Origin of the sequence: Paracoccus jiaweipingae (assembly GCF_044335505.1) — a bacterium.
Lineage (GTDB): Bacteria > Pseudomonadota > Alphaproteobacteria > Rhodobacterales > Rhodobacteraceae > Paracoccus.
Map to the genome: position 1 here is coordinate 1 of NZ_JBISBS010000005.1, position 109,626 is coordinate 109,626.

The following is a 109,626-nucleotide window of genomic DNA, read 5'->3' on the forward strand; positions in this document are numbered from 1 at the left end:
ATGTGTTCGCGGGTCTGCGGCATGGGGCCGTCAGCGGCGTTCACCACCAGGATCGCGCCGTCCATCTGCGCCGCGCCGGTGATCATGTTCTTCACATAGTCGGCGTGGCCGGGGCAGTCCACATGGGCATAGTGACGGGTGTCGGATTCATATTCGACATGCGCCGTCGAAATCGTGATCCCGCGTGCCTTTTCCTCGGGCGCGCCGTCAATCTGGTCGTAAGCCTTGAAGTCACCAAAATACTTGGTGATCGCTGCCGTCAGGGTCGTCTTGCCGTGGTCAACGTGACCAATCGTCCCGATGTTGACGTGCGGTTTCGTCCGTTCAAACTTTGCCTTTGCCATAAGGGCCTCCTGTTCGTCGGGGCGTGGCTGGCGGCCCCGTTCAGCATCCGCCGCGACTTATAAGCAGATTCGGGAAAAATCAAGGCCACGCATTGCATGATTGCACGGCTGTGGCACGGAACCCCGCCGATTGCCGTCGCGTTAGCCTGCCGAGTGTGGCCGTCACCGGGAAATGACGGCGAAAATACAGGGGAATGACGATGAGCATGATGAAAACTCTGGCCCGCGTCGCGGCAGGCGTGATGCTGGCCAAGGGCATTGGAACGGTGATGAAAAACCGAAATGGCGGGACCGGCACCGGCCAGACCGGGGGCCATACCACCGGCGGCGGGATCCTTGGCGATCTTCTGGGCAATAACACTGGCAGCGCCGGGTCGCGCCAGACCGGCAGCGGCGGGCTTGGCGATATGCTGGGTCAGGTTCTGGGCGGGCGCAGCACCGGCGCGGGCAGCGGCAGCCCCTATGGCGGCCAGCATTCGCCCGACCGCAGCGGCACGGCCTCGGGCGGGTTGGGGGGTATCCTTGACCAGCTTGGCGGTGCGGCAGCGGGGGCCGGTCTGGGCGGTCTGCTGGGTGGCCTGCTGGGGGGCGGCGCTGGCCAGAAAGATCTGGCGCAAAAAGATTCGCAGCCCAGCAATGACCGCAGCTTTGGCGATCTGTTCAACGACGCCCTGATCAAACAGGACGAACCCGAGGTGCTGCCTACCCCGGAACAGAATGCCGTCGCCGCGCTGATGCTGAAAGCAATGATTCAGGCGGCCAAGTCGGATGGCAAGATTGACGACGCCGAAAAACAGCGCCTGATCGGCCATCTGGGGGATGATATCGACGAGGAAGAACGCCAGTTCATCCGCGACCAGATGGCCGCCCCGATCGACCCGCAAGCCCTTGCGCGCGAGGTGCCGAAGGGGTTGGAATCGCAGGTTTATATGATGTCGCTGATGGCCATCGACTTTGACAGTCAGGCCGAGGCCGAATACCTGCACGCGCTGGCGCAGGCTTTGGGCCTGAACCAGTCGCAGACGGACAGCATCCATACCCGGATCGGGGTAAAAAACCTCTATAGCTGAGGGGCCGCCCACTGACCGACACGCCGTCCGATGTTTCGGGCGGCGTCTTTTTTTGCCTCCGGCGGGGATAGCCGGAGGCACATCTTCAAGCCCCAATCAAAGCAATAGCTTAGCTGTCGCCATCGACTTGTTTGTGGCGCGATGTGTGACACTGCGACGCGAAAAAATCAAGGTGGCTAGTTTCCAGTTTGCTGAGTCACAGGGGGGGCTAAGATGCGGTAACGGGCGGAGAGCGGTCATTCTCCGCGGCTGCGAAGGGATCAGCCAACAATTGCAAGAACGGACATCACGCATCTTGAACTTCCAACATGATCCCAACGGGGGCTGGCAAACCGCTACCGCGTAGGTCTACAATTGGCATGAATGAAAAGGGTATGCTCCATGCTCAAGGCTGAGATCGACACCGCCAAGCGCACTGTAAATACAGACCGCGTGCAGATCACCATTGGCGAAGTCGCGACGATGTATTCGTCGGAGGAACTGAATATTCTCCCCGACTTCCAGCGGCTCCATCGCTGGAGCTTGGAGAAGAAATCCACCTTTGTTGAATCGATTTTGATTGGAATTCCCATTCCCCCGTCTTCGTCTTCGAGACAGATGAGGGCACATGGGAACTTGTAGACGGACTTCAACGTGTGTCGACCATTCTCGAGTTCATGGGCCTACTCCGGGATGTCTACAACCCTGGCGAAACCAAGAGAAGCATCTTGGCTGGAACGAAATATCTTCCGAGCCTCGAGGGGGTTGCATGGGACGCGATCAACGCTGGTGAGACAACTCTCGAAAAGTCTATGCAGCTATTCTTTCGGCGTGCCAGGCTCGACTTCGAGATTCTAAAACACCCGAGTGACCCGAAGACCAAGTATGACTTGTTCCAGCGCCTCAACCGTGGTGGCGCCTATGCGAATGAACAGGAAGTCCGCACTTGCTCCATGGTCTTGGCTGACGAAGATTTCACGCAGAAGCTCAAGGATATCGCCGGCCGGCAAGAGGTTCAGGCGCTATTCGGTGTGACCAGTGAACAGCACCAGAAGCAGCGCGACCTCGAGTATCTCGTGCGTTTAATAGTCCACACCATGGTTGAATACTCTACAAAGATGGATATCGAAGAATACCTGAGCACAGGAATTCTTGAAGTAATCGAGAGCGGGCGCCAGGACGAAGCAATCGAAATGGTGAACTGGGTTATTGATACCCTACGAAATATGGGAGGCGACGAAGCACTCTTGCCCGCAGAAGAACGCATCGATGGCGTCGGAGGCGGCAGGAGGTTCTCACTCCGAGCCTTGGAAGTCATATGCGTTGGACTTGCGAAGAACCGAGAGGTGCTCGCTGCCAAACCTGATGCTGATAAGTTCATTCGGGCCAAGATCGCGAGCTTTTGGATGAACCAGATCGTGGTAGATTTGAGCAGCGCAGTAATGCGGGGCACCACAAGAATTCAGCGAAGCGTTCCTTTCGGCGCGAAGTGGTTCGATCCGGATGCCCAAAACAATTGACGATTTTTTCGACGACATCGATGCGGCGAGGTCGATCCGAGTCCGAGAGTTGTCGGAAATCAAAAGGCTATTCGGAACTCCATCGTCTACAGCTGATCCTATGGGTGTTCAGTCAAAGGCGCTCGTTGTTTTGAGCTATGCAGCTTGGGAAGGCTTCTATAACGAGTGCGTCGATGCCTACTGTGACTTCCTCCAAACACGAGGGAAAAAGGTCTCTGATGCGGGCTGGAAGATGCTTGTCGGAGCTCTTGGTGCTGAATTCGATTCTTTGCGCAGCCGGCGCGCCCGATCTCGTCGATGATGACGATGGGATTGGCGATGCCCATGCGCAGGAACTCGGTCACCAGCCGCCCGGCATGGGCTGTTCCCCAGCCGCGCTCGGTGCCGGTCAGCGCGAAGGTGCCGCCCTGCGCCGCCCCGATATCGAGCGCGATGACGGGCACCCCCAGCAGCGCGCCCAGATGCCGCGCCTATCCTCCTGCCTGACCTGTTGCGCGGGACGCAAACAGGTATCCGGGGTTCGAAGGGGCTGGCCCCTCGCAAGTCTCGTTGGCCCGCACTTCCGCAGGAATGCAGGGACAACGAGGAGACTTGCTTTTGATCCTCCCCCAAACGCGGATCTCCGTTCCGGTATCGCGCACCGGTTCCGGTACCTGTTGCCCGGATCGGCGCGGGGTGACGGTGGTTCAAGGGGTGAGGCGCAAACATGGAAAAGCTCCTTTCTGGCGCAGGGGGGTGACGTAAATCCGAGGGGCGCTGAGACGATGAAGGTGGGAGAAACACCCCCGGATCGCGCCTCAGCGCGCAGTCTCAGAAGATGCGGGGAAGGCTGTTGATGGCCTCTTGCATGGCGCGCAGGGGTGCCGTGCTGCCATAGACCTCGTCTTCGACCGTGGCGCCGGCGTGGCCCAGAATGTCGTAACAGACGGCCTGGCTTACAGCCGGGTTTTGGCGCAGCTGATCGGTCACATAATGGCGGAAGCTGTGAAAGCTCTTCTTGCCGCGATCCGTGCCCAGCTGATCGGTGAAGATCTCGCGGGACAAATAGTCAATTGACGCCCCGAAACCGCCCGCCGCCGAATTCTTCTTCAGCTCGGAAAACAGGTTCTGATCCGGGTCACGGCCCTCGATGTGATCGAGAAAGCCAAGCTCGATAAGATGCTCATGCAGCGGGACATCGCGCACGGATTGCGGCGTCTTCAGATGCGCCCGGTTGCCGTTTGGCCGGAAGGAAAGGCACCAGATGCCGTCGATCTGGCGCAGGTCCGCGACCTCCATCGCCGCCAGTTCCTCGCGCCGCGCGCCGCTATAGGCGGCAAGAATGTGCATCCAGTAAAGCCCGTCGCGCAGGATCACCGCACCGGGCTTGCGCCGATGTTTGGCTGAGGCGCAGCCCGTGAACACCGGATGCCGGAACAGCGCCCGCACATCGGTCAGGCTGAGGGCTGCGCGCTTGTCGCGGGCGCGCCGCGTATCGCGCCGGTTCAGCGTGGTAAAATCAAGGAAGCGGTCAACCGCGATCCCCTCGCCACCGGCGCGCGTGATGATGCGCCGGATCGTCGTCAGATGCCGGTTGCTGGTGGCCGGGGTGAACCCGCGCTCTTCTGTGGCAAGCTCCGCCGCGCGTTTGATCGTCGCGGAAATGGAGCGCAGCTTGTCCTTCGGGCTGCGGCCAAAGGTCTTGGGCAGCTTGCGCATCGTGTCCACAAACTGCGACAGATGATGCTGGCGGATATCTCGGACATCCTTGATCCCGGTGATGAGGGCAAAAAGCTCGGCGCTTTGCCGGGTCTGGCGGATTTGCGCTTCTGTGACCGCGTCGTCGCGCTGCACCTCCATGACGCGCGCGGCGACGGCAAACCAGTCGGGGTCCGGCAGGTTCGCATCCCCGGCCTGTGCATCTTCCGCTGGGTCCGCACCGGGGGGCAGTAAAGCCGTCGACAGTGCCCGGGACGCTGCCCCTTCCTCAAACCACGCGCGCGGGATCTGCGCCGCATCGGGGTCAAGCGCATCAGCGGGTTTGATCCGGGCGGCGGATTCGATGCTCAGCTTCTGCGCGGGCAACAGCGCGGCGGCCCGCGCGGTCAGGATCACCCGATAGGCCGCCAGCAGCTCATCATCCTCAACCGCATCCGCCCGGCGCAGGGCCTGTGAGACCACCTGTTCCGCAAAGCCCCGCTCATGCGCGTGCAGAAACGGCGCGGCATGGGCGGCCGATTCATGCGAGAAGATCAAAGCCGCCGCGTCGTGCATATCGACATTGTCGCCGTCGCGGCTGCGCTCCAGCAGCGCCAGGTCCTCCGCGTCATAGTCGCCGTGGCGCAGCGCCGCCAGCAGCGCCCGCCCGTGCAGCTCAAGCGCCAACTCTTTCGGCATCGGCGGGGCCGGGATTGCCAGGCCAAGGTGCGACAGCGGGCGGTTCGCCTCAATCCGTTGCCATTCTTCCCGAACGACACGATCAAAAAGGTCCCGGGCCTCGGCAGGTGTCAGCCGCTTCTTCGCCATATCCCTGAAGATAGCGGCACTTTGGGCCGTGACAATGGCCGCCAGGCGCCGCGCCGTCTCCGGATCGCGGGTCCGCAGGCTGACCTGCATCACCCCACCGCCATCCGCCCCGCCGGGCAACCTGCGCCGCCAGACATAGGTCGCACCGCGCCGGTAAACATGATTCGCCAATCCCATCAGAGCCTCCATTCCTCATGTGGCTCCGGCTAAATCTGTGCCTCACACACCGCACACATGCACATCCGCACGCCATAGGTGAGGCGCAAAATCTATTGCGGTCAAAGGGTTGCCAGATTATGCCTCCGGAGGGGATATTTTAACCAAGATGAAAGGTTTTCGCGTTAGCTGTGAGGGGCGGTACAGGCGGGGACGCCGATGACCGCCCAAGGTGAAGACCTGTCCCCTGTCGCTGCGCGGATCAAATGCCGCCAGCGGCAGGGGGTATTCGACGCGGGTGTGGCATCCTGATGGGGATGGGCGGCCTGGCGTCGCACACGGGTGCAGCGGATTTCACCCTGGCCCAAATATCCCGGGGGAAATCGGCGCAGCCGATGGGGGCAGCGCCCCCCTTCCCTGCCAAGACGAAAAGACCGCCGCGAAAGGGGGACCACGGTGTTCCTTTAGCCCCGTCACATCATCCAAAGGTATTGTCGCGGGGAAAGCCGCGCGGGGCCATGCGCCCGGCTGTGGCGCGCTTGCCAAGCCATTCTCCAAGGTCGGTTTCGCTGCGGGTGCGTCCGGCCGGGTCCTGCCATGACAGGCCGACCGACAGGGTGATGCAGCGCGCGTCCGACAGGCCACCATCCTTGAATTTTTGCAGCCGCACCCCTTTGCCGCGCGCCATTTCCGGCAGTTCGGACAAGGGAAAGACCAGCATTTTGCGGTTCTGGCCAACGGTGGCGACGTGATCGCCCTCGACCCGGCGGCACAGCAGCGCGTCGCCGTTCAGCACCTGTTTACCGGTCTTGGTTTGCGCCAGAATATCGGCAGCATTGACCACAAAGCCGTTACCGTCCTTCGAGGCGACCAGATATTGCTGATCCTCGCGCCACGGGAAGATGTCGATCACCTCGGCTTCGTTGGGCAGGTCGACCATCAGCCGCACCGGTTCCCCCAGCCCGCGCCCACCGGGCAGGTTGGCCGCCGACAGGGTGTAAAACCGGCCATTGGCGCCAAAGATCATCAGCTTGTCGGTGGTTTCGGCATGAAGGGCAAAGCGCGGGCCGTCGCCGTCGCGGAACTTGACCTCGGCATCCAGCGGCTGGTGGCCCTTCATCGCACGAATCCAGCCCATTTTGGACAGGATGACGGTGATCGGCTCGCGCTCGATCATGGCATCCATGTCGATGGGCTGGACATCCACGCTGTCGGTGATCTCGGTCCGGCGCATCCCGCCCGGCGCGCTGCGGCCAAACAGGCCGCGCACATCGCGCAATTCCTGCGCGATCCGCGCCCATTGCGCGGCGTCATCGGCCAGCATGGCCTGCAAGGCGTCGCGTTCGGCCATCAGGCTGTCGCGTTCGGCCCGCAATTCAATTTCTTCCAGCTTGCGCAGGGCGCGCAGGCGCATGTTCAGGATCGCCTCGACCTGAATATCGGTCAGGCCGAATTCGGCCATCATCACCGATTTCGGGTCATCTTCGTGGCGGATGATCTCGATCACGCGGTCGATGTTCAGATAGGCGACCAGATAGCCCTCAAGCACCTCCAGCCGGCGGGCGATCTTGTCCAGCCGGTGGTTTGATCGCCGCAAAAGCACGTCGCGGCGGTGGTCAAGAAAGGCGCGCAGAACCTCTTTCAGGCTGCAAACCCTGGGGACGCGCCCGTCGATCAGCACGTTCATGTTCAGGCTGAACCGGATCTCAAGATCGCTGACCCTGAACAGCGCCGCCATCAGCTGATCGGGGTCGACCATGCGGGTTTTGGGTTCCAGCACGATGCGGATATCCTCGGCGGATTCGTCGCGCACATCGGCCAGAATCGGGATCTTGCGGGTCTGGATCAGCTCGGCCAGACGTTCGATCAGCTTGGATTTCTGCACCTGATAGGGGATCTCGGTCACGATGACCTGCCACTGGCCACGGCCCAGATCCTCGCGCTGCCAACGCGCCCGCAGGCGGAAGCTGCCGCGCCCGGTGCGATAGGATTCGCGAATGGATTCAGGGCTTTCGACCAGCACCCCGCCAGTCGGGAAATCCGGTCCGGGGATCAGGCTGACCAGCGTGTCGTCGCGCGCATCCGGGGTCTTGATCAGATGCAGGCAGGCGTCAATGACCTCGTGCAGGTTATGGGGCGGCACATTGGTCGCCATCCCCACCGCGATGCCCGAGGCCCCGTTGCACAAAAGGTTCGGAAAGGCCGCCGGCAGGACCACCGGTTCGGTCAAAGTGCCGTCATAATTGGGCCGGAAATCGACCGCATCCTCGGCCAGCCCTTCCAGCAGCGATTCCGAGGGCAGCGCCAGACGCGCCTCGGTATAGCGGCTGGCGGCGGGGTTATCGCCGTCGATATTGCCGAAATTCCCCTGCCCGTCGACCAGCGGGTAACGCATGGCGAAATCCTGCGCCAGACGTGCCATGGCGTCGTAAATCGCGGCATCGCCATGGGGGTGATAATTCCCCATCACATCGCCCGAAATCTTGGCCGATTTGCGGAACGCCCCGGTTGGCGACAGCTTCAGTTCGCGCATCGCGAACAGGATGCGGCGATGCACCGGCTTCAGCCCGTCACGCGCATCGGGCAGCGCCCGGTTCATGATCGTGGACAGCGCATAGGTCAGATAGCGTTCACCAATGGCGCGCGACAGCGGCTCGCGCACGGTCTGCGAGGGCTGCGGGGTCAGGTCGGGGTCTTCGGGCGTGTTCTGCGACATGGGTCGATGGATATTGCGCCGCGCCGCTTGCGTCCAGCGCAAACGGCAATGACGCCGTCTGCCCGCTGCGCTATAGCAGCGCCAGACAGAAAAGAGGCGGCGGCATGGACCAGACAAAGACGCGCCGGGTGCTGATCACCGGCTGTTCATCGGGCATCGGGCTGGCCACGGCGCATTGGCTGCGCGACCGGGGCTGGCAGGTGGTGGCCGCCTGCCGCCACCCCGATGACAGCGCCGCGCGCCGGGCCGAGGCGATGGAATCGGTCACGCTGGACCTGTCGCGGCCCGACAGCATTGCCGCAGCGATGGATCAGGTGCTGGCCGCCGGGCCGCTGGACGCACTGGTCAATAACGCCGCCTTCGCCCTGCCCGGCGCGGTCGAGGATATGCCCGCCGATGCCCTGCGATCCATTTTCGAGGTCAACCTGTTTGGCACCCATGACCTGACCTGCCGCGCGCTGGCGCATTTCCGCAGCCGGGGGGCCGGGCGGGTGGTGAATATTTCCTCGGTTCTGGGGCTGGTCGGCATTGCGTGGCGCGGCCCCTATGTCGCGACCAAATTCGCGCTTGAGGGGCTGACGGATGTGTTGCGGCTGGAAATGACCGGCACCGGCATTCATATCATGCTGGTCGAACCGGGGCCGGTCACGTCACGCATCCGCGAAAACTCGATCCCGCATTTCGAACGCTGGGTGGACTGGCAGGCCAGCCCCCGCGCCGCGCAATATCGCGACAGCCTGCTGAAACGGCTGTATCAGCCCGGTGGCAAGGACCGGTTCGAATTGCCGCCACAGGCCGTCGCGCGGCGCATTCAGCACGCGCTTGAGGCACGGCGGCCACGGGCGCGCTATTTCGTCACCACGCCGACATGGGCGGCGGCGATCGGGCGGCGGCTGTTGCCGGGGCGGGCACTGGACTGGTTCGCGCGCCGCAGCTAAGGTCCGACCAGCGCGAGGGGGCTGAGATGCAGGACAAACCACTTTTCTATATCGTCGTGATTGCCTGCCTTGCGGTGGTGGCGATCCTGGCGACCGGCATTGGCGGCTTTGGCGCGGGCGGCGATTTCAACCGCCGCAACGGCAACCGGCTGATGCGCTGGCGCATCATCGCGCAGGCCGTGGCGATTGCGCTGATCCTGTTGTTTCTGTGGCTGAGGGCACGCTGATGGTGGTTCTGAACAAGATCTATACCCGCACCGGCGACAAGGGCGACACCGCCCTGTCCGATGGCACCCGCGTCGCCAAGCATGACCCGCGGGTCGAGGCCTATGGCACCGTGGATGAACTGAACGCCACGCTGGGTCTGTGCCGGCTTCATGCCGCAGGCGACCTGGCCGGGCAGTTATCGGTCATCCAGAACGACCTGTTCGACCTTGGCGCCGACCTGTCACGCCCGAACATGGCGGCGGATGATCAGGCGGAATATCCGGTTCTGCGCATCATCCCCGAACAGGTCGACCGGCTGGAGGCCGAGATCGACACCATGAATGCCAACCTGACCCCGCTGCGCAGCTTTATCCTGCCCGGCGGCACCGCGCTGGCGGCGCATCTGCATCTGGCCCGCACCGTTGCGCGCCGCGCCGAACGCCGTGCGACCGAACTGGCCGCGCAGGGCGATGCCAACCCGGCAGCGGTGAAATACCTGAACCGGCTGTCGGACTGGCTGTTCGTGGCAGCACGGCTGACCAATGACGGGGGCGCGGCCGATATCCTGTGGGTGCCCGGCGCCAGTCGTTAGCGCTTACATCGCTTGCGACGCCGCGTTGCGGCGATTTTCTGCTGGCAAAAGCCATCCACAGCCGGTTAACTCTGCCCCTGAACGAGATGACGCAACCACATGAAGGAGGAGCACGCATGAAGGTTCTCGTGCCCGTCAAGCGCGTGATCGACTATAACGTGAAGGCCCGCGTGAAAGCGGACGGATCGGGTGTTGATCTTGCCAACGTCAAAATGTCGATGAACCCTTTCGACGAAATCGCCGTCGAAGAGGCCATCCGCCTGAAGGAAAAAGGCGCAGCCGAAGAGGTCGTCGTCGTCTCGATCGGGGTCAAGCAGGCTGCCGAAACGCTGCGCACCGCGCTGGCGATGGGTGCCGACCGCGCCATTCTGGTCGTGGCCGCCGATGATGTTCACACTGACATCGAACCGCTGGCCGTCGCCAAGATCCTGAAAGCCATCATCGACGAAGAACAGCCCAGGCTGGTCATCGCCGGCAAGCAGGCCATCGACAACGACATGAACGCCACCGGCCAGATGCTGGCCGCGCTGTTGGGCTGGGGTCAGGCGACCTTTGCCAACACGGTCGAGATCGCGGGCGAAACCGCCAAAGTCTCGCGCGAGGTGGATGGCGGCCTGCAAACCATCGAGGTCAAGCTGCCCGCCGTGGTCACCGCCGATCTGCGCCTGAACGAGCCGCGCTATGCCTCGCTGCCCAATATCATGAAGGCCAAGAAAAAGCCGCTGGATGAGAAAACCGCCGCCGATTACGGCGTCGACACCACCCCGCGCCTTCAGGTCGTCAACACCGCCGAACCCGAGGGCCGCAAGGCCGGGATCAAGGTCGGCTCGGTCGATGAGCTGGTCTCGAAACTCAAAGAAGCGGGGGTCGTGTAATGTCGGTTCTTCTGATTGCTGAGGTCCAGAACGGCAACGAACTGGCCGTGGATGCCACCGCCAAGGCGCTGAGCGCCGCCAGCCAGTTGGGTGATGTGACCGTGCTGGTCGCGGGCGAAGGCTGCGAAGGCGCCGCCGCCGAGGCCGCCGGGCTGGACGGCGTGGCCAAGGTGGTCTGCGTCTCGGACGCGGCCTATGCCCATGGGCTGGCCGAACCGCTGGCCGACCTGATCGTCGCCATGGCGGGCGATTACAGCCATATCGTGCTGCCCTCGACCGCCAGCGCGAAAAACGTCGCGCCGCGCGTCGCCGCGCTGCTGGACGTGATGGTGATTTCAGACGTGATGAAGGTGGTCGATGCCGACACGTTCGAACGCCCGGTCTATGCCGGCAACGCCATCCAGACGGTCAAATCGGGCGATGCCAAAAAGGTCATGACCATCCGCACCGCCAGCTTTGACGCCGCCGGTCAGGGCGGCGCGGCCAGCGTCGATACCGGCGCCGCCGGTGCCAACCCCGGCCTGTCGTCCTGGGTCGAGGACAAAGTCGCGGAATCCGACCGCCCCGAGCTGACCTCGGCCGGGCGCGTCGTGTCGGGTGGCCGCGGTGTCGGCAGTGCCGAAAACTTTGCCATGGTCGAAAAACTGGCCGACAAGCTGGGGGCCGCTGTCGGCGCCTCGCGCGCGGCGGTCGATTCGGGCTATGCGCCCAATGACTGGCAGGTGGGTCAGACCGGCAAGGTCGTCGCCCCGGAACTGTATATCGCGCTGGGGATCTCGGGCGCGATCCAGCATTTGGCAGGGATGAAGGACAGCAAGGTCATCGTCGCCATCAACAAGGACGAAGAAGCCCCGATCTTCCAGATCGCCGATTACGGTCTGGTCGCGGATATCTTCGAAGCCGTTCCCGCGCTGACCGAAAAGCTGTGATCACACGACACGTCTGATGAAACCGCCCGCGGCCCCGGCTGCGGGCGGTTTTTCTTTGCCGCCTTTGCCATTGAACGCCCGCCCGCTTTATGCCTATCGTTTCCGCGAAACGAGGAAAGGGACGTGACATGGCAGTGCAATCGGTGGGCGTGATCGGCGCGGGTCAGATGGGCAACGGCATTGCCCATGTTTTCGCGTTGGCGGGGTTCGACGTGCTGATGACCGACATCTCGCGCGAGGCGCTGGACAAGGCCATGGCGCTGATCGACAAGAACCTGACCCGTCAGGTCAGCCGCGACAAGATCAGCCAGTCCGACAAGGACGGCGCGATGGGGCGGATCAAGACCACGCTGCAACTGTCCGATCTGGGGCAATGCGATCTGGTGATCGAGGCGGCAACCGAACGCGAAACCGTCAAACAGGCCATTTTCGAAGACCTGCTGCCGCATCTGCGGCCGGAAACCATCCTGACCTCGAACACCTCGTCCATCTCGATCACGCGTCTGGCCTCGCGCACGGACCGGCCGGAAAAATTCATGGGCTTCCATTTCATGAACCCGGTGCCGGTGATGCAGCTGGTGGAACTGATCCGCGGCATCGCCACCGATGACGCCACCTACAAGGCGCTGATCGACGTGGTGGAACGGCTTGGCAAAACCGCCGCCAGCGCCGAGGATTTCCCCGCCTTCATCGTCAACCGCATCCTGATGCCGATGATCAACGAGGCGGTCTATACGCTGTATGAAGGCGTGGGGAACGTCAAATCCATCGACGAATCCATGAAACTGGGGGCTAACCACCCGATGGGTCCGCTGGAGCTGGCCGATTTCATCGGGCTGGACACCTGTCTGGCGATCATGAACGTGCTGCATGACGGGCTGGCCGACACCAAATACCGCCCCTGCCCGCTGCTGACCAAATATGTCGAGGCAGGCTGGCTGGGTCGCAAAACCGGTCGCGGCTTTTACGACTATCGCGGCGAAACGCCGGTCCCCACCCGCTGAAGGGCCGGCAGGGGGCCTGTGCGGCCCCCTCGGCGCTGCGCGCCTTCACCCCCGCAAGGTATTTACGACAGAAGCGAGGGGGGAACGCGCCGCGCCCCTGCCTCGCTTCTGTTCAAAATACCTTCGGGGGGTCAGGGGGGCAGACAGCCCCCCCTTCCAGATCATCGGCCTGCACGGGGTCAGGCGGTGTCGCGACGCTGGGACATGAACTGGTCGAATTCTGCCTTGTCCTTGGCTTCGCGCAGCTTCTCAAGGAAAGCCTCGAAATCGCGCTGCTCGTCCTCAAGACGTTTCAGGGTTTCCGCGCGATAGGAATCGAAGGCGATATTCCCTGTCTCAGCCGACAGGCTGCGGGCGGAATGGCGGGCGTGGCGACGGGTGCTGTTTGCGAACATGCGTTTGCTCCAGACGGCATAGAACAGCAGGATAAACCCAAGCGGTCCCGCAATGATGAACCCGGCGATGATCGCCAGTATCCAGGCGGGCCGCCCGCCCGCATCCAGCCAGTCCCGCACACCTTCGAACGCATCGCTGACGCGTCCCCAGACCCCGCGCGAGACCGCGGGCTGGTCATAAGCTGTCGTAGTCATCATGCTCCTCACCATGTGAATGTTAATCACATTTACATAGATAACGCATCCCGCGCCGCGATCAAGCCCCGACTGCGGCTTTTTTCACTCGGGCAGCAGCCCCAGCCCGCGCAGATAGATCAGCGTGCCGCTTTCCAGCATATCGGCGGCGGAAAAGGGCACCCGCCCGCCCGGCTTGCCGCGCCCGAACAGTTCCACCACGCCGTGGCTTAGCGCCCAGATGTGATTGGCAATCATGCGCGGCGGCGGCGCCATACCGGCCTTGGGCTGGCCCAGACGGCTGGCGGCCTCGACCATCACGTCCATGGCCCGATCCGCCGCCAGCGACAGCTCGGCATTTCCGGCAATCGACAGGCCCGATTCGAACATGGCGACATAGCTGCCGGGTTCATCACTGGCAAAATCCAGATAGGCCTGCCCCATGCGCAGAAAGGCCGTCACCGGGCGCGGGCGGCCATCGTCGAACGCGGTCTCAAGCCGGGCGGCAAAGGCCAGAAAGCCCTGTCGCGCCACCTCTTCCAGCAGTTCGTCGCGGCCTGCGAAATGGCGATAGGGGGCGGCGGGGCTGACGCCGGCCAGACGCGCGGCCTCGGCCAGGGTAAAGCCCAACGGCCCTTTTTCCTGAATCAGCGTGGCGGTTGCCTCGACCAGCGCCTGCCTGAGGTTGCCGTGGTGATAGGTCTTGCGTCCGGCCAAGGCCTTACATGCCCTCGCCGAAGTAATCCCCGACCAGCGCCACCAGCGCGTCCGACAATTCCTGCGCCTGCACCCCCGAGGTGGTGACGCGGATGGTTGATCCGCGCGCGGCGGCCAGCATCAGCAGCCCCATGATCGAATCGCCGCCGACCGACATCCCGTCCTTTTCCACCTGCGCCACGGCATCGAACCCTTCGACGGTTTCGACGAATTTGGCGCTGGCGCGGGCGTGCAGGCCCTTGACGTTGATGATTTCCAGATCGCGGGTAACGCTCATGAGGCGACCTTTCCTTGTGCCGTTCCGCTGAGGTCGAAACTGGCGATATATTTGCGCCCCGCATCCTTGGCGCGGGCGACGGCCTCGGGGACGGTCAGGCGGCGCGACTTGGCCAGTTTGACCAGCATCGGCAGGTTGGCCCCGGCCAGAATGGCGCGGTTACGCGCCGCGCAGGCCATCAGCGACAGGTTCGAGGGCGAGCCGCCGAACAGATCGGTCACCACCACCACGCCATCGCCCTGGTCGACATCATCGGCGGCAGCACAGATTTCGGCCTGTTTGGCGCCGCGATCGTGGTCATCCTCGATCGCGATGGCCCGCATTCCGGGCTGCGGCCCGACCACATGCTGCACCGCGGAAAGATATTCCCGCGCCAGACCACCATGAGCGACGATGACGATTCCGATCAATCCCGTTCACCAAAGCCAGCGGCCGCGTCTGCCTGTGCGTCAGTGCCATTGGCGGCTGACGCGCCCTGCGCGCGGCGTTCCAGTTCCCTGTGTCGTTTTGACACCGGCCAGCCCGCATGTGCAAGCGCATCAGCCATTTTTTCCGCCAGTGTGACAGATCTGTGCTTGCCGCCAGTGCAGCCAAAGCCGATGGCCAGATGGGATTTGCCCTCTTGCTTGTGGGCGGGCAGGGTGAACAGGATCAGGTCGCGCAGGCGGGTGAAATATTCGTCAAAGCGCGGGTCGGCGCTGACATAATCCTGCACGCGGGGGTCCAGCCCGGTCAGGGGGCGCAATGCCTCTTCCCAATGCGGGTTGGCCAGAAAGCGACAGTCGAACATCACATCGACCCCGCGCGGCACACCGCGCTTATAGGAAAACGACTGCACCGAAACCGACAGCCGGCGGTCCGGCCTGATGTCGAAAAACGCCGCCATAACCGCCTTGAGGTCATGCGGCGACAGGTCGGATGTGTCGACCAGCACATCGGCGCGGGCGCGAATCGGGGCCAGCAGGTCGCGTTCGGCATCGACCCCCTCGCGCGGCGCACCGGCGGGCGACAGCGGGTGACGGCGGCGGGTTTCGTTATAGCGGCGAACCAGAACCTCGGGGTCGCAATCGACATACAGAACCTCGGCGCCGTATCGCGGGTCGCGGGTCAGGGTGTCGATCAGCTCGATCAGGTTCAGGACCGAAAAGTCGCGGTTGCGCGCATCCAGCCCCAGCGCCAGCGGTGCCGGGCGCGGCGCCCCCTCAAGCAGGCGCGGCACCAGCGACAGCGGCAGGTTGTCAATGGCCTCGAATCCCAGATCTTCCAGCACGTTGATCGCCGTCGACCGCCCGGCCCCGGACGGACCGGTGACCAGCACAACGCGCTGATCCGCCTCTTCACTTGCGGGGTATGGACTTGGCTCGACCATCTCCGGCCCTCCTGATCGCTGCCTCGGGGTCGTCGCGGCCGCCGATCATCAGCTGGCGGATCGCAGGGGCAAGATGCGGGTCATGGCGGGCAAAGACAAGGGCAAGCGGCACCCCCAGCACGGTGGTGTGACGCAAAGGCGGCAGGCGCTGGGGTTCGGGCCGCGACAGGTCGACCACCAGCGCCAGCGGCACCGGCCCTGCGGCATCGGCCCGCAACAGGCCGATCTGGCGGGCCTCGATCCGGCCGCGCAGCATGGGCGGGGCGTCGGCCAGCACCTGATCGCCCTGCCGCCACAGCGCCACCCGGTCATCGGCCACCAGCGCCGCGCCGCGCGACATCAGGTCCAGCGCCAGCGCCGATTTCCCCGCCCCTGCCGGACCCACGATCAACACCCCCTTCCCCGCCAGTGCCACGCAACTGGCATGGCGGATCAGCGGCGATTCGGCCTGTGCGGTGCTGCCCATAGGCGATTATCCCCCTGTTCCTGCCGATGTTATCGCTATCGCGGCGTGTTATCGCTAAACAGGCCGGTGTGGCCTCTTCCTTCATCAAACTGCCATGTTATAGGTCGCGCAATCCCCATCCCCAAGGAGCCTGCCGACATGAGCCAAGCGCGCGTCAATCCGAACCTCCGCCTCGAAGATCAAGGGATCTCGGGTCTGGGTCAGGTTCACTATAACCTGCTGGAACCGGCCCTGATTCAGGCCGCGATCGAGCGCGGCGAAGGTCGTCTTGGGCTTGGCGGTGCGTTTTTGGTCTCGACCGGCGCGCATACGGGCCGTTCGCCCAAGGACAAACATGTTGTGCGCACCCCCTCGGTTGAAAACAGCATCTGGTGGGAAAACAACAAGCCGATGGACCCCGAGGCCTTCGACCGCCTTCATGCCGACATGCTGGAACACATGAAGGGCGGCGATTATTTCGTCCAGGACCTGTATGGCGGTGCCGACCCGGAACTGCGCCTTGACGTGCGCGTGGTGACCGAACTGGCATGGCACGGGCTGTTCATCCGCCACCTGCTGCGCCGCCCCGAGGCCGAAGAGCTGGCCACCTTTACCCCCGAATTCACCATCATCAACTGCCCCAGCTTCAAGGCCGACCCGGCCAGGCATGGCTGCCGCAGCGAAACCGTGATCGCGCTGAATTTCGACAAAAAGCTGATCCTGATCGGCAACACCGCCTATGCGGGGGAAAACAAGAAATCGGTGTTCACGCTGCTGAACTATCTGCTGCCGGAAAAAGGCGTGATGCCGATGCATTGCTCGGCCAACCATGCCATCGGCAACCCCGATGATTGTGCCATCTTCTTTGGCCTGTCGGGCACCGGCAAGACCACGCTGTCGGCGGACCCTTCGCGCACGCTGATCGGGGATGACGAACACGGCTGGTCGGACAAGGGCATCTTCAACTTTGAAGGTGGCTGCTATGCCAAGACCATCAACCTGTCCGCCGATGCCGAACCCGAAATCTATGCCACGACCAGCAAATTCGGCACCGTGGTTGAAAACATGGTCTATGACGACGACACGCTGGTGCTGGATTTCGAGGATAACAGCATCACCGACAACATGCGCTGTGCCTATCCGCTGGACTATATCTCGAACGCGTCCCAGAATTCGCTGGGGGGCAAGCCGAAAAACGTCATCATGCTGACCTGTGATGCCTATGGCGTGCTGCCGCCGATCGCGCGGCTGACCCCGGCGCAGGCGATGTATCACTTCCTGTCGGGCTTTACCTCGAAAACGCCGGGCACCGAGGTCGGCGTGACCGAGCCGGAGCCCACCTTCTCGACCTGCTTTGGCGCCCCTTTCATGCCGCGCCGCCCCGAGGAATACGGCAAACTGCTGCAAGAAAAGATCAAGCAGACCGGCGCGACCTGCTGGCTGGTCAATACCGGCTGGACCGGCGGGGCCTTTGGCAAAGGCTCGCGGATGCCGATCAAGGCGACCCGCGCCCTGCTGACCGCCGCGCTGGATGGCAGCCTGAACGATGTCGAATTCCGCAAAGACCCGAATTTCGGCTTCGAGGTTCCGGTCAGCGTTCCGGGCGTGTCGGATGTGCTTCTGAACCCGCGTCAGACCTGGGAAGATGCCGCCGCCTATGACGCGCAGGCGCAAAAGCTGGTGGGCATGTTTGCCAGGAATTTTGCCCAATATGAAGACAAGATCGACGACGACGTGAAGGCCGCCCGCATCGGCTGACCCGTGTCCCGCATCGCATCAAAGGGCCGCAGCGCAAGCCGCGGCCCTTTTTCATGCGCGCTTGCCCCTTACAGCCAGTGCCGCAAGCGGCTGTGGATCAGCGGGATGATCAGCCAGATCATCGCGACCACGACCACCGGCACAAGGATCAGCGTGCGCAGCGCCAGTGGCCAGCCCGCCGTCAACGGCGTCAGCACCATCAGCAGCAGCGTCACAAGCGGATAGACAAAGGCGAAGACCAGCACAGCCAGCCGGCGCCGCGAGGGTTGAGGGTGGGGGGACGACATGGCAAACCTCCATCGGAACACATCGTCTTGATGATATAGAACGGAACGTATCGTTTCGCAACAGGTGCAGAATGTCAGATCCCAGCCGCAGTTCGATCGGCGCCCGCCGGAACCCCCAGACAGAAACCGCCATTCTGGACGCGGCGGAACGCCTGATCGAACAAGTCGGTTTTCAGAAACTGTCGATCGAGGCCGTCGCCCGCGAGGCCCGTGCCGGCAAGGCCACCGTCTATCGCTGGTGGCCGGGCAAGGGGCATTTGCTGCTGGCGCTGTATTCACGGGCCAAAACCGCCCTGCCCGAACCCGATACCGGCGATATGCGCCGCGATCTGGAGGAATACCTGACCCAATTTCTGCAACGGCTGAACGGGACCGCAGACAGCCCGCCACTGGCACCGCTGCTGCGCCTGCTGATCGCCGAGGCGCAATCGGACCCCGCCATGCACGCGGCCTTTCGTCACGAACGGGACGAGCGCTGGGACCAGATCACCAGCATCCTGCGCCGCGCACGCGACCGCGGGCAGCTGAACCCCGCCCTCAGCCCCGATCAGGCCGCAAGGCGCATCGTGTCGATGATCTGGCTGTTGCTGCTGGACGACGCCCTGCCCGCGTCAGATGCAGCACCGGCCCTTCTGGACGAGCTTATGCCCGCATTGCACGGCTGAGGGCGCGCCCTCAGCGTTTCCTGCGCAGACGCTTGCGTTTGGCATCGGCGGCGACCTTGCGCGCCCGCGCCATCCCCGGCTTGCGGCGCATCCCCTTGCCGCGATGGCGCGCACCCTGCGGCAGGCTGCGCCCCTCAAGCTCAAGCAGTTCCAGCACAAGGCCCCCGGTCAGTGGCACCGCCTCGGCCAGGCGCACGGTGACGCGCTGACCAATCCCGATTTCCAGCCCGGTATCGGCCCCCATCAGCACCTGCGCATCGCCGTCATAGTGGAAATATTCGTTCCCGATCTCGCGGATCGGCAGCAACCCGTCGGCGCCGGTTTCATCCAGCTTGACGAAGGCGCCAAACCGCTGAACGCCGCTGATCCGGCCGGTCATTTCGGTGCCGACCCGGTCCGACAGATAGGCCGCCAGATAACGGTCGGTGGTGTCACGCTCCGCCGCCATACTGCGGCGCTCGGTCTCGCTGATATGGGTGGCGGTGTCGGCCAGATTGTCGATATCGGCGGCGGACAGCCCGTCCTTGCCCCAGCCATGCCCGGTGATCAGCGCGCGATGCACGATCAGGTCGCTGTACCGCCGGATCGGGCTGGTGAAATGCGCATAAGACCGCAGCGCCAGCCCGAAATGGCCAAAGTTTTCAGGGTGGTAATAGGCCTGCGTCATGCTGCGCAGGGTGGACATGTTGATCAGTTCGTCAAACTCGGTCCCCTCGGCCTGCCCCAGCAGCCGGTTCAGATGCGCGGTCTGCAAGACCTGACCCTTGGCAAGGGTAAAGCCGCTGGCCTCGGCCACGTCGCGCAGCGCGTCCAGCTTTTCAAGCGGGGGTTCCTCGTGGACACGAAACAACAGCGGGCGGCGCAGACGGGTCAGCTCCTCGGCGGCGGCGACATTGGCCAGCACCATCATTTCCTCGATCAGGCGATGCGCGTCGAAACGGTCGCGGAAACGCACCGATTTGACGCGGCCATCCGGGGTCAGTTCGATCTTGCGCTCCGGCAGGTCCAGATCCAGCGGCTGGCGACGGGCGCGGGCCGATTTCAGCAGATCATAGGCCGCGAAAAGCGGGCGGATCACGCTGTCCATCAGCGGTTCGGTCACATCGTCGCGGGCACCGTCATGGGCGGCCTGCGCCTGTTCATAAGACAGGCTGGCCAGACTGCGCATCATGCCGCGATGAAAGCTGTGGCCAATCTTGTTGCCCTGCGCGTCCAGCCGCATCCGCACGGCGATGACAGGCCGGTCCACCCCCTCGTGCAGGCTGCACAGATCACCCGACAGGATGTCCGGCAGCATCGGCACCACACGGTCGGGGAAATAGCTGCTGTTGCCGCGCTTGCGCGCCTCGGCGTCGAGCGCGGTGCCGGGGCGGACGTAATGGGCCACATCGGCAATCGCCACCCAGACCAGCATCCCATCGGGGTTGCCGGGGTCGTCATCATACATCGCCGCGACGGCATCGTCATGGTCGCGCGCATCGGCGGGGTCGATGGTCACCAGCGGCAGATGGCGCAGATCCTCGCGGCCCTTCATGGGGGCGGGCTGTGCCGCGTCAGCCTCGGCGATCACCTTGTCGGGGAAGTCGTCGGGAATGCCGTGCTGATGAATCGCGATCAGGCTGACCGATTTCGGGGCCGATGGGTCGCCTAATACCTCGACGATCCGGGCCAGCGGCAGGCCAAGCCGGGCTTTCGGGCCGATCTGCTCGGCCTCGACCAGCTCGCCATCGGCTGCACCATGGGTGGCATCGGGGCGGACGCGCCATTCCTTGTCGGTGCCCTTGTCGATGGGCAAAATACGCCCGCCTTCGGTGGCTTTGCGAAAAATCCCTACAACCTTGTGCGGCGCGGTGCCAATGCGGCGGATCAGCCGCGCCTGATAGGCGTAATCCTCGCCGCGCACATCAATCAGCCGCGCCAGAAACCGGTCGCCCGCGCCCATCGCCGGATCGGCCTTCAGCGGCGCATACAAAATGCGCGGCTCGGGGCCTTCGCCCTGCCATTCCAGCGGACGGGCAAACAAATCGCCATCCGCGTCCGGGGCCAATAGCTGAACCACCGTGACCGGCGCCAGCCCATGCGCATCGCGATAGACCTTGCGCTTGCGTTCCAGATGGCCCTCGGCCTCCAGCTCTTTCAGCAAGCGCTTCAGCTCGATCCGCGCGGCCCCCTTGATGCCGAAGGCCTTGGAAATATCGCGCTTGGACCGTGCCTCGGGGTGGTCGGCCACCCAGTCGAGGATCTGCTGCTTGGAAGGTAACTGTGCCATGGCCTCACCCTAACCCTCGATCGGGCAAAACGCACCCGGCTTCTTCGTTGATCAAATACCCATACGCGGGTCAGAGTTCCCGCACCATATCCCGATGCGCAATGCCGGCATCGTCATATTCCGGTCCCACCGCGACAAAACCCAGCCGCTGATAAAATGCAATCGCATGAACCTGCGCCCCCAGCCTGGCCCGGCGAACCCCCGGTTGCGCGGCCAGCACCGACAGCGCCTTGTCGATCAGCGCCGCGCCAATGCCCTGACCACGGCCTTGCGCCAGCACACAGACGCGACCGATCTTGCCGGTCTCGCCCTGCGTCAACAGCCGCGCCGTCCCGACGGGCCGGCCATTCTGAACCGCCAGCAGATGAATGGCCTGATCATCCAGATCGTCCAGTTCTTCAGCCTCGGGGACGTTTTGTTCCTCGATGAAAACCGCGCGGCGCAGGGCGTGACAGACCGCCAGATCGTCGGTGCGCAGAATGGTTACGTCAGCCATGGAAATACCTGTTCAGCATCAGCGTATAAATCTGCTTCAGCATGTGAATCTGATCGACCGGCACGCGTTCGTCGATCTGGTGCATGAAATGCCCCACCAGCCCGCATTCGACCACCGGACAGTGATCCTTGACGAAACGCGCATCCGACGTCCCGCCCGAGGTCGACATCTCGGGGCGGCGGCCTGTCACCTGCTGGACGGCATCGCAGACCAGATCGACGAAATCCCCCGGTTCGGTCAGGAATGCCTCGCCTGAAATTTCGGTCTCGATGGCGAATGTGACGCCGGTCTGCGCCGCCACCACCGCTGCCTGTTCCCGCAGCATGGCATCCAGCGATTCGCCGGTATGCAGGTCGTTGAAGCGAATGTTCAACACCGCCCGCGCCTGTTCGGGGATCACATTCGTCGCCGGGTTGCCGACATCGACGCTTGTCACCTGCAAACCCGAGGGCTGGAAATGCGCCGTCCCCTGATCCAGCGGCGTGGTGGTCAGCGTATTCAGCAGGGTTATCAGCGCATGAACCGGGTTGCGCGCCCGATGCGGATAGGCTGCATGGCCCTGAACCCCCTGCGCGCACAGCCGGAAGGTCACCGACCCGCGCCGGCCGATCTTGATCATCTCGCCCATGTGGTCGGGGTTCGATGGCTCGCCCACGATACAGACCGACATCCGTTCGCCCTGCGTCTGCATCCAGTCCAGCAGCGCGCGCGTGCCATCGCGGCCCGGCCCTTCCTCGTCGCCGGTGATGGTTAGGATTACCGCGCCATCGGGCGGCGTGTCGCGCACGAAATCGACCGCCGCCGCGACAAAGGCCGCCACCCCCGACTTCATATCCGTCGCCCCGCGCCCCCAGATCACGCCATCGCGCAGCAGCCCCGAAAACGGCGGATGCGTCCAGCGCGCCGCATCGCCCGGCGGCACGACATCGGTGTGGCCGTTGAAGCCAAAGCTGCGCGCCGCGCCCTTTGCGCCCCAGCGGGCGAACAGGTTGGGCGTGCCATTGCGGTCGACGCGCACACAGTCGAAGCCCGCGCCCGCCAGCAGGTCTTGCAGCAGCACCAATGCCCCGCCCTCCGCAGGGGTGACCGAGGGACAGCGGATCAGGCGGGCGGTCAGGTCGGCGGGGTCGGTGGGCATCCGGTCTCTCCTTGCTTTGGGGGCGATGTAACCGCAGCGACAGCGCGGTTCCAAGCCCCCGGCGCCACAATTTAACCAGACATAAAAATGCGTGACGTTGCGCAAATACGCAGCATAGTTGCGCGCGCCTGACAAACCCCCTATGAATTGCTGCAACGCCGCAAGGAGCCAAGCCATGACCAAGACCCTGACCGACGCGCAAGCCATCCTGCCCGAAATCGACGCGCTGATCGACGGCGCCACAAACTTTGTCCGCGAGGCCGTCAGCCCGCAGGGCAAGCCGGATGCCGCGCTTCTGGAAAGCCATCAGCACGCCGCGCACGCCCTCAGCTGGCTGGCGACCTATGGGCAGGCTCTGCACCAGCTTGTGGCATGGGGCCAGCGCCTGACCGAATCGGGCAGCTTTGGCGAGACCGAACGCCTGATCCTGCAAATCGGCATCGGCGAATACCTGTCCCAGATCGCCGGTGGCATCCCGATGAGCCAGACCGAATTCGCCCGCCTGTCGGATATGGGCCAAAGCTGGGTGCCCTCGGACATGGCGCGTCAGTTGATGGCGGGTAATAACCCTGCCGCGCGGATGAAGCTGGCCGAGGCCATGGCCGACAATCATGGCCGCGCCACCTTTGGCGCCACCGGGCTGGACGAGGATCTGGAAATGATCCGCGACCAGTTCCGCCGTTATGCCAATGACCGCGTGGTGCCGAACGCGCATGACTGGCACCTGAAAGACGAGCTGATCCCGATCGAGGTCATCGACGAGCTGGCCGAAATGGGTGTTTTCGGCCTGACCATCCCGGAAAACCTTGGCGGGCTTGGCATGTCCAAGGCGGCGATGGTGGTCGTGTCCGAGGAATTGTCGCGCGGCTATATCGGTGTCGGCAGCCTTGGCACCCGGTCCGAGATCGCCGCCGAGCTGATCCTGGCCGGTGGCACCGACGACCAGAAATCGCACTGGCTGCCCAAGCTGGCCTCGGGTGAGATCCTGCCCACGGCGGTGTTCACCGAACCCAATACCGGGTCCGACCTTGGCAGCCTGCGCACCCGCGCCGTCAAGACCGACGATGGCTGGGAGGTCACCGGCAACAAGACGTGGATCACCCACGCCGCGCGCACCCATGTCATGACGCTGCTGGCGCGCACCGACCCGCAGACCACGGATTATCGCGGCCTGTCGATGTTTCTGGCGGAAAAAACCCCCGGCACCGATGCCGACCCCTTCCCCACCCCCGGCATGACCGGGGGCGAGATCGAGGTGCTGGGTTATCGCGGCATGAAGGAATACGAACTTGGCTTTGACGGGTTCAGGGTCAAGGAGGAAAACCTGCTTGGCGGCCAGACCGGTCAGGGTTTCAAGCAACTGATGCAGACTTTTGAATCGGCGCGCATCCAGACCGCCGCCCGCGCCATTGGCGTGGCGCAGAACGCGGTGGAACTGGGCCTGCAATACGCGCTGGACCGCAAGCAATTCGGCAAGGCGCTGATCCGGTTCCCGCGCGTGGCGGACAAGCTGGCCATGTCGGCGGTGGAAATCATGATCGCGCGTCAGCTGACCTATTACAGCGCGTGGCAAAAGGACCATGACAAACGCTGCGATCTTGAGGCAGGCATGGCCAAGCTGCTTGGCGCGCGCGTGGCATGGGCGGCGGCGGATAACGCGCTGCAAATCCACGGCGGCAACGGCTTTGCGCTGGAATACCAGATCAGCCGCGTGCTGTGCGATTCCCGCATCCTGAACATCTTTGAAGGCGCGGCCGAGATTCAGGCACAGGTCATCGCCCGCCGCCTGATCGGCTGACGCGCCAGACGGGCCGGGGGCGGCATGACCCGCCCCCGGCCCTGCCTGTCCCGAAATTGTCATATCAGCGCCCATGCGCCCCCCGTTGCCTGTCCCGTGACCCGCCTTGTGCGAATCACCTTGGCAGAAAACCCCTAAAATCCGGTTAAGCGGCTTGGCATCGGTATTCCTGACAGTTATGTTATGTCATAACTTAATCAGGTCGCCCGATGCCCCGTCCCCAGACACAAAACCTGCGGTCATCCCTGCCGCGCCGATCGCGCTGCACCGCACCGATGGCCGCCCATGACGCCCTGCCCGCCCCCGCACGGCAATGGGCCGCGCAAGCCTGCCTGCCGTGGAGCGCGGCCTCGATCCGCAAGATCTGGTCGCGCCATGCCAAGGCGGGCGACATCAGCGCCGCACTGGCCGCGCTGGACCGGGCCGAGGCGCGGATGCTGGCGCGCGACCGGTCCTAATCGCCCGACCGCGCCAGCCGCGCCACCAGCCTGTCGCGCGCGGCAGGAATGGGCCGCCCGACCAGCCCTTCGGCCAGATGCGCCTGCAAGAACGCCCCGGTCAGCCGCAGCCCGTCGCTGACCCCGCCATTCCCCACCCCGCCAAGGACCGCAGGCAGCGGCAACAGGCGCGGCGCCCAATCGCCCGCCGCCGCAGCGCTGACCGCCCGCCCGGTTTTCGGGCTGACATAGGCCAGCCCATCGCGCCTGCCCGTCACCGCACAGCGCCCCAGATCCAGTCCAAATCCCAGATCCTGCAACAGCGCCATTTCCCAGCGCAGATAGGGCAGATGCCAGTCGCCGCCGGCCTCGATCGCGTCCAGCAACAACTCGGTCCGGTCATGCAGGGCGGGGTGAGGGTCGCGTTCCGGCAAGGCCCAGACCAGCAGCGCGCAAACCGCGTTCAGCCCCGCCAGCGCATCGCCGTCCGACAGCACCGAAGCGCGCGCCCGCAGCGGCTCGGGGGTGAAGGTGCCAAGCTGATCGGCCAGCCGTGCGCGATGGCGCAGCACCAGCCGCGCGCCGGGTTGCAGCATCGCCGCCTTGCGCGCGGATGCGCCGCCCGGCACCATCCCGGCCAGCCGCCCCAGATCGCGGGTCATAACCTGCAAGATCACGCCATGTTCGCCATGACGCGCCCGCCCGATCACCGTCCCTTCGCCGTGCCATTCCATAGCGCCACCCTGCACCCGCGACGGGGTTCAGTCCAGTTCGCGCCCTAGTCCAGTTCGGGCGCGCTGTCCGATTCGACCTCGATCAGCCACAGATCCGGGTCGCGCCCGACCTGACGCTGCGCATTCGCCGCGATGTCGGCGGCGGGACCATCCGCGACGACCCGCCAAAGCCGGGTATCGGCATCGAAATCATATTCCTGCGCCCACAGCGCCGTGCTGCCATCGCGCCGGGCCTGCAAGACCAGCACCGCCCCCGCCGTGTCATCACCGCGCCGCAGCACATAAACCGGCACCGCCTGCCGGTCACAGCGATGCAGCAGGGCGGACACCCAGATCCCCGTCGCCAGCCGCGCCATCAGTCGCCGTCGCGGTAATCCAGCCCCATCTGCTGAAATCGCTCGGCCTCGTTCAGCCAGTTCTCGCGGACGCGGACTTGCAGGAACAGGTGGACGGGGCGGTCCAGAAACGCGGCCAGTTCCTCGCGCGCGGCCTGACCGATCTGCTTGATCGTCTCGCCTTTATTTCCCAGAACGATGCCTTTATGGCCGGGACGGGTGACAAAGATCACCTGCTCGATCCGGGCGCTGCCATCCTTGCGGTCCTCCCATGCTTCGGTTTCGACCGTCAGCTGATAGGGGATCTCCTGGTGCAGGCGCAGGGTGGCCTTTTCGCGGGTGATCTCGGCGGCGATCTGGCGCATCGGCAGATCCGCGATCTGGTCCTCGGGATACAGCCACGGACCGGCGGGCACCGCCTGCGCCAGCCAGTCGCGCAGATCGGCGCAGCCATAGCCCTTTTCGGCGGAAATCATGAAGGTCTGCACGAAATCATAGGCCGTGTTCATTTGCCGCGACAGCGCCAGCAAATCCTCGGCCCTGACGCGGTCGATCTTGTTGATCGCCAGCGCCACCGGGCGGCCATCGGCGCGTTCGCGCAGGGTGTTGATGATCGCGGCGACGCCGTCGGTCAGGCCGCGATGCGCCTCGATCAGCAGCACGATCACATCGGCATCCGCCGCGCCCCCCCATGCCGCCGCCACCATTGACCGGTCCAGCCGCCGGCGCGGGCGGAAAATGCCCGGCGTATCGACAAAAACCAGCTGGCTGTCGCCTGCCATGGCAATGCCGCGAATGCGGGCGCGGGTGGTCTGGACCTTGTGGGTCACGATGCTGACCTTGGCGCCGACCATCTGGTTCAGCAGCGTCGATTTCCCGGCATTGGGTTCACCGATCAGGGCCACAAACCCTGCGCGAGTCTCAGTCATCCGCTTCCACCTTTGCCAACAGCGCCGCAGCGGCGGCCTGTTCCACGCTGCGCTTGGTTCCGGCCCCGCTGGCCTGCGCGCTTTGACCGTTATCCAGCCGCACGGTAATGTCAAAAACCGGCGCATGGTCCGGCCCGCTGCGCCCGGTCTGCTGATAGCTTGGCGGCCCCATGCCCTGCGCCTGCGCCCATTCCTGAAGCGCGGTCTTGGCATCGCGGGCATCCTGCGCGACGCCGGTCAGGCGGCTTTCCCACAGGGTCAGCGCGACCTCTTGCGCGACGGCAAACCCGGCATCCAGATAAACGGCGGCCAGCACGGCCTCCATCGCGTCGGCCAGCAGCGCCTCTTTGCGGCGCCCCCCGGACATCATCTCGGACCGGCCCAGTTTCAGCACCTCGCCAAGCCCGATCTCGCGCGCGATTTCGGCGCAGGCCTCGCGCCGGACCAGCGCGTTATAGCGTGGCGCCAGCTGACCCTCGGTCGCGGACCGGTCGGCGGCAAACAGCGCCTCGGCCATGACCAGACCCAACACCCGGTCGCCCAGAAATTCCAGCCGCTGGTTATCGGGCCGCGTCGCCGTGGCGATAGAGCCATGCGTCAGCGCGCGCACCAACAGCTCGGGGCGGATGAATTCATGCCCCAGCCGTCGCTGAAACGCGACCAGTTCCTGCGCGACCTTCAATGGACCGCCTTCAGGAACCGGTCGGCACGCCAGGTCCAGAAATACAACAGCGACTTGCCCGCGGACGAGAACATGATCCGATCCGCCCGCCCGATCAGATATTCGGCCGGCACCATGCCGACGCCGCGTTCGCGCGGGTCAAACCGGCTGTCCATGGAATTGTCGCGGTTATCGCCCATAAAGAAATAATGCCCTGCCGGAACGACAAATTCAGGGGTGTTGTCGGCCACCCAGTCATCGGCAATGTTCAGCACATCATGGCTGACACCGCCGGGCAGGGTTTCGGTAAAGCGCTGCTTGATGCAATCGCCCCCCTCGGCCACCGGCCGGTTATAGCAATTGGGAAATTGCTGCGCGCCGCCCTGACGTTCCATCTTCTCGACGAAATCACCCGCCGGCACGGTCGGCACCTGCTGGCCGTTCAGCCACAAGATGCCGTCCTTCATCTGCACCCGGTCGCCGGGCAGGCCGATCAGCCGCTTGATGAAATCGACGCCCTGCGTGGGGTGACGGAACACCACCACATCGCCGCGCCTGGGTTCGCTGGCCAGAATGCGCCCCTCGATCGGACATATGCCGAACGGGCAGGAATAGCTGGAATAGCCATAGGCCATCTTGTTCACGAACAGAAAATCGCCAATCAGCAACGTGTCCTTCATGCTGCCGGATGGAATCCAGAACGGCTGAAAGAACAGCGTGCGAAAGACGCCGGCAATGATCAGCGCCCAGAAAATCGTCTTGACGGTTTCCCAGATGCCGCCTTCCTCGCGCTTAACGCCTGTCGCCATGATCGGTCCTTTCCTTGGTCGCGGCTTCTTGATCCCGCTGCGGGGGCAAAGTCAAGTTTTCCGGCACGGCCTCGATCACCACAAAGGCCTGTGCCCAGGGGTGATCGTCGGTCAGGCTGACATGCACGATGGCCCGGTGCCCCGGCGGCGTCATCGCGGCAAGGCGATCCGCCGCCCACCCCGTCAGACGCATCACCGGCTGCCCCGAGGCCAGATTGCTGACCGCCATATCCTTCCACGCAATGCCCATGGCCAGCCCGGTTCCCAGCGCCTTGGAACAGGCCTCTTTCGCGGCCCACCGCTTGGCCAGCGTTCCGGCCTCGTCGCGGCGGCGCGCGGCCTTGTCGCACTCGGTCCGGGTGAACACGCGTTGCCGGAAGCGGTCGCCATGACGCGCCAGAACCGCCGCGATCCGGTCGATATTCGCCAGATCCGAACCGATGCCAAGGATCATATCCAACCCCGGCCCGGCATTTCTTCGTTGCCCAAATACCCGACAGGGACCATCAGCCGGCATCCCCGGCGCGGGCGGCGTCCATCAGCCGCCGCATCTGGCGAATGGCCTCGGGCAGGCCGGTAAAGATCGCCTCGCCGATCAGGAAATGCCCGATATTCAATTCCATGACCTGTGCAATCGCCGCAATCGGGGCGACGTTCTCAAAGGTCAGCCCGTGACCGGCATGAACCTCCAGCCCCAGATCGGCGGCCTGCACCGCCCCCGCCCGCAGCGCGTCCAGTTCCGCCGCCTGCGCGTCAATGCGGCCTTCGATCCCAAGGTCACAGTAATGACCGGTATGCAGCTCGACCACGGCGGCGCCGATGCGGGCGGCGGCCTCGATCTGGCGCGGCTCGTGGCCGATGAACAGCGACACCCGGCAACCGGCATCGCGCAGCGGGGCGATGAAATCGGCCAGCCGGGCCGCATCATCGGCCACGTTCAGGCCGCCCTCGGTGGTGCGTTCCTCGCGGCGTTCGGGGACGATACAGACCGCATGGGGTTTGTGCCGCAGGGCGATGGCCTGCATTTCCGGCGTCGCCGCCATCTCGAGGTTCAGCGGCAGGCGCAGCGCCGCCATCAGCCGGTCAATATCGGCATCGCTGATATGGCGCCGGTCCTCGCGCAGATGGGCGGTGATGCCATCGGCACCCGCCGCTTCGGCCAGCTCGGCCGCCCGCAGCGGGTCGGGCCATGGGGTGCCGCGCGCATTGCGGATCGTGGCCACATGGTCGATATTCACACCCAGTCGCAACATCTGATGCCCCGTTTTCCTGTCAATGCCCAACAGATTAGCGCGCCGTGCCGGGATCGGCCAGCGCGATCCGGGTCGGGCAAACCCACCAGCCGGGATGGGCGGCGGCGATCACACCGGCGGCGCGGGTCATCGCGGCCTCGTCGTGAAACAGCCCGAAACAGGTCGCGCCCGACCCCGACATCCGCGCCAGATCAGCGCCGGCATGGTCCAGCGCCGCCAGCACGGTGCCGATTTCCGGCACCAGCGCCAGCGCCGGGGCCTGAAGGTCGTTGCGGCAGGCGGCGCAAAACGCAATCAGCCCGGCCTTGTCCCACTGCGCCGGCAGGTCCGGCATGGGGTCATTATCGCGCCGCGTCAGCGCCCGGAACACCGACGGCGTCTGAACCGTCACGCCGGGGTTGACCAGCAGCATTGGCAGCGGCGGCACCGGGGGCACGGGGTCCAGCACCTCGCCCATGCCGCGCATCCGGGCGGGGCGGGGGGCGCTGACACAGACCGGCAAATCGGCCCCCAGTGCGGCCCCCAGATCTGCCCCCGGATTTGCGGCCTGATCTGCCCCCGGATTTCCCCCGGTCAGCGCCGCCGTGGCACCGGCAAAACCCAGCCGCGCCGCACCACGCAGCACCGCCGCCGCATCGGCGGACCCGCCACCGATACCGGCCGCGACCGGCAGGCATTTGTCAAGCGTGATCGCCATATCGGCCCCGGCCAGACGGGCCGCGCGCAGGCACAGGTTATCGGGATCAGCGCGCAGCAGACGCCCGAACCGCCCGCTGAAGCGCAGCGACAGCGGCCCGCGCGTCAGCGTCAGCACATCGCCCGCCTGCGCAAACACCACCAGCGAATCCAGCAGGTGATAGCCATCAGCGCGCTGGCCGGTGACATGCAGCGTCAGGTTCACCTTGGCGCGGGCGACCTCTGTCAGGGTGGTGGTGGCCGCCTGCGGTTGCGGCGCGTTGTCAGTCACCGCTGGCCTCGCCTGCCTCGGGGGCGGTCAGGTCGGGCGATAACAGCGGCTGCGGCGGCAATTTGCCGCCATTGGCCTTTTCCTCGGCCAGCACGGCATCCAGCCCACGGTCCAGCTTGGCGCGGATGCGGGCTGCATCCTCGGGCTTTTCCGGACCAAGGCTGAGGGCGCGCTTCCACTGCACCTCGGCCTCGCGCTTGCGACCTGCCATCCAGTAAATATCGCCCATGTGGTCATTGACCAGCGAATCCGCCGCCATCAGCGTCACCGCCCGTTCCATCGGCGCCACCGCCTCGGCATAGCGACCCAGCCGGAAATAGGCCCATGCCAGCGAATCCAGAATATAGCCGTCATCGGGCCGCGCCTTGACCGCCGCCTTGATAAAGCGCAGCGCCTCGTCAAGGTTCTGGTTCCGGTCGATCCAGGAATAGCCCAGATAATTCAGGATCTGCGGCTGATCGGGGCGCAATTTCAGCGCGGCGCGCATATCGGCCTCGGCACCGGGGAAATCGCCCTGGCGTTCCCGCGCGATGCCGCGGGCGTAAAGCGGGAACCAGCGGTCCTCGCGGTCGTCGGGCATCAGCGCCAGCGCCTTGTCATAGGCGGTCACGGCATCGGCGTATTTTTCGCGCTGGCGCATCAGGTCGCCAAGGGCCACCCACGCCCCGACCAGATCGGGGTGGCTGGCGGTCAGCCCGCGCAGGGCGGCCTCGGCGGCGTCAAAGCGTTCGGCGCGGATCAGCGCCTCGGCACGGGCCAGTTCGGCAATCGGGCGCACCTCGCCAAGCTGGCGCAGGGCGGCATATTCCTGTTCGGCCAGATCGAACTGGCCATAGCCCTGCAGCAACTGCGCCGCGACCAGATGCGCCTCGGGCAGGTCGGGGGCCAGCCACGCCGCCAGCCGGGCATGGATCAGCGCCAGCGGGTCGGGGTCTTCGTCCGCAGCAAGGGCCGAAGAAAACGTCACCAGCACCTGCGCGATACCCTGTTTCGGGTCGCGGATCGCGGTAAAGGGCAGCTTTTCCCCCGCCTTCAGCCGGTCGCGCAGCGCCAGCAGCGAGGGTTCGCCATCAAGGCCGGGCAGCCCCTCAAGCAGCTTCAGTGCCTGATCGTTGCGGTCAAGCTGGGACAGGATCTGGACCCGCGCGATGGTGCCCATCAGATGCGCGCCCACATTGGGGTTCGACAACAGCTTTTCGGCGCCTTCATAGTCGCCCACCAGCGCGCGCACCAGCGCCAGGTGATAATCGGCCATCGCCCGCGCGCCGGGAATGCGCGCCAGCCGGGCGAATTGCGCCATCGCATCGCTGGCCCGGCCTGCGCCCATCTCGGCCCATGCCTGGAACATGCCGTCCAGCAGCAGGCTGCCATCGGCGGGCTGGTCGGGGCTGCCGGTCAGCCGCAACACGCCATCCCAATCGCCCTGACGCGCCAGCGCAACCCGCCGCACCAGCGCCCCAAGATCGGTGGCGCCATCCTGAACCGGCATGGTCGCGACCATTTGTTCGGCCTGATCCATCCGCCCCGCCGACATCAGCGCCACCAGCGCGCTGTCCTTCATCATCGGATCGGACGGATCGCCCTGCACCGCGCGCAGGTAATAATCGGCGGCCTCGGTGAAATCGCTTTGATAGACAGCCATGCGCGCCGCCAGATAGGGACCGGCCAGCTTGTCAAAGCGCACGAATTCCGCCTTGGGGGACGACCCTGCGCCGCTGCGCTGTGCCAGACCCTCGGGGCGGCGCGGCGGCAGCGGCGATTCGCGCAGATGCAGCGGGGCGGCCCCGCCGGTGGCAGGCGCGGCCGGTTGGACCGAACCGGGTTGGGGCGCGTCAGCGGGGCTTTGTGACAGCGCCGGGCCGGTCAGAAGGGCCAGCAGCGCCACGGCAGTCAGGGGTCGGTTCACGTTCGGGCCGCCTTTGCATGGTTCGTCGGTTTCGCCAGACCCTAAGGTTTGGCGGCGGCAAGGGCAACGGCAGCCAGCCCCCGCCTCACGCAAGCGCGATCAGGGGCGACAGCAAAAGGGCGGCGCCTTTCACCGCGCCGCCCCCGTTTATCACATATTTCGCATCACATATTGGGATAGTTCGGCCCGTCCCCGCCCTGCGGCGTCGTCCAGACGATGTTCTGCAACGGGTCCTTGATGTCGCAGGTCTTGCAATGCACGCAGTTCTGGAAATTGATCTGAAAGCGCGGGCCGCTGCCGTCATCGACGACCTCGTACACCCCGGCCGGACAGTAACGCTGCGCCGGTTCGTCATATTCGGGCAGGTTGACCGAAATCGGGATCGAGGGGTCTTTCAGCTTCAGATGGCAGGGCTGGCTTTCCTCGTGATTGGTAAAGCTGAACGACACGTTGGTCAGCCGGTCAAAGGACAGCTTGCCATCGGGTTTGGGATAGGTGATGGGCGCGAAATCCCTGGCCTTGCCGGTGGCCTCGGCATCGGTTTTGCCATGCTTCATGGAACCGAAAACATTGAATTTCAGCAGGTTGGCCACCCACATATCCAGCCCGCCAAGCGCCAGCCCGCCGATCAGGCCGAACCGCGACCACAGCGGCTTGACGTTGCGCACGGGTTTCAGGTCATGGGCGACCTTGCCGCTGCGCAATTCGTCCTCATAGGCGGTCAGCTCGTCCCCGGCGCGGCCGGCGGCCAGCGCGGCGGCGGCGGCATCGGCGGCGGCAATGCCCGACAGCATGGCGTTGTGATTGCCCTTGATGCGCGGCACGTTGACCAGCCCGGCGCTGCACCCCAGCAGCACACCACCGGGGAAGCTGACCTTCGGGATCGACTGCCACCCCCCTTCCGAGATCGCCCGCGCGCCATAGGCCACGCGCTTGCCACCCTCCAGCAGGTCAGCCACGACGGGGTGGTGCTTCCAGCGCTGAAATTCCATATAGGGGAACAGATGCGGGTTCTGGTAATTCAGATGCACCACGAAACCGACCAGCACGGTCTTTTCATCCAGATGATAGATAAACCCGCCGCCACCGGCATTTTTGCCAAGCGGCCAGCCCATGGTGTGGGTGACGGTGCCGGGGTTGACCTTTGCCGGGTCGATTTCCCAGATTTCCTTCATCCCCAGACCGAATTTCTGCGGCTCGTGGCCATCGGACAGGTTGAAATGGCTGATGACCTGTTTGGACAGGCTGCCGCGCACGCCTTCGGCCAGCATGACATATTTGCCACGCAGCTCCATCCCCGGCTCGTATCCGTCACCGATGCTGCCATCGGGGTTCCTGCCGAATTCCCCCGCGACGACACCAGCCACGCGATTGCCGTCCCAGACCAGTTCGGAACAGGCCATGCCGGGGAAAATCTCGACCTCCAGCGCCTCGGCCTGTTCGGCCAGCCAGCGACAGACATTGCCCATGCTGACCACATATTTGCCGTGATTCGACATCAGCGGCGGCATCGGCCAGTTCGGGATGCGCGCCTGCCCGGATTCACCAAGAATATAGAAATTGTCGGCGTGAACCTCGGTGGTGACGGGGGCACCCTTTTCGCGCCAGTCGGGGATCAGTTCGTCCAGACCGACCGGGTCCAGCACCGCGCCCGACAGGATATGGGCGCCGACCTCGGACCCTTTTTCCAGCACCACGACCGAGATATCGGGGTTATTCTGCTTAAGGCGGATGGCCGCGGACAGGCCCGCCGGACCGCCCCCCACGATCACCACGTCATAATCCATTGATTCGCGTTCGATCACGGTCTCGGTCGTCATGGCTAAGCTCTCCCCTTCGCATTCGCTTGACGTATGGGTTAGCGTCAAATGCGCCTTGACACAATCGTGACGCAACGGTTCCGGACGGCGATCTTTGGCCGCATTTGCCGCGCTGCAACATGCCGGGGCTTGCCAAAGGGGCGGGCTTCGGGTCACGATGCGGGCGAACAGATTGCAACGCCCCCGTCACCCGCTGGCGGGGGCGTTCGCCAAGCACGGACAGCACATGCCTGACAGGCTCAGGCCACGAGACGAGGGAAGAATGGAAAAAGTTCCGATGACGCGGGCGGGGTTCGACCGGCTTGACGAAGAACTGCGCAGGCTGAAATCCGACGCCCGCCCTGCGGTGATCCGCGAAATCGCCGAGGCGCGCGAACATGGCGACCTGTCGGAAAACGCCGAATACCACGCCGCGCGCGAAAAACAGTCCCATATCGAGGGGCGGATCAAGGAACTGGAAGGGCTGATCGGCCGGGCCGAGGTCATCGACCCCGCCAAACTGTCGGGCAGCGTCAAATTCGGGGCCACCGTACTCATCGTGGACGAGGACACCGAGGAAGAAAAAACCTATCAGATCGTTGGCGAGGCCGAGGCCGATCTGGAACGCGGCCTGCTGAACATGCGCAGCCCGCTGGCCCGCGCGCTGATCGGCAAGGATCAGGGCGACAGCGTCGAGGTGGTGACCCCCGGCGGCGACAAGTTCTTTGAAATCGTCCAGATCCGCTTTGAATGATGGCGGATCTGCGGCGCATTCTGGCGGGTGACGGGGCCGATGGTCCCGACCGACCGGTGCTGATCGGCGCGGCGGTCAGCCTGATCTGGGTGGTTCTGGTGCTGGCGTTCTGGCTGTTTGGCCCCGAAGGCGGGCCGCGCAGCGGGCTGGACCGGCTGCTGACCGTGGCCGGGGTGCTGCTGCCGCTGGGGCTGATCTGGCTGGCCGTCGGCATGGCGCGCACGATTGCCGCGCTGCGCGATCAGGCGCAGGCCCTGCGGCAGGCCCTGCCGCAAGCGCCGCGCGCCCCCGGCGGCACGACCGGCACCGCGCCGATCAACCCGCAACCCGCGAACCCGCAAGCCGCAGCCCGTCCGCAACCCGCCCCTGCCCGCGCGCCCGCCAAACCCGCCGCGCGCCCACAGCCGCAGGACACAAGGCAAAGCGCGATGCCGCTGGACCCGCCCCAGCCGGTGGTTCATGCCACGCCTGATCAGCTGGTCGCGGCGCTGAACTTCCCGGAAGGGCCGGATGACCGCGCCACCATCGCCGCGCTGCACGCCGTGCTGAAAGACCCCGACCACAGCCGCCTGATCCGCGCCGCGCAGGACATTATCACGCTGCTGGCTGATCGTGGGATTTATATGGACTTTCTGCCGCCTGCCTCGACCGATGCCGATCTGTGGCGGCGTTTTGCCAGCGGCGAACGCGGCGGCGATCTGGCCGCGCTGGCCCGGCCCACCGACCCCGAGGCGCTGGACAGCGTCACCCGGATGCGCCGCGAAGATGACGTGTTCCGCGATGCCGTCCACCACTTCCTGCGCCATTTCGACCGGATGCTGACCGCACATGCGCCCGCGCTGGATGACAACCAGATCGCGGCGCTGGCCGACACCCGGTCGGGCCGGGCCTTTACCCTGCTGGGACAGGTGGTGGGCGTGTTCGGCTGACCGCGTCGCCCCACAGCGGTCCAACCGCCACCCCCCAGCCCCGTACCGCACAGTTGTCTGCCCCCTGATCCGGGACCGGACATCGACGAAAGCTGTTTTCAAGGAAACATCATGCGCCGTATTCTTGCCACCGCCCTTGCCCTTGTAACCAGCTTTGCCGCGCTGCCAGCCCCGGCGGGCGGTTTTTTGGAAATGGGCATCCCGCCGGGGCTTTATACCTATCGCGGCCAGTGCGCCGACAGCCTGACCGCGACAGGCGGGCTGGGGCCGACCAGTTTTGTGTTCGATGGCCGCAACCTGAATTCAGCCAAAAGCCTGTGCCGCATCCGGCATGTTGACATGATCTCGGCCGGCTTTATCGCGGCGACAACCACCTGCACCGACACCGCCAGTGGGCGGCAAAGCAACGAAACCTATACGCTGCTGCCTGATCAGACCGGAAAGCCGCGCATCCGGCTGGAAGCAATTCACGTCAATGGCGTGCTGACCAGCCACGGCAACCCCGACTGGTTTCACCTGTGCCGCAAGCTGCGTCCGGCCCGTTAACCGCTTGCCGTTCCGCGCCACCGCAATCGCGGCGCAGCACCAGCACACGCCGCCAGCGCAGCCGGCGCCGGGGCGTGAACCCCATGCGCCGATACAGCGCCAGCGCGGCCAGGTTGCCTGCCGCCAGTTCCACCTGAAGGCCGGGGTGGCCGCGCCGTGCGGCCTCGGCCAGTGCGGCGCGCAACAGCGCCTGCGCCACGCCCCGCCTGCGCCATGACGGACAAACGGCCAGCCCATCCACGACCAGATCCGCTGTTGCCGGACCCGCAGGCCACAGCGCCAGCGCCAGCCCCCGCCACAGGCCGCCGCGCCCCCAGATCCGGCGCAGCGCCGCGCCGTCCAGACGCACCGCGCCCCCGCGCGCGTCGCGCAGGCCGCAACAGCCCAGAACCGCGCCATCCGCGCCCTGCGCCACCAGCAACTGACGCGCATCCAGACCACGCCGCACCAGTGCCCGCCCCGCCCGGTCCGAGGCCAGCCGCCCCAGTGCCGGGCGCAGAACATGGCGCCAATACAGCCCGGCCACAACCGCCCGCGCCGCCGCCGCACAGCCCTGCCGCACCCCCCATTGCGGCACCTTGCCGCCATCGGCGGCATCGCTATGGTGGGGCAGTTTCGTGATCACTTGATATCGGATATCCATGACCGCCACCCCTGCCCGTTCCGCCGACCCGCGGCAAGAGCGTCGCGCGCTGCGACAGGCCCGCGCGCTGGCCCGCAGCCCGCGTCAAACCTTTCTGCATGGCGTGACCAGCGCGGCGCCGCTGTTGCTGGTCATCGTGCCCTTCGGGATGCTGTTCGGCGTGGTCGGCACCGAGGCCGGGCTGACCCTGCCCCAGATCCTTGGCTTTACCACGCTGGTGCTGGCCGGGGCGTCGCAATTCACCGCTGTGCAGATGCTGGCCGATAACACGCCGCTGCTGGTGCTGGTGCTGTCAGCGCTGGCGGTGAACCTGCGCATGGCGATGTATTCGGCCTCGATGGTGCCGTGGATCGGCAAGGCCAGCGCGCTGGAAAAAGCCGCTGTGGCCTATACGCTGATCGACCAGAGCTATGCCACCTCAATGCAGTATTATCAGGACAATCCGACGCTGGGGCTGCGTCAGCGGCTGGCCTATTTCGCCGGGACGGCGCTGTGCATGTGCCTGCCCTGGGTTGCCGCCACCATGGCCGGGGCGCTGTTGGGGAAATCCATCCCTGACAGTTTCGCGCTGGATTTCGCGGTGCCGATCACCTTTCTGGCGCTGATCGGGCCAGGGCTGGTGACGCTGGCCCATATCGCGGCGGCGGCGGTGTCGGTCGGGGGCGCGCTGGCGCTGGCGTGGCTGCCCTCAGGGCTGGGGTTGCTGATCGCGGCGCCGCTGGCCATGGCGACGGGGGCACTTGTCGAAACCGCCACCCTGCGCCGGGAATTGAGGCGCGGAAAACTGGCGGGCCAGAAATTGGGGGGCCAAAAATTGGGGAACGGGACATGACGCAATACAACGCGGCGCAGATCTGGCTGGTGATCGTGGCGCTTGGCGCGGGCACCTTTGCCCTGCGCTATTCCTTTCTGGGGGCCATTGGCAACCGGGCGCTGCCGCAATGGGTCCAGCGGGTTCTGCGCTATACCGGCGTGGCGGTGCTGCCCGGACTGGTCGCGCCGCTGGTGCTGTGGCCCGCCGCCACCGCAGGCCAGCCCGACCCGGCGCGGCTTGGCGCGGCGGCGGTCACGCTGGCGGTGGGAATAGCGACGCGCAACACGCTGGCCGCCATCCTGTCGGGGGCGGCCACGCTGTATGGCCTGCTGTATCTGCTTGGCTGATTACTGCGACGGCACCTGATCGGGGCGCTGATAACCGGGCAGATAACCCACCAACTGCCCATGCTGGCGCAACAGCACGTCGTGGTTATTGGCCGGGTCACCGTCATAATGCTTCTTGCTGACGACACCGGGCTGACGCAGGAACCAGTCACGCAGCTTCCTGGGGCTGAAGGTCGAAGGTGCCGCCTCGAACCCCGGCACCCGGCGCAGCACATCGGCGGTGCCATTGGCGCAGAAGCTTTTGTTCACCGACCCGTTCGCCTCGGCTGCGCGAATGGCGGCATCGGCCACCTCGCGGCTGACCAAAATCCGATCCTCGGCCACCCAATAGGTCTGGCGGGCGTGATAATCGACATAGAAATTCTTGAAATTGTCGGTGATGCCATACATCACATCGTGCCGTTCCGGGATGGCAGGGTGGCTCCAGCTGCCGGCGGGGTCGAAAATGACCCGCTGACTGCCATTGATCATCAGCGCGGAATGCGCCCCTTCGCCGCGCGGGATGCCAATCACCGTAAACAGGGTGATCGAAGGCGGCTGGTCGGACACAAAGCGGGCTTTGCGCACCGCCTCGTCCGAGGCATAGATATTGTCAGCACCACAGGCGGCCAGCCCCAGCGTCAGGGCCAGCGCGGTCATCATCGCGCGCAGCATGTTTTCCCCCGGTCAGGCGTTGGACAAGGCCATGAACACCAGCACGGCACAGGACAGAATCGCCGCCCATGTCATGAAGCGCACGAAGCCGTCGAAAGTGCGTTGCTGTTCACGGATGTTCATCTGGCCATGAACATGCGCGTGGGTCTGATCGTGATGCGTGGCCATTGCCGCCCCCGTTGGATGCATTCCTTGACCAAGCCATAGACGAATCGTCGCAGCCTGTCACGCGCTGGTGCCGATCACGGTTTCGTTTCCGTTAACGCGGGGTGCCCTGCCAGATAACGGCGCCCTCGGCGGTCAGTCCGGCGGCGGCGACGCGGCCCTGATGGAACAGGTGGTTGACATGGCCGACGGCCTCGACCAGCGCCAGACCGTATTCCCCATCCCCGATGCGGCGCTTGTACAGCACGTCGAAGCAGGCCGCCGCCGGTCGCGGGTTTTCCGCCAGCGAGGCCGCCAGCCGGTCCAGCGCGGTGACGTGGTTGTCATGCATCTGCCGCAACCGGCCCGGCAGGCCGGTAAAGGGCATGTTGTGGCCCGGCAACACCAGCTGTCCCTCGCGCGCATGGGCCATCAGCCGGGCGCAGCTTTCCATCCATTCACCCACCGGGTCGGCCAGCGGCTCGGTCGGATAAACCCCCAGATTCGGAGAGATCCGCGGCAGCAGCTGGTCGCCGCCAATCACCAGATCGTCAGACTGGTCCCACAGCGTGACATGTTCGGGGGCGTGGCCATTGCCCATCCGCACCACCCAGTCGCGCCCGCCCATGCGCAGGCTCTGGCCCTCGACCAGCCGGCGATAGCCAAGCGGCAGGGCGTGGACCACATCGGCGGCATTGAAAGGACGCTCGGCCATGCGGCGGGCCAGCAGGGCCGGGTCCATCCCGGCCTTGCGCCAGAAATCGACCTGCTGCGGCACCGGCAATGGCTGTTCGTCCAGGCTCAGCATCCGGGCGAACAGCCACGCGGTGCGGCTGGTCCACAGCTCGGCCCCGTGGTCCTGAAACCAGCCCGCCAGACCGATATGATCGGCGTGATGATGCGTGGCGATGACCCGGCTGACACGGCGCCCGGCCAGCGGCCCGTTCAGCAGCGCCTGCCAGATCGCCTTGCCGCGACGACTGGAAAAGCCGGTGTCGATGATGGTCCAGCCGCCGCCCTGCGCGGCATCCTCGGCCAGCGCAAAACAGTTGACGTGATCCAGCTTCATCGGCAGCGGCAGGCGCAGCCACAGCACACCATCGGCCAGTTCGACGGCCTCGCCCTCGGCGGGCGGGGCCTCGAACGGGTGCAGAACCCCGGCGAAGCCCCCGCCGGTCACGCGGGTCACGCCGACGCGCCGGTTCCGAACACCGAATCAGGCAGCGCTTTCAGGTCGTCGCCGCCGGCCCGCATCTCGGCCAGATCGCTGGCATAGCGCGGCAGGACGCGGGTAATGTAGATCCGCGCCAACAGCTTGTGATCCGCGCCGCCCTGTTGTGCGGCCCGCAGGTGATAGCTGGCCCCCAGCACCCGAGCGAAAGCCGACAGGAACGGCACGGCACCGGCAAAGCGGTCGTCCATGTCCCGCTCGACCAGATCGGACAGCGCCTCGCGCAGGGTTTCGGCGGCGTTCCAGACCTCATGCGCCAGATCGCCCAGTTCGGCCTGCGCCGTTTTCGCGCCGTCCAGAACCTCGTCCAGCAGCCGGGTCGCGGCCTCGCCGCCATCCATCATCTTGCGGCCCACAAGGTCCATGGCCTGAATACCGTTCGTGCCCTCGTAAATCGGGGTGATGCGGACATCGCGCAGATATTGCGCCGCGCCGGTTTCCTCGACAAAACCCATGCCGCCATGGACCTGAACCCCCATATCGGCCACGCGGCAGCCGACATCGGTGCCATGCGCCTTGGCGATCGGGGTCAGCAGGGCGGCGCGGGCGGTCCAATCGGCGTCGCCGGTGGCCTTGGCCATATCCAGCGCCACCGCGCAGGCCAGACAGATGGCGCGGGCGGCAAAGACCTCGGCCCGGCCGGTGGCCAGCATCCGGCGCACATCGGGGTGGCCAATGATCGGCCCCATCTGGTCGCGATCCGCGGCATAGGCCGCCGCCTGCTGCAATGCGGCCTCGGCCACGCCGACGCCCTGAATGCCAACGGCCAGACGGGCGTTGTTCATCATCGTGAACATCGCCGCCATGCCCTTGTTTTCCGCGCCGACCAGCCAGCCCTTGGCGGCCTCATAGCTCATCACGCAGGTGGGGCTGCCGTGAATGCCCAGCTTGTGTTCCAGACTGACCACGCGCAGGCTGTTGGCCTGACCGGGATTGCCATCGTCATCAGGCAAATATTTCGGCACCATGAACAGGCTGATGCCCCTTGTCCCCCTGGGGGCACCGGGCAGCCGGGCCAGCACCAGATGGCTGACATTGCTGGTCACGTCGCTGTCGCCCCAGGTGATGTAAATCTTCTGCCCGGTGATGCGATAGGTGCCGTCGCCCGCATCCTCGGCCCTGGTGGTCAGCGCGCCGACATCGCTGCCCGCGCCGGGTTCGGTCAGGTTCATCGTCCCCGACCATTCGCCGCTGGTCAGCTTGGGAATATACAGCGCCTTCATCCAGTCATCGGCGTGGTGTTCCAGCGCCTCGATCTGGCCCTGCGTCAGCAGCGGGTTCAGTTGCAGCGACAGGTTGGCACCGGCCATCATCTCGGCCACGGCCATGTTCAGCGCCTGCGGCAGGCCCATGCCGCCATATTCCGGGTCGGCGGCCAGCCCGACCCAGCCACCCTCGGCGATGGCGGCAAAGCCTTTGTCGAAACCGGGCGAGGAAACCAGCACGCCGTTTTCCAGCCGCGCCGGGGTAAGGTCGCCATTGCGGTTCAGCGGGGCCAGAACCTCGGTCGTCATTTTGCCGGCCTCGTTCAGGATGGCATCGACAGTGTCCGGGCTGGCCTCGGCGAACAGGTCGGTTGCGGCCACGCGCGGCAGATCGACAACCTTGTTCAAAATGAAGCGGATTTGATCCACAGGAGCACGATAGGCCATTTCTTCCCCCATTCGACGACCGCGCCGGTCATCCTGATGTGCCGCGCTTGGCTTTGGCCGCCAAGCTGGCTATCTGACGATATTGCGGAACAGATTACCCATCCCGCCCCCTCGGGCAACCGCGACCCCGCGTCAGAGGACAGACCCGTGACCCAGATCCTGCCCGCCACCAGTCAGGGCATCGCCCAAGCCGCCAGCCTTCTGCGCGAGGGGGCGCTGGTCGCCATCCCTACCGAGACTGTTTACGGCCTTGCGGCAGATGCGCGCAATCCCCATGCCGTCGCCGGCATTTTCGAGGCCAAGGACCGCCCCAGCTTTAACCCGCTGATCGTGCATGTGCCCGACCTGACGGCAGCCGAGGCCATCGCCGTTTTTCCCGCCCCGGCGGAGGCGCTGGCAACGCAGCTGTGGCCGGGGCCGCTGACGCTGGTGCTGCCGCTGCGGCCCGATGCGGGGATCAGCGATCTGGTGACGGCAGGCGGCGACACCATCGCCATCCGCATCCCCGCCCATCCGGTCGCGCAACAGCTGTTGCGCGCCGCGGCGATCCCGCTGGCGGCGCCATCGGCCAATCGTTCGGGCCGGATCAGCCCCAGCCGGGCGGCGCATGTCACCGACCCCGATGGCGGGCTGGATGGCCGCATCGCCGCGGTTCTGGACGGCGGTCCCTGCGAGGTCGGGCTGGAATCGACCATTATCGGCTGGCAGGGGGAAACGGCCCTGCTGCTGCGCCCCGGCGGTCTGGACGCAGAGACCATCGAACATGTCATGCAGCGCCCACTGCTGCGGCCCCGGATCAGCATTGCCGCGCAAGCCCCGGACGACAGCACCGGGCAGACCACCGCCAACAGCCGGAAAACCCATAAGGACAGCCCGTCAGGCACCGCCACCCCCACCGCGCCGGGGCAGTTGACCAGCCACTATGCCCCCAAGGCGCCGCTGCGCATCAATGCGCAGACGGCTCGCCCCGGCGAAACCTTCATCGCCTTCGGTCCCGCCGGTGCTGACGGCCTGACCCTGTCGGCCAGCCGTGATCTGCGGCAGGCTGCCGCCGCGCTGTTCGAAACGCTGCGCCGCGCCGACCGTCTTGGCCGCCCGATCGCAATAGCCCCGATCCCCGAACAGGGGCTTGGCCTTGCCATCAACGACCGGCTGCGCCGCGCCGCCGCGCCACGCGATTAGCATCTGCATCACCGACCCTTTCCCAACCCGATTCGTCTGTCGGGAACAGGTCTGGCACGAAAACTTTAAGATCGGCTTAACAGCGCCTCAGGCCCGGCCTGCCGTGGATGACAACATTGCCGGGTCGATCCCCAGCCCACGCAGAGCGCGCGCCCATTTCGCGCCGTGATCGGCGTCGAAAATCAGCGACAGGTCCAACGGCGCCGACATCCAGCCATTGGCCAGAAATTCGGTTTCAAGCTGACCCGCGCCCCAGCCCGCATATCCCAGCGCCAACAGCGCCGGGGACGGGCCATCGCCCTGCGCCATCTGCGCCAGCACGTCGCGCGTCACCGTCAGCATCAGCCCCGGCGCGACCCGGCTGCTGCCCTCGGGCAGGTCGGTATCGCCCGGATCGTCGCGATGCAGCACAAAGCCGCGCCCCGGCTCTACCGGGCCGCCGAACTGGACCGGGACGGCGGCCAGATCGGGGCCGTGGTCGATCCCCAGCTGATCCAGCAGTTCGGCAAAACCCAGCCGGGGCATGGGGCGATTGACGATCAGGCCCATCGCGCCCTCGGGGGAATGGGCGCAGATCAGCACCAGAGATTGCGCGAAACGGGGATCGGACATGCCCGGCATGGCGATCAGGATGCGGCCTGTCAGGTGTTGGCTTTCGGTCATCTGCTGCCCTTTCGCACGCTGCGGTTGCCACAGAATCGCCCGGCGCAGCGGGATTCACAAGCGTCCTTGCGGGAATGTGACTTTGCCGGGGGCGGCGGTCGGGGTAAACGATATTCATGAAACGGATTTTGACCCTTCTGGCCCTTGCCGCCCCGCTGGCCCTTGCCGCCGCGCCCACGCTGGCGCAGGACCTGCCCCCCGGCCTGCGCGCGGCGGAATTGCGCCCCGGTTGGGTGGATGCCGATGGCAGCCGCGTCGTTGCCCTGCACCTGACGCTGGAACCGGGGTGGAAAACCTATTGGAAATCGCCCGGCGATGCCGGGATTCCGCCGCAATTCGACTGGTCCGGGGCGGTGACGGCTGACTATCTGTGGCCCCGCCCCGAGGTGATCGACAGCGGCGGCGAACGCACCTTTGGTTATCACGACGAACTGGTGCTGCCGGTGCGGTTGCAGATGGCCGACCCGCATCAGCCGGTGTCGCTGACGGTCGATTTCGGCCTGTGCGAGGATGTCTGCGTGCCCGCCCACAGCGTGTTGCAGGCCCCGGCGGCGCAGACCGCGCCCGACCCGCTGATACAGGCGGCGCTGGCGCGTCAGCCCGATGACAGCCACGCCCGGATGACCTGCCGGGTCGAGCCGATCAGCGATGGCCTGCGCGTCACCGCCAGCCTGCCTGCGGGTCTGGCGGCACAGGCGGCGGCGATCACGATGGACGACGACTCGGTCTGGGTCTCGGCCGCAGATCTGGACCAACAGGGCGATATGGCCATTGCCAGCGCCGATCTGGTCGATGCCAGCGGCGCACCCTTCGCGCTGGACGGCAGCAAACTGGCGCTGACGCTGCTGGCGCCCGATGGCGCGGTGCAGGCGAAGGGCTGTGACTGACGGCCCTCAGACGCGGGGCAAATCCAGCCTGTCGGCCAGTGACAACAGATCCGCCCAGGCCTCGCGCTTGGCGGCGGGGTTGCGCAGCAGATAGGCCGGGTGTGTCATCGGCAGGGCGGGCTTGCCGAACGCCTGCATCCACTGACCCCGCAGGCGCAGTATCCCGGCGCGGCCAAGCGCGGCCTGACAGGGGGTATTGCCCATCAGCACGATCACATCAGGGTCGGCCAGTTCGATATGCCGGCGCAAAAACGGCAGTGACACCGCGATTTCCTGCGGCGTCGGGCGGCGGTTGCCGGGCGGACGCCATGTCAGCACATTGACGATATAGGCGGCGCGTTCAGCATCCGCCGCATCGCGGGCAAGGCCGATGGCGGCCAGCATCTTGTCCAGCAACTGCCCGGCGCGGCCAACGAAGGGCTTGCCCTGACGGTCCTCTTCCTCGCCGGGGGCCTCGCCCAGAATCAACAGCCGGGCCTGCGGTCGCCCGTCCGAGAAGACGAAATGCCGCGCGCCCTTTTTCAGTTCGATCCCGTCAAAGCCTTCCTGCGCCGCCGCCAGATCGGCCAGCGACCCCGTCTGTGCCGCCAGGGCCGTGGCCAGATCGACCAGCGCCTGCTGGTCGGGGGCGTCGTCATCGCCGGGTGACAGCGGCGGGCTGGCGGCGGCGGGCGGTGCGGCGGCAGGCGCGGGTCTGGCCGCGGCCTCGAACCGGTCAAGGGGGGCGTCAAGGATCGCCTCGTCAGCGCCCATCTCGCGCTGCCAGTCCAGCAGCGCCAGCGCCGTTTCGCCATCCAGCGCGAATCCCTGCCATGTCAGATCGCCAGCCATGACACCGGCTTAGGCCCACAGCGCGCTTGCCGCAAGCGCCCGGTTTTGCGATAGACAGTCACGCTGACCGATTGGGGGATATGATGACTTTCCGCGCCCGTCACCTGCTGGGGATCGAACATCTTGCCCCGGCTGAAATCACCACCCTGCTGGACCTTGCCGAAACCTATGTCGACCTGAACCGGCGCACGGTCAAGCATTCCGACGCGCTGGCCGGGATGACCCAGATCAACATGTTCTTCGAAAATTCGACCCGCACCCAGTCCAGCTTTGAACTGGCGGGCAAGCGGCTGGGGGCGGATGTGATGAATATGTCGATGCAGACCAGTTCCGTCAAAAAGGGCGAAACGCTGATCGACACCGCGCTGACGCTGAACGCCATGCACCCCGATCTGCTGGTCGTGCGCCACCCCCAGTCAGGGGCGGTCAACCTGTTGGCAGAAAAGGTGAATTGCGCGGTTCTGAACGCCGGCGACGGACGGCACGAACACCCCACGCAGGCGCTGCTGGACGCGCTGACCATCCGCCGCGCCAAGGGCCGGTTACAGCGCCTGACCGTGGCGATCTGTGGCGATATCGCGCATTCCCGCGTGGCGCGGTCGAACCTGTTTTTGCTGGGAAAAATGGAAAACCGCCTGCGGCTGGTCGGGCCGTCGACGCTGATGCCCTCGGGCGTGGGGGAACTGGGCTGCGAGGTTTATGAGGACATGCGCGAGGGGCTGCGTGACGCCGATGTGGTGATGATGCTGCGGCTTCAGCGCGAACGCATGGATGGCGGTTTCATCCCGTCCGAGCGTGAATATTTCCACCGCTGGGGGCTGGATGCCGAAAAGCTGGCGCTGGCCAGACCTGATGCGATCGTGATGCATCCCGGCCCGATGAATCGCGGGGTCGAAATTGACGGCACCATTGCCGATGACATCAACCGCAGCGTCATTCAGGATCAGGTCGAAATGGGCGTCGCCGTGCGCATGGCGGCGATGGACCTGCTGGCGCGCAACCTGCGGGCGGAACGCGGCGCACGCGCGGCGGGCGGCGGGCATGTCTGACCCGGCCCCCGCCTATCGCGACCGCCAGACCGCCCCCGTCGCCCCCGAGGGCGAGCACGTTCTGGCCAGCTTTGCCCCCGACCGGGCGCGCTATGTCCGCGATCACCTGACGCTGGCGGCGATTGGCGGCGTGGTGGTGGTGGCGGTGCTGCTGGCGCTTGGCAAAAGCGACCAGTTATGGGCGGGGATCGTGGGCGTTCTGGCGGCGCTGACCCTGCGCGGGGCGTGGCTTTACCCCGACGTGATGGCGATGCGCTGGCTGCTGACCGACCGCGCGCTGATCGGGCCGGGGCAGGCACGATTCGAGCTGTCCCGCATCACCCGGCTGCGGGCGCTTTTGGGCGATGTTCAGGTCACCACGGCGGGCGGGCGCAAGACGCTGATCAAGCATCTGGCCGATCCGCAGGCCGTCATCGCCCGGATCGAGGGCGCGCAATGACACAGGCCCCCGGCTGGACCGGCATATTCGAGGATGGCGAGGCAATCCTGTGGCAGGGTCGCCCCGGCGGGCGCCCGCGCCTGACCCTGCCGGCGCTGAAACGCGCCGTGCCGGGGGTCATGCTGACGCTGTTCGCGCTGGTCTGGGTCGGGGCGGCGATGGGGGCGCCGGGGCTGTTCTGGCTGTTCGGCCTGCCATTTCTGGCGGCGGGGCTGTGGCAGATGCTGCGCCCGGTTCTGGAACCGGCGCTGTCAGCCCGGTTCAGCCACTATACCCTGACCGACCGCCGCGCCTTCATTGCCCGCGACCTGCCGCTGGTCGGGCGCGACCTGCACAGCTGGCGCATCACCCCGGACAACCGGATCGACCTGATCGGCGGCGATGACGGTGCCGCCGGGACGGTGCTGTTCGCTGACTGTCGCCTCGGCGGCCATGCCATTCCCGGACCGGGCGGGGTCGGGCGTGTGGGCTTCACAGATATCGACGATGCGCGCAAAGTCTGGGAACTGATGCGCGACATCCAGCAAAAGGACCGGCTGACATGATGCTGCATTTCGAAAACGTCCGGCTGATCGACCCCGAAAGCGGTCGCGACGACAGCGGCAGCCTGACCATTGCCGAGGGCCTGATCGCGGAACGCGACGGCCCCTCCCCACAAGGCGCGCAGGTCATCGACGGTGGCGGGGCCTGTCTGGCACCGGGGATCGTGGACTGGGGCGTCAAGATCGGTGAACCCGGTGAACGCCACAAGGAATCTTATCGCAGCGCCGGGCTGGCGGCGGCGGCGGGCGGCGTGACCACGATGATCGTGCGCCCCGACACCGTGCCGCCGCTGGACGACCCCGAAACGCTGCAATTCGCCGCCCGCCGCGCCAGCGACGCGCCGGTGCGTATCCGCCATATGTCCGCGCTGACCAAGGCCCGCGGCGGCAGCGAAATGGTCGAGATCGGCTTTCTGCACGATGCCGGTGCCGTGGCCTTTACCGATGGCGTGCGGGTGGTGGCCGATAACAAGCTGATGGGCCGCTGCATGACCTATGCCCGCGGGGTCGGAGCGCTGATCGTGGGCCACCCCCAGGACCCCGCCCTGTCGCGCGGCGCCGCGGCCACCAGTGGCAAATTCGCCAGCCTTTATGGCATACCCGCCGTGTCCCCCATGGCCGAGGTGATGGGTCTGGACCGCGACCTTGCGCTGGTGGCGATGACCGGCGCGCGCTATCACGCCGACCAGATCACCGTCGCGGCCAGCCTGCCCGCCCTGCGGCGCGCGCGGGCGGATGGGCTGGATGTGACGGCGGGGATTTCCATCCACCATCTGACGCTGAACGAATTTGACATCGGCGATTACCGCACCTTCTTCCGCTTTACCCCGCCGCTGCGCCCCGAGGACGACCGGCTGGCCATGGTGCAGGCCGTGGCGGATGGTGAAATCGACGTGATCGCCTCGTTCCACACCCCGCAGGACGAGGAATCCAAGCGCCTGCCCTTCGAGGTCGCGGCGCCGGGGGCCGTGGGGCTGCAAACGCTGCTGCCTGCCGCGTTGCGGCTGTATCATCAGGGCGGGCTGACGCTGCCCCAGCTGTTCCGCGCCATGGCGCTGAACCCGGCGCAACGCCTTGGCCTGCCGCAAGGCCGCCTGTCCGAGGGTGCGCCAGCCGATCTGGTCCTGTTCAAACCGGACGCGCCCTTCGTTCTGGACCGTTTCGCATTGCTGTCCAAGTCAAAGAACACGCCGTTCGACGGTGCCAGACTGCAAGGCCGCGTTCAGGGCACCTGGGTCGGCGGCAAGCGCGTTTATGGGGGCGACGATGCCTGATTTCACCACTGCACCCCTGCTGCTGATGATGTGGGGGGCCGTCGGCTATCTGCTGGGGTCGGCCCCCTTCGGTCTGGTCATCACGCGGCTGTTTGGCCTTGGCGACCTGCGCCAGATCGGGTCGGGCAATATCGGCGCAACCAATGTGCTGCGCACCGGAAACAAACCGGCCGCGCTGGCAACGCTGCTGCTGGATTCAGGCAAAGGCGCCATCGCGGTGCTGCTGGCCCGCGCGCTGGCCGGCGAGGATGCCGCAATTCTGGCCGGGGCCGCCGCCTTTCTGGGGCATTGCTTCCCGGTCTGGCTGGGGTTCCGGGGCGGCAAGGGCGTGGCGACCTTTCTGGGCACGCTGATCGCCCTGCACTGGCCGCTGGGGCTGGCCGCCTGCGCGATCTGGCTGGTAACGGCGCTGCTGTCGCGCATCAGTTCGCTGTCGGCGCTGGTGGCGGCGGTGCTGTCGGCGCCGCTGGCATGGGCGATGGGGCGCGGCGACCTGATCGCCGCCTGCGCCTTCATGGCGGCGCTGATCCTGATCCGCCACCGCGCCAATATTGCGCGGCTGGTGGACGGAACGGAACCGCGTATCGGCAAGAAATAACGGCCCCCTAAGGGGCCGTCCGGGGTCATTGGCGCTTCAGCAATTCCTCGACCGCAAGGGCGGTGCGCTTGGTGTTGTTATGGATGCCAACGGCGATGAAAATCATCCCCAGCATCAGGACGGCGTAGGCCACCCCGCCCACCATGACCAACAGACCAGCCAAAAAGCCCTTCTGTGTCATGATGCCAAAACCCGTGGCGATAGCCCCCAGAACCAGAATGCCGCCAAGCACCCATGCCAGAAGATCCAGCGAATTGATTACAATCTGACGCATCTGCGTATCCTTTTGATCAAGCAATATTATCGGTGCCAAAAAGGTGCCTGTCTGGGGGATAGGCGGGAATTAATCAGATCTCAATCATTTGATGGGATGGTGGGGACGAATCAGTTTCAACCCAACGCGAAAGCCCATGCTGCGCCTGTTCACCCTGTTGATAACCCTGCGGTCAGTGCTGTCCCGCCCCACAGGCGTGGCGCGGCGGGTGGCCGGATCAATAGGAATATTCGCTGTAAATCCGGCTCAGATCGCCCTGCCACGCGCCGTGATATTTCGCCAGCAATTCATCGGCAGGCACGCTGCCTGTATCCACGCTTTCTTTCAGCGCATTCAGGAAATGCGTCTCGTCCGGGATCAGCCCATCCGCGCCGGTCCGCGCACGGGCTTTCAGGCCAGCTTCGGCAATGCCGACCACCTGCCGCGCCAGATCGTGCAGGCCAATACCGTTATGGCTGCCCGCCAGCGCATCACGCGCACTGGCCCGGCGCAGCCCTTCGCGCGTGTCGTGGTCCCAGCCCTTGACCAGATCCCATGCCGCATCCAGCGCCCCACTGTCATAGGTCAGCCCGACCCACAGCGCCGGCAGCGCGCAAAGACGCCGCCACGGGCCGCCATCAGCGCCGCGCATCTCGATGTATTTCTTGACGCGCGCCTCGGGGAAAACGGTGGTCATGTGGTCGGCCCAGTCCGACAGGGTCGGCACCTCGCCCGGCAATGCGGGCAGTCTGCCATTCAGAAAGTCGCGGAACGACTGGCCCAAGGCGTTGATATACTGCCCATCGCGATAGACAAAATACATTGGCACATCAAGGACGTAATCAACCCAGGCCTCATAGCCAAAGCCATCCTGAAACACAAAGGGCAGCATCCCGGTGCGGGCGTCGTCAAGGTTCTGCCAGATGTGACTGCGCCAGCTTTTCATGCCGTTGGGCTTGCCATCCAGAAACGGCGAATTGGCAAACAGCGCCGTCGCCACCGGTTGCAGCGCCAAGGCCACGCGCAGCTTTTTGACCATATCGGCCTCGGACGCGAAATCCAGATTCACCTGCACGGTGCAGGTGCGATACATCATCTGCTTGCCCAACGTGCCAACGCTGTCCATGTAATCGGTCATCAGCCGGTAACGCCCCTTGGGCATCATCGGCATTTCCTCCTGACGCCAGACCGGCGCGGCCCCCAGCCCGATAAACCCGGCGCCGATGTCATCGGCAACGCTGCGCACCTCGGCCAGATGCTGGTTCACCTCGTCACAGGTCTGGTGGATCGTCTCAAGCGGGGCGCCCGACAGCTCCAGCTGCCCGCCCGGTTCAAGGCTGATATTGGCGCCATTGCGCTCAAGACCGATCAGCTTGTCGGCCTCATGCACCGGCTGCCAGCCAAAGCGGTCGCGCAGCCCCTCCAGCATCGCCACAATCGACCGCGGTCCGTCATAGGGCAGCGGCTTCAGGTCATCGGTGGTATAGCCGAATTTCTCGTGCTCGGTGCCGATCCGCCAATCCGCAGCCGGCTTTTCACCCGACGCCATATAGGCCGCCAACTGGTCGCGATGCTCGATCGGGCCGCCGCCCTGCTGGGGAATGGACATAGGATCAGCCTTTCATTTCAATCTGCCACAGGTGGCGACAGGGGCCGGTTTCGTCAAGACGCGACAGGGCGGCGCGGGGCAAATGTCGCGCCAAACCTACCAGCGGGCCAGCGCATCCTCGTCGCTGTCGCGGGCATCGACCCAGTTACCCTGCCCGTCTGGCCCGACCTCGCGCTTCCAGAAGGGCGCGCGCGATTTCAGCCAGTCCATCAGGTATTCCGCCCCGGCAAAGGCATCGGCCCGGTGGCGGGCGGCGGTGGCGACCATCATGATCGGCTCGCCCACCGCCAAGCGGCCATGGCGATGCACGATGCGCCAATCCGCCAGGCGGAACCGTTCCGCCGCCGACTGGCCAAAGCGGGCCAGCGCAGTTTCGGTCATGCCGGGGTAATGCTCGATCTCAAGCGCCTGCATCTGGCCGGTATCGTCGCGCACGATGCCGGAAAAGGTGACAATCGCGCCGGCACCCTGCCCGAAGCCCTGCAACTCGGCGGCCAGATCGAAGGGCTGGCTTTGCACCCGCGCAGACATCCTAGCCCCCGGTCATTGGCGGAAAGAACGCGACCTCGCGCACCCCGGACAGGGGCGCGTCCAGATCGGCCAGTTCCTGATCCAGCGCCACGCGCACCGCCCCCATATCCGAAAACGCAGCGGCGTGACGGTCATCGCGGGCGGCAAGCTCGGCCACCAGATCGCGCACTGTGGGGGCGGCGGTTTCGACCTTCTCGGACGGGGCGCCGATACGTTCGCGCATCCAGGCGAAATACAAAACATCAAGCGCCATGGTGATCCCTCAGGAAAGGCAGCGATTTGCGGAAATAGTCCCAGCCGGTCATGGCGGTCAAAAGCGCCGCCACCCAGATCAGCGCCAGCCCGACCCATGTCGCGATGGCCGACCACGTCACCCCCAGCGGCAACCCCCCGGTCCCGACCGTGGGCGGGCGACCGTGTTCGACATAGCCAAGGCCGGTGCCCAGAAACAGCACGGCAATGGCGATCATCTGCGCGGTGGTTTTCCACTTGGCCAGATGCGTCACCTTCAGCTTGCCCGAATCCGGCCCCAGAAACTCGCGCAGGCCCGATACGAACACTTCGCGGAACAGGATCACGGTGGCCGGCAGGATCAGCCACGGGTTCATGCCGGAATAACCGGTGATCACCACGATCGCGATCACCACCATCGCCTTGTCGGCAATCGGGTCCATCGCGGCACCAAAGCGGCTGACCTGATTCCACGCCCGCGCCAGATGGCCGTCAAACCAGTCCGTGATCGCCGCCAGGATAAAGATCGTCAGCGCCGCCCAATCGGCCCATGGCCGGGCGAAATACAGAAACATCACCGGCACCAGCGGTGCGGCGACAAGCCGGAACAGGGTCAGAATATTCGGGACGGTCCATCTCATGCGCGCAGATTAGCCCCCCTGCGCCGGAAGGGAAAGCCGCGATAGCGGGGTTGCGATCTCGATCAGGTTGCCGTCCGGGTCGGTGATATAAACCGACATGACAGGCCCGCAGGCACCGGTCTTGACGACGGGGCCTTGCAGAATATCGACCCCCTCGGCGGTCATCCGGTCCAGCACCTGCTGCGGGGTCCAGCTGGTCAGCAGGCACAGATCGCCACAGCCAATGGCGGCATGGTTGCGGGTTTCCTGCCCCAGCGTTTGCAGGTTGATCTTTTGCGCGCCGACCTGCAGCGCCCGGCGACCGGCGCCGAAATGCACCACCTCAAGCCCCAGCACCCGGCGATAGAAATCGCAGGCCGCGTCAATATCGCGCACCGTCAGAACGACATGATCCAGCGCCTCGATCATCTGACCGCCTGCCCGTTTCCCGCCCTTGCCTGTCCAGCCCGCATCCCTGCGCCCCTTTCCCTAGCCCGCCGTGTGGAAATGGTCGTGAATGCTGCGCGCCAGCGCGTCCGAGATCCCCTCGACCGCCTGCAAATCGGCCAGCCCGGCGCGGCTGACCTCTTTCGCGGACCCGAAATGCGCCAACAGCGCCCGCTTGCGCGCGGCCCCGACGCCGGGGATCTCGTCCAGCGGGTTTTTCATCATGGATTTGGCGCGTTTGGCGCGGTGGGTGCCGATGGCAAAGCGGTGGGCCTCGTCCCGCAGGCGCTGGATGAAATACAGCACCGGGTCGTTCATCCGCAGCGCGAAGGGACGGCGGCCGGGGCGGTGGAATTCCTCTTTGCCGTGGTCACGATCAACGCCCTTGGCCACACCGATAATCGGAATGTCACCGACGCCAAGCTCGGCTATGATCTGGTCCACGGCGCTGACCTGACCGGCACCGCCGTCGATCAGCAACAGGTCCGGCCAGTGCGGGCCTTCGCGGTCGGGGTCCTCTTTCAGCAGGCGCGCGAAGCGGCGCATCAGAACCTCTTTCATCATGCCGAAATCGTCGCCCGGCGTGATTTCCGTGCCCTTGATGTTGAACTTGCGATACTGGCTTTTGACGAACCCCTCGGCCCCGGCGACGATCATGCCGCCCACGGCGCTGGCGCCCTGAATATGGCTGTTGTCGTAAACCTCGATGCGCCGGGGCGGGGCCTCCAGCCCGAACGCCTCGGCCAGGCCGGCCAGCAACCGCGCCTGCGCCGCGCTTTCGGCCATGCGGCGCCCCAGCGATTCGCGGGCGTTGCGCAGGGCGTTTTCGACCATCTCGGCCTTTTCGCCGCGCTGGGGCACGCTGATCTCGACCTTGCGACCGGCGCGGTCGGACAGCAGCGCGGTCATCAGGTCCATATCCTCGATCCCGTGCGACAGCAGCAGCAGCCGCGGCGGCACCTTGCCGTCATAGAACTGGCCCAGAAACGCCTCCATCACCTCGTCGGGCGATTCGGCGCCGTTCAGGCGCGGATAGAAATCGCGGTTCCCCCAGCTTTGATTGCCGCGAATAAAGAACACCTGCACACAGGCCTGCCCCCCTTCCATATGCAGGGCGATGATATCGGCCTCGGGGGTGGATCGCGGGTTGATGGCCTGCACCGACTGGACGGCCGTCAGCGCCTTGATGCGGTCGCGCAGGGCGGCGGCGCGTTCATATTCCATATCCTTGGCGGCCTGCGCCATCTGCGCGGCCAGATCGGCCTGAATACGGGTCGATTTGCCTTGCAGGAACAGTTCGGCATCGGCCACAAGCGCGCCGTAATCGGCGGCCGAGATCTTGCCCACGCAAGGCCCGCTGCATCGCTTGATCTGATACATCAGGCAGGGCCGGGTGCGCGCGGCAAACACTGAATCGGTGCAGTTGCGCAGCAAAAACACCCGCTGAAGCTGGTTCAGGGTGCGGTTCACCGCCGTGCCGCTGGCGAAGGGGCCGTAATAATCGCCCTTTTCGGACTTGGCGCCGCGATGCTTGCGGATCTGCGGGAAATCGTGGTTTTTCGTCACCAGAATATTGGGCAGCGATTTGTCGTCACGCAACAGCACGTTATAGCGCGGCTTCAGCTGCTTGATCAGGTTCTGTTCCAGCAGCAGCGCCTCGGTTTCGGTGCGCGTGGTCAGAAACATCATCGAACAGGTTTCGCGGATCATCCGCGCGATCCGCGCCGAATGCCCGGTGGCGCGGGCATAGTTCGACACCCGCGCCCGCAGGTTGCGCGCCTTGCCGACATACAGCACCGCGCCCTGCCCATCCAGCATTCGGTAAACGCCGGGGCTGTTATCCAGCACTTTCAGATAGTCCTGGATCAGCGCCTGTCCGGTTTTGGCCGCGGCGGTTTTGGGGGCAGAATCGGTCATCGGTTCATACAAAGTGATTCCGGTCGGGGGCTGCAAGCTGTGACACCGGAATGCAAGTGTTAACATACCCCCAGAATCTGTGGATAACTTTGGGGAAGAGCTGTGGCGATAGGGTCAAAGTCCAACAAATCCTAGGGGGCGGCACAGATTGCACATTTTTTAGGCACAAACTCATGTCTTTGATTTTTATATGTTTTTTTATAAACGTTCTGTAAACGACTGAAAAACCGTTCAGAATCGTAACAGTTTTGTTAACGAATCGCGCGGGGTGGACAAGTTGGCGCAGTCAAGACCTGACCAAGGGTCATTCAACCCCGCGCACATCCGGGGTCTGCCAGCCCAGATGCTGACCGCCATCGGTGCAGATCAGCTGTCCGGTGACCGATTTCGCCCCCAGAAGGAAGGTCAGCGCCGCGGTCACGTCATCGGCATCTGCGCCGCGTTGCAGGATGGTCGCCGCGCGCTGGCTGTTGAAATGCTGCTGGCTTTGCCGCGCCCCGCGCAGGGTCGGGCCGGGGCCGATGGCATTGACCCGGATCGCCGGGGCCAGCGCCTGTGCCAGCGTCCGGGTCAGCGCCCACAGCCCGGCCTTGGCCAGCGAATAGGTCATGAATTCGGGCGTCGGCTTCAGCACCCGCTGATCAAGCATATTGACGATCAGCCCCGTGGCCAGCGGCTCGGACGCCAGCCGGTCAGGGGTCAGGCCCTGCGCGGCCATGGCCTGCGCCAGCAGGAATGGTGCCCGCAGGTTCGACCCGATATGCCGGTCCCAGCTGTCGCGGGTGGCGGTGTGGATATTGTCATATTCAAAGATCGAGGCATTGTTGACCAGCACCGTCACCGGTCCCATCGCCGCCGCGACCGCCGGCAACAGCCCGCTTGCCGCCGGTTCGTCCAGCAGATCGGCCTGAAACACCTGCGCCTGCACGCCAAGGGCGCGGGCCTGTGCCGCGACCTGCTGCGCCTCGGGCTGCGAGCGGTCGTAATGGATGGCGACGTCATGGCCCTGCCGCGCCAGTTCCAGCGCCATCGCCCGACCCAGACGCCGCGCCGCGCCTGTCACCAGCGCCGTCATACCAGCACCCACAGATAGGCCGCATAAACCGCGATCATGGCACCCCCCGCCAGACGTCCGATCCGCCAACCCAACCACAGGAACGGGCCAATCGCCAGCGCCGCCGCCAGCATGACCCATAAATCGCGGCTCAGCATCTCGGGCGGGACGGGCAGCGGCCGGATCAGGGCGGTCACGCCAAGGATGGACAGGATGTTGAAGATGTTCGAGCCGACGACATTCCCCAGTGCCAGATCGCCGCGCCCGCGCAGCGCCGCCACGACCGAGGCCACCAGTTCCGGCAGCGATGTCCCCACCGCGACCAGCGTCAGCCCGATCACCGTCTGGCTGACGCCGAAGGCCAGCGCAATGTCGCTGGCGCCGCGCACCAGCATCTGCGCCGCCACCGGCAACAGCACCAGCCCCCCCAGCAGCCAGCCAAGGGTGCGCGGCCAGCCCATGACGCCGACCTCCAGCTGCGCCTCGGCGGTGCCGCTGCGGATCTGCATCGCCACGATGCCTACCAGCGCCGCCAGCATCGCCAGCCCGTGCCACCAGACCAGCACCCCGGCAAACCCCAGCGCCAGCAGCACAAGGCTGGCGCCCATCATCATCACCCAGCTTTGCCGCAAATCCGCGCCGCGCGTCGCCACCCCCGAGATCGCCGCCGTCGCCCCCAGCACCAGCAGGATATTGGCGATATTCGAGCCGACGACATTCCCCAGGGCGATTTCCGGCACCCCGTCCAGCGCCGCAATGACCGACACGATCATCTCGGGGGCCGAGGTGCCAAAGGCGACCACCGTCAGCCCCACCACCAGCGGCGACATGCCAAGGCGCAGCGACAGCGCCGTCGCCCCGCGCACCAGCGCGTCACCGGCCCCGACCAGCAGGACCAGCCCCGCGACAACCAGCGCGATATCAGCGATCATGGCGGGACATCCCCAGCAGACGCGCCATGAAGCGGCGGAATTTCGGCCCCGCGACGATGGCCATCACCACCATGACCAGCAGGAAGACAAGGACGGCGCGGATACTCATGCAGGGCCTTTCGCTTGGGGTTCGCCTGTGCAGATAGGGGCCGCACCCCGCCCCGACAACCCGCGCCGCCCCGGAAAGCCCCGCCGTGCCCCCGCCGTGACCCCCGCCGTGCCATGCCCGCAATGCCGCAACGTCAGGCCCGGCGTTGCATTTCGCGCCCCGCGCGCGCATATAGGCCGCACTGTCCGTGAAAGGGGTTTCGATGACCTATCTCGAGTTCGAAAAGCCGCTGGCCGATCTGGAAGGCAAGGCCGAGGAATTGCGCGCCATGGCCCGCAGCGGCGAAGGCGTTGACCTTGAGAAAGAGGCCGCCGCGCTGGACAAGAAATCCGCCGACATGCTGGCCGATCTGTACAAGAACCTGACCCCGTGGCGCAAAACCCAGGTGGCCCGCCACCCCGAGCGCCCGCATTGTCAGGACTATATCGAGGCGCTGTTCACCGAATACACCCCGCTGGCAGGCGACCGTGCCTTTGGCGACGACCACGCGGTCATGGGCGGGCTGGCGCGGTTCAACGACGCGCCGGTGGTCGTGATTGGCCATGAAAAGGGCCATGACACCAAATCGCGCATTCACCGCAATTTCGGCATGGCCCGCCCCGAGGGATACCGCAAGGCCATCCGCCTGATGGATATGGCGCATCGCTTTGGCCTGCCGGTGATCACGCTGGTCGACACGCCCGGCGCCTATCCCGGCAAGGGCGCCGAGGAACGCGGCCAGTCCGAAGCGATTGCGCGATCGACCGAGAAATGCCTGTCCATCGGCGTGCCGCTGGTCAGCGTCATCATCGGCGAGGGCGGGTCCGGCGGGGCCGTGGCCTTTGCCACCGCGAACCGGATCGCGATGCTGGAACATTCGATCTATTCCGTGATCTCGCCCGAGGGCTGCGCCAGCATCCTGTGGAAAGATGCCGAAAAGATGCGCGAAGCCGCCGAGGCCCTGCGCCTGACCGCGCAGGACCTGAAAAAGCTGGGGGTGATCGACCGCATCATCGCAGAACCGCTTGGCGGCGCACAGCGTGCCCGCGATGCCGCGATGGCCGCCGTGGGCAAGGAAATTGCCGCCATGCTGGACGATCTGAAGGGCATGAAGCCCGCCGCGCTGATCAAAGACCGGCGGCAAAAGTTTCTGGATATGGGCAGCAAGGGCCTGTCCGCCTGAGCACCTGACGAAACGGCCTGCGCGGGCGGCGGCGCGGCAGGGGGCGCTCGCGCCCCCTCTGGCCTGACGGCCATTCACCCCCGAAGGTATTTCAGACAGAAGCGAGGCCGGGGCCGTGTCGTTGCGGCCACAGCGCCTTGCTGTTTTGTCTGCGCAGCTGATCGGGCCTTGAAATGCGCCCTGTTCTGACCTGTTCTGCCCGGACTTGCCACATCAACGACAGGGAGGGTGCAAGATGACCATGACCGCTTATCGCCGCATCCGCCGTGACGTGACCGTGACGCGCCATCTGTCGCATCGCGCCTGCTGATCGCGCGCCCGCAAGTCTGACCAGCCGCTGAACATCTGAATGCCGCCCGTTGGGGTGGTCACGCCGATGGCGGTTTTTCATTTCAATATCTGATCAGGCACGGCCCCCTGGGCTGTGCGTATTTGGTGAGCCCCATGTTGACAAAGCATATGGTGCAGGCGCGGCCTGCACGTCCCCCATTGCAACGGCTGATCGCCCGGCATGGTGCCGGGGCGGTGGTCATGGCGCTGTTGCCTGCGCTGCTGGCCCCGCCGCGTCGCAAGGCCCGGCATCGGGTCATCGACATTGACGCCCTGCCCGACCATCTGCGCCGCGATATCGGCCTGCCGCCGCCGGCGCATCACCGGCCTGCGGACTGGCACTGGCGGCCACCCAATGTCTGATGTCGCTACCACATGGTTTCGGCGGCGCGGGACGGCCATGCGCGGTCGTAATCGTCGCCCCCGACCCTGCCGTCGCTGAGGCGCGACAGGATCTTTCCCGGCGTCGGCAGCCCGGCGCTGTCATCGGCGCCCGACCACAGCCCCGCCCGCATCAGGGCGCGGGCGCATTGGAAATAGACCTCGGCCAGTTGCAGCACGATCACGGTGCGGGGCTGGCGGCCCTGTCGTTCGAACCCCGCCCGCAGCGTGGCATCGTCCGTCACGCGCGCCTGTCCGTTCACGCGCAAGACGGTGTCCGCGCCGCGCACCACAAACATCAGCGCAGCACGCGGGTCGCGGGTGATATTTCGGATGCTGTCGATGCGGTTATTCCCGCGCCAGTCCGGCAGGGCCAGGTGCCGGTCATCCAGCACCCGCGCCACCGGCCCGTCATCGCCGCGCGGGCTGGCATCGACGCCCTCCGGCCCGACGCTGGACAGGATGCAAAAGCGCGACTTTTCGACGAAGGCGCGATAATCGGGGATCAGCCGATCCGCGACCTTGTCCAGCGAGGCCGCGGCGGGCGGGCCATAGATCGCGCCAAGGTCGGCCTCAGTCAGCCAGCGCATCCTGCGGCCCCTTTCGGATCAGCCCGGCCCGGTCCATCAGCGCGTCCGAGGCCCCCTCGACCCGCTTTTCCAGCAGGGCCATCAGGGTTGCGGGTTCCTGCCCCGGTGGGACCGGGTCCAGAAATTCGATCACCGCGATGCCGGGGCGGATCAGCAGCCCCTCTTTGGGCCAGAACATCCCGGCATTCGTCGCCACCGGCACACAGGGCAGGCCGGTTTCCTGATACAGGATCGCCGCGCCGGGCTTGTAGGGGCGGTGCTGGCCGGGGCGGGTGCGGGTGCCCTCGGGATAGATAATCAGCTGTCCCAGACCGCGCGGCATGACCTTGCGCACCGCCGTGACAATGGCGGTCTTGGCGCTGCTGCCCCGGCTGCGGTCGATGGGCACGGACCCGACCTTTTTGGCAAACCAGCCCATGATCGGGACATACATGATCTGTTTTTTCATGATGAACGCCCGGCGCGGGCAGGCATGGGCGATGGCCAGAATGTCCAGAAAGCTTTGGTGCTTGGCGGCGACGATGCAGTCATCGGTTGGCGGCGTGCCGCGATATTCGACGCTGACGCCGAAATGCCAGCGCGCCGCCCGCAGCATATAGTCGATCCAGATGGTCGCGGTACGGTTGGCCCCGGCGCGGCCCCCGAACAACGCGCGCGGCGTGCCCAGAATGCCCAGAACAACCGTCGCCACCGCGACATGCAGGTAATAGCTCACCGCCCGCAGATAGGTCAGCGCGCCGACCGGGCCGGGGGTATAGGGGTCACGACGGGTCATTCAGCGCACCTCTTGCAGCATTCGCAGCGCGGCCCACCGGGTGGCCAGAAAGCCAACCCCGGCCGCGATCACCGGGATCAGCAGCGGCCACAGCCAGCCCCACCCCTGAAAGCCCAGCCCGGTCAGAAAGCCGCCGGCGCGGTCCATATCGGGCAACAGCACGATGGCCAGCATCCCCAGCAACGTGCCCGCCGCCGCCCCCAGCCCGGCACGCCGGGTAAAGCGGCGCACAAAGGCCGTGGCGATGGTGATGTCGCGCGCCCCGATCAGGCGCAGCACCCGGATCACCTGTCCGTTCGCGGCCAGCGATGCCTGTGCCGCCAATGTGATCATCCCCGCCGATGCCGCCCCGATCAGCAGCAGCGAAAACCACCCCAGCACCCGCAGCCGCCGCGCCGCCGACACCAGCGGCTGACGCCAGCGGGTGTGGTCGTCCAGCACCGCGCCGGGGGCCTCGGTGGTCAGGCGCAGGCGCAAGCCCTCGGCGTCGAACCCGTCACCATTCTCGCGCAATTCGATCAGTCGCGGAATGGGCAGGGCGTCGATGGGCACATCCGGCCCGAACCACGGCTTCAGCAGGTCCTGCATTTCGGTATCGGCCAGCAGGCGGGCCTCGGCCACGCCGGGGGTGGTTTTCAGAACCTCCAGCGTGGCGGCGGTCTGATCCGCGATCTGGTCGGTGGGGGCGGAAATGCGCACCGTCATCGTGCTGGCCAGCGCATCGGTCCAGCGTTCGGCCAGACGCCCCGTGGCCAGCGTCAGCGACAGCGCGAACACGGCCAGAAACGCCATCGCCGCCGCCGTCAGGATGGTCAGCGTGGCGGTATGGCCGGTGGGCGGCACGATGCGGTCGGCCATCCCCGAATCGCGCCGGATCAGCCCGCGCCACAGCGTCGGCAGATCCAGCCCGCGCATCTGTTGCGTCACCTTGCGCATCTGCGGCAGTTTCATAGATCGGCCCCCGCCAGTCGCACCCGTTTTTCTGCGATCCGCAGCACCCGCGCCGAAACCTGTTGTTTGGTCGCGCGGATCAGGTTCAGGTCATGCGTCGCGACCAGAACCGTCTTGCCCGATTTATTCAGCTCGACCAGCAGTTGCACAAGCCGCATCGACATATCCCAGTCCAGATTGCCGGTCGGTTCGTCGCACAGGATCACATCCGGCGACAAAATCACCGCGCGGGCCAGCGCCGCGCGCTGGCGTTCCCCCCCCGACAGCGAGGGCGGGAACGACCGCGCCTGCGCCGTCAGCCCGACCCAGGACAGCAGGTCGCGCAGCGCCGCCATTTCCAGCGGATAGCCCGCCACCGTCAGCGGCAGCGCGATGTTTTCCGCCACCGGCAGGTGGTCCAGAAACTGGGTGTCCTGATGCACCACCCCGACCCGGCGGCGCAGCGCGGCAATGCCGTCGCGCGACAGGTTCGCCGCGTCTTCGCCAAACAGGCCGACATGCCCGGCACTGGGGCGCAGATCGCCATAGCACAACCGCAGGAAGGTGGTTTTCCCGGCCCCGGACGGCCCGGTCAGGAAATGGAACGACCCCGGCGCAAGGCTGACAGAGATGTCTGACAGCAATTCCCCCCGGCCGTGATAGCCGAAGGACGCGTTGTGCATTTCGATCAAGGCGGACCCCCCTTCTGCGTGCCGCACTTGGAAGCGGAACGGCGCGTTGATAGAACATAGGCGCGGCGAAGGCCAGAAAGCGAATGGAACCCCGACGATCACAGGATGGTAAGATGCGGCTGATCTGCCCCGAATGCGGCGCCCAATATGAAATCGCCGCCGATATGGTCCCCGCCGAGGGGCGCGAGGTCGAATGCTCGGCCTGCGGCCATGTCTGGCACCAGCCGGGGCTGCGCTTGCTGGCGGGCGCAGGTCATCATGGCCCCGCCGCGTCACAACCCGTCCCCGAAGACGGGTCAACCGGTGCGGTGGCTGACAGTGACGATACTGCGGGGCATGACGGTCACAACGATGATGGCGGCCATGCCGCCGATGCGCCGGATCTGCCGCTGCCCAAACCCCGCGTCAGCGCCGCCGTGCTGGACATTCTGCGCGCCGAACGCGCGCATGAACAGGCCGCCCGGCAGGCCGAACAGCCCCCCGAGACCCCGCCATCACGCCCCGCTTCACCGCAGGCCAAGACGCCGCACGACACCCCGCCGGTGACTGCCGCACCCGCGGCTTCCCGGCCCGCCCCCGAACGGCAAACACCCGGCCCGCAAACACCCAACCCGCAGGCACCAAACCCGCAGGCACCCAACCCGCAGGCACCCAACCCGCAGGCAAATACGGCGCAGGCCGCGACGCAGCCCCGTCACGGCGCGGATGCGGCGGTGACGCTTGCCCCGGCGCTGAGCATCACCGATGGGGTGGCGGGTGACAGCATTGCCGATATGGACTGGCCGGCCACCACCGTGACCGACCCGCTGCCCGAAGCCGACCAGCCCGCAGCGCCCACCCCCGAAACGCCCATCCCCGAAACGCCTGACCCCATACCAACCGGTGCGGCGCTGTCGCCACAGCCGCCGCATGTGCTGCGCCACGGTCCCGCCGCCCCGCCCGACCGCCCCGAGGAACCGCGCCTTGCCCCGGTGCCGCGCCGCCAGCGCGATATTCTGGACGACCCCGCCATGCGCCGCCCCGGCCCCCTGCCGCGCCGCCGCCGCGCGATGGAACTGCCCGATGCCGAACAACTGGCCGCGACCCTGACCCCGCCCGAGGACAGCCACGCCGCCACCACAACAGACACAATGCCGGATGCCGCGGGCGATGCGGCGGCCCAACCGACCACGCAGCCGGCCCGGCCCGATGCGCAGCCGGCCACGGACCAGGCCGCCGCACTGGCGGACCACACCACCGCACAGCCGCCGCTGCCGCGCAAACCCGCGCGTCCGGCCCCGCCCGCCACCGCCAGCGGGCGTGGGGCGGGCAACAGCGGCTATCACATCGGCATGACCACGGCGCTGGTGGCGGCTTTCGTGCTGCTGGCCAGTTATGGGCTGGCGCCGCTGGCGGGGCCGGACAGCGCACTGGCCGGGTGGCATGATGGCGTCGATCGCTGGCGGCTGGCGCTGTTTGACCATGCCAGCGCGGCGGTGGACCGCCTGATCGGACGCTGACCCCGCACGGGCGGTTGAAACCGGAACCCGCCGCCCTACGTTAGCGCCTTAACACGCGCACAGAAACGCCCTTGCCTGCCCCCGCGCAGGCCGGCCATCACCGAGGTTCCGCCATGCAGCCCAGCCCGACACCCCTGCGGCCCCGTTTCCACCCCCATTCCCGGTCTTTGCCCCAGCTGCGCGGCGCACCGCTGCGGTTGTCGCGCGCGCTGCTTGTGGCCTCGGCGCTGGCGCTGCCGGTGGGGGGTGGGGCGGCATGGGCCGACACCCCCGTCGATATGCTGGTGATCGCGGCGCGTATCGACGACATCATCACACTGGACCCGGCGCAAAGTTTCGAACCCGGCGGTGCCGATGTCGACAAGAACCTGTATGACCGGCTGTTCGATTTCGACCCGCTGGACCTGTCCAAGGGCCTGCAACCCAGCCTTGCCGAAAGCTGGACGGTCAGCGATGACGGGCTGACCCTGACGCTGACCCTGCGCGAGGGCGTCAAATTCCATTCCGGCAACCCCGTCCGGGCCGAGGACGCGGCATGGTCGCTGCAACGCGCGGTCAAGCTGGACAAGACGCCCGCCTTCATCCTGACCCAGTTCGGGTTAAGTGCGGATAATGTTGACGAAAACGTGACCGCCGATGGCAACCGGCTGACCATCCGGCTGGACCGGCCCTATGCGCCCTCGTTCGTGCTGAACTGTCTGACGGCGACGGTGGCCTCGGTCGTGGATAAGGAACTGGTCATGCAGCACGCCGAAAACGGCGATTTCGGCAATGCGTGGCTGGCCACCAATGATGCCGGGTCCGGGCCTTATACGCTGGGGGCGTGGCAGCCCGGACAGGCGGTGCAATTGCTGTCCTTTGACGATTACTGGATGGGCGCCCCGGCGATGAAGCGGGTGATTGTGCGCAATATCGCGGAAAGCGCGGCGCAGCGCCTGCAACTGGAGCGCGGCGATATCGACGTGGCGCGCAACCTGACCCCCGAGGACGTGGCCGGCGTGCAGGGCACCGACGGCCTGAAGGTGCAGGACGAATTGCGCGGGCGCATGGTTTATCTGGGGATGAACCAGAAAGACCCGCTGTTGTCGCAACCCGCGGTGGTGCGGGCGATCAAGCATCTGGTCGATTATCAGGGCATGGAAGACAGCTTTCTGAAAGGCCAGTGGCGCACCCATCAGGCCATTGTGCCGCTGGGGTATCTGGGGGAATGGACGGAAAACCCCTATGGCTATGAAGTGGAAAAGGCCCGTCAGATCCTTGCCGGGGCCGGTATCGACGGCGGCACCATCACCGCGATGATCCCCGAGGGGCGCGAATTCGCGGATATCGCGCAGGCGCTGCAAGGGTCGATGGCGCAGGTCGGGCTGACGCTGAAGATCGAACAGATGACCGGCGCGCAGCATTATGACAAATACCGCGCCCGCGAGGTGCCGCTGTTCATCGGCCTGTGGGGGCCGGATTATGCCGACCCGCAGACCAATGTCGGCACCTTCGCCGTCAATGCCGATAACCGCGACGCGGCCAGACTGACCGGTTCGCTGGCATGGCGTAACGCCTATGACGTGCCCGCCGATATGCAGGACATGGCCAAATCTGCCGTGGTCGAACAGGATGCCGGAAAGCGGGCTGAAATCTATCGCCAGCTTCAGGCCGAATATCAGCAGGTCGCGCCGCTGATGCCGATGTTCCAGCGGGTTGAACAGACCGGCCTGCGCCAGAATGTGCAGAACTGGACGAATGGCGGGTCGGTCGCGGCGGTGTCCTATCGCCAGGTGACCAAGGACTGACGCGCGGCCGCGGCCGCTGGCGGGCGTCCCGGCAGGGGCGCCCCTTTTGCATTGCATCCGCCGGCGCGGCTTGTCATCAGGGCGCGGCGGGGTAAACCCGACGAAAACACTGTCCAGCCCCGGAAGACCCAGCCCGATGATCCGCCTGCCCCTGTTCCCGGCCCTGCCGTTTGGCCCGGCCCTGTCCGCCCTGTCCCTTGCCGCGATGCTGTCGCTGTCCGCCGCCCCGGCAGGCGCGGCCACCCCTGACGATGTGCTGGTGGTGGGCGGGCAGATCGACGACATGATCGGCCTTGACCCGGCGCAGATCATGGAATTCGGCGGCAGCGATGTCGCCAATAACCTGTATGACAAGCTGGTGGCCTTTGCCTCGGACAGCCCGGCGGACGGGGTGGTGCCGCATCTGGCCGAAAGCTGGCAGGTCAGCGATGACGGCCTGTCGATCACCTTTACCATCCGGCAGGGCGTCCGGTTCCATTCCGGCAACCCCGTCCGGGCCGAGGACGCGGCGTGGTCGCTGAAACGCGCGGTGCGGCTGGACAAGACGCCGGCCTTCGTGCTGACGCAATTCGGCCTGACCCCCGACAATGTCGATGACCGGATCGTGGCCGATGGCAACCGGCTGACCCTGCATCTGGACCGGCCCTATGCCCCGGATTTCGTGCTGGCCTGCATGACCGCGAATGCCGCCAGCGTGCTGGACAAGGACCTGATCATGGCCCATGGCGGCGACGATCTGGGCCATGACTGGCTGACCACGCACGAGGCCGGGTCAGGCCCCTTTACCCTGACCGGCTGGCGGCCCAATGAATCGGTCACGCTGACCGCGTTTGACGACCACTGGCAGGGCAAACCGGCGATGCGGCGGGTGGTGGTGCGCCATATTCAGGAATCGGCGGCGCAGCGGCTGCAACTGGAACGCGGCGATATTGACGTGGCGCGCGACCTGATCCCCTCGGACATTCAGGCGGTGGCGGGCAATGACGCGCTGCGGGTGGACAGCCAGTTGCGCAATTCTATCCTGTATCTGGGGCTGAACCAGAAAGACCCGCTGTTGTCGAACCCGGCGGTGGTCGCGGCCATGCGGCATCTGGTCGATTACGACGGCATCGCCAACAGCCTGCTGAAGGGCCAGTTCACCCCCCACCAGTCCTTTGTGCCCCTGGGGCATCCCGGCGTGCTGGAGGACCGGCCATGGGCCTATGACATCGAAAAGGCCCGCCAGATCCTGAAAGATGCAGGGATCGGGGGCGGCACCATCACCACCAAAGTCCGCGACATCCCCGAATATATCGACACCGCGCAGGCGCTGCAAAACGCCATGGCGCAGGTGGGGCTGGTGCTGAACATCCAGCCGGTCGCCGGGGCGCAGGTGCTGGACGCCTATCGCGCGCGCGATCTGGCGCTGTTCATCGGGGAGCGCGCCCCCGATTACCCCGATTCGCAGGCCCCGGTGCGCACATTCGCGTGGAATCCCGACAACAGCGACGCGGCACAGCTGCGCGGCAGCATCGCGTGGCGCAACAGCTTTGCCGTGCCGCAGGCGATGAACGACGCGGTCGAGGCCGCGCAGGTCCAGCCAGACCCGGCACAGCGGGCCGAAACCTATCGCGCGATTCAGCGCGACTGGCGCGACAGCGCGCCGATCATCCCGATGTTCCAGCGCACCGAACAGACCGCGATGCAGGCCGATGTGCAGCACTGGAACAGCGGCGGGTCGGTCGGGTCGGTGACCTATCGCCAGGTGACCAAGGACCGCGCGGTCACTGCCTGCGATGCGGGCAGCGGGGCGGCTGCGGGCCGTGCCTGCGCGGCGCCTGCACGCAAGGGCTTGCCAGATGCGGACGGGTGAAGAACACTGACCCAAGGGCATCACCGCAAGATGCCGGACAAGACCAAAGGGAGGTCACCCGTGAAAAACCCGCTTTCCGCGCGCGCGCTGCTGTTGGCCAGCGTTGTCGCGCTTGCCCCCGCGGCCCATGCCGCCACCCCTGCCGATATGCTGGTCGTGGGCGCCCAGATCGACGACATCATCAGTCTGGACCCCGCGCAAAGTTTCGAATTCAGTGGCAATGACGTCACCAAGAACCTGTATGACAAGCTGGTCGATTTCGATGCCACCGACCTTGGCAAGGGCTTTCAGCCCGAACTGGCCGAAAGCTGGCAGGTCAGCGAGGACGGCCTGTCGATCACCTTCAAAATCCGTCAGGGCGCAAAGTTCCATTCCGGCAACCCCGTCCGGGCCGAGGACGCGGCATGGTCGCTGCAACGCGCGGTCAAGCTGAACAAGACCCCGGCCTTCATCCTGACCCAGTTCGGCTTTACCGCTGATAATGTTGCGGAAAAGATCGTCGCTGACGGCGACAGCCTGACCCTGCATCTGGACAAGCCCTATGCCCAGTCCTTCGTGCTGAACTGTCTGACGGCCAATATCGCCAGTGTGGTCGACAAGGAAACCGTCATGGCCCACGCGCAGGGCGACGATATGGGCAACACCTGGCTGAACACCAATGATGCCGGGTCGGGGGCGTTCACGCTTGGCGGCTGGAAACCGAACGAGGCCGTGACCCTGCAAGCCTTTGCCGATTACTGGCGCGGCGCCCCGGCGATGACCCGCGTGGTGATCAAGCATGTGCAGGAATCGGCCACCCAGCGCCTGCAACTGGAACGCGGCGATATTGACGTGGCGCGCAACCTGAACCCCTCGGATATCGAGGGGCTGGCCGGCAATGACGCCCTGAAAATCGAGGATCAGCTGCGCGGCTATATCCTGTATATGGGCCTGAACCAGAAGAACGAGCTGCTGAAAAACCCCGCCGTGGTCGAGGCGATGAAACATCTGGTCGACTATGACGGGATCGCGAACAGCTTCCTCAAGGGCCAGTATACGCCGCATCAGGCGTTTCTGCCCTCGGGCTATCTGGGGGCGGTGGATGACCTGCCGTGGACATATGACGTGGAAAAGGCCCGCCAGATCCTGAAAGATGCGGGGATCGGGGGCGGCACCATCACCACCAAGGTCCGCGACATCCCCGAATATGTGAATACCGCGCTGGCCTTGCAGGGGTCGATGGCGCAGGTCGGACTGACGCTGAAGATCGAACAGATGACCGGCGCGCAGGTGCTGGATGCCTATCGCGCGCGCGAAGTGCCGATCTTTCTGGGTGAATGGGGCCCGGATTATTCCGACCCCCAGACCAATGCCGGCACCTTCGCCTGGAACCCCGATAACAGCGACGAGGCCAGGCTGACCGGCAGCCTTGCCTGGCGCAACGCCTATGCGGTGCCGCAATCCATGAATGACGCGGTCGAGGCCGCGCAGCTGGAACAGGACACCGACAAGCGCGCGCAGATGTATCACGACCTTCAGGTCGAATATCAGAAAACCGGTGCCATCCTGCCGCTGTTCCAGAAGATCGAACAACCGGCGATGCAAAAGAATGTGCAGCACTGGAACAGCGGCGGCGCGGTGACCTCTGTTTCCTATGACCAAGTCACGAAGGAATAACGCGTGACCGCGACCGACATGCAAAAGGACGGGGGGCGGCAGGGCCTGCCCCCTGCCCACCGATACGCCACGCTGCGCCGCCGCGCCCGCAGGGCTGGCGGGGTGCTGGCATCGCTGGCGCTGACCATTCTGGGGTTGCTGCTGGTGACCTTCATCATTGGCCGGGTGATGCCCATCGACCCGGTGCTGAAGGTCGTGGGCGACCGCGCCACGCAGGCGCAATATGACGCCGCGCGCATTGCCATGGGGCTGGACAAGCCGCTGTGGGAACAATTCTTCATCTATATCGCGGATGTGCTGCGGGGCGATTTCGGGCGCTCGATCTCGACCGGGCATATGGTGGCGGATGACATCAGACGGGTTTTCCCCGCCACGGTCGAGCTGGCGACCATCGGCACCCTGATCGGGGTGTTCGTGGGGGTTCCGCTTGGCGTGATCGCGGCGGCGCGGCGCGGGGGCGTGGTCGACCAGATCGCCCGCGTGCTGGCGCTGGTGGGCTATTCCGTGCCGATCTTCTGGCTGGGGCTGATGGGGCTGTTGCTGTTTTACGGCATCCTTGGCTGGGTCGGCGGGCCGGGGCGGCAGGGCATTATCTATGACGGCATGACCCCCACCGTGACCGGGCTGATCCTTGTCGATACCGCGCTGGCGGGCGACTGGGGGGCCTTTCGCGACGCCTTTTCCCATATCATCCTGCCGGCCAGCCTGTTGGGCTATTTCAGCCTTGCCTATATCAGCCGCATGACCCGCAGCTTCATGCTGGAACAGCTGTCCGCCGAATATATCACCACCGCCCGCGTCAAGGGCCTGCCGGAACGGCGGGTGATCTGGCGCCACGCCTTCCCCAATATCGCCATTCCGCTGGTCACGGTGATCGCGCTGTCTTTCGGGTCGCTGCTGGAAGGGTCGGTGCTGACCGAGATCATCTTTTCATGGCCGGGCATCGGGCAATATGTGACCAAGGCCCTGCTGGCCGGTGACATGAATGCCGTGCTTGGCGGCACTTTCGTCATCGGGCTGTGTTTCGTCGGCCTGAACATCCTGTCCGACCTGCTGTATCGCGTGCTGGACCCGAGGGCCGAATGACCGACACCACCGACATGACCCTGCGCGCGTGGCTGTTGTCGCCCGCGCCGACCAGTCGCCATCAGGCCCGCCTTGGGCGGATCTATCAGGGCTGGCTGACCTTTCGCGGCAACCATCTGGCGATGGTCGGGCTGCTGATCCTGATCGGGCTGGTCGCGCTGGCGGTGTTTGCGCCGCTGATCGCGCCGCACAGCCCCTATGCCCAGAATCTGGGGCACCGCTTAGCGCCGCCCTCGGGGGAAAACTGGCTGGGGACGGATAACCTTGGCCGCGATATCCTGTCGCGGCTGATCTGGGGGTCGCGCATCACCCTGTTCATCGTCGGCACCGTGGCGCTGATCGCACCCATTGCCGGGCTGCTGATCGGGTCCATCGCCGGGTTCGCGGGCGGCTGGGTCGATCAGGTGCTGATGCGCATCACCGACATCTTTCTGGCCTTTCCCAAGCTGGTGCTGGCGCTGGCCTTTGTTGCCGCGCTTGGCGCCGGGATCGGCAATGCCGTGCTGGCGCTGGCGCTGACGGCGTGGCCACCCTATGCGCGGCTGGCGCGGGCCGAAACCCTGACCATCCGCAATGCCGATTTCATCGCCGCCGCGCGCCTGCAAGGTGCCGGTCCGGTGCGGCTGTTGCTGGGGCATGTCTGGCCCTTGCTGCTGTCATCCATCATCGTGCGGGTGGCGCTGGACATGGCGGGCATCATCCTGTCGGCTGCGGGGCTTGGCTTTCTGGGGCTTGGCGCACAGCCGCCGATGCCGGAATGGGGGGCGATGATCTCGGACGGGCGGGCGTTCATTCTGGACCACTGGTGGGTGGCCGCCGCGCCGGGGATGGCGATCTTTATCGTCAGCCTTGCCTTCAACCTGCTGGGGGACGGACTGCGCGATGTGCTGGACCCGAAAGGGGGGCAGGAATGACCGGCCAGCCGTTATTGTCCGTGCGCAACCTGCATGTGCGCTTTCCCGGCCGCCATGGCGTGTTCGAGGCCGTGCGCGGCGTCAGCTTTGACCTTGGCCGCGAACGGCTGGGGGTGGTGGGGGAATCCGGCTCGGGCAAGTCGCTGACGGGGCGGTCGGTGCTGGGGCTGATCCGCCCGCCGGGTCAGGTCACCGCCGACCGGATGGAACTGGACGGCCAGCCGATCCTGAACCTGCCGGAACGCAAGATGCGCCAGATCCGGGGCCGCCGCATCAGCATGGTCATGCAAGACCCGAAATTCAGCCTGAACCCGGTGATGACCGTGGGCCGCCAGATCGTCGAGGCCTATCGCCTGCATCGCGGCGGCAACCGCGCGCAGGCCCGCCAAAAGGCGCTGGACATGCTGGCCGCCGTCCAGATCCGCGACCCGGAACGTGTCTTTGACGCCTATCCGCATGAAATCTCGGGCGGGATGGGACAGCGCGTCATGATCGCGATGATGCTGGCCCCCGACCCCGAGATATTGATCGCGGACGAACCCACCAGCGCGCTGGACGTGTCCGTGCGGACCGAGGTGCTGAACATCATGGACGGGCTGGTGCGCGATCGCGGCATGGGGCTGATCTTTATCAGCCACGACCTGAACCTTGTCGCGCAATTCTGTGACCGGGTGCTGATCATGTATGCCGGGCGCGTGGTCGAAACGCTGGCCGCGCGCGACCTGCACAAGGCCCGGCATCCCTATACGCGGGGCCTGCTGAACAGCCTGCCCCGGCTGGACGCCCCGGTCGACCGCCTGCCGGTTCTGGAACGCCGCCCCGAATGGCGCGATGGCCCGCTGGACCAGTCGATGCTGACCGAATTTCCGGGGGGAATGTAATGGCCGACATGCTGAACGTCGAAAACCTGAATGTCTGGTTCGGCCATGCCCCTGACCGCGTGGATGCCGTGCGCGATGTCAGCTTTCGCGTGGCGACGGGCGAAAGTTTCGGGCTGGTGGGCGAATCGGGCAGTGGCAAATCCACCATTCTGCGCGCGATTGCCGGGCTGATCGCCACATGGTCCGGCAAGGTCGAGGTCGCGGGCCAGCCCGTTCAGGGCCGCAAGCGCGACCGCGATTTTCACAAGGCGGTGCAGATGGTGTTCCAGGACCCCTATGCCAGCCTGCACCCGCGCCATTCGGTCGATCACGTCCTGTTGGAAACCCTGCATTTGCAGGGTGTGCGCGATGCCTCGAACCGGATCGACCGGCTGCTGGACGATGTCGGGCTGGGGCGGGGGTTTCGCTTTCGCTATCCGCACCAGTTGTCGGGCGGCCAGCGCCAGCGGGTCGCCGTGGCGCGGGCTTTGGCCGGCGATTCCCGGCTGTTGCTGCTGGACGAACCGACCAGCGCGCTTGACGTCAGCGTTCAGGCCGAGATCCTGAACCTGCTGGCCGATCTGCGGGCGGAACACGGGCTGACCTATGTGATGGTCAGCCACGATCTGGCGGTGGTCGGGCATCTGTGCGACCGGCTGGCCGTCATGCAGGCCGGGCAACTGGTCGAGGTCATGGATGTGGGCACCCTGCGCAGCGGCGCGGCCCGGACCGGATATGCGCGCCAGCTGATCGCGGCCAGCGCCGGTTATGCCCGCCCCGCCTGAGGGCGCGGACAGTCGTCAATACCCGCCAAGGCGGGGCAGCGCGGTCGACAGCCACGGCACGAAGGTCAGCACCAAAAGCACCGCGATCGCCGCCACAAAGAAAGGCGGCAATTCCCGGATCAGGTCAGCGGGCCGCTGTCTGGTGGCCGAGGCTATGACAAAGATCAGCCCCCCGACCGGCGGCGTGATCAGCCCGAAGGTCAGGTTCACGATCACCACGATGGCGAAATGTTCCGGCGCGATCCCAAGGCCATGGGCGATGGGCGCCAGAATCGGCACCAGAATCATCACCCCCGGCAGCGGGTCCATGAACATGCCAAAGACCAGCAGCAGCAGGTTCACCGCCAGCAGGAACATCACCGGCGACAGCTCCAGCGCCACCACCCATTCGGCCAGTTGCTGGGGCACGCCCTCAATGATCAGCACCCAGGCAAAGGCCCGCGCCGCCGCCAGGATCAGCAGCACCGCCACCGACATGATGGCGGCGCGCAACAGCGCCCCCCACAGATCGCGCAGCGACAGGCTGCGATAGATCACGACACTGGCGAACAGCGCGTAAAACACCGCAATGACCGAGGCCTCGGTCGGCGTCGTAATGCCCGACCGGATGCCGCCCACGATCAGCACCACCAGCCCCAGCGCCGGCAGCGCGGTCAGGCTGTTGCGCAGCATCTGCCCCAGCGGCGGACGCGGATCGGCACTGCGATAGCCGCGCTGACGGCTGATCCACCAGTTCACCCCCGCCATCCCCCCCGAGATCAGCAGCCCCGGCAGAATACCCGCCATGAACAGCGACCCGACCGAGGTGCGGCTGTCTTGCAGCGCATAGATGATCATGGTGATCGAGGGCGGAATGATCGGCCCCACGACCGAGGACGCAATCGTCAGCGCCCCGGCATAGGCGCGGTTGTAACCGGCCTGATCCATCATCCGCGTCATCATCGCCCCCGGCCCTGCCGCATCCGCCAGCGCCGACCCCGAAATGCCCGCAAACAGCGTCTGCGTCAGGACGTTGGCATATCCCAGACCACCGCGCAGATGCCCGACAAACTGTGCCGCAAAGCGCAGCAGCACCCGCGAGATCGCGCCGGTGGACATGATCTCTGCCGCCAGAATAAAGAACGGCACCGCCAACAGCGGAAAGCTGTCCAGCCCGGAAAACATTTCCTTGACCACCACGACCATCGGGTAATCGCTGGCCAGCCCCACCGCCGCAAAGGCCGCAAGCGCCAGTGCAAACGCCACCGGCACCCCCAGCACGATCAGCAGCAGGAAGGACGCGATCAGGACCTCAACCACGGGCGGCCTCCTCGGGGTGGTCGGCGGCGCCCAGGCCGGCGCGCAGGTAACGCGGCGCGATCAGCGCCAGATGCAGCGCCAGCAGGCCGAACCCCACCGGCATCGCGGCATAGACCCAGCGCATCGGCAGCCGCAGCGCCGGCGATTTCTGAAACGCCGTGCGCGACATGTAATCCCAGCCGGTCCAGACCATGAACAGGAAAAACGCCATCAGCCCCGCCAGCAACAGCGCGCGCAGCGCCACCGCGCCGCGCCGGGGCAGAACGTCATGCAGATTGGTAATGGCGACATGCGCGCCCTCGCGCAGGGCCAGACCGGCACCCAGAAACCCCAGCCAGATCATCGCATAACGCGCGACCTCGTCCGCCCATGGCAGCGACTGGCTGGTCAGGTAACGCAGGCTGACATTCCAGCCCACCACCACCGCCATCGCCAGCAGCAGCGCCACGATCACGGCGGCGTTCAGCGCCACGAAACCCCGTTCCAGATGCCTCATCGCGGATGCCCTGTTACCCCTGTCAGGGCGGGCCATCCCGCCCCGGTCCGTTGGCGCCGGTCGCCGCTTATTCGGTGGCCTCGGTGGCGCTGATGCTGTCCATCAGGTCTTTGCCGAACTGGGCCTCGTATTCGGCATAAGGCCCGACCAGCGCGGCGCGGAAAGCCTGTTTCTGCGCGGCATCCAGCGTGTTGACCTTCATCCCTGCGGTTTGCAGCGCGGTCACGCCATTGGTTTCGGCATTGTCGACATAATCGCGCATCGCCTGCCCCGCCGCCTGTGCGGCCTTGCGGAAATTATCCTTGCCCGCATCGTCCAGACGGTTCCACAGCTGCGGCGACACGATCACCACGCAGGGCGCGTAAACATGGCCGGTCAGCGACAGATAGGTCTGCACCTCGTTCAGCTTGGCCGAGGTGATCACCGCCAGCGGGTTTTCCTGCCCGTCGATGGCGCCCTGTTCCAGCGCCGGAATAACCTCGGGCCAGGCCATCGGGGTGGGGGCGGCACCCAGCGCCCTGAAGGCCGCGATATGGACCGGGTTTTCCATGGTGCGGATCTTCATCCCCTTCAGGTCGTCGGGCGTGGTCACCGGATTGCGGTTATTGGTGATGTGGCGGAACCCCTGTTCGCCCCATGCCAGTGCGATCAGGCCGACATCCTCGAACTTGCCCAGCATGTCCTGCCCGATCTCTCCGTCCAGAACCGCGCGGCCATGGGCCAGATCGCGGAACAGGAAGGGGACGTCGAACACCCCGACCTCGGGGACGAAATTGGACAGCGTGCCTTGCGACACGATGGTCGCGTCCACGGTGCCCAGCTGAATACCCTCCAGCACCTCGCGTTCGCCGCCAAGCCCCGATGACGGGAAGTGGCGAAAGCTGAACGCATCGCCCATACTTTGCGTCACGGCCTGTTCGAACGCCTTGGCGCCGGCGCCGTAATGGCTGTCTTCGGCCAGCGCATAGCCGACCTTCAGCTCGGTCGCGTGGGCGGCACCTGCGAAAACGGTCAGCACCGAGGCCGCCATCAGGCTGCGAAAGGTCGTGGTCATGGTCGTTCCCCGTCATGGATGTTGCGACGACAGGCTGGCGGGCGCAACAATAGGTCTGAAAGCCGGCCAGACCATCCCTTTTTCACCCCGGCAGGTCAATGAAAAAGGGCGAAAATCCCCGAAATTCCCGCCAAAACCCGGCGGCCTGCACCTGTGCGCGTCATCCCCGCCACCCCGGCCCGGTCGCGACAGCGGCCTCAGAACCGGTCCAGCAGCCGGCCCAGATAATCACGCTCGTCCTGCGGGCGGGCGGGCTGTGCGCTGCGGCGGCGGATCTCGTCCAGCAGGTCGCGGGCGCGTCCCGCCTGATCGGCCAGCGCCCCCAGCGGGTCGTCGCTGACAGCACCGCCCCCCAGACCGGCCCCCTGACCGCCCAACACCCGGCCCAGCGGGTCGGTGCGCGGTCGCCCGGCCTGCGGCACCAGCGCGCCGGGCTGGCCGCCATCGCCCGGTCCGGCGCCTTGCTGCGCGCCCTGTGTCGGGGCATCGCCGCGCTGGCGCAGGATCTGACCCAGCGCCCGCATCCCCTGCCGCATGCCCTCGATCGCTTCGGCCTGACGGTCCATGGCCTGCCCCATATCGCCCTGCCGCAGGGCCTGTTCAGCCTCGCGCATGGCGCGACCGGCGCGGTCCAGCCCCTGCCGCGCGGCATCGCCCTGATCGGACCCGCGCCCCGGCAACAGCCCCTGCTGGCGGCCAATTTCCTCGCGCAGGTCACGCTGGCGGTCGGCCAGTTCGTCACCCAGACCACCGTCATCCGCGCCCCACTGGCCATACTGGTCCTGAAGCGCGCGGAAACTTTCATCCGCCAGATCCTGTTGCTGGCGCAGGCTGTCGGCCAGACGGCCCATGCCCTGCCCCGATGGTCCTGAATCCCCGGCACCCTTGCCACCCTCGCCCTGCGTGACCTTCAGGCTTTGCATCATGCGGTTGAACTGGTCCAGCAGGGCCTGCGCCTCGGCCATGCGGCCGCCGGCCATCAGGCGCTGGATCTCGTCCATCATCTGCTGGATCTGGTCGGCGCTGATGCGCTGTCCCTCGCGCGGTTTGGTGAAACGCTCGGCCGGGTCTGCCTGCTGCTGCGCCAGCATGTCGGTATAGGCGCGGGTGGCCTGCGCCAGCTCGTCCATCAGGCGCGCGATCTCGTCAGGGCTGGCACCGTTGCGCATGGCGGCGGACAGCTTTTCCTGCGCGCGCCGCATCTGGTCCAGCGCGTCATCCAGCCCGCCATCCTCGCGCCGGACCGCCGCCTGCCACAGATCCTCGGCCAGCCTGTCGCGCGCAGCCGGGTCCAGCGGGCCACCCTCCAGCAGGGCAACCCCGGCGCGCAGGCGCTGATACAGGTCATCCTCGATAAAGCCCTCGGGCTGCCAGGTGACAGCGCGCAGGATCTCGGCGCTGCGGCGGGCATTGTCGCGCGACCACAACAGGTCACGGCGGATCTCGGCCAGCGCGGCGGCCAGCGGGTCAAAGAACCGCCGACCGGGCAGGATCAGCCGGAAATCCTGCGACTGGCCGGTCTGGCCGATGCCGTCCGCGACCTCCAGCCGGATGGTCACCGGCAGGTTGGCCCAGGGGTGCCGCGCCAGATCGGCCACCAGCCGCCCCGAGACCGCCCGCCGGTCGCCCCGCGACGGCAGGGGCAGCGCCAGCTCCACCGGATCGCGCGGCTCTGGCGCGACGGTCAGGCCAAAGCGCCGCTGGACGGATGCCAGATCCAGCGCGATCCGCGCCTGCCCCAAGGCTATGCCGAAATCGTCGCTGGCGGTGAAATCCTGCAACATGCGGCCATCGGCACGGCGCATCGGCGCATCACCCACCGCGACCACCGGCGCCGCGTCGGGCAGGACGGTGATGTCAAACCCCCGCCCCGGCAGCCGCAGCCGCCCCGATTGCGCCACCGCGATTTCGGGCGCATCAGCGCCGCCCATCTGCGCACCCAGATCCTGCGACCAGCGCGGCACCGGCCCGTAAAAGCGCAGGCTGACCCGGCTGCCCTTGGGCAGGTCCAGCGCATCCCCCGCCAAGGCATTCAGATACAGCGCCGGACGACGGGTATAGGCCGGGGGCTGTGCCCAACCTTCCCATGCCGGGCCAGCCTGCACCGCATCCCCGGCCCCGCGCCAGCCGCGCAGGTCCAGCGCCAGCGCCCCCAGCCCGTCGCGCCATGCGCCTTGCGCCCCAAACAGCCCCGCCATGGCCAGCGCCAGCAACGCCACCAGACGCAGCCCCAACGGGTCACGCCGCGCCAGACCGGCATCAGGGGCCACGGGCCGGGCAGAAAGGGCGCGGGCGGCCATCTGCGCCCGATGCGCATCCCACAGCCCCCCGCCGCCCATCGCGGGCCGGTCCGCCAGCGCCGCCAAAGGCCGCCCCGGCAGGCGCGAATCGACCCGCCGCAGGGCCGCCCCGGCATCCGGCCTGCGAAACCGCCACAGCCCCCACAGCGCGGCCATCACACACACCGCCAGCCCCGCCCAGACCGGCCAGCGCGGCACGTCCCCGCCGCCCAGCAACACCAGCGCCACCAGCCCCGCCAGCAGGGACAGCGCGGGCCAGAACACCCGCATGAAAGCCTCCCACCACAGGCCGGCGGCGCTGATTGTCAGCGCCCGCCAGACCGGGTCGCGCCAGCGCCCTGACCTCGCTTCTGTTGAAAATACCTTCGGGGGGAACCGGCGCAGCCGGTGGGGGGCAGACAGCCCCCCCTGCTGGTCTTTGGTTCCGCCCGATGTCACATCCATTCCGGGATGGTATCGCGGGCAAGGATGTCCGCCAATCCCGGACGGGCGCGGATCACGGCCCATTTATCGCCCGCGACCAGCACCTCGGGGACCAGCGGGCGGGTGTTGTATTCCGAGGCCATCACCGCCCCGTAAGCCCCGGCACTGCGGAACGCCACCAGATCGCCCGCCGCCATCGCCGGCAGGTCGACACCCTTGCGAAACGTGTCGCCGGTCTCGCAAACCGGGCCAACAACGTCAAAAGGCGACACATCCGCGCCCAGCGGCGGCTGAACCACCGGGACGATATCGTGATAGGCCCCATACATCGCGGGCCGCAGCAGGTCGTTCATCGCCCCGTCCACGATCAGGAAATCGCGATCCTCGCCGCGCTTTACGTAAATCACCTGCGTCAGCAGCACCCCGGCATTCCCCGCGATGTTGCGGCCCGGCTCGATCTCGATCTCGCAACCCAGATCACCGACGGTCTCGCGGATGACCTGACCATATTCGATGGGCAAGGGCGGCGCGTTATTGTCGCGCTGATAGGGGATGCCCAGACCGCCCCCCAGATCCAGCCGCACGATGCCGTGGCCGTCGGCGCGCAGCGCGCGGGTCAGGTCGGCCACCTTGGCATAGGCCTGACGGAACGGTTCCAGATCCGTCAGCTGGCTGCCGATATGCACATCGACCCCCACCACCTGCAAACCGGGCAGACGGGCGGCATGGGCGTAAACCTCCCGCGCGCGGGAAATCGGGATGCCGAATTTGTTTTCCGCCTTGCCGGTGGCGATTTTCTCGTGCGTTTTGGCATCCACATCGGGGTTGACGCGGATGGCGATGGGAACCTCGACCCCCATGCTGACGGCAAGGGCGGACAGGGCCTCCATCTCGGGTTCGGATTCGATGTTGAACTGGCGGATGCCGCCCTCGATCGCCATGCGCATCTCGGCAAGGGTCTTGCCGACGCCGGAAAACACGATGCGCCCACCCGGCACACCGGCGGCGCGGGCGCGGGCATATTCGCCGCCCGACACGACATCCATGCCCGCGCCCATTTCGCCCAGCAGCTTCAGCACGGCCAGATTGCTGTTCGACTTGACCGCAAAGCAAACCAGATGGTCGGTCCAGTCCAGCGCCTGCCGGAACAGGTTGAAATGCCGCGACAGCGTTGCCGCCGAATAGACATAGACCGGCGTGCCGACCTGCGCCGCGATCTGCGCCAGCGGCACGTCCTCGGCGCAAAGCTGGCCGTCGATATAGTTGAAATGATCCATCAAATCACCCTGCGCGAACGGATAAACAGATAAAGCGGCAGCGCGCATCCCGGCCCCAGCACCAGCGCGGGCAGCGTCACCAGCGCCAGCCAGTTGCGCCGCATCGTGGTTTCGGTCAGGCACCACAGCGCGATCACCGCAACGGCGACCCAGTCGGCGGCGGCAAAGGGCTGTGGGCGCCACAGCGCCAGCGCGGCCCCGGCCAGCGCGGCCATGGCCCAGACCAGCCGCATCGGGGTCACATCAAAGCGCACCGGCAACCCCGACCCGCGCGTCACCGGAAACAGAGACCTGAACCGCGCCCTGCATCTGCACCTTGCCCGCAGGCGCAGCGGGGCGCACCGGGGCGCCATCGACCCCGCATCCGGCCAGCGCCGCCAGCGCCGCCAGCCCGATCAGCCGCGCGATCATGCCCGCGCCGCCCGCCAGCGCGCGACTTGCGCCCGGACCTGATCGGGCGCCGTCCCGCCATAGCTGGTGCGTGACGCGACCGAATTATGCACCCCCAGCACGGTGAACACATCATCCGTGATCGCCGCATTCACCGACTGCATATCGGCCAGCGTAAGATCGGGCAGATCACAGCCCTTGCCCTCGGCCATGGCCACCAGCGCGCCGGTGGCGTGATGGGCATCGCGGAAGGGCAGACCGGCCTTGCGCACCAGCCAGTCGGCCAGATCGGTGGCGGTGGAAAAGCCGTTGCCCGCAGCCCCTTCCAGCGCCGCCTTGTTCACCGTCAGGTCAGACACCATGCCCGTCATCGCGGCCAGCGCCAGCATCAGGTTGTCGGCGGCGTCAAAGACCTGTTCCTTGTCTTCTTGCATGTCCTTGGAATAGGCCAGCGGCAGCCCCTTCATCACCGTCATCAGCGCGACATTGGCACCAAAGATGCGGCCAATCTTGGCGCGGATCAGTTCCGCCGCGTCGGGGTTGCGCTTTTGCGGCATGATAGAGCTGCCGGTGGACCATTTATCCGACATCGCGACAAAGCGGAATTGCGCGCTGGACCAGATCACAAGTTCCTCGGACAGGCGCGACAGGTGCATGGCACAGATGCTGGCCGCGGCCAGATATTCCAGCGCGAAATCGCGGTCCGACACGGCGTCAAGGCTGTTGGCCGTTGGCCGGTCAAAGCCCAGATCGCGGGCCGTGGCGTCGCGATCAATCGCAAAGCCCGTGCCCGCCAGCGCCGCCGACCCCAGCGGGCATTCGTTCATCCGCTTGCGCGCATCCTGAAACCGCGACAGGTCACGGCCAAACATCTCGACATAGGCCATCATGTGATGCCCCCAGGTCACCGGCTGCGCGGTTTGCAGATGGGTGAAACCGGGCATCACCCAACCGGCCCCGGCCTCGGCCTGATCCAGCAGCGCGCCGATCAGCGCCCCCAGCGCCTGCACCGCCGCATCGCATTGTTCGCGCACCCACAGCCGGAAATCGGTCGCCACCTGATCGTTGCGCGACCGCGCGGTGTGCAGACGCCCCGCCGGTTCACCGATGATCTGTTTCAGACGCGCCTCGACATTCATGTGAATGTCTTCCAGCGCGGCGCTGAAGGGGAAATTCCCGGCCTCGATCTCTGACATCACCGTGAGAAGGCCTTCACGGATCGCGTCGGCATCGCTATCGGTAATGATGCCCTGCGCCGCCAGCATCGCGGCATGGGCCCGGCTGCCCCGGATATCCTGGGTGTAAAGCCGCTGGTCATAGCTGATCGAGGCATTGATCGCCTCCATGATCGCATCGGGACCAGAGGCAAAACGCCCGCCCCACATGCTGTTCGCGGCTTGGGTGGCTTTGGGCTGGTCGGTCATGGCAAATCCTGCGGAGATCTCAAATGCTGCGTTCCCTGTTCCTTTATACGGCCCTTCTTTGCGGTGCAAATGCGGCTTTTGCAGGTCAGATCGACTTTGACGCCGCCCATGCCGCGGGGCTGGCAAAGCTGGCCCCCACCGATGCCACCTTGGCCCCGCAAGCCAGCTTTACCGGCGCCGATGGCCAGCCGGTCACGCTGGCCGATTACAAGGGCAAGGCGCTGTTGGTGAATTTCTGGGCCACATGGTGCGCCCCCTGCCGGGCCGAGATGCCCTCGCTCGACCGGTTGCAGCAACAGCGCGGCGGCGATGATTTTCAGGTGCTGACCATCGCCACCGGCCGCAACGCGCCCGCGGCCATCGACAAATTCCTTGCCGAAACCGGCATCCGGTCCCTGCCCCGGCTGACCGACCCGAAAATGGCGCTGGCCCGCGCCTTTGGCGTGCTGGGAATGCCCGTCACCGTCCTGATCGACGCCGACGGACAAGAGGTCGCGCGCCTGATCGGTGACGCCGAATGGGACAGCCCGGCGGCGCTGGCGGTTATTGACCAGCTGACAGCAAACTGACCGGCCCGTGCCGGTGACAGCGGGTCAGGTGATCGTTCACCATCCCGGTCGCCTGCATGAAGGCGTAACAGATCACCGGCCCGCAAAACCGGAACCCCTGCTTTTTCAGCGCCCTGGACATGGCCTGCGATTCTGGCGTTTGCGTCGGCACATCCGCCAGCCGCACCCATGCGTTTTGCAGCGGACGCCCGCCGACAAAAGACCACAGAAAGGGCGAAAACCCCTGCGCGGCCTCGATTTCCAGATAGGCGCGGGCATTGGTGATGGTGGCCTCAATCTTGCCGCGATGGCGGATGATGCCGGGGTTTCGCAGCGCGGCCTCGACCTGCGCGTCGCCCCATGCGGCGATGCGGGCGGGGTCGAAACCCTCGAACGCCGCGCGGAAATTGTCGCGTTTGCGCAGAATGGTGATCCAACTGAGGCCGGCCTGAAACCCGTCAAGGATCAGCTTTTCCCACAGCGCCCGTGACCCGTATTCCGGCACGCCCCATTCGTCGTCGTGATAGGCCTTATACAGCGGGTCAAGGCCACACCAGCCGCAGCGTTCCACCATCTGTTAACCCTGTTTCAGAAATCCATGTCCTGTTTACCGGATATTAGGACAATATCGTCATGTTCACCACTGACGCAGGAGGTCATTGGATGTCACATGATGATTCGCCGGATGGGCAGATCGGCTCGCCCCTTGATTTTGCGATTGACCAGCAATCGCGCAACACGCTGACCGTGGTGCGGCGGGCCGTTCAGCGCGGTGATGCGGTGCTGGCCTATCAGCCCATTGTGCAAAGCATCCGTCCCGATGAACCCGCCTTTTACGAGGGGTTGATCCGCATCATCGACGATACCGGGCGGATGATTCCGCTGCGCGACTTCATGCCCTTTGCCGAAACCGACGAATTGGGCCGTCAGATCGACTGTCTGTCGCTGCAACTGGGGCTGAAAACACTGCGCGACCACCCCTCGCTGCGGCTGGCCATCAATATGTCCGCCCGCTCGATCACCTATCCCAAATGGATGGAGGTTTTGCGCAAGGGCACCGCCGGTGACGACCACATTGCGGAACGGCTGATTCTGGAAATCACCGAAAGCTCGGCCATGGGGATGCCCGAAACCGTGCGCGCCTTCATGGACGACCTTCAGGTTCGCGGCGTCAGTTTTGCGCTGGACGATTTCGGCGCGGGCTATACCTCATTCTGCTATCTGCGCGATTTCAATTTCGACGTCATCAAGATCGACGGCCAGTTCATCCGTGACATCTCGGCCCATCCTGACAATCAGGTGCTGACCCGCGCCCTGCAATCCATCGCCCATCATTTCGACATGTTCACCGTGGCCGAATCGGTCGAAACAGCGGAAGAGGCCGCCTTTCTGATCAGCATGGGCATCGACTGTCTGCAAGGCTTCTATTTCGGCGCCCCCACCATCGCCCCGCCCTGGATCACCCCACCCCCGGCACGGCAGGCCTGACCGGCGCGGCCATTTCCGCGCGGCACCCTGCCGCCCCGGTGCGCGCCCCCATCATCGCCCCTTGGGCAGTGACGCCCCGTGACGCAAGAACAGGCGCAAGACCTGCCCCGCATCCGCCCCGCCTGTCACGGCACCGTCATATCGCTGCGCCATCACATCGCGGCACAGATCCGGCGCGGATGTCTTGACGCAGCGCCATCCAGGGTCACAGTGTAAGCGCATCGCCGGGGGTTCCGGCCACAGACAGGAGAGAAGCACGATGACCAAAGCCGTGATCGTTTCCGCCGCCCGCACGCCAGTTGGCAGCTTTCTGGGCTCTTTCGCCACTATCCCCGCGCATGAACTGGGGGCCGCGGTTCTGAAAGCGGTGGTCGAGCGGGCCGGAATCGACCCCTCCGAGGTCAGCGAAACGATCCTGGGTCAGGTGCTGACCGCCGGTCAGGGCCAGAACCCCGCCCGTCAGGCGCATATTCTGGCGGGCCTGCCGCAGGAATCGGCGGCGTGGCTGATCAATCAGGTCTGCGGCTCGGGGCTGCGGTCGGTCGCGCTGGCCGCGCAACAGGTCATCCTTGGCGATGCCACCATCGTCGCCGCCGGCGGTCAGGAAAGCATGTCGATGTCCAGCCACGCCGCCTATCTGCGTCAGGGCGCCAAGATGGGCGACGTCAAGATGCTGGACACCATGATCCGCGATGGCCTGTGGGACGCCTTCAACAATTACCACATGGGCCAGACGGCTGAAAACGTGGCCGAAAAATGGGGAATCAGCCGCGAACAGCAGGATGAATTCGCCGTTGCCAGCCAGAACAAGGCCGAGGCCGCGCAAAAGGATGGCCGCTTCAAGGATGAAATCGTCCCCTTCACTGTCAAGACCCGCAAGGGCGAAACGGTGGTCGATGCCGATGAATATATCCGCCACGGCGCCACGATCGAGGCGATGCAAAAGCTGCGTCCGGCCTTCACCAAGGATGGCAGCGTGACCGCCGCCAATGCCAGCGGCATCAATGACGGTGCCGCCGCCGTGCTGGTTATGACCGAGGAAGAGGCCGCGCGCCGCAACCTGACCCCGCTGGCGCGCATTGCCTCTTACGCGACGGCAGGTCTGGACCCCGCCATCATGGGCACCGGCCCGATCCCGGCCAGCCGCAAGGCACTGGACAAGGCCGGCTGGTCCGTCGCTGATCTGGACCTGGTCGAGGCGAACGAGGCTTTCGCCGCACAGGCCTGCGCCGTGAACAATGACATGGGCTGGAACCCTGATATCGTGAACGTGAATGGTGGCGCCATTGCCATTGGCCACCCGATCGGCGCCTCGGGCTGCCGTATCCTGAACACCCTGCTGTTCGAAATGCAGCGCCGCGACGCGAAAAAGGGCCTTGCCACCCTGTGCATCGGCGGCGGCATGGGTGTTGCCATGTGTCTGGAACGCGGCTGATCACATCAGAACGCGCCGCCGGTCGCGCAATGATCTTGCGTATCTGGCGGCGCATTGGTAACAGTGTTGCCGAAGGGCATCTGAAAGAGGGGGTTCCATGTCCAGAATTGCATTGGTCACAGGCGGCACGCGCGGCATCGGCACGGCAATCTCAAAGGCCTTGAAGGATGCGGGCTATACCGTTGCGGCGAATTACGCCGGCAATGACGACGCCGCCCGCGCCTTTACCGAAGAAACCGGCATCCAGACCTTCAAATGGTCGGTGGCCGATTATGACGCCTGCGCCGCAGGCATCAAACAGGTCGAGGACGCGCTTGGCCCGGTCGACGTGCTGGTCAACAATGCCGGCATCACCCGCGACGCGATGTTTCACAAGATGACCCCGCAACAGTGGAAAGAGGTCATCGACACCAACCTGACCGGCCTTTTCAACATGACCCATTCGGTCTGGAACGGGATGCGCGACCGCAAGTTCGGGCGGGTGATCAATATCAGCTCGATCAACGGGCAGAAGGGTCAGGCGGGTCAGGCCAATTATTCGGCGGCCAAGGCGGGCGATATCGGCTTTACCAAGGCCCTCGCGCAAGAGGGCGCGCGCGCCGGCATCACCGTCAACGCGATCTGCCCCGGCTATATCGGCACCGAGATGGTGCGGGCGATTGATGAAAAAGTCCTGAACGAACGCATCATCCCGCAGATCCCCGTCGGCCGCCTTGGCGAGCCAGAGGAAATCGCCCGCTGCGTGGCCTTCCTGGCCGCAGATGACGCGGGCTTCATCACCGGCTCGACCATCAGCGCCAATGGCGGTCAGTATTTCAGCTGACCAGGCGCCCCGAACCACGACCAAGGCCCGCCACACATGGCGGGCTTTAGGCACCGGCCATGGATAAGCAGATACAGCGTATCAGCGAAACCTATCAGCGATTCGCCCTGCTGGAGGCTGCAGGAAGATCCCCGATCTATCAGGCATGGGCAGAACGGGTCGCCGCGTCGAACACTATCCTTCATTTTCTGGCGCAGCTTCTGCCGGACAAACAGCAGCCAAATCTGCTTTTAGCGTCGCTTCGGTCAGTTGCGGGGCAGACCCCTTCCTCAGGCGATTTTGAAGAAACCCTGATGGCAGAACGTGATCAGGTTCGGGGTTTTATCCTTTCGCACAGCACACAGACAAACGAACCCGGCAGATGCACCGCGCTTTTGCCGGCTTTGAAACATATCGACGGGCCTGTCGCACTGATCGAGGTCGGGGCATCCGCAGGGTTGTGCCTTTTGCCGGATAAATATGGTTATGATTGGGGCCGTTCGCGACTTGCCGCACCGACAAGCGATGCGCCGGTTTTTCCCTGCGCCGTTGCCGGGAGCCCGCCTTTCCCGCACCGGACACCCCCAGATCATCTGGCGGGCCGGTCTGGATCTGTCGCCGCTAAGCGTACGCAATGACAAAGACGTGGATTGGCTGCTGAATCTGGTCTGGCCCGAAGACACAGAACGGCGAAACAGGCTGACAGCCGCGATCAGGCTGGCGCGGAAATATCGGCCAAAGATCAACCACGGTGATCTGCGCCATGACCTGATGGATCTGATCAATCAGGCGCCCGATCATGCCACATGCGTGGTCTGGCACAGCGCCGTTCTGACATATGTCGCGCATCAATCAGACAGGGACGCATTTGCGAAACAAATGCTGGCAAGCAAAGCCGTATGGATCAGCAATGAATCGCCCAGCGTTTTCCCATAATTCAGCAAGATGGCCGCGCCCCCTGCCCGTAGATCATTTGCGCTGACAATCAATGGCAGGCTGCAGGGGTGGACCGGGCCGCATGGCCAAAGCCTTTACGGACTGTAACCAAATAAAAAGGCAGGCCTAACGGCCTGCCCCATCGTCGCAAGGATACCGCGGCGGTTACGACAGCCGGGTGATTTCCTCTTTCAGGCGCAATTTTTCCTTTTTCATGGACGCAATATCCATGTCGTCGGTTCCGGGACTGCGCTGCGCGGCCTCGACGGCCCTGGACAGCGCTTCGTGTTTCTTCCGCAATTCAGCAACATGCGATGCAACCGACATCTCGTCCTCCTGTAAGGTTGGTCGATGTCACAATCCCATCACACAAACCCGATTCTGTCACGGGTTTTCGGCTGACAGGACCGTGATCGCGGCACAATGGCGCAAAACCGCTGTGGCCTGTGGGGTCAGGTCCTCGGCATCGGCGGAATGTGACGGTTTTGCGTGCATGACAAAGGGCGGCAACAGGCGCATCGGGTCGCGGCGGCCCTTGCGCGCGGTGACGATAACGCGGCCCGCATCGCGCCCGGCCCGCGCGGCAATCGGCAGGATGCACACCGCCCCGGCCCGCGTCCCCAGACCGGCCAGCAGATCGCCCAGACGCTCGGGCCGGTGAATCACCGCCAGCCAGCCACCGGGGCGCAACCGCCGCAGCCCCGCATCCAGCCAGTCGGCCAGCGGGGTATTTTCGTGCCGCGCGGTGCCGCGACCGGCGTCGGGGGCGCGGGTGCCGGACCCGAAATAGGGCGGGTTCATCAGCACCCCGTCGAAATGCCGCGCCCGCAGGTCGGGCGGCATCTGCGCCAGATCGCCCACGACAACGCGCAGCGGCAGACCGTTTTCATCGGCATTGCGCCGCGCCAGTTCGGCGTAACCGGGCTGGCGTTCCAGCCCCATAACGCCCAGATCGACCCGCCGCGCCAGACACAGCGCCGCGACGCCCGCGCCACAGCCCAGTTCCAGCACCTGCTGGCCGGGCCGCGCCGGACAGGCCGCCGCCAGCATCACCGCATCCGCCCCTGCGCGATAGCCCTGCGCGGGTTGCCAGACAGACAGGCGCCCGCCCAGAAAATCGTCGCGGCGCAGGGTCATTCCAGCAGGCCGGCGTCACGCAGGATGGATTGCGCCATGAACGCATCGCGATCGGCCACCATCAGGCGGCGTGGCAGGATGCCGATGGACCCTTCCAGCACGCTCATATGCTGGTCGAACTGGAAACAGGCGATGTCCGCCGCCGCCAGCAGGGCCTCGGCATGGGACAGGGTCACGGGGTCGGTGCTGCGCAGGATCTCTCTCATGGGTCTGATTTAGGTCGCGGTTGCGCCGCTGTCCATTGCATGGCAATGGCTTGTCGCGATCAAGAGGGCCAGAAAGATGACCGACGCGACAGTGATGGACCGCCTGACCGGCGCTTTGGAACAGGATATGCGCGACGTGGACCGGCTGATCCACGACCGCATGATCAGCCGCAACGCGCCGCTGATCCCGCAAGTCACCGCCCATCTGATTGACGCCGGCGGCAAGCGTCTGCGCCCGATGCTGGTGTTGTCGGCGGCGCGGCTGCTGGGGTATCGGGGCCGCGACCACCTGCTGCTGGCGGCTACGGTGGAATTCATCCACACCGCGACGCTGCTGCATGACGATGTGGTCGACGAAAGCCGCCAGCGCCGGGGGCGGCCCACGGCGAATCTGCTTTGGGACAACAAGACCAGCGTTCTGGTCGGGGATTACCTGTTCGCCCGCAGCTTCCAGCTGATGGCCGATGCCGACAGCATGGATGTGATGCGCATCCTGTCCGCCGCCAGCGCCACCATTGCCGAGGGCGAGGTGCTGCAACTGACCGCCGCGCAGGATCTGGCCACGACCGAGGACACCTATATTCAGGTGGTGCGCGGCAAGACGGCAGCGCTGTTTTCCGCCGCGACCGAGGTCGGCGCCGTCATCGCCGGGGCAACCCCGGACCAGCGGCAGGCGCTGTTCGATTACGGCGATGCGCTGGGGATCGCCTTCCAGATCGCTGACGACCTGCTGGATTATGGCGGCAGCAGCGCGACCATCGGCAAGAATACCGGCGACGATTTCCGCGAAGGCAAGCTGACCCTGCCGGTGATCAAGGCCATTGCCCGCGCCGATGCCGGTGAACGCGCCTTCTGGGACCGCACCATCGCGCAGGGCAAACAGGACGATGCCGACCTGACCACCGCGCTGGACATTCTGTCGCGGCGCGGGGCGCTGGCGGCGGCGCGCGACGACGCCTTCGGTTGGGCGGGCAGGGCCAAGGCGGCGCTGGACAGGCTGCCCGATCATCCGCTGCGCGCCATCCTGTCGGATCTTGCCGATTACGTCGTGGCCCGTCTGGCCTGACCGACCCCGATTGTTTCACGTGAAAAAGCCCGGCCGGCTGGCCGGGCTTTGCCCTGTCATGGCACGCGATCAGTTATAGGCGTTCTCGCCATGGGTGGTGATGTCCAGACCCTGACGCTCGTCATTGTGGCTGACGCGCAGGCCGATCACCGCCTTGATCAGATGCAGCGCGGCGAAGGACACCACCGCCGACCAGATGATGCAGATCAGCACCCCCAGCACCTGGGCATAGACCTGCGCCCCCATGTCGAACGGCGCGACGGTATCGGTGGCGTAATCCCACACCCCCGTCCCCCCAAGCGAGGGCGCCGCGAACACCCCGGTCAGCACCGCACCGACAATGCCGCCCACGCCGTGGATGCCGAACACGTCAAGGCTGTCATCGACGCGCATCTTCATTTTCAGCCCGACGACAAAGCCCATGCAGACCAGCCCGCTGACGATGCCAATGGCAATCGCCCCCATCGGCCCGACAAAGCCCGCCGCCGGGGTCACACCGACCAGCCCCGATACCGCGCCCGATACCGCGCCCAGCAGCGACGGGTGGCCGCGCCAGATCCATTCGCCCAGCGCCCAGGCCAGCCCTGCCGCCGCCGTGGCGACAACCGTGTTCAGGATCGCCATCGCCGCGACGCCATTCGCCTCGAGGTTGGAACCGGCGTTAAAGCCGAACCAGCCGATCCACAGCAGACAGCCGCCGATAAAGGTAAAGGTCAGGTTATGCGGCGCCATCAGTTCCTTGCGAAAGCCAAGCCGCGGCCCGGCAACGATGGCCGCGACCAGCCCCGCCACGCCGGCATTGATGTGAATGACGGTGCCACCGGCGAAATCCAGCGCGCCATGGCTGAACAACAGCCCCGCAGGTGCATCCGCCGCCGACGGGCCACCCCACCACCAGACCATATGCGCCATCGGCAGATAGGACAGCACGAACCAGATCGTCGCAAAGATCAGGATGGCCGAAAACTTCATCCGTTCCGCCGTGGCACCGACGATCAGCGCCGGGGCCAGACAGGCAAAGGCCATCTGGAAGATCACCACCGTATATTCCGGGATATACACGCCCTTGGAAAACGTCTCGGCCACGGCATCGGGGGTCACGCCCGCCAGAAACGCCTTGGACAGCCCGCCGATATAGGGCGTCAGCGGCCCGGCCTCGGCGGCGCTGCCGGCACCGGTAAAGGCCAGCGAATAGCCAAAGGCAACCCACAGCACCGCCATCAGGCAAAACACCGCAAAGACCTGCGCCAGCACCGACAGCATGTTACGCGCCCGCACAAGCCCGCCATAAAACAGCGCCAGCCCCGGCACTGACATCATCATCACCAGAATGGCCGAAATCATCATCCAGGTGGTGTCGCCCTTGTCGGGGATCTGCGCGGCGGCCTCTTGCGCCCAAACGGGTCCGGCCAGACCCGATCCGGCCAGAAGGGTTGCGGGAAAGATCTTGTTCATGGTCCTCACCTGTCTGTCGCGTCCTGCGGCATGGTTGCCGTTCCCTTTCACAAGGGCCGCGTCGCGGGCCGGGCGCAAGAAATCGGCCATGCCGACGCTGCGGCAAACCGGGGCTGCGCGCCGGGCAGGCAGTTTGCGCACGCCCTGCCCGTTTTTCAGGCAGATCACGGATTGGTCAGGGTTATTCTCAAAACCGCGCGACTGCTGTAAGGTGGCGTGAAAACACGCGGCCAGAGGGTCGGGCAGGAACCATACGCATGACGAAAAAGAACGGTCGCGGATCGCGCATCACCGCCGAAAACCGCTATGCCAAACCGGCCGCAGCATCGCCGCGGGTCTCGCGCAAGCCGGCCAGACCGGTGCGGCGCGGCAACCTTGTGACGCGATCCATCACCGGGCTGGTGGTGCTGGTCTGGCGCATCCTGTGGGGCAGCATCTGGCGGCTGACGCTGGCGGTTGCGCTGCTGGTGGGGCTGGCGACGTTCTATTACTTTTCGCAACTGCCCGAGGCTTCGGCCCTGTTCGACGCCCGGATGCGCGGCTCGGTCACGATGGAGGACCGCGAGGGCCGGGTCTTTGCCTGGCGCGGCGAGACCTTTGGCACGGTTTCGTCCGACAAGATCGCCCCGGTCCTGCGCGAGGCCGTCGTCGCCACCGAGGACAAGCGCTTTTTCGGCCATCTGGGCATCAGCCCGCGCGGCATCGCCAGCGCGGTCAAGATCAACATGGCCGCCGGGCGCGGCCCGCTTGAGGGGAATGGCGGCTCGACCATCACCCAGCAGGTGGCCAAGCTGTTATGCCTTGGCGAAAGTTTCGACCCCACCCGCTGGAAGGATGAAACCGCGTTCGAGGCCGATTGCCGCGCCTCGTCGCTGTGGCGCAAGGTCAAAGAGGTGCCGTTTTCCTTCGCGCTCGAGGCGAAATACAGCAAGGACGACATCCTTAACATCTATATGAACCGGTCCTATCTGGGCGCGGGCGCGCGCGGGTTCGAGGCCGCCAGCCAGCGCTATTTCAACAAGCCCGCCAAGGATGTCACCGTGGCCGAGGCCGCGATGCTGGCCGGTCTGCTGAAGGCGCCGTCCTATTTCGCCCCGACCACCAGCCTTGACCGCGCACAGGGCCGCGCCAGTGTGATTGTCGGGCTGATGCAGGAACAGGGTTACATCACCAAGGCACAGGCCGATGACGCCCGCGCCCACCCTGCCGTGCTGTCCAAGGCGGCATCGGCCCGCGCGGGGGGCTATTTCGCGGATTGGGTGATGGAATACGGCCCCGCCTTCCTGACCACCGAAACGACCGAGGACGTGACCATCAAGACCACGTTCGACCAGCGCATCCAGCGCGCGGCGGAACGGGCGCTGGCACGCACCTTCAGCGAAAAGGTGGCTGACGGGTCCAAGGCGCAGGCCGCCGTGGTCATCATGTCCGCCGACGGGGCCGTGCGCGCCATGATCGGCGGGCGCGACACCACCGTTAATGGCGCTTTCAACCGCGCCACGCAGGCCAAGCGCCAGACCGGGTCTAGTTTCAAACCCTTTGTCTATGCCGCCGCGCTGGACATGGGTTACAAGCCCAATGACATTATCCGCGACGGCCCGATCACCTTCCGCATTCGCGGGCAAAAACCGTGGACGCCCAAGAACTATACCCGCAAATATTACGGCGATGTCACGCTGGCCGATGCGCTGCGCCGGTCGCTGAATGCCGCCACCATCCGCCTGCAAGAGGCCGTGGGCCGCGACGCCGTGATCAACGTGGCCGAGGGGTTCGGCTTTGCCCATGACCTGCATAAAGGCCCGTCGCTGGGTCTGGGCGTGTCGGAATCGACGCTGCTGGAAATGACCGGCGCCTATGCGGGCATCCGCAATGGCGGCACCTCGGTCCGGCCCTATGGCCTGATCGAGCTGCGCATCAAGGGCGACGACAAGCCGCTGATCGGCCAGCAGGGCGGTATGGGCGAACGGGTGATCAGTTCGCGCGCAGCGGGCGAATTGATGGGCATGATGAAACAGGTGATCGAGGGCGGCACCGGCACCCGCGCCCGCCTGCCCGGTCGTGACGCGGCAGGCAAGACCGGCACCACGCAATCGTCGCGCGACGCGTGGTTCATCGGTTTTACAGAACAATATGTGGCCGGGGTGTGGATGGGTTACGACGACAACACCCCGCTGAAAGGCGTCACCGGCGGCGGCCTGCCCGCCGAGATCTGGCAAGCCGTGATGGAGGAAATCCATCAGGGCCTGCCCGCCCTGCCGCTGTCGATCCAGAATGCCGAGGGCGAGGGCCGCTATGTTGTTGGCAATAACGGCCCGCAGATCGTGCGAGACGGCGACAGCGACCCGCTGGCCGCCGCCCTGGCCGAGGCCATGGGCCAGACCGGCACCACCGGCACCCCGGCGGAACCCGGCACCCCGGCGGAACCCGGCAAGGTGCGCGTTCAGCCGCAAAATCAGGATGGCGGCGGCGATGCCCTGGGCGACGCGCTGAAAAATATCCTTGGCGGCGGCTGACGCCCCCCGGCCCGCCGGTCATCAAAAAACCCCGCCAGTGGCGGGGTTTTTTCGTCCTGCCCCTCCCGGCCCTTAACCGGCCTGTTGCAGATCGGCGGTCAGCGCGCGCACATCGCCCTTGCGGCGGGCCAGCATGGCCTGCACCTCGGTGCGTTCCGATGCCAGCATGTTCACGCCCTCAATAATGATGTTGAAATACAGGCTGCGCCCCGATTTGTTCGAGACATGCCACTCCATCTCCATCGGGGCGCGGCCGTTCAGATAGGCGACCGAGGTCACGGCAAAAAACGATTTCAGCTGCCGCGCGCCGGTCACCTCGATCCGGCCACCGATGAATTCGCGGAACCGCTTGCCGTATTTGCGCCCGATATAGCCCTGAAACGCCTGCCGATAGGCGGCGAAATCGGCGGCACTGGTGCTGCGCGCCGCCGGTCCCAGCGCCGATCGGGCGATAATGTCGACATCGGCATAGCGGGCGAAAATAGCCTCGAAATCGCGATACATCCGCGCCGGGGGGCGGCCTGAATTGATGACGGCATAGACCTCGGCCAGTGATTTTTCCACCAGCGCGCGGGCCTGCGCGGCATCCAGCGCCAGCGCCGGGGTGACGGCGACCAGCGTGGCCCCGGCGATCAGGCCCAGAAATCCACGGCGGTCAGGGCGCATAAGGGTCGTCATAGGGGTCGATCTCCTGGCTGTCTTGTCCCAGTTCATGGCGGCGATGTTGCAGATACATCAGCCGCGCCTGCGCATAGCTGTCGGCGCTGTCATGCAGGATGGAATCCACCGTATCCCCGAACCGGGCGCGTTTGCCAGCCTTGGACAGCACCTTCAGCGCCAGCTTGCCACGCTTCTGGTCCGGGTTCAGATGCGGCGACAGCGGGTCAAGCGCCACATCCACCACCTTGCCCGCCGCATCGCGCAGCGTGGACGGCCCCAGCAGCGGCAGTTCGATATACGCCCCTTCGGGGACGCCCCAGACATGCAGCGTCTCACCGAAATCGGTGTCCTGTTCGGCCAGCGCGAATTCCTGCCCGGCCGGGTCCATAATGCCGCCAAGCCCCAGCGTCGTGTTGACGGCAAAGCGCAGGCTGTTGCGCAGCGCCGGGCCGGGGCGGCCTTGCAGCAGGTGATTGACCACCTTGCCGGGCAGCGACAGGTTGGCGCTGACATTGCCCGCCACCACCAGCACACCGGGTTCACCACCGCCATCGCCACCACCCTTGAAGGGACGCGCAACAGGGCGCAGCACATGCTTGTCCAGCCCGACATTAAAGGCATGAATCCGCCTGTTCAGCGGCTGCAACGGGTCGCTTTCGCTGGCACCGTTGCCGCCACAAGCCGCCAGACACAAAAGAAAAATGGAAAAAAATGACCGGCGCAAAGGATTTCCTAACCTTTTGGCTGTAGAGCTTGGGGAAAAGCGGCTCTGTTTCTTGGCTATGGGCTGGGATAAAGGGTCACCACGCAACGAACAAGTCAGCTTACCGAAGGCAGGCAAGGGATGGCCCAACTGAATGGCTAGGAACGCCGCGACATATAACGGGCTGGCGGAACTGCGCGGCGCAAGACGGCGGTCATGGCGGCTGTTTCTGGCGGTCGGGCTGTTCTCGGTCGCGGTCAATCTGCTGATGCTGACCGGCCCGCTATTCATGATGCAGGTCTATGACCGCGTCCTTGGCAGCCGCTCGGTCGAGACACTGACAGCGCTGTTTTTGCTGGTTTTCTTCCTGTTCCTGCTGATGGGCGTGATCGACCTTGCGCGAAACCGGGTGATGCACCGGGTCGCGGCGCGGTTTCAGGACGATCTTGATTCGCGGGTCTATCGCGCGACGCTGCATGATGGCGTGGCCGCCGGTGACACAGCGGTGATTCGCGGCGGCCTGCGCGACCTCGAGGCGGTGCAGCGGCTGCTGTCCTCGCCGGTGCTGATGGCCATGTTCGACCTGCCCTGGGCGCCGTTTTTCCTGTTGGCGGTGTTTGTCTTCCACCCGTTGCTGGGGGCGGTGGCCACCGTGGGTCTGCTGATCCTGGTGGGCACCACATTGCTGAACCAGATCTACGGCAAGACCCCGCTGCAACACGCACAGATCGCGGCGCAAAGCGCCGATAAAATGGCCGATATGTATCGCGACGAGGGTGAACTGATCGGCGCGCTGGGAATGCGCGAGGCCACGTTCCACCGCTGGCGCGGCACCCGCGATCAGGCCAGCCGGGCACAGATGACCGCCGCGGATCGCAGCGCCGCCTTTACCGTATTCTCGCGCAGCTTCCGGCTGTTTTTGCAAAGCGCGTTGCTGGCTGCCGGGGCGTGGCTGGTTCTGCGCCAGCAGGTGACGCCGGGCGCGATGATCGCCTCGTCCATCATGATGGGCCGGGCGCTGGCGCCGGTGGAACAGGTGGTGGGCGGCTGGCCGCTGGTTCAGCGCGCACAGGATGGCTGGCGGCGGCTGGCGGCGCTGTTATCGCGCCGGGCGCCGCCGGTGCCGCGCACCCCCCTGCCCCGCCCGCAGGCGCAGGTCGGCATCAGGAACCTTTCGGTCGTGCCCCCCGGCGACAATCTGGCAACCCTGCGTGGCATCAGCCTGCGCGTCGGCCCCGGACAGGCGCTGGGGGTGATCGGCCCGTCCGGGGCGGGCAAATCGACGCTGGCGCGCGCCCTGATCGGCGCCTGGCCTGCGGCAGCGGGCGATATTCGTCTGGGCGGCGCAACGCTGGACCAGTATGACCCCGACATTCTTGGCGGGCTGATCGGTTATCTGCCCCAGCAGGTGACGCTGTTCGATGGCACGGTGGCCGAAAACATCGCCCGCCTGTCGCCCCGGCCCGACCCGTCACTGGTCGTCGCCGCCGCACAGGCCGCCGCGGCGCATGACATGATCCTGCAACTGCCCAACGGCTATGACACGCCGCTGGCACAGGCCGGGGCACGGCTGTCGGGCGGCCAGATTCAGCGCATCGGTCTGGCACGCGCGCTGTATGCCGACCCGGTTCTGCTGGTGCTGGACGAACCGAATTCCAATCTCGACAATCAGGGGTCCGAGGCGCTGAATCTGGCCATCCGCGCCACCAAGGCCCGTGGCGGCGCTGTCATCATCATGGCGCACAGGCCGGCGGCGATCTCGGAATGCGATCTGCTTCTGGTGCTGGATCACGGCCAGTTGCGGGCCTTCGGACCGCGCGACGACGTTCTGCGCAAGGCGGTGCGCAACGCAGGCGAAATCAACGCCGGTGGCAGCGGGGGGGTGACATGACCGACCAGTTCCGAACCGAACCGCCCCGACGCCCGGCACCTTCGCCCGCCCCGCCTGCCGCAGCACCGGCGCGCGACTGGTCGCCCGCCGGGTCGGTGTGGCTTGGCATGATGGCGGTTCTGGTGTTGGTTCTGGGCTTTGGTCTGTGGTCGGCCACCTCGCGCATTGCCGGCGCCGTCGTCGCCCCCGGCCAGGTCGAGGTCGAGCGACACCGGCAGGTGGTTCAGCATCCCGATGGCGGCGTCGTCGAAAAGATCGAGGTCAAAGAGGGCCAGCAAGTCCGATCCGGCGATATTCTGATCCGGCTGGACGGCACCTTGCTGCGCACCGAACTGGCCATTGTCGAAGGCCAGTATTTCGAGATCCTTGCCCGCCGTGGCCGCCTCGAGGCCGAGCGATCGGACGCGCAAACCATCAGCTTCCCCACCGAACTGACCGAACGCGGCCAAGCCGATCTGGCGATGGCGGCGCTGATGGGCGGCCAGACCAGCCTGTTCGGTGCCCGCCGCGACACGCTGATGCAGTCGCTTGACCAGCTTAGCAAACAGGCCGATCAGGTACGCGCCCAGATCGAAGGCATCGACGCGCAATCCGGTGCCCTGACCCGGCAGCGCGATTTTCTGGACAAGGAACTGACTGACCAGCGGGCGCTGCTGAAAAAGGGGCTGGCGCAGGCCCCGCGTGTGCTGGCGCTGGAACGCGAAGCCGCACGTCTGGACGGTCAGCTGGGCGAAATGAAAGCCGCCCGCGCCGGGGCCGAAACCCGCCTGACCGAGATCGGGATCACCCGGCTCAAGCTCAGCTCGGAACGTCGCGAGACGGCGGAAACAGAACTGCGCGACCTCGGCTATCGCGAGCTGGAGCTGGCGGAACGCCGCCGCTCGCTGAGCGAACGCATCGCAAGGCTGGACATCCGCGCCCCGGTTTCAGGGATCGTGCACGAGCTTAAGATCACCACCCCCCGTTCGGTCATCCGCGCGGCCGAGCCGATCCTTTACCTGATCCCGCAGGACCGGCCGCTGATCATCGGGGCGCGGGTCTCGCCCATCAATATCGACGAGGTGCATATCGGCCAGCCCGTGGTGCTGCGCTTTTCCGCCTTCGCCAGCCGCACCACCCCCGAGATTGACGGCGTCATCGAACGCGTTTCCGCCGATTCGGTGGTGGATGAGGTCACGCGCAGCCCCTATTACCGCGCCGATGTCGGCATCCCGCCCGCCGAGATGGCCAAACTTGGCGATCTGGCGCTGATCCCCGGAATGCCGGTCGAGGTGTTCATCCAGACCGGCGAACGCAGCCCGCTGGCCTATCTGCTGAAACCGCTGACCGACTACTTCACCCGTGCCTTCCGGGAAAGCTGACGCAAAGGTGACACCCCCCGGCACCGGGCACGCAAACGGGGCTGCATGCCCCGTCTGCCCTTATCGCCCGCGCCAAAAACCGGGCGCGGTGGCGCGTTTTACGCCCCCAGACACCAGCGCATCACCGCCTTCTGGGCATGAAGCCGGTTTTCGGCCTCATCGAAAATGACCGAATGCGGGCCGTCCATCACCTCGGACGTGGCCTCGTCATCGCGATGCGCAGGCAGGCAATGCATGAACAGCGCGTCTGGCTTGGCATGGGACATCAATTCGCGGTTGATCTGATAGCCGCGCAGCATGTTGTGCCGCCGCTCGCGCGCGGATTGCGGGTCATGCATCGACACCCAGGTATCGGTCACCACCAGATCGGCGCCGGTCACAGCCTTGACCGGATCGCGTTCGATCACCGCGTTGACCCCATGCGCACGCGCGAAATCCAGCCATTCGCCCTCGGGGTCCAGCGGCTGCGGGCCGGTGAAGGTGAGATCAAAACCAAACTGTCCGGCAGCGTGCAGGAAACTGGCACAGACATTGTTGCCATCGCCCGACCAGACGACCTTTTTGCCCGAGATCGGCCCGCGATGTTCCTCGTAGGTCATGATATCGGCCATGATCTGACAGGGATGGGTGCGATTGGTCAGCCCGTTGATCACCGGCACATCGGCATATTCCGCCATTTCATGCAGGGTCGCCTCTTCAAAAGTGCGGATCATGATCAGGTCGACATAACGCGACAACACGCGGGCGGTGTCGGCAATCGTCTCTCCGTGACCAAGCTGCATTTCCTTGCCGGACAAGACCATGGTCTGGCCGCCCATCTGCCGCACGCCGACATCGAAGCTGACGCGGGTCCGGGTCGAGGGCTTTTCGAAGATAAGGGCAACCATGCGCCCGGCCAGCGGCAATTCATCGTCGGGGGTGCCTTTGGGGCGGTCAGCACGGGCGCGCTTCATCGCATGGGCCGAATCAATGATCCGGCGCAGGTCGGCCTGATCGGTGGTATGGATATCAAGAAAATGCGTCATATTTCAGTCTTTCGATCTTTTGGCACAGCAAGCCTGCTGGAAAGGCCGGGGTCAAGGGGGCTTTGCCCCCGGTCCCTGTGGGACCTCCCCCAAGGTATTTGGAACAGAAGCGAGGCGGTCATCGTCGGCGGGTCATGACCCGCACCGTCTGGCCCTTATCATCGAGATGCAGCGTATCGCCCGTGAATCCGGCTTTCAGACAGGCGCGGATGGCACGGGCGTTGTCTGGACTGGGATCGACGGCCAGCACCGGCGCATGGGTCAGCAGGCTGTCGCCAATGGCCCTCAGCCATGCCGCGCCATGCCCCATTCCGCCCGGCCCCGAAAACACATCAAGCGCGATGGCGCTGGATGGCAGGCCGGCATATTGGGGCGCCTGCCAGCGATGGACCGGATAGAATTGCAGATAGGCGACCGGAACGTCGTCATGGCACACCAGCATCTGGCGGATCGCGGGATCGTCCAGATACTGCGTGATCGCGCCAATCTGGCGATCAGGGTCGGGCCACCATTGTGCCACCGCGGGCGTGGCAAGCCAGCCCGCCAGCCGCGGCAGGTCAGCCCGTTCCACCCCTTGAAAGCCAAAACCACCCATCTTCTTCGTTGCCCAAATACCCCCGCCGGAGGCCCCTCAGCCCGCCAGACGCGTGGCGGCGCGGTCAAGTCGGGTCACCGCCTCGGCGATTTCGTCATCCGAGATGTTCAGCGGCGGCAGCAGGCGCAGCACATTATCGGCGGCGGGAACGGTCAGGATATGTTCGGCATAGCCGGCCTTGACCATATCGGCGGGGGCGACACGGCATTTCAGCCCCAGCATCAGCCCTTGCCCGCGCACGCTTTCGAACAGGTCGGGATGGGCGGCGACCAGCCCCTCAAGCCGCTGGCGGAACAGGGCCGCCTTGCGGTTGACCTCGGCCAGGAAGGCAGGGTCCGCGACGATCTGCATCACTTTACAGCCCACCGCGCAGGCCAGCGGGTTACCCCCATAGGTCGAGCCATGCGTCCCCGCGACCATCGGCGCGGCGGCGCGTTCGGTGGCCAAGACCGCCCCCAGCGGAAAGCCCCCGCCGATGCCTTTGGCGACCATCATGATGTCGGGGGTCACGCCCGCCCATTCATGCGCGAACAGCTTGCCGGTCCGGCCCATGCCGCACTGGACCTCGTCAAAGACCAGCAGGGCACCGGTGTCGTCACAGGCGGCGCGCAGCGCGCGCAGCACGTCATCGGGCAGCGGGCGGATGCCGCCTTCGCCCTGCACCGGTTCCAGCATCACCGCCGCCGTATCCGGGCCGACCATGCCGGGCAGCTTGTCCAGATCGGCAAAGGCCACGGTGTGAAAGCCCGGCATCAGCGGGCCAAAGCCCTTGGTCATCTTTTCCGACCCCGCCGCCGCGATGGCGCCGGTTGACCGGCCATGGAAGGCGCCTTCCAGCGTCAGAATCCGGGTCCGGTCGGGCTGACCCTTATCGGACCAGTATTTGCGCACCATCTTGATCGCCAGCTCGGCGGCCTCGGTCCCGGAATTGGTGAAAAAGACGGTATCGGCAAAGGTGTTGTCCACCAGCGCATCGGCCAGCTTTTCCTGCTGGGGGATGTGATACAGATTCGAGACATGCCAGATCTTTTCCGCCTGCTGTGTCAGCGCGGCGACCAGATCGGGGTGGGCGTGCCCCAGCACATTGACGGCGATCCCCGCGCCCAGATCCATGTATCGGGTACCATCGGCGGTCATGGCCCAGACGCCCTGCCCCTTTTCAAAGGCCAGATCGGCGCGGTTATAGGTCGGCAGCACATGCGAAATCATGGGGTGATCCTTTGCACAACGGCCCCGTCGCACGGACGGGCAAGGTGGTTTGGCTGGGAAAAGGGAAAGCGGGAACGGACGTTGAAAATCAACGTCGGCGCGTCACGATACGGGTGGTCCGGGCTTTCATACCCGATGCCATAGCGCGGAACGCATCGCCGCGCAATCACGGTTTCATCCGATAGCCGGTGCGCATCCAGTGCCAGGCCAGCCCGACCACCAGCACCACCGCCGCCCCGCTGACCGCCAGCCCCAGCCACGGGCTGGCATCTGACACCCCGGCCACGCCGAAACGCGCCCCGTCGATCAGGTAAAAGATCGGGTTGGCATGGGACAGGGCGCGAAACACCGGGGGCAGGGCCTCGACCGAATAGAAGGTGCCGGACAGGAAGGACAGCGGCGTCACGATGAAATTGGTCACCACCGCCATCTGGTCGAATTTCTGCGCCACGATCCCCGCCAGCATCCCCAGCCCGCCCATCAGCAGCGCCGCCATGACAACGAACACCGCGACCCAGCCGGGATGCGCCGGCACCTGACCCAGCACCAGCACCAGCCCGGCCAGAATGACCAGCGCGACCAGCCCCGCACGGGCCAGCGCCCCGGCCAGATAGCCGGTGACGACCTCGGCCGGGGACAGCGGCGGCATCAGCGTGTCGATGATATTGCCCTGCATCTTGGCGGCCACGATGGATGATGACGTATTGGCAAAGGCATTCTGGATCACCGTCATCATCAGGATGCCCGGCCCCAGAAAGGCCAGATAGGGCACGCCCATGACCAGCCCCCGGTCGCGCCCCAGCGCCAGCGCGAACACCACCACGAACAGCCCCGCCGTCATCAGCGGCGCCAGCACCGTCTGTTGCCACACCGACAGAAAGCGCATCGTTTCGCGCGTGGCCAATGTGCGCAGGCCGATCAGGTTGACGCGGCCAAAGCGGCGCACCCCCATTTCGGGGGCCGTGTCATGGCTGGCGGTGTTTTGCGGGGGAATCGGCATGGCGGTCCTTGAAATGCGGCGATTGCAGGGGTATTTCTCGGCATCCCGGTTGTTGCCGGATCATGCGAAAGTTTCAAGATGGCGGGGCGGACCCGCGGGAAGGCGCTGATGTCCTGGACCGACGAACGTGTGGAAACCCTGAAGCGGATGTGGGCCGAAGGCCAGTCGGCCAGCCAGATCGCCAAGGAATTGGGCGGCGTGACCCGTAACGCGGTGATCGGCAAGGTGCATCGTCTGGGCCTGTCCAACCGCAACGAGGACGAGGCCAAGCCCGCCGAGGCCGCGCCCCAGCCCGCCCCCGCACCCCAGCCCGACCCCAAGCCCGAGGTCAAGGCTGACAAGCCCAAGGCCGAAAAGCCCCAGCCGGAAAAGCCGCAGGCGGACAAGGCCAAAGCCGAAAAGGCCGACAAGCCCAGGGCTGACAAGCCCAAGACCCCCCGGCCCGAGGCCCCCCAGCCCCAGGCCGCCGCCGAAGCCCCGGAACCGGACCCCGCGCCGACCCCCGCCACCCCGGCCTTTAACCCGCGCCGCAACATCGTGCCCGCCGGTCAGCCGCTGCCGCCGCAACCCTCGGCCAACGAGATCCCCGAGGAAACGCTGGCCAGCGCCCGCGAGGTCGAGAAACGGTCCAAGAAGCTGTCGCTGATGGAACTGACCGAACGCACCTGCAAATGGCCGATCGGTGACCCGGCGACCGACAAGTTCTGGTTCTGCGGCCTGCCTGCCGTGCCGGGCAAGCCCTATTGCGAAACCCATGTGGCGGTGGCCTTCCAGCCCGCCAGTTCGCGCCGCGACCGGCGGCGGTAACGTTCCGCCGCACAGGGGCCGCACCTTCGGGGGCGGCCTTTTCATTGAGACACCGACCCTTTTCAGGAACACCCATGGCCCGGCATCTGATCACCTCGGCACTTCCTTACATCAACGGCATCAAGCATCTGGGCAACCTTGTCGGCAGCCAGTTGCCCGCCGATCTGTATGCCCGTTACCTGCGCGCCCGCGGCCACGAGGTGATGTTCATCTGTGCCACCGACGAACACGGCACCCCGGCGGAACTGGCCGCCAAGAAAACCGGCGAACCCGTGGCGGAATATTGCGCGCGGATGCATGACGAACAGGCCGCGCTGGCGCAGGGGTTCGGGCTGTCTTTTGACCATTACGGGCGGTCGTCCAGCACCCGCAACCATGCCCTGACCCAGCATTTCGCCGGGCGTCTGGCCGATGCCGGGCTGATCCGGGAGGTCAGCGAACGTCAGATCTATTCCCATGCCGATGGCCGTTTTCTGCCCGACCGCTATATCGAGGGCACCTGCCCCAATTGCGGCTATGACAAGGCGCGTGGCGACCAGTGCGAAAACTGCACCAAACAGCTGGACCCGACCGACCTGATCGCGCCGCGCAGCGCCATTTCCGGCAGCACCGATCTGGAGGTGCGCGAAACCAAGCATCTGTATCTGCGCCAGTCCGCCATGCGCGACCAGATCGCGGCATGGATCGACAGCAAGACCGACTGGCCGGTGCTGACCACCAGCATCGCGCGCAAATGGCTGTTTGACGGCGACGGCTTGCAGGATCGCGGCATCACCCGCGATCTGGACTGGGGGATTCCGGTGAAAAAGGGCGATGCGCCCTGGCCGGGGATGGAAGGCAAGGTGTTCTATGTCTGGTTCGATGCCCCCATCGAATATATCGGCGCCACGGCCGAATGGGCCGATGCGGCGGGCAGGCCCGATGCCGACTGGGAACGCTGGTGGCGCACCGACAAGGGCGCGGATGACGTGACCTATACCCAGTTCATGGGCAAGGATAACGTGCCCTTCCACACCCTGTCCTTCCCGGCCACGATCATGGGCTCGGGCGAGCCATGGAAGCTGGTCGATTACATCAAGTCGTTCAATTACCTGAATTATGATGGCGGCCAGTTCAGCACCAGTCAGGGGCGCGGCGTGTTCATGGATCAGGCGCTGTCGATCCTGCCGGCCGATTACTGGCGCTGGTGGCTGTTGTCGCACGCCCCCGAATCGGGTGACAGCGAATTCACATGGGAGAATTTCCAGCAATCCGTGAACAAGGATCTGGCCGATGTGCTGGGCAATTTCGTCAGCCGCATCACCAAGTTCTGCCGCAGCAAGTTTGGCGAAACCGTCCCCGAAGGCGGCGCCCACGGCCCCGAGGAACAGGCCCTGATCGCGGCGCTGACCACGCGCATCCGCGCCTGTGAAGGGTTCATGGACGCGATGGAAATCCGCAAAGCCGCCGCTGAACTGCGCGCGATCTGGGTTCTGGGCAATGAATACCTGCAAAGCGCCGCCCCCTGGGCGACCTTCAAGACCGACCCGGAACGCGCCGCCATGCAGGTGCGTCTGGGGCTGAACCTGATTCGCCTTTACGCTGTGTTGTCTGCCCCGTTCATCCCCTTTGCCAGCGCCGAAATGGCGCAGGCGATGGGCAGCGGTGATGCCGGATGGCCGGATGACGTGGCGCAGGCCCTGACCGCGCTGCCCGCCGGGCATGGCTTTACGGTGCCCGACAACCTGTTCACCAAGATCACCGACGACCAGCGCGACGCATGGGCCGAACAGTTCAAGGGCGTGCGCAGCTAAGTCAGGGACAGCGGTGAATGCATCTCGACGCCAATACCATCATTTTCTGGGGCGTCGTGGTGGTGGCATCCGGGGTTCAGACGCTGACCGGCTTTGCGCTGGGGCTGATGACCATCAGCGCCGTGGGCCTGATGGGGCTGATGCCGCTGCCGCAGGCGGCCATCGTGGTGTCGATGCTGGCGATGACCAATGCCGCGCTGGTGCTGTTGCGCGGCTGGCGCGACGTGGACCGCCCGGCGCTGGCGCTGATCCTGCTGGGGGCGTGGCCGGGGCTGGTGGCGGGCTATGCCCTGTTGGGCTGGCTGGCGGGCAGCGCGCTGGGGGTGCTGCAAGTGCTGCTGGGGCTGGCGATCGCGGGGTCGGCGCTGCAACTGGCGATGCGGCCCCGGCGTCAGCCGCGCCGGTCGGCGCCGGGCAGCTTTGTCACCGCAGGGCTGGGGGCCGGGCTGATGGGCGGGCTGTTCGCCACCGCCGGCCCGCCGGTGATCTGGCAGCTTTACCGCCAGCCGATGCCGCTGAACGCGGTGCGCACCACTTTGCTGGCGGTGTTTCTGACCACCCAGATCGTGCGTCTGGCGCTGGCGCTGGCGGACGGCGCCGTGACCGCGCCCGTTGCCACCGCCGCCGCCGGGGCCATTCCCGCGGTTTTGACCGGCACATTTCTGGCACGGCGCTTTCCCCCGCCGGTTTCGACCGATACCATTCGCAGGCTGGCGCTGGGGCTGTTATTTGCCTCGGGTCTGGCGCTGATCGCGACGGCGGCGGCACGGCTGGCCTGAGGGTGCAACCCGCAGCCCCGCCCACACGTTGCCCCCAACCACCACGAAGGAGACCCGCGACATGACCAAGCACTGCATCCTGATCGGCGCCCCCGTGGACGAGGGCCAGCGCCGCGCCGGCTGTCTGATGGGACCGGCGGCCTATCGCGTGGCGCGGCTGCCTGAAACGCTGGCCGAACTGGGCCACCGGGTGCAGGATCGCGGCGATGCCATCTGCACCCCGGTCAAGGCCGGGTGCGACAATACCGCCGTGCATCACCTGCCCGAGGTGATCGGCTGGACCAATGCCCTGCGCGAGGCCGGGCTGGCGGCACTGTCGGATGGCGGCCTGCCCATCTTTATGGGCGGCGATCACGCGCTGGCGCTGGGGTCGGTGGCGGGTGCCGCCGCCCATGCCAGTGCGCAGGGGCGGCCGCTGTTCGTACTGTGGCTGGATGCGCACAGCGATTTTCACACCGTCGACAGCACCACATCCGGCAATCTGCATGGCACGCCGATGGCCTATATCAACGGGCGCGAAGGGTTTGACGCCTTTCCGCCCTTTCCCGCGCCGGTGCCGTCGGAAAACATCTGCATGTTCGGCATCCGCAGCGTCGACCCCGCCGAACATGCCGCGCTGGAACAGACCGAGATCGAGGTCAATGACATGCGCGTGCTGGACGAAGAAGGCATCGCCGCCCCGCTGCGCCGGTTTCTGGACCGGGTGCGCGCGGCAAACGGGATGCTGCATGTGTCGCTGGATGTCGATTTTCTGGACCCGTCCATCGCGCCTGCGGTCGGCACCACCGTCCCCGGCGGCACCACCTTCCGAGAGGCGCATCTGGTCTGCGAATTGCTGCATGAATCCGACCTGATGACCAGTCTGGATCTGGTGGAACTGAACCCGTTTCTGGATGACCGGGGCCGCACCGCCAAGCTGATGGTCGATCTGGTCGGCAGCCTGTTCGGACGCAAGGTGTTTGACCGGCCCACCCGGTCCTTCTGACCGCGCCCGGCCCCTGACCCGCCGGACCCGACCCCCGGCAAGGCGCGCGTCACCGACGCCGCCTGCCCAAACTGCTTAGCCCTGTTTAAGCAGCCGCTGCTTTTGCCGGTTCCAGTCGCGCCTGGCGGCGGTTTCGCGTTTATCCGCGACCTTCTTGCCCTTGGCGACGCCGATCTTGACCTTCACCAGACCGCGATGGTTGAAATACATCACCAGCGGCACCAGCGTCATCCCCTCGCGGCCAATGGCCTGCCACAGGCGCGACAGCTCTTTGCGGCTGACCAACAGCTTGCGCGGACGGCGTTCCTCGTGCCCGAAAACACCGGCATTGGACAGGGCCGCGATATGGCTGTTGATCAGCCACAATTCGCCGTTTTCAATGCTGGCATAGGATTCAGCGATATTCGACTGGCCGGTGCGCAGCGATTTCACCTCGGACCCGGTCAGCACGATGCCGCATTCAAGGTCGCTTTCGATAAAGTAATCGAAACGCGCCCTTCGGTTTTCCGCGATGATCTTGTAATTGGGGTCTGATTTCTGTGCCATGATCGGGGACAGATAAGTGCGGCAGAGCTATAAGTAAAGATCGCGGCAGGGCGAGGGGGGCGAATGTTCGGACAGATAGCGCTGGGTTCGGTGGTGATGCTGTCCACGGTCCTGATTGCCGGCATTTCGGTCGCGGTGATGGAAACCCTGCTGAACCGGTTCCGCCCGTGGCTGAAACGGCACCCCCACAAGCCCAAGCAGATCGTGGTGCTGATGGTTTCGGCCTTTTGGGTGCTGGGGCTGATGACGATCAGCGTGTGGATCTGGGCCTTCGTCTTTGTCGGGCTGGGGGTGTTTCCCGACCTTGAACATGCCACCTATTTTTCGCTGGTCTGCTTTACCACGCTGGGGTTCGGTGATGTCCTGCTGCCCGAGGGATGGCGCCTGCTGGGGGGGCTGGCCGCCGCGAACGGGTTGCTGAATATCGGGCTGATGACGGCGCTGCTGGTGGAAACCCTGCGCGACATCCGCAACCTGCAAGGCGGTCGCGGTTAAGCCGCGCCCTGTTGCGCCGCCCCCCTTGCCCCGCGCCCCGGACTGGCGCAACCTGCCCCGACGATATGCCAGACAAGGGGGCAAGGATCATGCGGCATGGCGGACAAATTCTGGTGGATGCGCTGGCGGCCAATGGCGTCACGCGGGTGTTTTCGGTGCCGGGCGAAAGCTTTCTGGCGGCGCTGGACGGGCTGCATGACAGCGCCATCGCCAATATCGTCTGCCGTCATGAAGGCGGCGCCGCCATGATGGCCGAGGCTTTCGGCAAGCTGACCGGCCGCCCCGGCATCGCCTTTGTCACCCGCGGCCCCGGTGCCACCAATGCCAGCGCCGGGGTGCATGTGGCGCGGCAGGATTCGACGCCGATGATCCTGTTTGTCGGCCAGATCGCCCGCAGCGACCGCGACCGCGAGGCCTTTCAGGAGGTCGATTACCGCGCCATGTTCGCGCCGCTGGCGAAATGGGTGGCGGAAATCGACGACACCGCCCGCATTCCCGAATATGTCAGCCGCGCCTTTCATCTGGCCCTGTCAGGGCGGCCCGGCCCGGTGGTGCTGGCCCTGCCCGAGGATATGCTGTCGGCCCGCGTGGACGTGCCCGATATTGCACCGCCCGCCGCCCGGCCCGAATCGGTGTCGGTGGCCCAGATCGCGGCCATCACCGATGCGCTGGCACAGGCGCAGCGCCCGCTGGTCGTGGCGGGCGGGTCGCTGTGGGGTGACCGGGCAGCGGCGGATCTGGCGCGTTTTGCCGAAATCTGGCGCCTGCCCGTCGCCGTGGCCTTTCGCCGTCAGGACCATATGGACAACCGGCACGATCACTATGTCGGGGATCTGGGCGTCGGCATGAACCCGGCGCTGGGGCAGGCGCTGAAGGACAGCGATCTGGTGCTGTCGCTGGGGTCGCGTCTGGGCGATACGCTGACCGGTGGCTATACGCTGATGGACCCGGCACAGCAGGGGCGGCGCATCGTGCAGGTCCATCCCGACCCGGACGAGGCCGGCCATGTCTGGCGCCCCGACCCGTTCATCGCCGCCGATCCGCGACAGGTGCTGGCCGCGCTGGCCGATACCGCGCCCGGCGCGGGCGTGGGCTGGCCCGATTGGACGGCAAGGCTGCGCGCCGCCTATGACGATTGGCAGACCCCGCGCGAAACCCCCGGCGATGTCAGGATGGAACAGGTGATCCGCTGGCTGTCCGACACCCTGCCGGACACCGCCATCATCACCAATGGCGCGGGCAATTACGCGGCGTTCCTGCACCGCTATTTCCGCTTCAAGGCGGCGGGGACGCAGCTGGCGCCGACCTCCGGGTCGATGGGGTATGGGCTGCCGGCGGCGATCTCGGCGGCGCTGGAATACCCGGATCGCTGCGTGGTCTGTCTGGCGGGGGACGGATGCCTGCAAATGACCATCAACGAATTGTCCACGGCCCGCCAGCACGGCGCCCGGCCCATTGTCATCGTCGCCAATAATGGCCGCTATGGCACCATTCGGATGCATCAGGAAAAGACCTATCCGGCGCGGGTGTCGGGCACCGATCTGGCCAACCCCGATTTCGCCGCGCTGGCCCGCGCCTATGGCGGTCATGGCGAAAGCGTGACCCGGACACAGGATTTCGCCGCCGCCTTTGCGCGGGCGCGCGATGCCAACACATTCGCGATCATAGAGCTGCGCCTTGACCCCGAAGCGTTAAGTGCAGGCGCCACCCTGTCGCAGACCCGCGCCGCCGGTCTGGCGGCACAGCGGGGATAAGGGGGCGCCCGCGCCCCCTCGGGGCCTTTGGCCCCTTCACCCCCTGGGGATATTTGGGCCAGGGTGATGGGCCTTCGCCTTGGCACAAATATCCGCGGGGGAGGCCCCGGAACGGGGACGGGGGCAGCCAGCCCCCTGCGGACCATCAGCCCTTGATCCCGCCGCCGCAAGCGCGTAGCCAGTTTCAACGCTGCGGGCGTGGCGGAATGGTAGACGCATGGGACTTAAAATCCCTGGGGCGCAAGCCCGTGCGGGTTCGAGTCCCGCGGCCCGCACCACCACCCTGCCCTTTACCACCTGTCATTGCCCGGCTTGCGCGCCGGGTCACAGGTCAGGGTCTGGCCTGTGCAGGTCACGCCACCACGCCACGATATGTGGTCCCCACGCAAAGCTTGCCCACAAGATGCCGGACAGGATCAGCAAAAACAGCCCTGCGACGCCCATCCCAAGGATCGGCGCCGGGCAGGCCGCGCCTTCGGGCGATGCGCCGGGTCGGACAAACAAGCCCGCGGCACCCATTGTCAGCAGAACTGCTGCCCAACAGAATAAGAAGACAACGGTCAGGATACAGCCACCACATCCCGTCAGAAATATTGCCCAGCAGCACAGAACGACCAGGGCTTGCCTCATCATTTGCCTCTCGCGCGTCAGTTCAGGTCGGCATCAGGCAACCAAAGCCACGATATTCAGCGTGGGTTCCAAAGAAAATGAACAAACGGTTCAGTTTTATCTGGTTGCTGTGGCAATCTTGCCCTTGCCCTCTGGTCGCCCTAGACCGGAACCGCGCCACGAAAAGGACAGGACATGGCCCGCCGCAGCACCACCGCCGTCACCGAGGACCGCCCGACCACGCGCCGGATCGGCGCCCTGCGCGCCATCTGGCCGTTCATTCGCCCCTATCGCAGCCTGCTGGCGGGGGCCATGGTGGCGCTGGTCATCACGGCGGGTATCAGCCTGATCCTGCCCATTGCGGTGCGCCGTGTGGTCGATGGGTTCAACGCCGGGGCGGTGCTGCTGGACCAGTATTTCATCGCCGCGCTGGCGGTGGTGGCGCTGTTGGCGCTGGGGACGGGGCTGCGCTATTACCTTGTCACCCGCCTGGGCGAGCGTGTCGTGGCCGATCTGCGCAAGGCGGTGTTC

Annotated in this window: 114 protein-coding genes, 1 tRNA gene and 1 pseudogene (1 of these 116 only partly in view); 53 read left to right on the forward strand and 63 right to left on the reverse strand. The window is 65.7% G+C overall.

Annotated elements, in window-relative coordinates:
* Positions 1–344, reverse strand: a 344-nt coding sequence (locus tag ACFXP9_RS09715; protein WP_397208185.1) for a GTP-binding protein, incomplete at its 3' end; no start/stop codon positions are given.
* A gap of 200 nt (positions 345–544) precedes the next feature.
* Here ACFXP9_RS09715 and ACFXP9_RS09720 point away from each other — a divergent pair.
* The 4 genes from ACFXP9_RS09720 (at position 545) to ACFXP9_RS09735 (ending at position 3,214) form a co-directional block, all read left to right on the forward strand.
* Entirely contained in the window at positions 545–1,414 is an 870-nt protein-coding gene (locus tag ACFXP9_RS09720) for a tellurite resistance TerB family protein (RefSeq protein ID WP_397208187.1), read from the forward strand.
* Positions 1,415–1,795: 381 nt separating this feature from the next.
* Positions 1,796–2,035, forward strand: a complete 240-nt coding sequence (locus tag ACFXP9_RS09725) for a DUF262 domain-containing protein (protein ID WP_397208189.1) — start codon at positions 1,796–1,798, stop codon at positions 2,033–2,035.
* Between the two features lie 14 nt (positions 2,036–2,049).
* The gene (locus tag ACFXP9_RS09730; protein WP_397210177.1) at positions 2,050–2,913 is read left to right on the forward strand and encodes a hypothetical protein; all 864 of its coding nucleotides are present in this window, start codon (positions 2,050–2,052) and stop codon (positions 2,911–2,913) included.
* On the forward strand, positions 2,897–3,214 hold the full coding sequence (locus ACFXP9_RS09735; protein ID WP_397208193.1) for an MAE_28990/MAE_18760 family HEPN-like nuclease: 318 nt from the start codon (positions 2,897–2,899) through the stop codon (positions 3,212–3,214). Before ACFXP9_RS09730 ends, ACFXP9_RS09735 begins: the two co-directional genes overlap by 17 nt.
* A 509-nt stretch (positions 3,215–3,723) precedes the next feature.
* On the opposite strand, the gene ACFXP9_RS09740 is transcribed toward ACFXP9_RS09735, so the two are convergent.
* Both ACFXP9_RS09740 and parC read right to left on the reverse strand, forming a co-directional pair.
* On the reverse strand, positions 3,724–5,607 hold the full coding sequence (locus tag ACFXP9_RS09740; protein WP_397208195.1) for a DUF6538 domain-containing protein: 1,884 nt from the start codon (positions 5,605–5,607) through the stop codon (positions 3,724–3,726).
* 445 nt (positions 5,608–6,052) lie between these two features.
* Entirely contained in the window at positions 6,053–8,290 is a 2,238-nt protein-coding gene (gene parC, locus ACFXP9_RS09745; protein ID WP_397208197.1) for a DNA topoisomerase IV subunit A, read from the reverse strand.
* Positions 8,291–8,394: 104 nt separating this feature from the next.
* On the opposite strand from parC, the gene ACFXP9_RS09750 reads away from it, so the two are divergent.
* From ACFXP9_RS09750 to ACFXP9_RS09775, 6 genes are all read left to right on the forward strand, one after another.
* Positions 8,395–9,228, forward strand: a complete 834-nt coding sequence (locus ACFXP9_RS09750) for an SDR family NAD(P)-dependent oxidoreductase (RefSeq protein ID WP_397208199.1) — start codon at positions 8,395–8,397, stop codon at positions 9,226–9,228.
* 26 nt (positions 9,229–9,254) lie between these two features.
* Positions 9,255–9,455, forward strand: coding sequence for a twin transmembrane helix small protein (locus tag ACFXP9_RS09755; RefSeq protein ID WP_397208201.1), 201 nt, complete (start codon positions 9,255–9,257; stop codon positions 9,453–9,455).
* Entirely contained in the window at positions 9,455–10,027 is a 573-nt protein-coding gene (locus ACFXP9_RS09760; protein WP_397208203.1) for a cob(I)yrinic acid a,c-diamide adenosyltransferase, read from the forward strand. Before ACFXP9_RS09755 ends, ACFXP9_RS09760 begins: the two co-directional genes overlap by 1 nt.
* Positions 10,028–10,143: 116 nt before the next feature.
* Positions 10,144–10,902, forward strand: coding sequence for an electron transfer flavoprotein subunit beta/FixA family protein (locus ACFXP9_RS09765; protein ID WP_397208205.1), 759 nt, complete (start codon positions 10,144–10,146; stop codon positions 10,900–10,902).
* Positions 10,902–11,831, forward strand: coding sequence for an electron transfer flavoprotein subunit alpha/FixB family protein (locus ACFXP9_RS09770; RefSeq protein ID WP_397208207.1), 930 nt, complete (start codon positions 10,902–10,904; stop codon positions 11,829–11,831). Before ACFXP9_RS09765 ends, ACFXP9_RS09770 begins: the two co-directional genes overlap by 1 nt.
* Positions 11,832–11,959: 128 nt before the next feature.
* A complete protein-coding gene (locus tag ACFXP9_RS09775) occupies positions 11,960–12,835 on the forward strand; it encodes a 3-hydroxybutyryl-CoA dehydrogenase (RefSeq protein WP_397208209.1) in 876 nt (291 codons plus the stop codon).
* 179 nt (positions 12,836–13,014) lie between these two features.
* On the opposite strand, the gene ACFXP9_RS09780 is transcribed toward ACFXP9_RS09775, so the two are convergent.
* The 6 genes from ACFXP9_RS09780 to ACFXP9_RS09805 form a co-directional block, all read right to left on the reverse strand.
* Positions 13,015–13,425 (reverse strand): DUF2852 domain-containing protein, encoded by a 411-nt coding sequence (locus ACFXP9_RS09780; protein WP_397208211.1) that lies wholly within the window; start codon positions 13,423–13,425, stop codon positions 13,015–13,017.
* An 84-nt stretch (positions 13,426–13,509) separates the two neighbouring features.
* The gene (locus ACFXP9_RS09785) at positions 13,510–14,121 is read right to left on the reverse strand and encodes a TetR/AcrR family transcriptional regulator (RefSeq protein ID WP_397208212.1); all 612 of its coding nucleotides are present in this window, start codon (positions 14,119–14,121) and stop codon (positions 13,510–13,512) included.
* Positions 14,122–14,125: 4 nt separating this feature from the next.
* A complete protein-coding gene (locus ACFXP9_RS09790; RefSeq protein WP_397208214.1) occupies positions 14,126–14,398 on the reverse strand; it encodes an HPr family phosphocarrier protein in 273 nt (90 codons plus the stop codon).
* Complete coding sequence (locus ACFXP9_RS09795; RefSeq protein ID WP_397208216.1) at positions 14,395–14,808, reverse strand: PTS sugar transporter subunit IIA; 414 nt, start codon at positions 14,806–14,808, stop codon at positions 14,395–14,397. The genes ACFXP9_RS09790 and ACFXP9_RS09795 overlap by 4 nt, the downstream gene beginning before the upstream one ends.
* Positions 14,805–15,767: an RNase adapter RapZ gene (gene rapZ, locus ACFXP9_RS09800; RefSeq protein ID WP_397208218.1), complete on the reverse strand. Its 963-nt coding sequence runs from the start codon at positions 15,765–15,767 to the stop codon at positions 14,805–14,807. The genes ACFXP9_RS09795 and rapZ overlap by 4 nt, the downstream gene beginning before the upstream one ends.
* Positions 15,736–16,233 (reverse strand): HPr kinase/phosphorylase, encoded by a 498-nt coding sequence (locus ACFXP9_RS09805; protein WP_397208220.1) that lies wholly within the window; start codon positions 16,231–16,233, stop codon positions 15,736–15,738. Before ACFXP9_RS09805 ends, rapZ begins: the two co-directional genes overlap by 32 nt.
* A 138-nt stretch (positions 16,234–16,371) precedes the next feature.
* On the opposite strand from ACFXP9_RS09805, the gene ACFXP9_RS09810 reads away from it, so the two are divergent.
* Complete coding sequence (locus ACFXP9_RS09810; RefSeq protein ID WP_397208222.1) at positions 16,372–17,970, forward strand: phosphoenolpyruvate carboxykinase; 1,599 nt, start codon at positions 16,372–16,374, stop codon at positions 17,968–17,970.
* Positions 17,971–18,038: 68 nt separating this feature from the next.
* Here the strand turns inward: ACFXP9_RS09810 and ACFXP9_RS09815 are convergent, their stop codons facing one another.
* Positions 18,039–18,257, reverse strand: a complete 219-nt coding sequence (locus ACFXP9_RS09815; protein ID WP_397208224.1) for a hypothetical protein — start codon at positions 18,255–18,257, stop codon at positions 18,039–18,041.
* Positions 18,258–18,328: 71 nt separating this feature from the next.
* Here ACFXP9_RS09815 and ACFXP9_RS09820 point away from each other — a divergent pair, with 71 nt between their 5' ends.
* A complete protein-coding gene (locus ACFXP9_RS09820) occupies positions 18,329–18,922 on the forward strand; it encodes a TetR/AcrR family transcriptional regulator (protein ID WP_397208226.1) in 594 nt (197 codons plus the stop codon).
* Between the two features lie 10 nt (positions 18,923–18,932).
* Here ACFXP9_RS09820 and rnr read toward each other — a convergent pair whose 3' ends face one another.
* The 3 genes from rnr to dapE form a co-directional block, all read right to left on the reverse strand.
* Positions 18,933–21,191, reverse strand: a complete 2,259-nt coding sequence (rnr, locus tag ACFXP9_RS09825; protein WP_397208228.1) for a ribonuclease R — start codon at positions 21,189–21,191, stop codon at positions 18,933–18,935.
* 70 nt (positions 21,192–21,261) lie between these two features.
* Positions 21,262–21,687, reverse strand: coding sequence for a GNAT family N-acetyltransferase (locus ACFXP9_RS09830; RefSeq protein ID WP_397208230.1), 426 nt, complete (start codon positions 21,685–21,687; stop codon positions 21,262–21,264).
* The gene (dapE, locus tag ACFXP9_RS09835) at positions 21,680–22,825 is read right to left on the reverse strand and encodes a succinyl-diaminopimelate desuccinylase (protein WP_397208232.1); all 1,146 of its coding nucleotides are present in this window, start codon (positions 22,823–22,825) and stop codon (positions 21,680–21,682) included. Before dapE ends, ACFXP9_RS09830 begins: the two co-directional genes overlap by 8 nt.
* Before the next feature lie 175 nt (positions 22,826–23,000).
* On the opposite strand from dapE, the gene ACFXP9_RS09840 reads away from it, so the two are divergent.
* Positions 23,001–24,623 carry an acyl-CoA dehydrogenase family protein gene (locus tag ACFXP9_RS09840; protein ID WP_397208234.1) on the forward strand — a complete coding sequence of 541 codons (1,623 nt, stop codon included), beginning with the start codon at positions 23,001–23,003 and terminating at the stop codon, positions 24,621–24,623.
* A 209-nt stretch (positions 24,624–24,832) separates the two neighbouring features.
* Entirely contained in the window at positions 24,833–25,081 is a 249-nt protein-coding gene (locus tag ACFXP9_RS09845) for a DUF6525 family protein (protein ID WP_397208236.1), read from the forward strand.
* On the opposite strand, the gene recO is transcribed toward ACFXP9_RS09845, so the two are convergent.
* From recO to ACFXP9_RS09895, 10 genes are all read right to left on the reverse strand, one after another.
* The gene (recO, locus tag ACFXP9_RS09850; RefSeq protein ID WP_397208238.1) at positions 25,078–25,794 is read right to left on the reverse strand and encodes a DNA repair protein RecO; all 717 of its coding nucleotides are present in this window, start codon (positions 25,792–25,794) and stop codon (positions 25,078–25,080) included. The two genes, ACFXP9_RS09845 and recO, sit on opposite strands and share 4 nt — an antisense overlap.
* Before the next feature lie 44 nt (positions 25,795–25,838).
* Positions 25,839–26,150, reverse strand: coding sequence for a DUF1491 family protein (locus tag ACFXP9_RS09855; protein WP_397208240.1), 312 nt, complete (start codon positions 26,148–26,150; stop codon positions 25,839–25,841).
* A complete protein-coding gene (gene era, locus ACFXP9_RS09860; RefSeq protein ID WP_397208242.1) occupies positions 26,150–27,058 on the reverse strand; it encodes a GTPase Era in 909 nt (302 codons plus the stop codon). The genes ACFXP9_RS09855 and era overlap by 1 nt, the downstream gene beginning before the upstream one ends.
* The gene (rnc, locus tag ACFXP9_RS09865; RefSeq protein ID WP_397208244.1) at positions 27,051–27,740 is read right to left on the reverse strand and encodes a ribonuclease III; all 690 of its coding nucleotides are present in this window, start codon (positions 27,738–27,740) and stop codon (positions 27,051–27,053) included. Before rnc ends, era begins: the two co-directional genes overlap by 8 nt.
* Positions 27,737–28,528 carry a signal peptidase I gene (gene lepB, locus ACFXP9_RS09870; RefSeq protein ID WP_397208246.1) on the reverse strand — a complete coding sequence of 264 codons (792 nt, stop codon included), beginning with the start codon at positions 28,526–28,528 and terminating at the stop codon, positions 27,737–27,739. The genes rnc and lepB overlap by 4 nt, the downstream gene beginning before the upstream one ends.
* On the reverse strand, positions 28,512–28,982 hold the full coding sequence (acpS, locus tag ACFXP9_RS09875) for a holo-ACP synthase (protein ID WP_397208248.1): 471 nt from the start codon (positions 28,980–28,982) through the stop codon (positions 28,512–28,514). Before acpS ends, lepB begins: the two co-directional genes overlap by 17 nt.
* 52 nt (positions 28,983–29,034) lie before the next feature.
* Positions 29,035–29,781 carry a pyridoxine 5'-phosphate synthase gene (locus ACFXP9_RS09880; protein ID WP_397208250.1) on the reverse strand — a complete coding sequence of 249 codons (747 nt, stop codon included), beginning with the start codon at positions 29,779–29,781 and terminating at the stop codon, positions 29,035–29,037.
* A 34-nt stretch (positions 29,782–29,815) separates the two neighbouring features.
* The gene (locus tag ACFXP9_RS09885; protein WP_397208252.1) at positions 29,816–30,748 is read right to left on the reverse strand and encodes a 4-(cytidine 5'-diphospho)-2-C-methyl-D-erythritol kinase; all 933 of its coding nucleotides are present in this window, start codon (positions 30,746–30,748) and stop codon (positions 29,816–29,818) included.
* On the reverse strand, positions 30,741–32,654 hold the full coding sequence (locus tag ACFXP9_RS09890) for a tetratricopeptide repeat protein (RefSeq protein ID WP_397208254.1): 1,914 nt from the start codon (positions 32,652–32,654) through the stop codon (positions 30,741–30,743). Before ACFXP9_RS09890 ends, ACFXP9_RS09885 begins: the two co-directional genes overlap by 8 nt.
* A 164-nt stretch (positions 32,655–32,818) precedes the next feature.
* Positions 32,819–34,474, reverse strand: a complete 1,656-nt coding sequence (locus ACFXP9_RS09895; protein WP_397208256.1) for an electron transfer flavoprotein-ubiquinone oxidoreductase — start codon at positions 34,472–34,474, stop codon at positions 32,819–32,821.
* Positions 34,475–34,736: 262 nt separating this feature from the next.
* Between ACFXP9_RS09895 and greA the strand changes: the two genes are divergently transcribed.
* The 3 genes from greA (at position 34,737) to ACFXP9_RS09910 (ending at position 36,682) form a co-directional block, all read left to right on the forward strand.
* Entirely contained in the window at positions 34,737–35,207 is a 471-nt protein-coding gene (greA, locus tag ACFXP9_RS09900; RefSeq protein WP_397208258.1) for a transcription elongation factor GreA, read from the forward strand.
* Positions 35,204–36,136 (forward strand): hypothetical protein, encoded by a 933-nt coding sequence (locus ACFXP9_RS09905; RefSeq protein ID WP_397208260.1) that lies wholly within the window; start codon positions 35,204–35,206, stop codon positions 36,134–36,136. The genes greA and ACFXP9_RS09905 overlap by 4 nt, the downstream gene beginning before the upstream one ends.
* 111 nt (positions 36,137–36,247) lie before the next feature.
* On the forward strand, positions 36,248–36,682 hold the full coding sequence (locus ACFXP9_RS09910; RefSeq protein WP_397208262.1) for a hypothetical protein: 435 nt from the start codon (positions 36,248–36,250) through the stop codon (positions 36,680–36,682).
* On the opposite strand, the gene ACFXP9_RS09915 is transcribed toward ACFXP9_RS09910, so the two are convergent.
* The gene (locus ACFXP9_RS09915; RefSeq protein ID WP_397208264.1) at positions 36,609–37,325 is read right to left on the reverse strand and encodes a GNAT family N-acetyltransferase; all 717 of its coding nucleotides are present in this window, start codon (positions 37,323–37,325) and stop codon (positions 36,609–36,611) included. The two genes, ACFXP9_RS09910 and ACFXP9_RS09915, sit on opposite strands and share 74 nt — an antisense overlap.
* Between ACFXP9_RS09915 and ACFXP9_RS09920 the strand changes: the two genes are divergently transcribed.
* Both ACFXP9_RS09920 and ACFXP9_RS09925 read left to right on the forward strand, forming a co-directional pair.
* Complete coding sequence (locus ACFXP9_RS09920; protein WP_397208266.1) at positions 37,324–38,157, forward strand: AzlC family ABC transporter permease; 834 nt, start codon at positions 37,324–37,326, stop codon at positions 38,155–38,157. The genes ACFXP9_RS09915 and ACFXP9_RS09920 overlap by 2 nt on opposite strands.
* Positions 38,154–38,486, forward strand: a complete 333-nt coding sequence (locus ACFXP9_RS09925) for an AzlD domain-containing protein (protein WP_397208268.1) — start codon at positions 38,154–38,156, stop codon at positions 38,484–38,486. Before ACFXP9_RS09920 ends, ACFXP9_RS09925 begins: the two co-directional genes overlap by 4 nt.
* Here the strand turns inward: ACFXP9_RS09925 and ACFXP9_RS09930 are convergent, their stop codons facing one another.
* From ACFXP9_RS09930 to ACFXP9_RS09945, 4 genes are all read right to left on the reverse strand, one after another.
* Entirely contained in the window at positions 38,487–39,140 is a 654-nt protein-coding gene (locus ACFXP9_RS09930; RefSeq protein WP_397208270.1) for a hypothetical protein, read from the reverse strand.
* Between the two features lie 12 nt (positions 39,141–39,152).
* Positions 39,153–39,308 (reverse strand): aa3-type cytochrome c oxidase subunit IV, encoded by a 156-nt coding sequence (locus ACFXP9_RS09935; protein ID WP_397208272.1) that lies wholly within the window; start codon positions 39,306–39,308, stop codon positions 39,153–39,155.
* Positions 39,309–39,399: 91 nt separating this feature from the next.
* Positions 39,400–40,473, reverse strand: a complete 1,074-nt coding sequence (locus tag ACFXP9_RS09940; protein ID WP_397208274.1) for an MBL fold metallo-hydrolase — start codon at positions 40,471–40,473, stop codon at positions 39,400–39,402.
* Positions 40,470–42,167, reverse strand: coding sequence for an acyl-CoA dehydrogenase (locus tag ACFXP9_RS09945; RefSeq protein WP_397208276.1), 1,698 nt, complete (start codon positions 42,165–42,167; stop codon positions 40,470–40,472). Before ACFXP9_RS09945 ends, ACFXP9_RS09940 begins: the two co-directional genes overlap by 4 nt.
* A gap of 147 nt (positions 42,168–42,314) precedes the next feature.
* On the opposite strand from ACFXP9_RS09945, the gene ACFXP9_RS09950 reads away from it, so the two are divergent.
* Positions 42,315–43,349, forward strand: coding sequence for an L-threonylcarbamoyladenylate synthase (locus tag ACFXP9_RS09950; protein WP_397208278.1), 1,035 nt, complete (start codon positions 42,315–42,317; stop codon positions 43,347–43,349).
* Between the two features lie 87 nt (positions 43,350–43,436).
* Here the strand turns inward: ACFXP9_RS09950 and ACFXP9_RS09955 are convergent, their stop codons facing one another.
* Positions 43,437–44,012: a YqgE/AlgH family protein gene (locus ACFXP9_RS09955; RefSeq protein WP_397208280.1), complete on the reverse strand. Its 576-nt coding sequence runs from the start codon at positions 44,010–44,012 to the stop codon at positions 43,437–43,439.
* Positions 44,013–44,128: 116 nt separating this feature from the next.
* On the opposite strand from ACFXP9_RS09955, the gene ACFXP9_RS09960 reads away from it, so the two are divergent.
* On the forward strand, positions 44,129–44,899 hold the full coding sequence (locus ACFXP9_RS09960) for a protein-disulfide reductase DsbD domain-containing protein (protein WP_397208282.1): 771 nt from the start codon (positions 44,129–44,131) through the stop codon (positions 44,897–44,899).
* Between the two features lie 6 nt (positions 44,900–44,905).
* Here the strand turns inward: ACFXP9_RS09960 and ACFXP9_RS09965 are convergent, their stop codons facing one another.
* Entirely contained in the window at positions 44,906–45,730 is an 825-nt protein-coding gene (locus ACFXP9_RS09965; protein ID WP_397210179.1) for a uracil-DNA glycosylase family protein, read from the reverse strand.
* An 83-nt stretch (positions 45,731–45,813) separates the two neighbouring features.
* On the opposite strand from ACFXP9_RS09965, the gene ACFXP9_RS09970 reads away from it, so the two are divergent.
* Genes ACFXP9_RS09970 through plsY form a run of 5 tightly spaced genes read left to right on the forward strand, consistent with a single transcriptional unit; the run spans position 45,814 to position 49,632 of the window.
* Entirely contained in the window at positions 45,814–46,779 is a 966-nt protein-coding gene (locus ACFXP9_RS09970; protein WP_397208476.1) for an aspartate carbamoyltransferase catalytic subunit, read from the forward strand.
* Positions 46,772–47,218: a hypothetical protein gene (locus ACFXP9_RS09975; RefSeq protein WP_397208286.1), complete on the forward strand. Its 447-nt coding sequence runs from the start codon at positions 46,772–46,774 to the stop codon at positions 47,216–47,218. The genes ACFXP9_RS09970 and ACFXP9_RS09975 overlap by 8 nt, the downstream gene beginning before the upstream one ends.
* Positions 47,215–47,763: a hypothetical protein gene (locus ACFXP9_RS09980; RefSeq protein WP_397208288.1), complete on the forward strand. Its 549-nt coding sequence runs from the start codon at positions 47,215–47,217 to the stop codon at positions 47,761–47,763. The genes ACFXP9_RS09975 and ACFXP9_RS09980 overlap by 4 nt, the downstream gene beginning before the upstream one ends.
* On the forward strand, positions 47,760–49,034 hold the full coding sequence (gene pyrC, locus ACFXP9_RS09985; protein WP_397208290.1) for a dihydroorotase: 1,275 nt from the start codon (positions 47,760–47,762) through the stop codon (positions 49,032–49,034). Before ACFXP9_RS09980 ends, pyrC begins: the two co-directional genes overlap by 4 nt.
* Positions 49,027–49,632 carry a glycerol-3-phosphate 1-O-acyltransferase PlsY gene (plsY, locus tag ACFXP9_RS09990; protein WP_397208292.1) on the forward strand — a complete coding sequence of 202 codons (606 nt, stop codon included), beginning with the start codon at positions 49,027–49,029 and terminating at the stop codon, positions 49,630–49,632. Before pyrC ends, plsY begins: the two co-directional genes overlap by 8 nt.
* Positions 49,633–49,657: 25 nt before the next feature.
* Here plsY and ACFXP9_RS09995 read toward each other — a convergent pair whose 3' ends face one another.
* The 9 genes from ACFXP9_RS09995 to ACFXP9_RS10035 form a co-directional block, all read right to left on the reverse strand.
* Entirely contained in the window at positions 49,658–49,906 is a 249-nt protein-coding gene (locus tag ACFXP9_RS09995; RefSeq protein WP_397208294.1) for a hypothetical protein, read from the reverse strand.
* 217 nt (positions 49,907–50,123) lie between these two features.
* Positions 50,124–51,494 carry a glutamate--cysteine ligase gene (locus tag ACFXP9_RS10000; RefSeq protein WP_397208296.1) on the reverse strand — a complete coding sequence of 457 codons (1,371 nt, stop codon included), beginning with the start codon at positions 51,492–51,494 and terminating at the stop codon, positions 50,124–50,126.
* A gap of 96 nt (positions 51,495–51,590) precedes the next feature.
* Complete coding sequence (locus ACFXP9_RS10005; RefSeq protein WP_397208298.1) at positions 51,591–52,025, reverse strand: molybdenum cofactor biosynthesis protein MoaE; 435 nt, start codon at positions 52,023–52,025, stop codon at positions 51,591–51,593.
* Between the two features lies 1 nt (position 52,026).
* Complete coding sequence (gene moaD, locus ACFXP9_RS10010) at positions 52,027–52,278, reverse strand: molybdopterin converting factor subunit 1 (protein ID WP_397208300.1); 252 nt, start codon at positions 52,276–52,278, stop codon at positions 52,027–52,029.
* Entirely contained in the window at positions 52,268–52,897 is a 630-nt protein-coding gene (gene pgsA, locus ACFXP9_RS10015) for a CDP-diacylglycerol--glycerol-3-phosphate 3-phosphatidyltransferase (RefSeq protein WP_397208301.1), read from the reverse strand. The genes moaD and pgsA overlap by 11 nt, the downstream gene beginning before the upstream one ends.
* A gap of 9 nt (positions 52,898–52,906) precedes the next feature.
* On the reverse strand, positions 52,907–53,305 hold the full coding sequence (locus tag ACFXP9_RS10020; protein WP_397208303.1) for a VOC family protein: 399 nt from the start codon (positions 53,303–53,305) through the stop codon (positions 52,907–52,909).
* A 60-nt stretch (positions 53,306–53,365) separates the two neighbouring features.
* Positions 53,366–55,240 carry an excinuclease ABC subunit UvrC gene (uvrC, locus tag ACFXP9_RS10025; RefSeq protein WP_397208305.1) on the reverse strand — a complete coding sequence of 625 codons (1,875 nt, stop codon included), beginning with the start codon at positions 55,238–55,240 and terminating at the stop codon, positions 53,366–53,368.
* A 304-nt stretch (positions 55,241–55,544) separates the two neighbouring features.
* Complete coding sequence (locus ACFXP9_RS10030) at positions 55,545–56,315, reverse strand: SDR family oxidoreductase (RefSeq protein WP_397208306.1); 771 nt, start codon at positions 56,313–56,315, stop codon at positions 55,545–55,547.
* Positions 56,312–57,226: a calcium/sodium antiporter gene (locus ACFXP9_RS10035; protein ID WP_397208307.1), complete on the reverse strand. Its 915-nt coding sequence runs from the start codon at positions 57,224–57,226 to the stop codon at positions 56,312–56,314. The genes ACFXP9_RS10030 and ACFXP9_RS10035 overlap by 4 nt, the downstream gene beginning before the upstream one ends.
* A gap of 311 nt (positions 57,227–57,537) precedes the next feature.
* Here ACFXP9_RS10035 and ACFXP9_RS10040 point away from each other — a divergent pair, with 311 nt between their 5' ends.
* Complete coding sequence (locus tag ACFXP9_RS10040; protein ID WP_397208308.1) at positions 57,538–58,497, forward strand: acetyl-CoA carboxylase carboxyltransferase subunit alpha; 960 nt, start codon at positions 57,538–57,540, stop codon at positions 58,495–58,497.
* Positions 58,498–58,986: 489 nt separating this feature from the next.
* Positions 58,987–59,190, forward strand: coding sequence for a hypothetical protein (locus tag ACFXP9_RS10045; RefSeq protein WP_397208309.1), 204 nt, complete (start codon positions 58,987–58,989; stop codon positions 59,188–59,190).
* 5 nt (positions 59,191–59,195) lie between these two features.
* Here ACFXP9_RS10045 and ACFXP9_RS10050 read toward each other — a convergent pair whose 3' ends face one another.
* The 4 genes from ACFXP9_RS10050 to ACFXP9_RS10065 are packed head-to-tail and all read right to left on the reverse strand — an operon-like array spanning position 59,196 to position 62,195.
* Entirely contained in the window at positions 59,196–59,798 is a 603-nt protein-coding gene (locus ACFXP9_RS10050; RefSeq protein WP_397208310.1) for a pyridoxamine 5'-phosphate oxidase family protein, read from the reverse strand.
* Positions 59,782–60,573 (reverse strand): lysophospholipid acyltransferase family protein, encoded by a 792-nt coding sequence (locus tag ACFXP9_RS10055; protein WP_397208311.1) that lies wholly within the window; start codon positions 60,571–60,573, stop codon positions 59,782–59,784. The genes ACFXP9_RS10050 and ACFXP9_RS10055 overlap by 17 nt, the downstream gene beginning before the upstream one ends.
* Positions 60,574–61,488, reverse strand: coding sequence for a cell division protein FtsX (locus ACFXP9_RS10060; protein WP_397208477.1), 915 nt, complete (start codon positions 61,486–61,488; stop codon positions 60,574–60,576).
* A gap of 32 nt (positions 61,489–61,520) precedes the next feature.
* Positions 61,521–62,195, reverse strand: coding sequence for a cell division ATP-binding protein FtsE (locus ACFXP9_RS10065; RefSeq protein ID WP_397208312.1), 675 nt, complete (start codon positions 62,193–62,195; stop codon positions 61,521–61,523).
* 113 nt (positions 62,196–62,308) lie between these two features.
* On the opposite strand from ACFXP9_RS10065, the gene ACFXP9_RS10070 reads away from it, so the two are divergent.
* The 8 genes from ACFXP9_RS10070 to ACFXP9_RS10105 all read left to right on the forward strand — a co-directional run bounded on the left by ACFXP9_RS10070 (position 62,309) and on the right by ACFXP9_RS10105 (position 72,634).
* Positions 62,309–63,694: a zinc-ribbon domain-containing protein gene (locus ACFXP9_RS10070; RefSeq protein ID WP_397210181.1), complete on the forward strand. Its 1,386-nt coding sequence runs from the start codon at positions 62,309–62,311 to the stop codon at positions 63,692–63,694.
* Positions 63,695–63,807: 113 nt separating this feature from the next.
* On the forward strand, positions 63,808–65,481 hold the full coding sequence (locus tag ACFXP9_RS10075) for an ABC transporter substrate-binding protein (protein WP_397208314.1): 1,674 nt from the start codon (positions 63,808–63,810) through the stop codon (positions 65,479–65,481).
* 136 nt (positions 65,482–65,617) lie between these two features.
* Positions 65,618–67,333, forward strand: a complete 1,716-nt coding sequence (locus ACFXP9_RS10080; protein ID WP_397210183.1) for an ABC transporter substrate-binding protein — start codon at positions 65,618–65,620, stop codon at positions 67,331–67,333.
* A gap of 30 nt (positions 67,334–67,363) precedes the next feature.
* Complete coding sequence (locus ACFXP9_RS10085) at positions 67,364–68,989, forward strand: ABC transporter substrate-binding protein (protein WP_397208316.1); 1,626 nt, start codon at positions 67,364–67,366, stop codon at positions 68,987–68,989.
* An 18-nt stretch (positions 68,990–69,007) separates the two neighbouring features.
* Positions 69,008–70,075, forward strand: coding sequence for an ABC transporter permease (locus ACFXP9_RS10090; protein ID WP_397208478.1), 1,068 nt, complete (start codon positions 69,008–69,010; stop codon positions 70,073–70,075).
* Complete coding sequence (locus ACFXP9_RS10095; protein ID WP_397208317.1) at positions 70,072–70,989, forward strand: ABC transporter permease; 918 nt, start codon at positions 70,072–70,074, stop codon at positions 70,987–70,989. The genes ACFXP9_RS10090 and ACFXP9_RS10095 overlap by 4 nt, the downstream gene beginning before the upstream one ends.
* On the forward strand, positions 70,986–71,870 hold the full coding sequence (locus tag ACFXP9_RS10100) for an ABC transporter ATP-binding protein (protein WP_397208318.1): 885 nt from the start codon (positions 70,986–70,988) through the stop codon (positions 71,868–71,870). The genes ACFXP9_RS10095 and ACFXP9_RS10100 overlap by 4 nt, the downstream gene beginning before the upstream one ends.
* Positions 71,870–72,634, forward strand: coding sequence for an ABC transporter ATP-binding protein (locus ACFXP9_RS10105; protein ID WP_397208319.1), 765 nt, complete (start codon positions 71,870–71,872; stop codon positions 72,632–72,634). The genes ACFXP9_RS10100 and ACFXP9_RS10105 overlap by 1 nt, the downstream gene beginning before the upstream one ends.
* Before the next feature lie 15 nt (positions 72,635–72,649).
* Here the strand turns inward: ACFXP9_RS10105 and ACFXP9_RS10110 are convergent, their stop codons facing one another.
* The 8 genes from ACFXP9_RS10110 to argH form a co-directional block, all read right to left on the reverse strand.
* Positions 72,650–73,933 carry a TRAP transporter large permease gene (locus tag ACFXP9_RS10110; RefSeq protein WP_397208320.1) on the reverse strand — a complete coding sequence of 428 codons (1,284 nt, stop codon included), beginning with the start codon at positions 73,931–73,933 and terminating at the stop codon, positions 72,650–72,652.
* Positions 73,926–74,429: a TRAP transporter small permease gene (locus ACFXP9_RS10115; RefSeq protein WP_397208321.1), complete on the reverse strand. Its 504-nt coding sequence runs from the start codon at positions 74,427–74,429 to the stop codon at positions 73,926–73,928. Before ACFXP9_RS10115 ends, ACFXP9_RS10110 begins: the two co-directional genes overlap by 8 nt.
* 67 nt (positions 74,430–74,496) lie before the next feature.
* Positions 74,497–75,483, reverse strand: coding sequence for a TRAP transporter substrate-binding protein (locus ACFXP9_RS10120; protein ID WP_397208322.1), 987 nt, complete (start codon positions 75,481–75,483; stop codon positions 74,497–74,499).
* 197 nt (positions 75,484–75,680) lie between these two features.
* Complete coding sequence (locus tag ACFXP9_RS10125) at positions 75,681–78,092, reverse strand: DUF4175 domain-containing protein (RefSeq protein WP_397208479.1); 2,412 nt, start codon at positions 78,090–78,092, stop codon at positions 75,681–75,683.
* A gap of 125 nt (positions 78,093–78,217) precedes the next feature.
* Positions 78,218–79,483 (reverse strand): diaminopimelate decarboxylase, encoded by a 1,266-nt coding sequence (gene lysA / locus ACFXP9_RS10130; RefSeq protein ID WP_397208323.1) that lies wholly within the window; start codon positions 79,481–79,483, stop codon positions 78,218–78,220.
* On the reverse strand, positions 79,483–79,737 hold the full coding sequence (locus tag ACFXP9_RS10135) for a DUF2834 domain-containing protein (RefSeq protein ID WP_397208324.1): 255 nt from the start codon (positions 79,735–79,737) through the stop codon (positions 79,483–79,485). Before ACFXP9_RS10135 ends, lysA begins: the two co-directional genes overlap by 1 nt.
* Positions 79,727–79,894: an argininosuccinate lyase gene (locus ACFXP9_RS10140; protein ID WP_397208325.1), complete on the reverse strand. Its 168-nt coding sequence runs from the start codon at positions 79,892–79,894 to the stop codon at positions 79,727–79,729. The genes ACFXP9_RS10135 and ACFXP9_RS10140 overlap by 11 nt, the downstream gene beginning before the upstream one ends.
* A complete protein-coding gene (gene argH / locus ACFXP9_RS10145; protein ID WP_397208326.1) occupies positions 79,891–81,297 on the reverse strand; it encodes an argininosuccinate lyase in 1,407 nt (468 codons plus the stop codon). The genes ACFXP9_RS10140 and argH overlap by 4 nt, the downstream gene beginning before the upstream one ends.
* Positions 81,298–81,320: 23 nt before the next feature.
* Between argH and ACFXP9_RS10150 the strand changes: the two genes are divergently transcribed.
* Entirely contained in the window at positions 81,321–81,866 is a 546-nt protein-coding gene (locus ACFXP9_RS10150) for a TlpA disulfide reductase family protein (RefSeq protein ID WP_397208327.1), read from the forward strand.
* Here ACFXP9_RS10150 and ACFXP9_RS10155 read toward each other — a convergent pair.
* Positions 81,841–82,419 (reverse strand): DNA-3-methyladenine glycosylase I, encoded by a 579-nt coding sequence (locus ACFXP9_RS10155; protein ID WP_397208328.1) that lies wholly within the window; start codon positions 82,417–82,419, stop codon positions 81,841–81,843. The two genes, ACFXP9_RS10150 and ACFXP9_RS10155, sit on opposite strands and share 26 nt — an antisense overlap.
* 89 nt (positions 82,420–82,508) lie before the next feature.
* Here ACFXP9_RS10155 and ACFXP9_RS10160 point away from each other — a divergent pair, with 89 nt between their 5' ends.
* The 4 genes and pseudogenes from ACFXP9_RS10160 (at position 82,509) to ACFXP9_RS10175 (ending at position 86,506) form a co-directional block, all read left to right on the forward strand.
* Complete coding sequence (locus ACFXP9_RS10160; RefSeq protein WP_397210185.1) at positions 82,509–83,333, forward strand: EAL domain-containing protein; 825 nt, start codon at positions 82,509–82,511, stop codon at positions 83,331–83,333.
* A 259-nt stretch (positions 83,334–83,592) separates the two neighbouring features.
* Complete coding sequence (locus tag ACFXP9_RS10165) at positions 83,593–84,768, forward strand: acetyl-CoA C-acetyltransferase (protein ID WP_397208330.1); 1,176 nt, start codon at positions 83,593–83,595, stop codon at positions 84,766–84,768.
* A 97-nt stretch (positions 84,769–84,865) separates the two neighbouring features.
* Complete coding sequence (gene phbB, locus ACFXP9_RS10170) at positions 84,866–85,591, forward strand: beta-ketoacyl-ACP reductase (protein WP_397208331.1); 726 nt, start codon at positions 84,866–84,868, stop codon at positions 85,589–85,591.
* A 59-nt stretch (positions 85,592–85,650) separates the two neighbouring features.
* Positions 85,651–86,506, forward strand: a pseudogene (locus ACFXP9_RS10175) (DUF2332 domain-containing protein).
* Between the two features lie 165 nt (positions 86,507–86,671).
* Here the strand turns inward: ACFXP9_RS10175 and ACFXP9_RS10180 are convergent.
* The 3 genes from ACFXP9_RS10180 to ACFXP9_RS10190 are packed head-to-tail and all read right to left on the reverse strand — an operon-like array spanning position 86,672 to position 87,849.
* Positions 86,672–86,833, reverse strand: coding sequence for a YdcH family protein (locus ACFXP9_RS10180; protein WP_397208332.1), 162 nt, complete (start codon positions 86,831–86,833; stop codon positions 86,672–86,674).
* A gap of 57 nt (positions 86,834–86,890) precedes the next feature.
* Positions 86,891–87,643, reverse strand: coding sequence for a tRNA1(Val) (adenine(37)-N6)-methyltransferase (locus ACFXP9_RS10185; protein ID WP_397208333.1), 753 nt, complete (start codon positions 87,641–87,643; stop codon positions 86,891–86,893).
* Positions 87,640–87,849, reverse strand: a complete 210-nt coding sequence (locus tag ACFXP9_RS10190) for a putative signal transducing protein (protein WP_397208334.1) — start codon at positions 87,847–87,849, stop codon at positions 87,640–87,642. The genes ACFXP9_RS10185 and ACFXP9_RS10190 overlap by 4 nt, the downstream gene beginning before the upstream one ends.
* Before the next feature lie 76 nt (positions 87,850–87,925).
* On the opposite strand from ACFXP9_RS10190, the gene ACFXP9_RS10195 reads away from it, so the two are divergent.
* Positions 87,926–88,915 (forward strand): polyprenyl synthetase family protein, encoded by a 990-nt coding sequence (locus ACFXP9_RS10195; RefSeq protein WP_397208335.1) that lies wholly within the window; start codon positions 87,926–87,928, stop codon positions 88,913–88,915.
* 69 nt (positions 88,916–88,984) lie between these two features.
* Here ACFXP9_RS10195 and ACFXP9_RS10200 read toward each other — a convergent pair whose 3' ends face one another.
* Positions 88,985–90,370: an ammonium transporter gene (locus ACFXP9_RS10200; protein WP_397208336.1), complete on the reverse strand. Its 1,386-nt coding sequence runs from the start codon at positions 90,368–90,370 to the stop codon at positions 88,985–88,987.
* A 257-nt stretch (positions 90,371–90,627) separates the two neighbouring features.
* Between ACFXP9_RS10200 and ACFXP9_RS10205 the strand changes: the two genes are divergently transcribed.
* Positions 90,628–92,883: a transglycosylase domain-containing protein gene (locus ACFXP9_RS10205; RefSeq protein WP_397208337.1), complete on the forward strand. Its 2,256-nt coding sequence runs from the start codon at positions 90,628–90,630 to the stop codon at positions 92,881–92,883.
* Between the two features lie 72 nt (positions 92,884–92,955).
* Here ACFXP9_RS10205 and ACFXP9_RS10210 read toward each other — a convergent pair whose 3' ends face one another.
* Positions 92,956–93,561, reverse strand: a complete 606-nt coding sequence (locus tag ACFXP9_RS10210) for an MlaC/ttg2D family ABC transporter substrate-binding protein (protein ID WP_397208338.1) — start codon at positions 93,559–93,561, stop codon at positions 92,956–92,958.
* The gene (locus tag ACFXP9_RS10215) at positions 93,539–94,189 is read right to left on the reverse strand and encodes an MlaA family lipoprotein (protein ID WP_397208339.1); all 651 of its coding nucleotides are present in this window, start codon (positions 94,187–94,189) and stop codon (positions 93,539–93,541) included. Before ACFXP9_RS10215 ends, ACFXP9_RS10210 begins: the two co-directional genes overlap by 23 nt.
* A gap of 211 nt (positions 94,190–94,400) precedes the next feature.
* Between ACFXP9_RS10215 and ACFXP9_RS10220 the strand changes: the two genes are divergently transcribed.
* Positions 94,401–96,137: a type I secretion system permease/ATPase gene (locus ACFXP9_RS10220; RefSeq protein ID WP_397208340.1), complete on the forward strand. Its 1,737-nt coding sequence runs from the start codon at positions 94,401–94,403 to the stop codon at positions 96,135–96,137.
* Positions 96,134–97,498 (forward strand): HlyD family type I secretion periplasmic adaptor subunit, encoded by a 1,365-nt coding sequence (locus ACFXP9_RS10225; protein WP_397210188.1) that lies wholly within the window; start codon positions 96,134–96,136, stop codon positions 97,496–97,498. Before ACFXP9_RS10220 ends, ACFXP9_RS10225 begins: the two co-directional genes overlap by 4 nt.
* 98 nt (positions 97,499–97,596) lie before the next feature.
* Here ACFXP9_RS10225 and argF read toward each other — a convergent pair whose 3' ends face one another.
* From argF to ACFXP9_RS10245, 4 genes are all read right to left on the reverse strand, one after another.
* A complete protein-coding gene (gene argF / locus ACFXP9_RS10230; RefSeq protein ID WP_397208342.1) occupies positions 97,597–98,523 on the reverse strand; it encodes an ornithine carbamoyltransferase in 927 nt (308 codons plus the stop codon).
* A gap of 118 nt (positions 98,524–98,641) precedes the next feature.
* On the reverse strand, positions 98,642–99,118 hold the full coding sequence (locus tag ACFXP9_RS10235) for a GNAT family N-acetyltransferase (protein ID WP_397208343.1): 477 nt from the start codon (positions 99,116–99,118) through the stop codon (positions 98,642–98,644).
* A 36-nt stretch (positions 99,119–99,154) separates the two neighbouring features.
* Entirely contained in the window at positions 99,155–100,327 is a 1,173-nt protein-coding gene (locus tag ACFXP9_RS10240) for an aspartate aminotransferase family protein (RefSeq protein WP_397208344.1), read from the reverse strand.
* Positions 100,328–100,493: 166 nt separating this feature from the next.
* A complete protein-coding gene (locus ACFXP9_RS10245) occupies positions 100,494–101,327 on the reverse strand; it encodes an ABC transporter permease (protein ID WP_397208345.1) in 834 nt (277 codons plus the stop codon).
* Positions 101,328–101,435: 108 nt separating this feature from the next.
* On the opposite strand from ACFXP9_RS10245, the gene ACFXP9_RS10250 reads away from it, so the two are divergent.
* The 4 genes from ACFXP9_RS10250 to rocF all read left to right on the forward strand — a co-directional run bounded on the left by ACFXP9_RS10250 (position 101,436) and on the right by rocF (position 105,691).
* Positions 101,436–102,134 (forward strand): GcrA family cell cycle regulator, encoded by a 699-nt coding sequence (locus tag ACFXP9_RS10250; RefSeq protein WP_397208346.1) that lies wholly within the window; start codon positions 101,436–101,438, stop codon positions 102,132–102,134.
* A gap of 74 nt (positions 102,135–102,208) precedes the next feature.
* Positions 102,209–103,927: a methionine--tRNA ligase gene (metG, locus tag ACFXP9_RS10255; protein WP_397208347.1), complete on the forward strand. Its 1,719-nt coding sequence runs from the start codon at positions 102,209–102,211 to the stop codon at positions 103,925–103,927.
* Between the two features lie 17 nt (positions 103,928–103,944).
* A complete protein-coding gene (locus ACFXP9_RS10260) occupies positions 103,945–104,706 on the forward strand; it encodes a TSUP family transporter (RefSeq protein WP_397208348.1) in 762 nt (253 codons plus the stop codon).
* Positions 104,707–104,767: 61 nt separating this feature from the next.
* The gene (gene rocF, locus ACFXP9_RS10265; protein ID WP_397208349.1) at positions 104,768–105,691 is read left to right on the forward strand and encodes an arginase; all 924 of its coding nucleotides are present in this window, start codon (positions 104,768–104,770) and stop codon (positions 105,689–105,691) included.
* A 75-nt stretch (positions 105,692–105,766) separates the two neighbouring features.
* Here rocF and smpB read toward each other — a convergent pair whose 3' ends face one another.
* Positions 105,767–106,237 carry an SsrA-binding protein SmpB gene (smpB, locus tag ACFXP9_RS10270; RefSeq protein ID WP_397208350.1) on the reverse strand — a complete coding sequence of 157 codons (471 nt, stop codon included), beginning with the start codon at positions 106,235–106,237 and terminating at the stop codon, positions 105,767–105,769.
* A gap of 63 nt (positions 106,238–106,300) precedes the next feature.
* Here smpB and ACFXP9_RS10275 point away from each other — a divergent pair, with 63 nt between their 5' ends.
* From ACFXP9_RS10275 to ACFXP9_RS10290, 4 genes are all read left to right on the forward strand, one after another.
* On the forward strand, positions 106,301–106,732 hold the full coding sequence (locus ACFXP9_RS10275) for an ion channel (RefSeq protein ID WP_397208351.1): 432 nt from the start codon (positions 106,301–106,303) through the stop codon (positions 106,730–106,732).
* 89 nt (positions 106,733–106,821) lie between these two features.
* Positions 106,822–108,486 carry a thiamine pyrophosphate-binding protein gene (locus tag ACFXP9_RS10280; protein ID WP_397208352.1) on the forward strand — a complete coding sequence of 555 codons (1,665 nt, stop codon included), beginning with the start codon at positions 106,822–106,824 and terminating at the stop codon, positions 108,484–108,486.
* A gap of 192 nt (positions 108,487–108,678) precedes the next feature.
* Positions 108,679–108,764, forward strand: a tRNA-Leu gene (locus ACFXP9_RS10285).
* Positions 108,765–109,290: 526 nt separating this feature from the next.
* Positions 109,291–109,626 carry the start of an ABC transporter transmembrane domain-containing protein gene (locus ACFXP9_RS10290; protein WP_397208353.1) on the forward strand. Its footprint extends 1,473 nt past the window's final position, so the window shows 336 of its 1,809 coding nt (coding positions 1–336); the start codon lies at positions 109,291–109,293; its stop codon lies beyond the right edge, outside the window.

What these genes read in the sequence shown, in the direction of transcription:
- ACFXP9_RS09765 (WP_397208205.1), top strand. Translation starts at nt 10,144, where the DNA reads ATGAAGGTTCTCGTGCCCGTCAAGCGCGTGATCGACTATAACGTGAAG.
- ACFXP9_RS10120 (WP_397208322.1), bottom strand. Translation starts at nt 75,483, where the DNA reads ATGACCACGACCTTTCGCAGCCTGATGGCGGCCTCGGTGCTGACCGTT.
- ACFXP9_RS10085 (WP_397208316.1), top strand. Translation starts at nt 67,364, where the DNA reads ATGCCGGACAAGACCAAAGGGAGGTCACCCGTGAAAAACCCGCTTTCC.
- ACFXP9_RS09740 (WP_397208195.1), bottom strand. Translation starts at nt 5,607, where the DNA reads ATGGAGGCTCTGATGGGATTGGCGAATCATGTTTACCGGCGCGGTGCG.
- moaD (WP_397208300.1), bottom strand. Translation starts at nt 52,278, where the DNA reads ATGGCGCTTGATGTTTTGTATTTCGCCTGGATGCGCGAACGTATCGGC.
- ACFXP9_RS09910 (WP_397208262.1), top strand. Translation starts at nt 36,248, where the DNA reads ATGCGCCGTATTCTTGCCACCGCCCTTGCCCTTGTAACCAGCTTTGCC.
- ACFXP9_RS09930 (WP_397208270.1), bottom strand. Translation starts at nt 39,140, where the DNA reads ATGCTGCGCGCGATGATGACCGCGCTGGCCCTGACGCTGGGGCTGGCC.
- ACFXP9_RS09945 (WP_397208276.1), bottom strand. Translation starts at nt 42,167, where the DNA reads ATGGCCTATCGTGCTCCTGTGGATCAAATCCGCTTCATTTTGAACAAG.
- ACFXP9_RS09935 (WP_397208272.1), bottom strand. Translation starts at nt 39,308, where the DNA reads ATGGCCACGCATCACGATCAGACCCACGCGCATGTTCATGGCCAGATG.
- ACFXP9_RS09925 (WP_397208268.1), top strand. Translation starts at nt 38,154, where the DNA reads ATGACGCAATACAACGCGGCGCAGATCTGGCTGGTGATCGTGGCGCTT.
- ACFXP9_RS09915 (WP_397208264.1), bottom strand. Translation starts at nt 37,325, where the DNA reads ATGGATATCCGATATCAAGTGATCACGAAACTGCCCCACCATAGCGAT.
- ACFXP9_RS10275 (WP_397208351.1), top strand. Translation starts at nt 106,301, where the DNA reads ATGTTCGGACAGATAGCGCTGGGTTCGGTGGTGATGCTGTCCACGGTC.
- metG (WP_397208347.1), top strand. Translation starts at nt 102,209, where the DNA reads ATGGCCCGGCATCTGATCACCTCGGCACTTCCTTACATCAACGGCATC.
- ACFXP9_RS10070 (WP_397210181.1), top strand. Translation starts at nt 62,309, where the DNA reads ATGCGGCTGATCTGCCCCGAATGCGGCGCCCAATATGAAATCGCCGCC.
- acpS (WP_397208248.1), bottom strand. Translation starts at nt 28,982, where the DNA reads ATGATCCTTGGCATCGGTTCGGATCTGGCGAATATCGACCGGATCGCG.
- ACFXP9_RS10000 (WP_397208296.1), bottom strand. Translation starts at nt 51,494, where the DNA reads ATGTCCATTCCCCAGCAGGGCGGCGGCCCGATCGAGCATCGCGACCAG.
- rapZ (WP_397208218.1), bottom strand. Translation starts at nt 15,767, where the DNA reads ATGGTCGAGCCAAGTCCATACCCCGCAAGTGAAGAGGCGGATCAGCGC.
- rnr (WP_397208228.1), bottom strand. Translation starts at nt 21,191, where the DNA reads ATGGCACAGTTACCTTCCAAGCAGCAGATCCTCGACTGGGTGGCCGAC.
- ACFXP9_RS10280 (WP_397208352.1), top strand. Translation starts at nt 106,822, where the DNA reads ATGCGGCATGGCGGACAAATTCTGGTGGATGCGCTGGCGGCCAATGGC.
- ACFXP9_RS10190 (WP_397208334.1), bottom strand. Translation starts at nt 87,849, where the DNA reads ATGAGAGAGATCCTGCGCAGCACCGACCCCGTGACCCTGTCCCATGCC.
- ACFXP9_RS09760 (WP_397208203.1), top strand. Translation starts at nt 9,455, where the DNA reads ATGGTGGTTCTGAACAAGATCTATACCCGCACCGGCGACAAGGGCGAC.
- ACFXP9_RS09965 (WP_397210179.1), bottom strand. Translation starts at nt 45,730, where the DNA reads ATGGCTGGCGATCTGACATGGCAGGGATTCGCGCTGGATGGCGAAACG.
- ACFXP9_RS09815 (WP_397208224.1), bottom strand. Translation starts at nt 18,257, where the DNA reads ATGTCGTCCCCCCACCCTCAACCCTCGCGGCGCCGGCTGGCTGTGCTG.
- ACFXP9_RS10240 (WP_397208344.1), bottom strand. Translation starts at nt 100,327, where the DNA reads ATGATTTCGCATGTGCTGCCGACCTATAACCGCGCCGATCTGGCCTTT.
- ACFXP9_RS09770 (WP_397208207.1), top strand. Translation starts at nt 10,902, where the DNA reads ATGTCGGTTCTTCTGATTGCTGAGGTCCAGAACGGCAACGAACTGGCC.
- ACFXP9_RS10155 (WP_397208328.1), bottom strand. Translation starts at nt 82,419, where the DNA reads ATGGTGGAACGCTGCGGCTGGTGTGGCCTTGACCCGCTGTATAAGGCC.
- greA (WP_397208258.1), top strand. Translation starts at nt 34,737, where the DNA reads ATGGAAAAAGTTCCGATGACGCGGGCGGGGTTCGACCGGCTTGACGAA.
- ACFXP9_RS10140 (WP_397208325.1), bottom strand. Translation starts at nt 79,894, where the DNA reads ATGATCGCGCGGCTGATCGGGCTGGCGGCGCTGGCGGCGCTGGCCGGA.
- recO (WP_397208238.1), bottom strand. Translation starts at nt 25,794, where the DNA reads ATGGAATGGCACGGCGAAGGGACGGTGATCGGGCGGGCGCGTCATGGC.
- ACFXP9_RS09970 (WP_397208476.1), top strand. Translation starts at nt 45,814, where the DNA reads ATGACTTTCCGCGCCCGTCACCTGCTGGGGATCGAACATCTTGCCCCG.
- ACFXP9_RS09840 (WP_397208234.1), top strand. Translation starts at nt 23,001, where the DNA reads ATGACCAAGACCCTGACCGACGCGCAAGCCATCCTGCCCGAAATCGAC.
- ACFXP9_RS10260 (WP_397208348.1), top strand. Translation starts at nt 103,945, where the DNA reads ATGCATCTCGACGCCAATACCATCATTTTCTGGGGCGTCGTGGTGGTG.
- plsY (WP_397208292.1), top strand. Translation starts at nt 49,027, where the DNA reads ATGCCTGATTTCACCACTGCACCCCTGCTGCTGATGATGTGGGGGGCC.
- ACFXP9_RS10115 (WP_397208321.1), bottom strand. Translation starts at nt 74,429, where the DNA reads ATGAGGCATCTGGAACGGGGTTTCGTGGCGCTGAACGCCGCCGTGATC.
- uvrC (WP_397208305.1), bottom strand. Translation starts at nt 55,240, where the DNA reads ATGACCGATTCTGCCCCCAAAACCGCCGCGGCCAAAACCGGACAGGCG.
- ACFXP9_RS09755 (WP_397208201.1), top strand. Translation starts at nt 9,255, where the DNA reads ATGCAGGACAAACCACTTTTCTATATCGTCGTGATTGCCTGCCTTGCG.
- ACFXP9_RS09805 (WP_397208220.1), bottom strand. Translation starts at nt 16,233, where the DNA reads ATGGGCAGCACCGCACAGGCCGAATCGCCGCTGATCCGCCATGCCAGT.
- ACFXP9_RS10180 (WP_397208332.1), bottom strand. Translation starts at nt 86,833, where the DNA reads ATGTCGGTTGCATCGCATGTTGCTGAATTGCGGAAGAAACACGAAGCG.
- lepB (WP_397208246.1), bottom strand. Translation starts at nt 28,528, where the DNA reads ATGGCGACAGGCGTTAAGCGCGAGGAAGGCGGCATCTGGGAAACCGTC.
- ACFXP9_RS09880 (WP_397208250.1), bottom strand. Translation starts at nt 29,781, where the DNA reads ATGTTGCGACTGGGTGTGAATATCGACCATGTGGCCACGATCCGCAAT.
- dapE (WP_397208232.1), bottom strand. Translation starts at nt 22,825, where the DNA reads ATGCCCACCGACCCCGCCGACCTGACCGCCCGCCTGATCCGCTGTCCC.
- smpB (WP_397208350.1), bottom strand. Translation starts at nt 106,237, where the DNA reads ATGGCACAGAAATCAGACCCCAATTACAAGATCATCGCGGAAAACCGA.
- ACFXP9_RS10100 (WP_397208318.1), top strand. Translation starts at nt 70,986, where the DNA reads ATGACCGGCCAGCCGTTATTGTCCGTGCGCAACCTGCATGTGCGCTTT.
- ACFXP9_RS10195 (WP_397208335.1), top strand. Translation starts at nt 87,926, where the DNA reads ATGACCGACGCGACAGTGATGGACCGCCTGACCGGCGCTTTGGAACAG.
- parC (WP_397208197.1), bottom strand. Translation starts at nt 8,290, where the DNA reads ATGTCGCAGAACACGCCCGAAGACCCCGACCTGACCCCGCAGCCCTCG.
- ACFXP9_RS10250 (WP_397208346.1), top strand. Translation starts at nt 101,436, where the DNA reads ATGTCCTGGACCGACGAACGTGTGGAAACCCTGAAGCGGATGTGGGCC.
- ACFXP9_RS10245 (WP_397208345.1), bottom strand. Translation starts at nt 101,327, where the DNA reads ATGCCGATTCCCCCGCAAAACACCGCCAGCCATGACACGGCCCCCGAA.
- ACFXP9_RS09750 (WP_397208199.1), top strand. Translation starts at nt 8,395, where the DNA reads ATGGACCAGACAAAGACGCGCCGGGTGCTGATCACCGGCTGTTCATCG.
- ACFXP9_RS09845 (WP_397208236.1), top strand. Translation starts at nt 24,833, where the DNA reads ATGCCCCGTCCCCAGACACAAAACCTGCGGTCATCCCTGCCGCGCCGA.
- ACFXP9_RS10220 (WP_397208340.1), top strand. Translation starts at nt 94,401, where the DNA reads ATGGCTAGGAACGCCGCGACATATAACGGGCTGGCGGAACTGCGCGGC.
- ACFXP9_RS09810 (WP_397208222.1), top strand. Translation starts at nt 16,372, where the DNA reads ATGAGCCAAGCGCGCGTCAATCCGAACCTCCGCCTCGAAGATCAAGGG.
- ACFXP9_RS10055 (WP_397208311.1), bottom strand. Translation starts at nt 60,573, where the DNA reads ATGACCCGTCGTGACCCCTATACCCCCGGCCCGGTCGGCGCGCTGACC.
- ACFXP9_RS10185 (WP_397208333.1), bottom strand. Translation starts at nt 87,643, where the DNA reads ATGACCCTGCGCCGCGACGATTTTCTGGGCGGGCGCCTGTCTGTCTGG.
- ACFXP9_RS09830 (WP_397208230.1), bottom strand. Translation starts at nt 21,687, where the DNA reads ATGGCTGACGTAACCATTCTGCGCACCGACGATCTGGCGGTCTGTCAC.
- argF (WP_397208342.1), bottom strand. Translation starts at nt 98,523, where the DNA reads ATGACGCATTTTCTTGATATCCATACCACCGATCAGGCCGACCTGCGC.
- ACFXP9_RS09855 (WP_397208240.1), bottom strand. Translation starts at nt 26,150, where the DNA reads ATGGCGCGGCTGGCGACGGGGATCTGGGTGTCCGCCCTGCTGCATCGC.
- era (WP_397208242.1), bottom strand. Translation starts at nt 27,058, where the DNA reads ATGACTGAGACTCGCGCAGGGTTTGTGGCCCTGATCGGTGAACCCAAT.
- ACFXP9_RS10040 (WP_397208308.1), top strand. Translation starts at nt 57,538, where the DNA reads ATGACCTATCTCGAGTTCGAAAAGCCGCTGGCCGATCTGGAAGGCAAG.
- ACFXP9_RS10235 (WP_397208343.1), bottom strand. Translation starts at nt 99,118, where the DNA reads ATGGGTGGTTTTGGCTTTCAAGGGGTGGAACGGGCTGACCTGCCGCGG.
- ACFXP9_RS09790 (WP_397208214.1), bottom strand. Translation starts at nt 14,398, where the DNA reads ATGAGCGTTACCCGCGATCTGGAAATCATCAACGTCAAGGGCCTGCAC.
- ACFXP9_RS10160 (WP_397210185.1), top strand. Translation starts at nt 82,509, where the DNA reads ATGTCACATGATGATTCGCCGGATGGGCAGATCGGCTCGCCCCTTGAT.
- rocF (WP_397208349.1), top strand. Translation starts at nt 104,768, where the DNA reads ATGACCAAGCACTGCATCCTGATCGGCGCCCCCGTGGACGAGGGCCAG.
- ACFXP9_RS10050 (WP_397208310.1), bottom strand. Translation starts at nt 59,798, where the DNA reads ATGCGCTGGCTGACTGAGGCCGACCTTGGCGCGATCTATGGCCCGCCC.
- ACFXP9_RS10005 (WP_397208298.1), bottom strand. Translation starts at nt 52,025, where the DNA reads ATGTCTGCGCGGGTGCAAAGCCAGCCCTTCGATCTGGCCGCCGAGTTG.
- ACFXP9_RS09995 (WP_397208294.1), bottom strand. Translation starts at nt 49,906, where the DNA reads ATGCGTCAGATTGTAATCAATTCGCTGGATCTTCTGGCATGGGTGCTT.
- ACFXP9_RS09960 (WP_397208282.1), top strand. Translation starts at nt 44,129, where the DNA reads ATGAAACGGATTTTGACCCTTCTGGCCCTTGCCGCCCCGCTGGCCCTT.
- ACFXP9_RS09905 (WP_397208260.1), top strand. Translation starts at nt 35,204, where the DNA reads ATGATGGCGGATCTGCGGCGCATTCTGGCGGGTGACGGGGCCGATGGT.
- ACFXP9_RS09820 (WP_397208226.1), top strand. Translation starts at nt 18,329, where the DNA reads ATGTCAGATCCCAGCCGCAGTTCGATCGGCGCCCGCCGGAACCCCCAG.
- ACFXP9_RS09955 (WP_397208280.1), bottom strand. Translation starts at nt 44,012, where the DNA reads ATGACCGAAAGCCAACACCTGACAGGCCGCATCCTGATCGCCATGCCG.
- ACFXP9_RS09775 (WP_397208209.1), top strand. Translation starts at nt 11,960, where the DNA reads ATGGCAGTGCAATCGGTGGGCGTGATCGGCGCGGGTCAGATGGGCAAC.
- ACFXP9_RS09725 (WP_397208189.1), top strand. Translation starts at nt 1,796, where the DNA reads ATGCTCAAGGCTGAGATCGACACCGCCAAGCGCACTGTAAATACAGAC.
- argH (WP_397208326.1), bottom strand. Translation starts at nt 81,297, where the DNA reads ATGACCGACCAGCCCAAAGCCACCCAAGCCGCGAACAGCATGTGGGGC.
- ACFXP9_RS10150 (WP_397208327.1), top strand. Translation starts at nt 81,321, where the DNA reads ATGCTGCGTTCCCTGTTCCTTTATACGGCCCTTCTTTGCGGTGCAAAT.
- ACFXP9_RS10225 (WP_397210188.1), top strand. Translation starts at nt 96,134, where the DNA reads ATGACCGACCAGTTCCGAACCGAACCGCCCCGACGCCCGGCACCTTCG.
- ACFXP9_RS10165 (WP_397208330.1), top strand. Translation starts at nt 83,593, where the DNA reads ATGACCAAAGCCGTGATCGTTTCCGCCGCCCGCACGCCAGTTGGCAGC.
- ACFXP9_RS10060 (WP_397208477.1), bottom strand. Translation starts at nt 61,488, where the DNA reads ATGCGCGGGCTGGATCTGCCGACGCTGTGGCGCGGGCTGATCCGGCGC.
- ACFXP9_RS10075 (WP_397208314.1), top strand. Translation starts at nt 63,808, where the DNA reads ATGCAGCCCAGCCCGACACCCCTGCGGCCCCGTTTCCACCCCCATTCC.
- ACFXP9_RS10200 (WP_397208336.1), bottom strand. Translation starts at nt 90,370, where the DNA reads ATGAACAAGATCTTTCCCGCAACCCTTCTGGCCGGATCGGGTCTGGCC.
- lysA (WP_397208323.1), bottom strand. Translation starts at nt 79,483, where the DNA reads ATGGATCATTTCAACTATATCGACGGCCAGCTTTGCGCCGAGGACGTG.
- ACFXP9_RS10030 (WP_397208306.1), bottom strand. Translation starts at nt 56,315, where the DNA reads ATGACGGCGCTGGTGACAGGCGCGGCGCGGCGTCTGGGTCGGGCGATG.
- ACFXP9_RS10210 (WP_397208338.1), bottom strand. Translation starts at nt 93,561, where the DNA reads ATGACGACCCTTATGCGCCCTGACCGCCGTGGATTTCTGGGCCTGATC.
- ACFXP9_RS09895 (WP_397208256.1), bottom strand. Translation starts at nt 34,474, where the DNA reads ATGACGACCGAGACCGTGATCGAACGCGAATCAATGGATTATGACGTG.
- ACFXP9_RS10035 (WP_397208307.1), bottom strand. Translation starts at nt 57,226, where the DNA reads ATGATCGCTGATATCGCGCTGGTTGTCGCGGGGCTGGTCCTGCTGGTC.
- ACFXP9_RS09980 (WP_397208288.1), top strand. Translation starts at nt 47,215, where the DNA reads ATGACACAGGCCCCCGGCTGGACCGGCATATTCGAGGATGGCGAGGCA.
- pyrC (WP_397208290.1), top strand. Translation starts at nt 47,760, where the DNA reads ATGATGCTGCATTTCGAAAACGTCCGGCTGATCGACCCCGAAAGCGGT.
- ACFXP9_RS10105 (WP_397208319.1), top strand. Translation starts at nt 71,870, where the DNA reads ATGGCCGACATGCTGAACGTCGAAAACCTGAATGTCTGGTTCGGCCAT.
- ACFXP9_RS10090 (WP_397208478.1), top strand. Translation starts at nt 69,008, where the DNA reads ATGCAAAAGGACGGGGGGCGGCAGGGCCTGCCCCCTGCCCACCGATAC.
- ACFXP9_RS09920 (WP_397208266.1), top strand. Translation starts at nt 37,324, where the DNA reads ATGACCGCCACCCCTGCCCGTTCCGCCGACCCGCGGCAAGAGCGTCGC.
- ACFXP9_RS10080 (WP_397210183.1), top strand. Translation starts at nt 65,618, where the DNA reads ATGATCCGCCTGCCCCTGTTCCCGGCCCTGCCGTTTGGCCCGGCCCTG.
- ACFXP9_RS10095 (WP_397208317.1), top strand. Translation starts at nt 70,072, where the DNA reads ATGACCGACACCACCGACATGACCCTGCGCGCGTGGCTGTTGTCGCCC.
- ACFXP9_RS09720 (WP_397208187.1), top strand. Translation starts at nt 545, where the DNA reads ATGAGCATGATGAAAACTCTGGCCCGCGTCGCGGCAGGCGTGATGCTG.
- ACFXP9_RS10205 (WP_397208337.1), top strand. Translation starts at nt 90,628, where the DNA reads ATGACGAAAAAGAACGGTCGCGGATCGCGCATCACCGCCGAAAACCGC.
- ACFXP9_RS09735 (WP_397208193.1), top strand. Translation starts at nt 2,897, where the DNA reads ATGCCCAAAACAATTGACGATTTTTTCGACGACATCGATGCGGCGAGG.
- ACFXP9_RS10020 (WP_397208303.1), bottom strand. Translation starts at nt 53,305, where the DNA reads ATGATCGAGGCGCTGGATCATGTCGTTCTGACGGTGCGCGATATTGAC.
- phbB (WP_397208331.1), top strand. Translation starts at nt 84,866, where the DNA reads ATGTCCAGAATTGCATTGGTCACAGGCGGCACGCGCGGCATCGGCACG.
- pgsA (WP_397208301.1), bottom strand. Translation starts at nt 52,897, where the DNA reads ATGAGATGGACCGTCCCGAATATTCTGACCCTGTTCCGGCTTGTCGCC.
- ACFXP9_RS09780 (WP_397208211.1), bottom strand. Translation starts at nt 13,425, where the DNA reads ATGACTACGACAGCTTATGACCAGCCCGCGGTCTCGCGCGGGGTCTGG.
- ACFXP9_RS09975 (WP_397208286.1), top strand. Translation starts at nt 46,772, where the DNA reads ATGTCTGACCCGGCCCCCGCCTATCGCGACCGCCAGACCGCCCCCGTC.